At 69.6% G+C, this 111483-nt stretch carries 114 protein-coding genes, 2 pseudogenes and 1 riboswitch (1 of these 117 only partly in view); of the genes and pseudogenes, 55 read left to right on the top strand and 61 right to left on the bottom strand.

Annotated elements, in window-relative coordinates; genetic code table 11:
• The 4 genes from AC5Y31_RS18700 to AC5Y31_RS18685 form a co-directional block, all read right to left on the bottom strand.
• Positions 1-1459 carry the beginning of an FAD-binding and (Fe-S)-binding domain-containing protein gene (locus AC5Y31_RS18700; RefSeq protein ID WP_499982097.1) on the bottom strand. Its footprint begins 1700 nt before the window's first position, so only the first 1459 of its 3159 coding nucleotides appear in the window; it begins with the start codon at positions 1457-1459; the stop codon falls past the left edge of the window.
• Positions 1459-3276 carry a thiamine pyrophosphate-requiring protein gene (locus tag AC5Y31_RS18695; RefSeq protein ID WP_499982096.1) on the bottom strand — a complete coding sequence of 606 codons (1818 nt, stop codon included), beginning with the start codon at positions 3274-3276 and terminating at the stop codon, positions 1459-1461. The genes AC5Y31_RS18700 and AC5Y31_RS18695 overlap by 1 nt, the downstream gene beginning before the upstream one ends.
• A gap of 74 nt (positions 3277-3350) precedes the next feature.
• Complete coding sequence (locus AC5Y31_RS18690) at positions 3351-4022, bottom strand: UdgX family uracil-DNA binding protein (protein ID WP_499982095.1); 672 nt, start codon at positions 4020-4022, stop codon at positions 3351-3353.
• The gene (locus AC5Y31_RS18685; protein WP_301634142.1) at positions 4019-4975 is read right to left on the bottom strand and encodes a TIGR03557 family F420-dependent LLM class oxidoreductase; all 957 of its coding nucleotides are present in this window, start codon (positions 4973-4975) and stop codon (positions 4019-4021) included. Before AC5Y31_RS18685 ends, AC5Y31_RS18690 begins: the two co-directional genes overlap by 4 nt.
• Positions 4976-5039: 64 nt before the next feature.
• Here AC5Y31_RS18685 and AC5Y31_RS18680 point away from each other — a divergent pair, with 64 nt between their 5' ends.
• Positions 5040-5201 carry a hypothetical protein gene (locus tag AC5Y31_RS18680; RefSeq protein WP_499982093.1) on the top strand — a complete coding sequence of 54 codons (162 nt, stop codon included), beginning with the start codon at positions 5040-5042 and terminating at the stop codon, positions 5199-5201.
• Positions 5202-5340: 139 nt separating this feature from the next.
• Here AC5Y31_RS18680 and AC5Y31_RS18675 read toward each other — a convergent pair whose 3' ends face one another.
• The 10 genes from AC5Y31_RS18675 to AC5Y31_RS18630 all read right to left on the bottom strand — a co-directional run bounded on the left by AC5Y31_RS18675 (position 5341) and on the right by AC5Y31_RS18630 (position 16013).
• Positions 5341-6627 (bottom strand): UDP-glucose dehydrogenase family protein, encoded by a 1287-nt coding sequence (locus AC5Y31_RS18675; protein WP_499982092.1) that lies wholly within the window; start codon positions 6625-6627, stop codon positions 5341-5343.
• Positions 6624-7568, bottom strand: a complete 945-nt coding sequence (locus AC5Y31_RS18670) for a glycosyltransferase family 9 protein (protein ID WP_499982091.1) — start codon at positions 7566-7568, stop codon at positions 6624-6626. The genes AC5Y31_RS18675 and AC5Y31_RS18670 overlap by 4 nt, the downstream gene beginning before the upstream one ends.
• The gene (locus AC5Y31_RS18665) at positions 7559-8263 is read right to left on the bottom strand and encodes an SDR family oxidoreductase (RefSeq protein WP_499982122.1); all 705 of its coding nucleotides are present in this window, start codon (positions 8261-8263) and stop codon (positions 7559-7561) included. Before AC5Y31_RS18665 ends, AC5Y31_RS18670 begins: the two co-directional genes overlap by 10 nt.
• 26 nt (positions 8264-8289) lie before the next feature.
• Positions 8290-9675, bottom strand: coding sequence for a PfkB family carbohydrate kinase (locus AC5Y31_RS18660; RefSeq protein ID WP_499982089.1), 1386 nt, complete (start codon positions 9673-9675; stop codon positions 8290-8292).
• Positions 9675-10247, bottom strand: a complete 573-nt coding sequence (locus AC5Y31_RS18655; RefSeq protein WP_065026217.1) for a D-sedoheptulose-7-phosphate isomerase — start codon at positions 10245-10247, stop codon at positions 9675-9677. Before AC5Y31_RS18655 ends, AC5Y31_RS18660 begins: the two co-directional genes overlap by 1 nt.
• Complete coding sequence (locus AC5Y31_RS18650) at positions 10244-11278, bottom strand: glycosyltransferase family 9 protein (RefSeq protein ID WP_499982087.1); 1035 nt, start codon at positions 11276-11278, stop codon at positions 10244-10246. The genes AC5Y31_RS18655 and AC5Y31_RS18650 overlap by 4 nt, the downstream gene beginning before the upstream one ends.
• Positions 11275-12771 (bottom strand): HAD-IIIA family hydrolase, encoded by a 1497-nt coding sequence (locus AC5Y31_RS18645; RefSeq protein WP_499982085.1) that lies wholly within the window; start codon positions 12769-12771, stop codon positions 11275-11277. The genes AC5Y31_RS18650 and AC5Y31_RS18645 overlap by 4 nt, the downstream gene beginning before the upstream one ends.
• Complete coding sequence (locus AC5Y31_RS18640; protein ID WP_499982083.1) at positions 12768-14420, bottom strand: carbamoyltransferase family protein; 1653 nt, start codon at positions 14418-14420, stop codon at positions 12768-12770. The genes AC5Y31_RS18645 and AC5Y31_RS18640 overlap by 4 nt, the downstream gene beginning before the upstream one ends.
• Before the next feature lie 88 nt (positions 14421-14508).
• A complete protein-coding gene (locus AC5Y31_RS18635; protein ID WP_499982121.1) occupies positions 14509-15552 on the bottom strand; it encodes an NAD-dependent epimerase/dehydratase family protein in 1044 nt (347 codons plus the stop codon).
• The gene (locus AC5Y31_RS18630; RefSeq protein WP_499982081.1) at positions 15534-16013 is read right to left on the bottom strand and encodes an MPT63 family protein; all 480 of its coding nucleotides are present in this window, start codon (positions 16011-16013) and stop codon (positions 15534-15536) included. The genes AC5Y31_RS18635 and AC5Y31_RS18630 overlap by 19 nt, the downstream gene beginning before the upstream one ends.
• A gap of 276 nt (positions 16014-16289) precedes the next feature.
• On the opposite strand from AC5Y31_RS18630, the gene AC5Y31_RS18625 reads away from it, so the two are divergent.
• Both AC5Y31_RS18625 and AC5Y31_RS18620 read left to right on the top strand, forming a co-directional pair.
• Positions 16290-16958, top strand: a complete 669-nt coding sequence (locus AC5Y31_RS18625) for a PAS and ANTAR domain-containing protein (protein WP_499982120.1) — start codon at positions 16290-16292, stop codon at positions 16956-16958.
• Between the two features lie 269 nt (positions 16959-17227).
• Positions 17228-17992, top strand: coding sequence for an STAS domain-containing protein (locus AC5Y31_RS18620; protein ID WP_499982079.1), 765 nt, complete (start codon positions 17228-17230; stop codon positions 17990-17992).
• A 110-nt stretch (positions 17993-18102) separates the two neighbouring features.
• On the opposite strand, the gene AC5Y31_RS18615 is transcribed toward AC5Y31_RS18620, so the two are convergent.
• From AC5Y31_RS18615 to AC5Y31_RS18605, 3 genes are all read right to left on the bottom strand, one after another.
• Entirely contained in the window at positions 18103-18804 is a 702-nt protein-coding gene (locus AC5Y31_RS18615; protein ID WP_499982078.1) for a GAF and ANTAR domain-containing protein, read from the bottom strand.
• A 153-nt stretch (positions 18805-18957) separates the two neighbouring features.
• Entirely contained in the window at positions 18958-20184 is a 1227-nt protein-coding gene (locus tag AC5Y31_RS18610; protein WP_499982076.1) for a glycosyltransferase, read from the bottom strand.
• A gap of 28 nt (positions 20185-20212) precedes the next feature.
• The gene (locus AC5Y31_RS18605; RefSeq protein ID WP_499982075.1) at positions 20213-21193 is read right to left on the bottom strand and encodes a glycosyltransferase; all 981 of its coding nucleotides are present in this window, start codon (positions 21191-21193) and stop codon (positions 20213-20215) included.
• A 294-nt stretch (positions 21194-21487) separates the two neighbouring features.
• Between AC5Y31_RS18605 and AC5Y31_RS18600 the strand changes: the two genes are divergently transcribed.
• Positions 21488-21922, top strand: a complete 435-nt coding sequence (locus tag AC5Y31_RS18600) for an STAS domain-containing protein (protein ID WP_499982073.1) — start codon at positions 21488-21490, stop codon at positions 21920-21922.
• Here AC5Y31_RS18600 and AC5Y31_RS18595 read toward each other — a convergent pair.
• The 3 genes from AC5Y31_RS18595 to AC5Y31_RS18585 all read right to left on the bottom strand — a co-directional run bounded on the left by AC5Y31_RS18595 (position 21919) and on the right by AC5Y31_RS18585 (position 25176).
• On the bottom strand, positions 21919-23229 hold the full coding sequence (locus AC5Y31_RS18595) for an MFS transporter (protein ID WP_499982119.1): 1311 nt from the start codon (positions 23227-23229) through the stop codon (positions 21919-21921). The two genes, AC5Y31_RS18600 and AC5Y31_RS18595, sit on opposite strands and share 4 nt — an antisense overlap.
• Before the next feature lie 83 nt (positions 23230-23312).
• Positions 23313-24467, bottom strand: a complete 1155-nt coding sequence (locus AC5Y31_RS18590; RefSeq protein ID WP_499982072.1) for an alpha-hydroxy-acid oxidizing protein — start codon at positions 24465-24467, stop codon at positions 23313-23315.
• Positions 24468-24471: 4 nt separating this feature from the next.
• Complete coding sequence (locus tag AC5Y31_RS18585) at positions 24472-25176, bottom strand: cutinase family protein (RefSeq protein ID WP_499982070.1); 705 nt, start codon at positions 25174-25176, stop codon at positions 24472-24474.
• A 198-nt stretch (positions 25177-25374) separates the two neighbouring features.
• Between AC5Y31_RS18585 and AC5Y31_RS18580 the strand changes: the two genes are divergently transcribed.
• Entirely contained in the window at positions 25375-26316 is a 942-nt protein-coding gene (locus AC5Y31_RS18580) for an esterase family protein (protein ID WP_499982069.1), read from the top strand.
• A 20-nt stretch (positions 26317-26336) separates the two neighbouring features.
• Here AC5Y31_RS18580 and AC5Y31_RS18575 read toward each other — a convergent pair whose 3' ends face one another.
• Complete coding sequence (locus tag AC5Y31_RS18575) at positions 26337-27089, bottom strand: MBL fold metallo-hydrolase (protein ID WP_499982068.1); 753 nt, start codon at positions 27087-27089, stop codon at positions 26337-26339.
• Positions 27090-27135: 46 nt separating this feature from the next.
• Complete coding sequence (locus tag AC5Y31_RS18570) at positions 27136-28596, bottom strand: aminotransferase class I/II-fold pyridoxal phosphate-dependent enzyme (protein ID WP_499982117.1); 1461 nt, start codon at positions 28594-28596, stop codon at positions 27136-27138.
• A 53-nt stretch (positions 28597-28649) separates the two neighbouring features.
• On the opposite strand from AC5Y31_RS18570, the gene AC5Y31_RS18565 reads away from it, so the two are divergent.
• Both AC5Y31_RS18565 and AC5Y31_RS18560 read left to right on the top strand, forming a co-directional pair.
• Positions 28650-30980 (top strand): molybdopterin oxidoreductase family protein, encoded by a 2331-nt coding sequence (locus AC5Y31_RS18565; protein ID WP_499982066.1) that lies wholly within the window; start codon positions 28650-28652, stop codon positions 30978-30980.
• A complete protein-coding gene (locus AC5Y31_RS18560) occupies positions 30977-31459 on the top strand; it encodes a hypothetical protein (protein WP_499982064.1) in 483 nt (160 codons plus the stop codon). Before AC5Y31_RS18565 ends, AC5Y31_RS18560 begins: the two co-directional genes overlap by 4 nt.
• A gap of 3 nt (positions 31460-31462) precedes the next feature.
• Here AC5Y31_RS18560 and AC5Y31_RS18555 read toward each other — a convergent pair whose 3' ends face one another.
• Positions 31463-31798 carry a hypothetical protein gene (locus AC5Y31_RS18555; protein WP_234787492.1) on the bottom strand — a complete coding sequence of 112 codons (336 nt, stop codon included), beginning with the start codon at positions 31796-31798 and terminating at the stop codon, positions 31463-31465.
• 11 nt (positions 31799-31809) lie between these two features.
• Positions 31810-32379: a type 1 glutamine amidotransferase domain-containing protein gene (locus AC5Y31_RS18550; RefSeq protein ID WP_499982063.1), complete on the bottom strand. Its 570-nt coding sequence runs from the start codon at positions 32377-32379 to the stop codon at positions 31810-31812.
• Positions 32380-32486: 107 nt separating this feature from the next.
• Between AC5Y31_RS18550 and AC5Y31_RS18545 the strand changes: the two genes are divergently transcribed.
• Positions 32487-33521 (top strand): hypothetical protein, encoded by a 1035-nt coding sequence (locus AC5Y31_RS18545; protein ID WP_499982061.1) that lies wholly within the window; start codon positions 32487-32489, stop codon positions 33519-33521.
• 14 nt (positions 33522-33535) lie between these two features.
• Positions 33536-33832 (top strand): hypothetical protein, encoded by a 297-nt coding sequence (locus AC5Y31_RS18540; protein ID WP_499982060.1) that lies wholly within the window; start codon positions 33536-33538, stop codon positions 33830-33832.
• Here the strand turns inward: AC5Y31_RS18540 and AC5Y31_RS18535 are convergent.
• The 6 genes from AC5Y31_RS18535 to AC5Y31_RS18510 are packed head-to-tail and all read right to left on the bottom strand — an operon-like array spanning position 33825 to position 37789.
• Positions 33825-34094: a hypothetical protein gene (locus AC5Y31_RS18535; RefSeq protein ID WP_499982059.1), complete on the bottom strand. Its 270-nt coding sequence runs from the start codon at positions 34092-34094 to the stop codon at positions 33825-33827. The two genes, AC5Y31_RS18540 and AC5Y31_RS18535, sit on opposite strands and share 8 nt — an antisense overlap.
• Positions 34095-34096: 2 nt before the next feature.
• Complete coding sequence (locus AC5Y31_RS18530; protein WP_499982116.1) at positions 34097-35587, bottom strand: molybdopterin-dependent oxidoreductase; 1491 nt, start codon at positions 35585-35587, stop codon at positions 34097-34099.
• Positions 35584-36012, bottom strand: coding sequence for an oxidoreductase (locus tag AC5Y31_RS18525; protein WP_499982058.1), 429 nt, complete (start codon positions 36010-36012; stop codon positions 35584-35586). Before AC5Y31_RS18525 ends, AC5Y31_RS18530 begins: the two co-directional genes overlap by 4 nt.
• Complete coding sequence (locus AC5Y31_RS18520; protein ID WP_301634093.1) at positions 36009-36884, bottom strand: Rieske 2Fe-2S domain-containing protein; 876 nt, start codon at positions 36882-36884, stop codon at positions 36009-36011. Before AC5Y31_RS18520 ends, AC5Y31_RS18525 begins: the two co-directional genes overlap by 4 nt.
• A gap of 26 nt (positions 36885-36910) precedes the next feature.
• A complete protein-coding gene (locus tag AC5Y31_RS18515) occupies positions 36911-37447 on the bottom strand; it encodes a DUF1360 domain-containing protein (protein ID WP_301634091.1) in 537 nt (178 codons plus the stop codon).
• A gap of 6 nt (positions 37448-37453) precedes the next feature.
• Positions 37454-37789: a hemophore-related protein gene (locus AC5Y31_RS18510; protein ID WP_065026241.1), complete on the bottom strand. Its 336-nt coding sequence runs from the start codon at positions 37787-37789 to the stop codon at positions 37454-37456.
• Between the two features lie 117 nt (positions 37790-37906).
• Between AC5Y31_RS18510 and AC5Y31_RS18505 the strand changes: the two genes are divergently transcribed.
• Both AC5Y31_RS18505 and AC5Y31_RS18500 read left to right on the top strand, forming a co-directional pair.
• On the top strand, positions 37907-38578 hold the full coding sequence (locus AC5Y31_RS18505) for a cutinase family protein (protein WP_499982057.1): 672 nt from the start codon (positions 37907-37909) through the stop codon (positions 38576-38578).
• The gene (locus AC5Y31_RS18500) at positions 38575-40335 is read left to right on the top strand and encodes a glycoside hydrolase family 15 protein (RefSeq protein ID WP_499982055.1); all 1761 of its coding nucleotides are present in this window, start codon (positions 38575-38577) and stop codon (positions 40333-40335) included. Before AC5Y31_RS18505 ends, AC5Y31_RS18500 begins: the two co-directional genes overlap by 4 nt.
• 14 nt (positions 40336-40349) lie before the next feature.
• On the opposite strand, the gene AC5Y31_RS18495 is transcribed toward AC5Y31_RS18500, so the two are convergent.
• Genes AC5Y31_RS18495 through AC5Y31_RS18485 form a run of 3 tightly spaced genes read right to left on the bottom strand, consistent with a single transcriptional unit; the run spans position 40350 to position 42582 of the window.
• Positions 40350-41528 (bottom strand): alcohol dehydrogenase catalytic domain-containing protein, encoded by a 1179-nt coding sequence (locus AC5Y31_RS18495; protein ID WP_499982054.1) that lies wholly within the window; start codon positions 41526-41528, stop codon positions 40350-40352.
• Between the two features lie 37 nt (positions 41529-41565).
• Positions 41566-42357 carry an SDR family NAD(P)-dependent oxidoreductase gene (locus tag AC5Y31_RS18490; RefSeq protein WP_499982052.1) on the bottom strand — a complete coding sequence of 264 codons (792 nt, stop codon included), beginning with the start codon at positions 42355-42357 and terminating at the stop codon, positions 41566-41568.
• Between the two features lie 21 nt (positions 42358-42378).
• Positions 42379-42582: a hypothetical protein gene (locus AC5Y31_RS18485; RefSeq protein WP_499982051.1), complete on the bottom strand. Its 204-nt coding sequence runs from the start codon at positions 42580-42582 to the stop codon at positions 42379-42381.
• 256 nt (positions 42583-42838) lie between these two features.
• Here AC5Y31_RS18485 and AC5Y31_RS18480 point away from each other — a divergent pair, with 256 nt between their 5' ends.
• The 5 genes from AC5Y31_RS18480 (at position 42839) to AC5Y31_RS18460 (ending at position 45995) form a co-directional block, all read left to right on the top strand.
• On the top strand, positions 42839-42997 hold the full coding sequence (locus AC5Y31_RS18480) for a hypothetical protein (RefSeq protein ID WP_499982050.1): 159 nt from the start codon (positions 42839-42841) through the stop codon (positions 42995-42997).
• A 68-nt stretch (positions 42998-43065) separates the two neighbouring features.
• Positions 43066-44574: an FAD-dependent oxidoreductase gene (locus AC5Y31_RS18475; protein ID WP_499982048.1), complete on the top strand. Its 1509-nt coding sequence runs from the start codon at positions 43066-43068 to the stop codon at positions 44572-44574.
• A 16-nt stretch (positions 44575-44590) separates the two neighbouring features.
• A complete protein-coding gene (locus AC5Y31_RS18470) occupies positions 44591-45046 on the top strand; it encodes a pyridoxamine 5'-phosphate oxidase family protein (protein ID WP_499982047.1) in 456 nt (151 codons plus the stop codon).
• On the top strand, positions 45043-45792 hold the full coding sequence (locus tag AC5Y31_RS18465; RefSeq protein ID WP_499982046.1) for a PfkB family carbohydrate kinase: 750 nt from the start codon (positions 45043-45045) through the stop codon (positions 45790-45792). The genes AC5Y31_RS18470 and AC5Y31_RS18465 overlap by 4 nt, the downstream gene beginning before the upstream one ends.
• Positions 45792-45995, top strand: coding sequence for a DUF2795 domain-containing protein (locus AC5Y31_RS18460; protein ID WP_065026246.1), 204 nt, complete (start codon positions 45792-45794; stop codon positions 45993-45995). The genes AC5Y31_RS18465 and AC5Y31_RS18460 overlap by 1 nt, the downstream gene beginning before the upstream one ends.
• 8 nt (positions 45996-46003) lie before the next feature.
• Here the strand turns inward: AC5Y31_RS18460 and AC5Y31_RS18455 are convergent, their stop codons facing one another.
• From AC5Y31_RS18455 to AC5Y31_RS18440, 4 genes are all read right to left on the bottom strand, one after another.
• Entirely contained in the window at positions 46004-46792 is a 789-nt protein-coding gene (locus AC5Y31_RS18455) for an RNA polymerase sigma factor SigF (RefSeq protein WP_065026247.1), read from the bottom strand.
• On the bottom strand, positions 46789-47226 hold the full coding sequence (locus AC5Y31_RS18450; RefSeq protein ID WP_065026248.1) for an ATP-binding protein: 438 nt from the start codon (positions 47224-47226) through the stop codon (positions 46789-46791). Before AC5Y31_RS18450 ends, AC5Y31_RS18455 begins: the two co-directional genes overlap by 4 nt.
• Positions 47227-47430: 204 nt before the next feature.
• Complete coding sequence (gene usfY / locus AC5Y31_RS18445; protein ID WP_499982044.1) at positions 47431-47742, bottom strand: protein UsfY; 312 nt, start codon at positions 47740-47742, stop codon at positions 47431-47433.
• A gap of 180 nt (positions 47743-47922) precedes the next feature.
• On the bottom strand, positions 47923-48285 hold the full coding sequence (locus AC5Y31_RS18440) for a hypothetical protein (RefSeq protein ID WP_499982043.1): 363 nt from the start codon (positions 48283-48285) through the stop codon (positions 47923-47925).
• Between the two features lie 154 nt (positions 48286-48439).
• Here AC5Y31_RS18440 and mbp1 point away from each other — a divergent pair, with 154 nt between their 5' ends.
• The 3 genes from mbp1 to AC5Y31_RS18425 all read left to right on the top strand — a co-directional run bounded on the left by mbp1 (position 48440) and on the right by AC5Y31_RS18425 (position 49846).
• Positions 48440-48679, top strand: coding sequence for a microaggregate-binding protein 1 (gene mbp1, locus AC5Y31_RS18435; RefSeq protein ID WP_065026250.1), 240 nt, complete (start codon positions 48440-48442; stop codon positions 48677-48679).
• Between the two features lie 127 nt (positions 48680-48806).
• Entirely contained in the window at positions 48807-49487 is a 681-nt protein-coding gene (locus AC5Y31_RS18430; protein WP_499982041.1) for a winged helix-turn-helix domain-containing protein, read from the top strand.
• Positions 49488-49540: 53 nt separating this feature from the next.
• Positions 49541-49846 (top strand): hypothetical protein, encoded by a 306-nt coding sequence (locus AC5Y31_RS18425; RefSeq protein WP_065026252.1) that lies wholly within the window; start codon positions 49541-49543, stop codon positions 49844-49846.
• Positions 49847-49872: 26 nt separating this feature from the next.
• Here AC5Y31_RS18425 and AC5Y31_RS18420 read toward each other — a convergent pair whose 3' ends face one another.
• A complete protein-coding gene (locus tag AC5Y31_RS18420; protein WP_065026253.1) occupies positions 49873-50244 on the bottom strand; it encodes a hypothetical protein in 372 nt (123 codons plus the stop codon).
• 107 nt (positions 50245-50351) lie between these two features.
• Here AC5Y31_RS18420 and AC5Y31_RS18415 point away from each other — a divergent pair, with 107 nt between their 5' ends.
• Both AC5Y31_RS18415 and nei2 read left to right on the top strand, forming a co-directional pair.
• Positions 50352-54794, top strand: a complete 4443-nt coding sequence (locus tag AC5Y31_RS18415) for an ATP-dependent helicase (RefSeq protein ID WP_499982039.1) — start codon at positions 50352-50354, stop codon at positions 54792-54794.
• Positions 54794-55543: an endonuclease VIII Nei2 gene (gene nei2 / locus AC5Y31_RS18410; RefSeq protein ID WP_499982038.1), complete on the top strand. Its 750-nt coding sequence runs from the start codon at positions 54794-54796 to the stop codon at positions 55541-55543. Before AC5Y31_RS18415 ends, nei2 begins: the two co-directional genes overlap by 1 nt.
• Before the next feature lie 741 nt (positions 55544-56284).
• Here nei2 and AC5Y31_RS18405 read toward each other — a convergent pair.
• On the bottom strand, positions 56285-56707 hold the full coding sequence (locus tag AC5Y31_RS18405; RefSeq protein ID WP_499982036.1) for a hypothetical protein: 423 nt from the start codon (positions 56705-56707) through the stop codon (positions 56285-56287).
• A gap of 50 nt (positions 56708-56757) precedes the next feature.
• Positions 56758-57630 carry a pseudouridine synthase gene (locus tag AC5Y31_RS18400; protein ID WP_499982114.1) on the bottom strand — a complete coding sequence of 291 codons (873 nt, stop codon included), beginning with the start codon at positions 57628-57630 and terminating at the stop codon, positions 56758-56760.
• A gap of 144 nt (positions 57631-57774) precedes the next feature.
• Here AC5Y31_RS18400 and AC5Y31_RS18395 point away from each other — a divergent pair, with 144 nt between their 5' ends.
• A complete protein-coding gene (locus AC5Y31_RS18395; protein WP_499982034.1) occupies positions 57775-59151 on the top strand; it encodes an HNH endonuclease signature motif containing protein in 1377 nt (458 codons plus the stop codon).
• Positions 59152-59255: 104 nt separating this feature from the next.
• On the opposite strand, the gene AC5Y31_RS18390 is transcribed toward AC5Y31_RS18395, so the two are convergent.
• The 4 genes from AC5Y31_RS18390 to AC5Y31_RS18375 form a co-directional block, all read right to left on the bottom strand.
• On the bottom strand, positions 59256-60005 hold the full coding sequence (locus AC5Y31_RS18390) for a hypothetical protein (protein ID WP_499982033.1): 750 nt from the start codon (positions 60003-60005) through the stop codon (positions 59256-59258).
• Between the two features lie 645 nt (positions 60006-60650).
• The gene (locus AC5Y31_RS18385; protein ID WP_499982031.1) at positions 60651-61925 is read right to left on the bottom strand and encodes a hypothetical protein; all 1275 of its coding nucleotides are present in this window, start codon (positions 61923-61925) and stop codon (positions 60651-60653) included.
• A gap of 158 nt (positions 61926-62083) precedes the next feature.
• Positions 62084-63841: a glycerol-3-phosphate dehydrogenase gene (gene glpD, locus AC5Y31_RS18380; protein ID WP_499982029.1), complete on the bottom strand. Its 1758-nt coding sequence runs from the start codon at positions 63839-63841 to the stop codon at positions 62084-62086.
• A gap of 19 nt (positions 63842-63860) precedes the next feature.
• A complete protein-coding gene (locus AC5Y31_RS18375; RefSeq protein ID WP_499982026.1) occupies positions 63861-65276 on the bottom strand; it encodes an NAD(P)H-quinone dehydrogenase in 1416 nt (471 codons plus the stop codon).
• A gap of 42 nt (positions 65277-65318) precedes the next feature.
• On the opposite strand from AC5Y31_RS18375, the gene AC5Y31_RS18370 reads away from it, so the two are divergent.
• The gene (locus AC5Y31_RS18370; protein ID WP_301634044.1) at positions 65319-65810 is read left to right on the top strand and encodes a gamma-glutamylcyclotransferase family protein; all 492 of its coding nucleotides are present in this window, start codon (positions 65319-65321) and stop codon (positions 65808-65810) included.
• Here the strand turns inward: AC5Y31_RS18370 and AC5Y31_RS18365 are convergent.
• A complete protein-coding gene (locus tag AC5Y31_RS18365) occupies positions 65807-66985 on the bottom strand; it encodes an amidohydrolase (RefSeq protein ID WP_065026263.1) in 1179 nt (392 codons plus the stop codon). The two genes, AC5Y31_RS18370 and AC5Y31_RS18365, sit on opposite strands and share 4 nt — an antisense overlap.
• A gap of 43 nt (positions 66986-67028) precedes the next feature.
• On the opposite strand from AC5Y31_RS18365, the gene AC5Y31_RS18360 reads away from it, so the two are divergent.
• Both AC5Y31_RS18360 and AC5Y31_RS18355 read left to right on the top strand, forming a co-directional pair.
• Positions 67029-67817, top strand: a complete 789-nt coding sequence (locus AC5Y31_RS18360; protein ID WP_065026264.1) for a purine-nucleoside phosphorylase — start codon at positions 67029-67031, stop codon at positions 67815-67817.
• Positions 67814-69421: a phospho-sugar mutase gene (locus AC5Y31_RS18355; protein ID WP_499982024.1), complete on the top strand. Its 1608-nt coding sequence runs from the start codon at positions 67814-67816 to the stop codon at positions 69419-69421. Before AC5Y31_RS18360 ends, AC5Y31_RS18355 begins: the two co-directional genes overlap by 4 nt.
• A 178-nt stretch (positions 69422-69599) precedes the next feature.
• Here AC5Y31_RS18355 and upp read toward each other — a convergent pair whose 3' ends face one another.
• From upp to AC5Y31_RS18340, 3 genes are all read right to left on the bottom strand, one after another.
• Entirely contained in the window at positions 69600-70223 is a 624-nt protein-coding gene (gene upp, locus AC5Y31_RS18350) for a uracil phosphoribosyltransferase (RefSeq protein WP_499982022.1), read from the bottom strand.
• Between the two features lie 19 nt (positions 70224-70242).
• Positions 70243-71658: a PE-PPE domain-containing protein gene (locus tag AC5Y31_RS18345; protein WP_499982021.1), complete on the bottom strand. Its 1416-nt coding sequence runs from the start codon at positions 71656-71658 to the stop codon at positions 70243-70245.
• A 135-nt stretch (positions 71659-71793) separates the two neighbouring features.
• Positions 71794-73263 (bottom strand): PE-PPE domain-containing protein, encoded by a 1470-nt coding sequence (locus tag AC5Y31_RS18340; RefSeq protein WP_499982020.1) that lies wholly within the window; start codon positions 73261-73263, stop codon positions 71794-71796.
• A 207-nt stretch (positions 73264-73470) separates the two neighbouring features.
• Here AC5Y31_RS18340 and satS point away from each other — a divergent pair, with 207 nt between their 5' ends.
• Together satS and AC5Y31_RS18330 are read left to right on the top strand one after the other, a co-directional pair.
• On the top strand, positions 73471-74742 hold the full coding sequence (satS, locus tag AC5Y31_RS18335; RefSeq protein WP_301634035.1) for a protein export chaperone SatS: 1272 nt from the start codon (positions 73471-73473) through the stop codon (positions 74740-74742).
• A 233-nt stretch (positions 74743-74975) separates the two neighbouring features.
• Positions 74976-75485, top strand: a complete 510-nt coding sequence (locus AC5Y31_RS18330) for a hypothetical protein (RefSeq protein ID WP_301634033.1) — start codon at positions 74976-74978, stop codon at positions 75483-75485.
• 86 nt (positions 75486-75571) lie between these two features.
• On the opposite strand, the gene AC5Y31_RS18325 is transcribed toward AC5Y31_RS18330, so the two are convergent.
• The 3 genes from AC5Y31_RS18325 to AC5Y31_RS18315 are packed head-to-tail and all read right to left on the bottom strand — an operon-like array spanning position 75572 to position 78344.
• On the bottom strand, positions 75572-76660 hold the full coding sequence (locus tag AC5Y31_RS18325; RefSeq protein ID WP_065026267.1) for an adenosine deaminase: 1089 nt from the start codon (positions 76658-76660) through the stop codon (positions 75572-75574).
• On the bottom strand, positions 76657-77937 hold the full coding sequence (locus AC5Y31_RS18320) for a thymidine phosphorylase (RefSeq protein WP_065026268.1): 1281 nt from the start codon (positions 77935-77937) through the stop codon (positions 76657-76659). Before AC5Y31_RS18320 ends, AC5Y31_RS18325 begins: the two co-directional genes overlap by 4 nt.
• On the bottom strand, positions 77928-78344 hold the full coding sequence (locus AC5Y31_RS18315; protein ID WP_499982018.1) for a cytidine deaminase: 417 nt from the start codon (positions 78342-78344) through the stop codon (positions 77928-77930). The genes AC5Y31_RS18320 and AC5Y31_RS18315 overlap by 10 nt, the downstream gene beginning before the upstream one ends.
• A gap of 214 nt (positions 78345-78558) precedes the next feature.
• Here AC5Y31_RS18315 and sdhC point away from each other — a divergent pair, with 214 nt between their 5' ends.
• The 6 genes and pseudogenes from sdhC to AC5Y31_RS18285 form a co-directional block, all read left to right on the top strand.
• Positions 78559-78993, top strand: coding sequence for a succinate dehydrogenase, cytochrome b556 subunit (gene sdhC, locus AC5Y31_RS18310; protein ID WP_428844364.1), 435 nt, complete (start codon positions 78559-78561; stop codon positions 78991-78993).
• Positions 78990-79457, top strand: a complete 468-nt coding sequence (locus AC5Y31_RS18305; protein ID WP_065026269.1) for a succinate dehydrogenase hydrophobic membrane anchor subunit — start codon at positions 78990-78992, stop codon at positions 79455-79457. The genes sdhC and AC5Y31_RS18305 overlap by 4 nt, the downstream gene beginning before the upstream one ends.
• 31 nt (positions 79458-79488) lie before the next feature.
• Positions 79489-81243: a succinate dehydrogenase flavoprotein subunit gene (gene sdhA, locus AC5Y31_RS18300; RefSeq protein WP_301634023.1), complete on the top strand. Its 1755-nt coding sequence runs from the start codon at positions 79489-79491 to the stop codon at positions 81241-81243.
• Positions 81243-82100 carry a succinate dehydrogenase iron-sulfur subunit gene (locus AC5Y31_RS18295; RefSeq protein WP_234787496.1) on the top strand — a complete coding sequence of 286 codons (858 nt, stop codon included), beginning with the start codon at positions 81243-81245 and terminating at the stop codon, positions 82098-82100. Before sdhA ends, AC5Y31_RS18295 begins: the two co-directional genes overlap by 1 nt.
• Before the next feature lie 103 nt (positions 82101-82203).
• Entirely contained in the window at positions 82204-82995 is a 792-nt protein-coding gene (locus AC5Y31_RS18290; RefSeq protein WP_499982017.1) for a phosphatidylethanolamine N-methyltransferase family domain-containing protein, read from the top strand.
• Between the two features lie 6 nt (positions 82996-83001).
• Positions 83002-83619: pseudogene (locus AC5Y31_RS18285) on the top strand (carboxymuconolactone decarboxylase family protein); the annotation flags it as partial.
• 79 nt (positions 83620-83698) lie between these two features.
• Here the strand turns inward: AC5Y31_RS18285 and AC5Y31_RS18280 are convergent.
• Positions 83699-84595 carry a sigma-70 family RNA polymerase sigma factor gene (locus AC5Y31_RS18280; protein WP_499982015.1) on the bottom strand — a complete coding sequence of 299 codons (897 nt, stop codon included), beginning with the start codon at positions 84593-84595 and terminating at the stop codon, positions 83699-83701.
• Between the two features lie 26 nt (positions 84596-84621).
• On the bottom strand, positions 84622-85059 hold the full coding sequence (locus tag AC5Y31_RS18275; RefSeq protein WP_065026274.1) for a styrene oxide isomerase: 438 nt from the start codon (positions 85057-85059) through the stop codon (positions 84622-84624).
• Between the two features lie 85 nt (positions 85060-85144).
• Between AC5Y31_RS18275 and AC5Y31_RS18270 the strand changes: the two genes are divergently transcribed.
• From AC5Y31_RS18270 to AC5Y31_RS18220, 11 genes are all read left to right on the top strand, one after another.
• Complete coding sequence (locus tag AC5Y31_RS18270; protein ID WP_499982013.1) at positions 85145-86140, top strand: SMP-30/gluconolactonase/LRE family protein; 996 nt, start codon at positions 85145-85147, stop codon at positions 86138-86140.
• Between the two features lie 81 nt (positions 86141-86221).
• Positions 86222-87445 carry a D-alanyl-D-alanine carboxypeptidase family protein gene (locus AC5Y31_RS18265; protein WP_499982011.1) on the top strand — a complete coding sequence of 408 codons (1224 nt, stop codon included), beginning with the start codon at positions 86222-86224 and terminating at the stop codon, positions 87443-87445.
• Positions 87442-87840, top strand: a complete 399-nt coding sequence (locus AC5Y31_RS18260; RefSeq protein WP_499982009.1) for a DUF4345 domain-containing protein — start codon at positions 87442-87444, stop codon at positions 87838-87840. Before AC5Y31_RS18265 ends, AC5Y31_RS18260 begins: the two co-directional genes overlap by 4 nt.
• A 45-nt stretch (positions 87841-87885) precedes the next feature.
• The gene (locus tag AC5Y31_RS18255; protein ID WP_499982112.1) at positions 87886-89295 is read left to right on the top strand and encodes a sugar porter family MFS transporter; all 1410 of its coding nucleotides are present in this window, start codon (positions 87886-87888) and stop codon (positions 89293-89295) included.
• Complete coding sequence (gene nagA / locus AC5Y31_RS18250; RefSeq protein WP_499982008.1) at positions 89286-90425, top strand: N-acetylglucosamine-6-phosphate deacetylase; 1140 nt, start codon at positions 89286-89288, stop codon at positions 90423-90425. Before AC5Y31_RS18255 ends, nagA begins: the two co-directional genes overlap by 10 nt.
• Positions 90422-90697: a GNAT family N-acetyltransferase gene (locus AC5Y31_RS18245; protein ID WP_064856690.1), complete on the top strand. Its 276-nt coding sequence runs from the start codon at positions 90422-90424 to the stop codon at positions 90695-90697. Before nagA ends, AC5Y31_RS18245 begins: the two co-directional genes overlap by 4 nt.
• 62 nt (positions 90698-90759) lie before the next feature.
• On the top strand, positions 90760-91068 hold the full coding sequence (locus AC5Y31_RS18240) for a DUF2563 family protein (protein WP_499982007.1): 309 nt from the start codon (positions 90760-90762) through the stop codon (positions 91066-91068).
• Between the two features lie 107 nt (positions 91069-91175).
• Positions 91176-91643 carry a MarR family winged helix-turn-helix transcriptional regulator gene (locus AC5Y31_RS18235; RefSeq protein WP_065023452.1) on the top strand — a complete coding sequence of 156 codons (468 nt, stop codon included), beginning with the start codon at positions 91176-91178 and terminating at the stop codon, positions 91641-91643.
• On the top strand, positions 91640-91810 hold the full coding sequence (locus AC5Y31_RS18230; protein WP_499982005.1) for a PNPOx family protein: 171 nt from the start codon (positions 91640-91642) through the stop codon (positions 91808-91810). The genes AC5Y31_RS18235 and AC5Y31_RS18230 overlap by 4 nt, the downstream gene beginning before the upstream one ends.
• Before the next feature lie 6 nt (positions 91811-91816).
• On the top strand, positions 91817-92053 hold the full coding sequence (locus AC5Y31_RS18225) for a PNPOx family protein (protein WP_499982003.1): 237 nt from the start codon (positions 91817-91819) through the stop codon (positions 92051-92053).
• Positions 92053-92655, top strand: a complete 603-nt coding sequence (locus tag AC5Y31_RS18220; protein WP_499982110.1) for a class I SAM-dependent methyltransferase — start codon at positions 92053-92055, stop codon at positions 92653-92655. Before AC5Y31_RS18225 ends, AC5Y31_RS18220 begins: the two co-directional genes overlap by 1 nt.
• A 6-nt stretch (positions 92656-92661) precedes the next feature.
• Here the strand turns inward: AC5Y31_RS18220 and AC5Y31_RS18215 are convergent, their stop codons facing one another.
• From AC5Y31_RS18215 to trpS, 5 genes are read right to left on the bottom strand one after another with little or no spacing between them, the layout of a single operon-like run.
• A complete protein-coding gene (locus AC5Y31_RS18215) occupies positions 92662-94032 on the bottom strand; it encodes a glycoside hydrolase family 15 protein (protein ID WP_499982002.1) in 1371 nt (456 codons plus the stop codon).
• Positions 93942-94502: a trehalase-like domain-containing protein gene (locus AC5Y31_RS18210; protein WP_499982001.1), complete on the bottom strand. Its 561-nt coding sequence runs from the start codon at positions 94500-94502 to the stop codon at positions 93942-93944. Before AC5Y31_RS18210 ends, AC5Y31_RS18215 begins: the two co-directional genes overlap by 91 nt.
• Positions 94503-94514: 12 nt before the next feature.
• Complete coding sequence (locus AC5Y31_RS18205; protein ID WP_065026634.1) at positions 94515-95450, bottom strand: DUF5996 family protein; 936 nt, start codon at positions 95448-95450, stop codon at positions 94515-94517.
• Positions 95451-95459: 9 nt separating this feature from the next.
• A complete protein-coding gene (gene yhjD / locus AC5Y31_RS18200) occupies positions 95460-96407 on the bottom strand; it encodes an inner membrane protein YhjD (protein WP_499981999.1) in 948 nt (315 codons plus the stop codon).
• A complete protein-coding gene (trpS, locus tag AC5Y31_RS18195) occupies positions 96404-97426 on the bottom strand; it encodes a tryptophan--tRNA ligase (RefSeq protein WP_499981997.1) in 1023 nt (340 codons plus the stop codon). The genes yhjD and trpS overlap by 4 nt, the downstream gene beginning before the upstream one ends.
• Before the next feature lie 78 nt (positions 97427-97504).
• On the opposite strand from trpS, the gene AC5Y31_RS18190 reads away from it, so the two are divergent.
• From AC5Y31_RS18190 to cobM, 6 genes are all read left to right on the top strand, one after another.
• Positions 97505-98110, top strand: coding sequence for a TetR family transcriptional regulator (locus AC5Y31_RS18190; protein WP_499981995.1), 606 nt, complete (start codon positions 97505-97507; stop codon positions 98108-98110).
• Positions 98107-98754: an enoyl-CoA hydratase-related protein gene (locus AC5Y31_RS18185; protein WP_499981993.1), complete on the top strand. Its 648-nt coding sequence runs from the start codon at positions 98107-98109 to the stop codon at positions 98752-98754. The genes AC5Y31_RS18190 and AC5Y31_RS18185 overlap by 4 nt, the downstream gene beginning before the upstream one ends.
• A 167-nt stretch (positions 98755-98921) precedes the next feature.
• Positions 98922-99746, top strand: coding sequence for a ferredoxin-like domain-containing protein (locus AC5Y31_RS18180; protein ID WP_499981992.1), 825 nt, complete (start codon positions 98922-98924; stop codon positions 99744-99746).
• 8 nt (positions 99747-99754) lie between these two features.
• A complete protein-coding gene (locus tag AC5Y31_RS18175; RefSeq protein WP_065026628.1) occupies positions 99755-100411 on the top strand; it encodes a precorrin-8X methylmutase in 657 nt (218 codons plus the stop codon).
• Positions 100408-101919: a precorrin-2 C(20)-methyltransferase gene (locus AC5Y31_RS18170; RefSeq protein WP_499981990.1), complete on the top strand. Its 1512-nt coding sequence runs from the start codon at positions 100408-100410 to the stop codon at positions 101917-101919. Before AC5Y31_RS18175 ends, AC5Y31_RS18170 begins: the two co-directional genes overlap by 4 nt.
• Positions 101916-102683, top strand: a complete 768-nt coding sequence (gene cobM, locus AC5Y31_RS18165; protein ID WP_499981989.1) for a precorrin-4 C(11)-methyltransferase — start codon at positions 101916-101918, stop codon at positions 102681-102683. Before AC5Y31_RS18170 ends, cobM begins: the two co-directional genes overlap by 4 nt.
• Here cobM and cbiE read toward each other — a convergent pair.
• Together cbiE and AC5Y31_RS18155 are read right to left on the bottom strand one after the other, a co-directional pair.
• Complete coding sequence (gene cbiE, locus AC5Y31_RS18160) at positions 102669-103874, bottom strand: precorrin-6y C5,15-methyltransferase (decarboxylating) subunit CbiE (protein WP_499981987.1); 1206 nt, start codon at positions 103872-103874, stop codon at positions 102669-102671. The two genes, cobM and cbiE, sit on opposite strands and share 15 nt — an antisense overlap.
• Before the next feature lie 2 nt (positions 103875-103876).
• Positions 103877-104674, bottom strand: a complete 798-nt coding sequence (locus tag AC5Y31_RS18155) for a dienelactone hydrolase family protein (protein ID WP_499981985.1) — start codon at positions 104672-104674, stop codon at positions 103877-103879.
• A gap of 23 nt (positions 104675-104697) precedes the next feature.
• Positions 104698-104834: riboswitch (cobalamin riboswitch) on the top strand.
• A 21-nt stretch (positions 104835-104855) separates the two neighbouring features.
• Between AC5Y31_RS18155 and AC5Y31_RS18150 the strand changes: the two genes are divergently transcribed.
• Genes AC5Y31_RS18150 through AC5Y31_RS18135 form a run of 4 tightly spaced genes read left to right on the top strand, consistent with a single transcriptional unit; the run spans position 104856 to position 110837 of the window.
• On the top strand, positions 104856-106823 hold the full coding sequence (locus AC5Y31_RS18150; protein WP_499981983.1) for a magnesium chelatase subunit D family protein: 1968 nt from the start codon (positions 104856-104858) through the stop codon (positions 106821-106823).
• On the top strand, positions 106823-107437 hold the full coding sequence (cobO, locus tag AC5Y31_RS18145; protein WP_499981982.1) for a cob(I)yrinic acid a,c-diamide adenosyltransferase: 615 nt from the start codon (positions 106823-106825) through the stop codon (positions 107435-107437). Before AC5Y31_RS18150 ends, cobO begins: the two co-directional genes overlap by 1 nt.
• Positions 107431-109785 carry a bifunctional hydrogenobyrinic acid a,c-diamide synthase/histidinol phosphate aminotransferase CobBC gene (cobBC, locus tag AC5Y31_RS18140; protein WP_499981981.1) on the top strand — a complete coding sequence of 785 codons (2355 nt, stop codon included), beginning with the start codon at positions 107431-107433 and terminating at the stop codon, positions 109783-109785. Before cobO ends, cobBC begins: the two co-directional genes overlap by 7 nt.
• Entirely contained in the window at positions 109782-110837 is a 1056-nt protein-coding gene (locus AC5Y31_RS18135; RefSeq protein ID WP_499981979.1) for a cobalamin biosynthesis protein, read from the top strand. The genes cobBC and AC5Y31_RS18135 overlap by 4 nt, the downstream gene beginning before the upstream one ends.
• Here AC5Y31_RS18135 and AC5Y31_RS18130 read toward each other — a convergent pair.
• Positions 110749-111114, bottom strand: a complete 366-nt coding sequence (locus AC5Y31_RS18130; protein WP_499981978.1) for a hypothetical protein — start codon at positions 111112-111114, stop codon at positions 110749-110751. The two genes, AC5Y31_RS18135 and AC5Y31_RS18130, sit on opposite strands and share 89 nt — an antisense overlap.
• Before the next feature lie 100 nt (positions 111115-111214).
• On the opposite strand from AC5Y31_RS18130, the pseudogene AC5Y31_RS18125 reads away from it, so the two are divergent.
• Positions 111215-111483: pseudogene (locus tag AC5Y31_RS18125) on the top strand (HNH nuclease); the annotation flags it as partial.

Below are 111483 nucleotides of genomic sequence, written 5' to 3'. Positions count from 1 at the left end.
GATCGAAATTCACCCGGGAGTGGATGCAGCCCTCCCCCAGGTGCCCGTACATGGCGCCGCGCAGCCCGTGATCGGCGTAGAGCCGCTGCAGGTCTCGCACGTAGTCCCCGACCCGCGCCGGCGGCACCGCCGAATCCTCCCAGCCGGGCCAGTGATTGCCGCTGTCCACCGGGAAAGCCGTCGACCCCAGACCCGCCTCCCGGATAGCCCACAGCTCGGCGCTGTTTCCGCCGTCCTGCTTGCTGCGGGCCATCACGATCCGCCCGGAGTCGAAGCCCTTCGCCTTCTGCAACCACTCGGCGAATCGGTGCGCCTGTGCCGAGGCATCCTGGGGGTCATCGGAGCCGAACTGCACCATCAGCCACGCCCCGGCCGAATCCAGCTGCGGCAGCGCCGCTCTGCCCTCGGGGTTGACCCCGGTCAGCTCCTGGTCGTGCACCAGCAGCTTGTCCACCGCCTCGCACCCGATCGGCTTGAACTCCAGGATCTCCGGCGCCAGGTCGCCGGCGTCGCCGAGCGAGTCGAACGCCACCACCACCACGCTGCGGTGCAGCATCGCCGGGATGAGCATCACGGTGGCGCTCAACACCACCGCACAGGTGCCCTCGGCGCCCACCAGTGCGCGCGCGACGTTGAAACCCTTCTCCGGCAACAATTCGTCGAGGTTGTAACCCGACACCCGCCGCGGTAGCTCGTCGACGTCGGGGTAGCCGTGACGAATGTCCTCGGCGTACTTGTCGCGCAGGTCGCGCAGTGCCGCATAGATCTCGCCTTTGCGGCCGCCCTGGGCGATGATCGCGTCGATCTTGCTCTCTTCGTTGTTGCCCACCCAGAACCGGGCGCCGTCGTAGGTGATGATCTCCAGCGCGTGGGTGTTGTCCGAGGTGCGCGGGCCGGGCCCGTAGAGGTGCGCCTGGATCGAGTGCACGCCGCACGAATTGTTGCCGATGTTGCCGCCCAGGGTGCACCGCGAATGTGACGACGGGTCCGGCCCGAACACCAGCCCGTACTCGCCGGTGGCCTTGTTGAGTTGCTCGTTGATCACTCCGGTCTGCACGGTGCACAACCGCCGCCCGGCGTCGATGTCGATGATCTTGGTCAGATACTTGGAGAAGTCGATGACCACCGCCACGTTGACGGTCTCCCCGGACAGGCTGGTCCCACCGCCGCGGCACAGCACCGGTGCCCGGTAGCCGTGGCAGGCCCGCACGGTCTGCACCACATCCTCGATGGTCTTGGTCACGACCACCCCGATCGGCACCTGGCGATAGTTGGAGGCGTCGTTGGCATACATCGCCTTGGTGCCGGCGTCGAAGCGCACCTCACCTTCGACGTGACGGCGCAACTGCTTTTCCAGGCCGATCACGTTGACCCGGTCGACCGCCGCCATCCCGGCGACGAACCGGGTGTCCGGCCGGGCGGGAATCTGCTCGGTGTACCGGTGGCCGAGCAGGCTCATCAATCGTCCTTGTCGCGCAGGTCCCGCACCGTCTGCTTGGCCGACTCGGTGAACTCGTGCATCTTCTGCTTGGCGTTCTTGGTGGCGATGCTGACCCGGTCGGGATCCTTGATCATCGCCTTGGCGGTGTTCTTCGCGATGTCCATCCGGATCTGCGGCGGCACCGGTGCGACATCGGGGTCGACGACCACTTCCAGCACCACCGGGGTGGTGGCCGACAGCGCCTGATCCCAGGCATTCCCGATGTCCTTCGGGTCATCGCAGCGGATACCGGTCAGGCCCAGCAGCTTGGCGAATTCGGCGTACGGCACATCCGGAATGTATTGGGAGCCCTCGAATTTCTTCTCCCCGCCCATCGCGCGCTGCTCGAAGGTGACCTGGTTGAGATCTTGGTTGTTGAACACGCAGAAGATCAACGGGCCCTTGGACAACCGCTCCTTGTAGCGCTTGACGGTGATCATCTCGGCCATGCCGTTCATCTGGAACACCCCGTCGCCCACCAGAGCGATCACCGGGCGACCCGGATGTGCCAGCTTGGCGGCGATCGCATACGGCGTGCCGGGCCCCATGGTGGCGAGGTTGCCGGCCAGTGAGGCGGCCATCCCCGGCCGCAGCCGCAGATGCCGCGCCCACCAGTTGGCCACCGAGCCGGCATCGGTGGTGATGACGGAGTTGTCGGGCAGCCGCTTGGACAGCTCGTGCACCACCAGTTCGGGGTTGAGCGGGTTCGCCTTGTCGTGAGCCCGCTTGTCGAGCACCCGCCACCACTCCTGCACCTCGCCTTCGATCTTCTTGCGCCAGGACCGGTCGTCTTTGCGCTTGAGTAGCGGGATCAGCTCTTGCAAGGTGTCTTTGGAGTCACCGATCAGATTGGCGTCCATCGGGTACCGCACGCCTATCATCCGGCCGTCGTGGTTGATCTCCACTCCGCGGCACTGCCCTTCCTTGGGCAACCACTCGGCATAGGGGAAGCTGGAGCCGATCATGAACAAGGTGTCGGCCCCCGACATCATCGCTTCGCTGGCCGTGGAGCCGAGCAGCCCGATCGGGCCGGTGACATAGGGCAGATCATCGGGCAGCGAGGCCCGCCCCAAGGAGGTCTTGGCCACTCCGGCGCCCAGCAATTCGGCGACCTGCACCACCTCGTCTGACGCGTCGGCGGCGCCGGCGCCGATGAGGATCGCCACCTTCTTGGCGTCGTTGAGAATGTCGGCCGCCTTCTGCAGTTCGGGCTTCGCCGGCAACATCCGCGACCGGCTCCAGCCGACGCTGCTGTACACCGCGCCGTGCATCCGCGGTGGCGAGGGCACCGCGTCTTCCTCGGCGACGTCCTCCGGCAGGATGATGGTGGCCACCGTCCGATTCGTCAGTGCCACCTTGCACGCCCGGTCCACCAGGTGCCTGGCTTGTACGGGCGCCATGCAGGTTTGGATGAAGTCCGATGAGACGTCCTTGTACAGCGACATCGGGTCGATCTCCTGCTGGAATGCCGCACCCAGCGACATCCGCTTCTGTTGACCGACGATGGCGACCACCGGCTGGTGGTCGAGTTTCGCGTCGTAGAGCCCGTTGAGCAGGTGGATCGCACCGCCGCCGGAGGTGGCCAGACAGCAGCCCAGTTCGCCGGTGAACTTGGCGTGCCCGGTCGCCATGAACGCGCCCATCTCCTCGTGCCGGGGCTGGATCAGCTCCGGGTCCCCGTTGGCCCGGTCAAGTGCGCCGAGCATGGAGAGGATGCCGTCGCCGGGATATCCGAAGATCCGGCGCACCCCCCATTGGCGTAACCGGTCGATGATGAAGTCCGCAGTTTTCGGCATTGTGCGCTCCCTTCTCTGGGCTGACGGTTACCCGTCACCCTCGTTGCCAAACGCCGCTTGTCGGGCACCGCCCGTCACACCACGGCCCTGTTCTCTCCTGGCACAGCAGCGCCCGCCACCCGCAGGTCGTCGACGAAGGCGCGGTAGGCCTCCTGCCGGTCGGTGCGGTCCCGCAGCACCGCCGAGGGATGCACGGTGGCCAGCACCCGGGCCCGGCTGCGCCCTCCCGCCGCGTCCGGCAGCCGCAGTAGCTTGCCGCGCCCGGTGGAGATCCGGAATGCGGTACCCAGCAACGACTGCGCGGCGGTGGCACCCAGGCAGACCACCAGTTGCGGCCGGACCGCTTCGATCTCGGCGATCAGCCAGGGCCGGCACGCCACCACCTCGGTACGGCCGGGTTTCTGGTGGATCCGGCGTTTGCCCTCCCGGCGGGTGAACTTGAAATGTTTGACCGCGTTGGTCGCATAGATCAGCTCCGGGTCGATTCCCGCGTCGTGTATCGCACGATCCAACAGCCGGCCGGCCGGGCCGACGAAGGGGTGGCCCTGACGGTCCTCCTGATCGCCGGGCTGTTCACCGACCAGCATCAGCGGTGCGCCACGGCGGCCTTCGCCGAACACGGTCTGGGTGGCGTCGCGGTAAAGCTCGCAGCCGTGACATCCGGCGGCGGCATCCCGCAGTGCGCCCAGCGTCCGCTTGTCGGGTAGATAACGCTGCGCGCCTGGCACTTTCGTGGTTGCGCTCACGCCGCCAGCTCCGGCGCGATCTCGGACTCCCAGAAGGCGAAGAACTGCTCCTGGTCCGGACCGATCTGCTGAACGTAGAGTTCGTCGAAGCCGGCGTCGGCGAATTCCTTTATCCGGTCCAGATACGGTTTGGCGTCCGGGCCGGCCGGCACTGCCTGTGCCACCGCATCGGTGGTGACCAGGCTCGAGGCCTGCTCGAAATGCGTGGGGGTGGGCAGGTTCTGGCCCAGTTCACCGGGTAGCTGCTCACTGGGCCACAACTCGTGCGCGGTCCGCACCCCCTCCTCTTTCGACGCCGCGTAGCACACCTTGAACCCGGCCTGACTGGGCTTGCCCATCCCGCCGGCATGGTGGAACTCCGAGACCAGCGCGGCATCGGGCATGCTGCACTGATAACCGTCGCCGATCCGGCCCGCCAGCCGCGCCGAGTGCGGTCCGTAACCAGACACGTAGATCGGAGTGGGCGCCGGCGGCAGCGTGTAGAGCCGGGCGTTCTCGACGGTGTAGTAGCGCCCATGGTGATTGACCTGTTCGCCGGTGAACAGCTCACGGATCACCGCCACGGCCTCATCAAGCATGCCGCGCCGGACCGCGGCCGGTGGCCAGCGCCGGCCGGTGATGTGCTCGTTCAGCGCCTCTCCGGTGCCCACGCCCAAGACGAAGCGGCCCTCGTGCAGCGCGGCGCTGGTCGCCGCCGCCTGCGCGATCACCGCCGGGTGGGTGCGCACGATCGGGCAGGTGACCGCGGTGGTGATCGGCAGCGTGCAGGATTGCGACAGCGCTCCGATTACCGACCACACGAACGCGCTCTGACCTTGGGCGTCGGTCCAGGGATGGAAATGATCGGAGATCCACAGCGCCTCGAAACCGGCCTGCTGAGCCCGGACCGCCTGGCGGACCAGGTCGTTGGGGTGAAACTCCTCGCAGGACAACGCATACCCCAGGGTCGTCATGAGGCAGGCATACCCGCCGTGGCGGCGGCTAATCGTGGTTGGCGGTTTCCGCGGGAATCAGGGCGTGGTTGTCGCAGGATGGGCCGGCGTGGGTGTGGCGTCGGCCGGCTTGCGGGTCGTCTCCGGCCCGGAGGACGTCGGTGTCATGGTGGTCGACGAAGCGGCTGCCGGAGACGGGGTGGCCGGATCAGCGGGGGCGGCCGGAGTCGTCGCCACCGCGATGTAGGTGGCCACCGCCGCCGCGGCGAGCGCCGTCCCTACCAAAATGTGATTTCGCGTGGCCATGATGTTCCTCCCCGGATGTTTGCCCGCCAGGCGCGGGCGCGTGAGGGTGTTTACCCCCGAGCTTTGGGCGTCAACCGGGGTCAGTAGCCGCCGGGAGTTCCGTTGCCCAGGCAGGCCAGCCGGGTCCCGCCCACGGCATGGCGGTCGACGATGTTGCGGGTGTCGATGACCACGGCACCGGCAGCGGCGCATCGGGCGACCGCCTCCCAATCCAGCTCGGCGAAGTCGGGCCATTCGGTGAGCACCACGATCGCGTCGGCATCCTTGGCGGCGACGTAGGGATCGTCGGCGACCGCGATCGGCAGCTGTGCGGTGTCGATCATCTCCAGCCGCGGGTCATAGGCGGTCACCTGGGCGCCGACCCGTTGCAGGCCGGCGCAGACCGCGATCGCCGGGGAGTCCCGGATGTCGCTGGTACCGGCCTTGAACGTCAGGCCCAGCACCGCGACCTTCAGCTCGGTCAGCGGACGGCCGGCCCGCTGCCGCAGCATGGCGGCGATCCGGTGCACCTGGGCGGCGTTGGTCGCCCGCGCGGATTCGATCTCCCGCAATTCCACCCCGTGCGCCCGGCCGGCGCACACCAGCGCCGCGCTGTCCTTCGGCAGGCACGAGCCGCCCCAGCCCGGGCCCGGCCGCAGGAAGTGTGGGCCGATCCGCGGGTCGGCGCCCATGCACCGGGCGATGTCGGCGATATCGGCGCCGACCCGGCTGGAAAGCTGGGCCAGCGAGTTGACGAAGGACAGTTTGACCGCCAGGAAGGCGTTGCTGGCGTACTTGGCCAGCTCCGCGCTCTCCTGGCTCATCCGCAACACCGACTGCCCGGGGTACAGCTGCGCCACCACGTCGGCGGCCGCGCCGTCGTCGGCCCCGATCACCACCCGGTCAGGATGCTGGAAATCCTTGACGGCGAAACCCTCCCGGAGAAACTCCGGGTTGGCCACGACGTGGATGCCCCCCGGCGCCAATGCCGCACCGAGGCGGCAGCAGGTCCCAGGCGGGACAGTGGATTTGACCGCCACCGTCGACCCCGGCGCCATCGTGTCGGCGAGGCGCGCCACCGCACGTTCGACGGCGCGCAGGTCGGCGTTGCCGTCGTCGCCGGTGGGTGTCGGTACGCAGACGAAGACGACGTCGCGGTCGGCCAGTAGGCGGTAATCATCGGTGACCCGCAGGGTTTCGCGCGCCAGCCCGGCGCGCAGCAACTCGGTGATACCCGGTTCGTCGATCGCGGCGTACCCGGCGCGCAGCTGGACGACACGGCGCCGGTCGGTGTCGATGCACACCGTGTCCACCCCGTCGGCGGCCAGACACACGGCGGTGGTCAAGCCGACATATCCGGCACCGATGACACCGACGCGTGATGTCATGCGCATTCCGCGAGAACGTCGCGGGCCGCCGCGATGACGCGCGCCGGGGTGATCAGCAGCAATCCCGCATCCGGCCGATCGGCGTGCGGGTCGCCGCGGTCACCGGCCCAGATGGCGACGTGCGGGCCCGGGCCGCGCGGGCCCCAGTGCGCCGGCGGGGTCGGACCGAACAGCAGCACCGAGGCGGTTCCGGTGGCGGTGGCGACGTGCCCGATGCCGGTATCCCCGCACACCAGCAGCCGGGCGTCGCTGATCAACGCCACCATGCCCAGCAGGTCCAGTTCCCCGGCGAGCACCGCCGACGAGCTCAATCCGGCGTAGGCGGCGACGGTCTCGGCCAGGATGCGTTCAGCGGTCGAGCCGGTCACCACCACCCGGTGCCCGGCACGGCTCAGCGCTGCGGCGACGGCGGCGAACCGCTCCGGAGGCCAGCGCCGCGCCGGCGCCGCGGCACCGGGATGAATCACCACGACACCGTCTCGGCGCGGATATCCCGGTGGCCTGCCGATGCCGAGTTCGCCAGTCCGGCAGGCGATTCCCGCGGATTCGAGCAGCATGCACCAGCGGTCCACGTCGTGCAGGTCGTCACGCCAGGGCGGCCCGCTCACCGCCGGGTGATCGCAGTTTCCGTGACTGATAACGGTTTTCGCACCGGTGAGCAGCAGGTCGGCGATGCTCTGTGGGCCCCGCCCGTGCAGGTTGACCGCCACCTCCGGCGCCGGGCCGGACCACCGCAGCGCACCGAGGCCGGCGGTCGGCACCACCTCGTACACCGCGCCGCACAACAGCGCCAGCGGTGCCAGCGGCTCGCGCGTGGCCAGCACGATCCGCGCCGACGGGTATGCCCGGCGCAGCCCGCGCAGCGCCGGCACGCCGGTGAGCAGGTCGCCCACTCCCAGCGCCCGCAGCACCAGCACGGTGGCGCTGCTGGTTACGGCCACGACGCTTCCTCGCTGGAGCACACCACCATTTCCCGGATCTCGCTACCGGCCGGCTGGCGCAGCGCGAACAGCACCGCCTCGGCCACCTGGTCGGGGTCGTTGAGTTTGGCGTCCGGCGGCGGCTTGTACTGCTCGGCGCGCCCGTCGAAGAACGGCGTGGTCATCCCGCCCGGGATGAGCAGGGTTACGCCGACTTCACCGGCCAGTTCGGCGGCCAGTGCCCGGGTGAAGCCGACCACTCCGAACTTGGATGCGCAGTAGGCGGTGGCGTCGCTGACCGCTTTGATGCCCAGCGTCGATGCGCAGGTGACGATCCGGGCGTCGCCCCCGGCGTCGAGATACGGCAGTGCGGCGCGGATCACCGCCGCGGTGCCCAACAGGTTGACGTGCAGTACCCGTTCCCAGTCTTTGGCCGGGACGCGATCCAGCCGCCCGCAGCTGTCGATGCCCGCCGGCGTGAACACCCCGCGCAACGGTTGGTCGGCGGTGCCGGCCAGATCGGCGACGGCGTCCTCGACCGCCGCGGTGTCTGCGAGATCGGCGCACCGGTAGGCCCCACCACCCAGGTCCTCGGCCGGTGGGTTGATGTCGATCACCAGCGGTGTCCCACCGGCTCGCCGCACCGCGCGGACGGTGGCGGCGCCCAGCCCGGACGCTCCGCCGGCGATCAAGATGTTGCCCAGTTCCTTCGCCATTTCCATCTATCGCACCTCTCTCCCTTTTAGCGTGCGGCGGCGATCAGCTTTGACGACGAGTAGCCCGGGATGGTGGGAAGCACCATCACCTGACCGCCGTGGCGGCGCACCGTGTCCGCCTCGGGCAACTCGACTCCGCCGTAGTCGCCGCCTTTGACCCAGATGTCGGGGCGCAGCCGCTCCAGCACGGTGGTCGGCGAGGTCTCATGGAAAATCGCCACGCCGTCCACGCAGGCCAGCGCGGCCAGCACCCGGGCGCGATCCTCGGCGGCCACCACCGGGCGTCCGGCGCCTTTGAGCGCCCGCACCGAATCGTCGGAGTTGATCAGCACCACCAGCGCATCGCCGAGGTCGCGTGCCCGGCGCAGCAACCGGATGTGTCCGGTGTGCAGCAGGTCGAAGCACCCGCCGGTTGCCACCAGCGTGCCGCCGGCCCGCCGGACCCGATGGGCCAGCGCCGTCACCGCCGCCATCCCGGTGACCGCGCCGCCCGGGGTGGTCAGCTCGATCCCGCCCGGCATCGGCATGGCACTGGACACTCCGGCCGCACCGCCGGTCGCCACGAAGCGAGAAGCATCGGCCACCGCGGCGGTGGCGGCCGTCAGCGCGTCGGCGCCGTCGGCCAGCGCCAGCGCGGCGGCCACCGCGAAACGGTCCCCGGCACCGCAGGTATCGCTGCGGCCGGCGGCGGCGCCGGGCGAGTGGATGTGGTGGGCGGCGTGCCGCGCGTCGGCGAACAGCGCCCCGCCGGCGCCCAGCGTGACGCTGACAGCGCCGGCGCTCCAGGCTCGCCGCAGCGCGTCGGCCCGCTGCCCGCCGCCGGCCGAGGGTGCGAAGATCTTCGCTTCGGCGTCGTTCGGGGTCACCAGGGCACACCGCGGGATCGGCACCGCTCCGCGCGGGTGCGGGTCCCAGACCACCGGCGCGTGTGCCGCCGCGGCGGTCAGCGCGGCACGCAGCTTCTCGTGGGAGGCAACGCCGTGGCCGTAGTCGGCGACGCAGATCGCGGCGGCCTCGCCGAACAGCTCGCCGATCTCGGCGGGCAGTCGCTCGTCGGCCGCATAGCCGTCGCCGTGGTCGAGGCGCACCACCGATTGCCCGCCGGCCCGGATCCGGATCTTGCTGAGCGTGCCGCCGCACAGCGGCAGCCCCACCACGCGGATGCCCGGGTGGTCGTCGGCGAAGATCTTGGCCAGGCTACGGCCGGTGGCGTCGTCGGCGGTGGCGGTGACCAGCACGACGTCGGGATACTCCCGGGCGGCCAGCACCGCCGCCAGGCCGGCACCGCCGGGCCGCTGCCAGATACGCTCGGGGTCGACCACCGGGACCGGCGCCTCCGGCGACAGGCGGCTGGCCGAGCCGTCGACATCGACGTCGAGCATCGAATCACCTATGACCACAAGCGGTTTCATCACAGCACCCGTTCGCTGTCGAGCAGCACGGCGTCCACGGCCATGCACAGGCTGTGCACCAGCAGCAGGTGGATCTCTTGGACGGTGGCCGTCGAATCGGCTTCCACGCCGATGCCGTCGTCGCTCATCGTCAGCAGCGGGTTGGGCGCCGGCCCGGTCAACGACCAGGTGGTCACGCCGATCTCCTGCGCCGCCTTCACCGCGGCCAGCACGTTGCGGCTGGTGCCACTGGTGGACAGCGAGATCAGCACGTCACCGCGGCGCCCGTGGGCACGCACCCCCCGGGCGAACATCTCCTCGGCGCCGTAGTCGTTGACGATCGCGGTGGACGCCGAAGTGTCGGCGTGTAATGCGATGGCCGACAGGGGTTCTCGTTCATGATGGAAGCGGCCCACCAGTTCCGCGGTCAGATGCTGGGCCTCGGCTGCACTGCCGCCGTTGCCGCAGGCCAGCAGTCGGCCACCGCCGGTCAGCACCTCGGCCAGCCGCGCCCCCCAATCCGACAGCTGGGTGGCCGCCGGGCGTACCCGGGCGATCGCTCGCTCCAGCTCGGTCATATGCCGTGCGATCATGCCGCACCTCTTCCGTTTCGGGGACTTCCGATTTCGGCCACGGCCGCCACCACGTCACCGGCGGCGATGCCGTCCAGACAGGGGTGGCCGGCGACGGGACAGTTTCGGGCCCGGCTGCCGCGGCACGGCGCACTCTGATCGCCGCACAGCACTACCGGGACGCCGCAGGGACTCCAACGCTCGGCGGGCACCACTGGCGCGAACAGCGAGACGATCGGCGCCCCGACCGCCGCGGCGAGGTGCGCCGGTCCGGTGTTGGGTGCCACCACGGCCCGGGCACCGGCGAACACCGCACCGAGTTCGGCCAGCGTGGTGCGCCCGCCCAGGTCGGTTGCCATCTCACCGGCGACGGTCGCGGTGAGCTCCCGCTCGGCGGCGGAGCCGGTGACGACGACGTGATGACCGGTCCGCACCAGCGCGCGCACCAGCTCGGCGGATTTGCCCGCCGAGGGCTGGCGCGCCGACACCGCGGCTCCGGGGTGGAACGCCACGTAGCCGCCGCCGAGCGCCGCGCGCAGCGGCCCGGGCAGCGGCGGTAATCCCTTGACCCGCAGCCGCCCGTCGTCGCCGGGCGGCAACCGCCAGCCGGCGGCCCGGGCCAGCGACAGGGCCCGCAGCGGTTCGGGGATGTCACCGGGGTCGGGGTGGCGAAGGTCCAGCAGGGTGCCGGGGTAGTCGGTGCAGATCGCCCCGATCCAGCGCACCCCCGCCATCCGGCCGATCAGGGCCAGCGGCAGCGGCGACTGGTGAAACGAGGTGAGAATCAGCAGTGCGTCAGGCCGTTCGGCCGCCAGCAGGCCGATCAGTTCGGTCACCGCCGCCGCGGTCACCGGACCGGCGTCGAAGTCCACCCAGCCGGCACGCCACCGCACCACCCGGTCCACCCCGGGCAGCAGCTCGGCGGCGGCGGCGCCGCGCGGGCCGGCAAGAAACACCACCCGGTCGTGTGCCGCGGCGACGGCACGCACCGCCGGGCCGCTGATCAGCACGTCGCCGAGACTGTCGAGCCGCGCGACGACCGCGGTGCTCATCGAATCCCCTTGAGCACCAGCGACACCGCCGCATTCAGGGAGCGAGCCACCGCGGCAGTGGCACGCGCGTCGGCGATCTCGGCGGTCCGGGTGCGCCCGGTCGGCACCAGGATGGCGTCGGCCTGCGCAGCCAGCGCGGCGGCCACATCGCCACCGGTGTCGCCGATCATCACGCAGCGACTGGGCTGCACGTCCAACGCGTCGGCGGCCGCCGAGACCAGGCCGGGGGCCGGTTTGCGGCAGCCACAGCCGTCGCCGTCGTCATGCTGGCAGACCTGCCAGCTGTCGAACGGCCCGAGCAGTTCGTCCACCCGGGAGTTGACCGCGGCCAACTGCTCGGGGCTGATCAAGCCTTTGGCCACCCCCGATTGATTGCTCACCACCGCCAGCCGCAGACCATGCCGGCGCAGCCGCGCCAACGCGCGACGGGCGTGCGGCAGCGGAACCACCCCGTCCGGATCGGCCAGGTACGGGCCGTCCTGAATCAGGGTGTCGTCGCGGTCCAGCAGCACCGCCAGCGGCGGTTCGGCCAGCGCATTGCGGAACCGCAGAGCGCCGCGGATCCGGTAGGTCACCGCGACGGGCGGAATCAGCGCACTGCTCACCACCATCGCCGCGATCTCGCGGCCACCTCGGGGCCCGGCGGCGATCCGGCGCAGCGCGAATTCTGCCGTGAGCCCCAGCCAGCCCCATGCCCCGGCCCGCAGCATCGAGCGCCGGCCGGTGAGCATGCCCAGCACCGCGAGCAGCCCGGCGCCGCAGCTGATCACGTGCAGCGGCAGTCGTCCGCGTCCCTCGCCGATCGCGCTGCGCCACCCGCGGCTGTGCTTGCGGCGCATCAGCGCGTCATCACGGTTGCCGCGCTGCGCCGCGACACTGCTCCATACGCTGCTGCGCGCGGGAATCGGATGCACCGATTCACGGCTGCCGAAAGTGATTCGGCCCCCGGCCCGGGTGAGCCGCAAGGCGATATCGGCGTCCTCGCGGTAGGCCCGCGGGAAACGCTCATCGAAGCCACCGCAGGCCACCAGCGCGTCACGCCGGTAGGCCATGTCGGCGGTGATCCACCGGGCGCCGTCCAGGCGCAGGGTGCGCCGTTCATCGTCGGACGGGCGGCGATCCGCCGGCGCCGGCACCACGATCCGAGCCTGGGATCCGACCACCTTGGGGCCGGCGGCCTGCAGGTCGGCTTCCAGGCGGGTGCACCAGTTCTCGCCGGTCTCCACGTCGTCGTCGAGGAAGCAGATCCAGTCCGTCCGGGCCGCGCGCCAGCCGACGTTGCGGGCGGCGGCCGGTCCGCGCCCGCCGGAGCGCAGCACGGTGACCGGCAGAAAACCTGCCTCGGGCCACAGCGGCCGCGGCGGTCCCGGCCGGTCGTCGACGATGACCACCTCACCGGCCGGCAGGCGATCACCTCCGCACAACGCAACCAGCAGTCGATTCAGCGACGGGCGCCCGATGGTGGGAATCACCACCGTATAGCTCGGAGTCATTGCGCATGCCGCCGAATCAGGAAGGGCCCCAACGCCAATGCGTCGATCGGGGCGCTGCCGAAGCATTCCAGCGCGTCGCGCGGGCTGTCCACCATCGGCCGCCCGGCGGTGTTGAAGCTGGTGTTGACCACCACCGGCACCCCGGTGCGCTGGGCGAACGCGCTGATCATCGCGTGCAGCAACGGCTGGTCGGTGTCGACGGTTTGGATGCGCGCGGTGCCGTCGACGTGCGTGACCGCGGGAATGCGATCGCGCCACGCCTCGACGACATCGTGCACGAACAGCATGTACGGGCTGGGCAGTGGGCCGCCGGTGAAGATCTCGGCGGCCCACTCGGCGAGCACCATCGGTGCGACCGGGCGGAACTGTTCGCGGCCCTTGACCCGGTTGAGCCGCTCCAGGTTGCCGGCGCGGCGGGGGTCGGCCAGCAGCGACCGGTTGCCCAGTGCCCGCGGACCGAATTCGGAGCGGCCCTGGAACCATCCGACGATCCCGTCACCGGCCAGGACTTCGCCGGCCGCGACGGCGATATCGTCGGGGCGTTCATACCGGATGTCGGCCTCGGTCAGCGCGGCGGCGATCGCGTCATCGGTGAACGAGCGGCCCAGCGACGCCGACGGCATCGGCGAGATCGCTGAACCGCCCAGCTCAGCCGCCACGGCCAGTGCCGCCCCCAGCGCGGTGCCGGAATCACCGGCGGCCGGCTGCACCCAGATCGCGCGGAAGTCGCCCCGGTTGAACAACGCGGTGTTGGCCACGCAGTTCAGCGCCACTCCCCCGGCCAGGCACAAACTGTCGGCCTTGGTGTGCGCCGCCAGCCAGGCCACCGTGTCGGTCAGCACCTGCTCGACCACCCGCTGCACGCTGCAGGCCAGGTCGGCGTGCGCCGGGTCCAGGCCGTCCTCATCGTGGCGGCGGGGCCGGGTGAGCTCGGCGAAGTCGACGCCCTGGGTGCGAAACGTGCCGTCGGGGCAGGAGTACACCCGCTTGCGCAGCTGCTCGGCGTAGACGGGCCGGCCGTAGGAGGCCATCGCCATCACCTTGTACTCGTCACTGGACCGGGTGAACCCGAGGTGCGCGGTGAGGTCCTCGTAGAGCAGGCCCAGCGAATGCGGTAATGCTTGGGAGGCAAGGATATCCAGTTTCTGGTCGCGGTACTCGCCGGCCATCATCGAGGTGGCCTCGCCGCGGCCGTCGACCACCAGCACGGCGCTGTCGCGAAACGGGGACGCCAGCGCCGCCGACGCCGCGTGCGCCACATGGTGCCGCACGTGCCGCACCACGCCGGGGTCCAGGCCGGGCAGTGCCGCGGCCAGAAACAGCGGGGCCCGGCGGGCATACATGGTGCGCAGGTGCTCCCAGTCGCGGTCCTGGCCTTCGAGCACCTCGCCTTCGGCTGAACCGGCCTCAGCCAGCGCGGGGTCATAGGAGTAGCCGACCGCGTCGAGGTCTTCCGCCCCGATCCCGCCCTGCTCCAGACACCACCGGGCGGCGTGCACCGGCAGTTCCCAGGTAGAGAACGCCACCGCCTGTTTGCCGTGCTTGCGCCGGGTGAACCGCTCCTCTTCGGCCGCCGCGACGATCCGGCCGTCGACGACCAGGGCGGCGGCCGGGTCGTGAAAGACCGCGTTGACGCCAAGCACCCGCACCAGAACCACCCCCCGACCGCGAGAACCGCTTTGCTAGCACAGGAGATACCCACCAGCACCGTCGCTAAACGGCGGTTGAAAGGGTCGGCTAAACCGTTGCGGTGACGTCGATCTGGGGACGGAACCAGGCGATGGTGGCATCCAGGCCTTCGGCAGCACCGACCTTGGGCGCCCAGCCCAGCGATTCGCGCGCACGCCGGATGTCGGGGCAGCGTCGCTGCGGGTCGTCTTCCGCCGCGGCGATATGGCGGATCGGTGAGGCACTGCCGGAGCGCTCGCGAATCAATTCGGCGACTTCGAGCACGGTCAGCTCATGCGGACTGCCGATGTTGACGGGGCCGGTGACGTCGCAGCCGGCCAGCGCGATCAGCCCGGCAACCGTGTCGTCGACGTAGCACAGTGACCGGGTCTGCCGGCCGCTGCCGGCGACGGTGATCGGCTCGCCGCGCAACGCCTGACCGCAGAACGTCGGCACCATCCGGCCGTCATCCAGTCGCATTCCCGGGCCGTAGCTGTTGAAGATCCGGGCCACCCCGACATCGGCGGACCGGGCCCGGCGGTAGGCGAAAGTCAGCGCTTCAGCGAACCGCTTAGCTTCGTCGTAGACACTGCGCAATCCGATGGGATTCACGTTGCCCCAGTAGGTTTCGGGCTGCGGATGAACCAGCGGATCGCCATAGACCTCGCTGGTGGAGGCCAGCACGAAGCGGGCACCCGACGCCTCGGCGATGGCGAGGGCGGCCGCGGTGCCCTGCGCGCCGGCCCGCAGGGTCGCTATCGGCATGCGCAGGTAGTCCGGCGGGGATGCCGCCGAGGCCAGATGAAACACCACGTCCAGCGCCCCGAACCGCCCGGGGTCGGCGAATCCGTCCGAGATATCGGTCTCGATAAACTCGATACCCGAAAGACCCTGCACTACAGAAAGATTGGCTTCCGACGCGGTGGACCGGTCATCGACGCACCAGATCCGCTGCGCGCCTTCGCCGAGCAGCGCCAGGCACAGCCGGCTGCCGAGAAACCCGGCCCCGCCGGTGATCAGCACCCGCTTCAGCGCACGTACTCCGGACCCAGCCGAATGGGCCCGATCGAGATCGGGCCCATCGCGGCTCGGGGTCAAGCCTTGCTCGTCCAGATCAGCACATCCTGAACGCCGTCGTTGTAGACCACTCCGTCCGGCGCCGGGCCGGTGACGTCGAAGTAGATCTTGCCGTGGGCCTGGTCGCCCTGGGCGATCGGCGTCGGCGGGATGCCGCCGGGCACCGGCACGTTGTTCACCACCCGGTAGGTGGTGCTGCTGGCGGCTCGGGCGTTGAAGTCGTTCACCAACGGTGTCACCGTCCCCTGGTCCGCACGCGCGGTCACGTCGGCCTGATACAGCTTGCCGTGGGGCTGGTACCCGGGAATCACCACGTTGGCCGGTCCCAGGTTGCTGACCGTGTACGACGTTGCCATCGCTCCGTCGTGGAGCTGTTCGGGCGTGCCGAACGGTTGGATCGCCGGCTCGGCCATGGCGGTGGTCGCGGCGAAAACACTCAGTGCGGCGATTCCGACTGCACCGGCGGCCGTCTTGGCCGCAGTCGTTGAGAGCTTCACTTCTGACTCCTTTCCGTCGAGTCGTCACCGAGCGGCGGTCCGTTTGCTCGAACAACACCGCCCGTGTCCCAGCGCGTACCCGACGGCGCCGTGGGCAAAACACCAACGCAGTTGCGCGGAGTAGCTAGATTGTGGATAGTTACGAAGCTCGGGCGTTCAGGAAGTAGCGCCGGTCCGGATCGTCCGTGCATTCATTCCTGCGATTCCTGACCGCGGTTTGCCCCGCCGGCCGGTGGAATCAGCTCATACTGTGTGGGTACGAGAAAGCGGGTATGCGTGGTCGGGGATGTCAACGCTCAGTTCACGGCGCCGATAGGCGATGACGACGAGGTCCACAGTGACCTCGACCTCGTGGTAGGCCACGGCGAGCCGCAGCGGGTCGGCCGGTTTCGCTACTTTCTCGGCGAGCAGCGCTGGGAGTGGTCGGACACGGTGGCCCGGATGCACGGCTATGAGCCGGGCACGGTGGAGCCCAACACAGAGTTGCTGCTGCAGCACAAACACCCCGAGGATCGCCCCCAGGTCGCCGAGGTGCTGGATCGGGTGGTGCAGGGCGAGCCGTTCAGCAGCCGGCACCGCATCGTCGACACCGCCGGGCAGGTGCACTGGGTGATCGTGGTCGGCGACCGGATGCTCGACGACGACGGCGTGTTGACCGGTACGGCCGGCTTCTATGTCGACGTCACCGATGTGCTGCAAGCCGATGTCAGCGCCGTGGTTTCCGAGGTCGCCGAGTCGCGGGCGGTGATCGAGCAGGCCAAGGGTGTGCTGATGGTCGCTTACGGCATCTCCGCCGCGCGGGCGTTCGACATCCTGGTGTGGCGGTCGCAGGAGACCAACATCAAGGTGCGTGATTTGGCGGCCCGATTCCTGGCGGCTTTCACCGGCAGGTTGCCGAGCGAGGTGCTTTCCGATCTGGACCACACGCTGTTGACGGTGACCTGAAGCAGCGGCGCGAAGCCTGCGCTGGATATCGCCGCAGATAAGGGTTGCCGTTGCAGTCGGAGTGGGTAGCCCTCTGAACGTGGTGAGAGCAATGGAGCACGACCACAGGTTGCGCGCTGTTCCCGGCGATGCCGCAAAAGGCGATTTCAACGACCTTGAGACGGAGCCGGATCCGCGGACGGAGGAGCCGTACGAGAGGCTTGCCGGCGAGGCCGAACACGCGGCCTCGGTGCGCGGCCCGCGGCCGGCCGCCAGCTACGGGAGGCGGGATGAGGTCCCGGCATAGCGAGCCGAGTCGGCTCACGGTGTCGGCGGACACCGCGGGTGAGGCGTGTCTGTTGCGTGCGCGCGGCACGCTGGACAGCAGCACCTACCTCGAAATGCGCGATAGCGTGATCAAGGCGGCGCTGGATGAGCCACAGGCCGTGCTGGTCGACGTCAGCGGTCTGGCGGTGCCCGCGCCCTCGGGGTGGTCGGTGTTCACCAGCGCGCGCTGGCACGTGAGCACCTGGCCCGATATCCCGGTCCTGCTGATCTGCCCCCTACCAGACGCGGCGGCGCGGATCACCCACACCGGTGTGACCCGGTACGTCCCGGTCCATCCCGACGTCGACAGCGCGCTGGCTTCGCTCGTAACCGACAAGCCCCCGCGCCGCCGGGTTCGCCTGGAGCTGCCGCCTCGCACGAGCAGCCTGCGCGGCTCCCGCGACTTCGTGGCCGAGTGGCTGAGCAACTGGTCGCTGAACCAGCTGATCCCGACCGCCAAGGTGATCGTCGACGTGCTGGTGGAAAACGTGCTTCACCACACCGGAAGCCCACCGGTAGTCCGGCTGGAAAGCGCCGGTTCCGCGATCACCATCGCAGTGGAGGACACGGACGACGCCCCGGCGGTGCGCCGTGAAACCCCCACCGGCGGCGCGGGCTACACGTCCGGCCTGGCCGTGGTCGGCGCACTGTCGCGCACCTGGGGCAGCAGCCCCACCCCCCGCGGCAAGACGGTGTGGGCGGTGGTGGGACCGGAGAACCAGCTCTAATCCCCAGCCCCGAGTGCTACCTCGGCTCCGACATCACTCCCCGGATTCTGGCCGAGCGCGGATCCGATGAGCCGGTCCGGGTATGGAGCGCCGGTTGCGCCCGGGGCCGTTCACTGACTCCCTACTTGCCGGCCGACCACCTGGTGTGCCACCTCGGCGAGCGGGACGTTCAAGTTCTGCGAGAGCCGCTTGAGCAGTTCGAAGGCGCGCACCGCATCGATGTCGAACCGCTCCATGAGCATCCCCTTGGCCTGGCCGATGACGTCGCGGGAGGCCAGCGCGCTGCGGAACTGCTCGTCGCGGCGGACCATGTGCCAGGCCAGCGCGGCGTGGGTGGCGAGGGTCAGACCCAGCTCCACCGCATCGTCGTCGAAGGCGCCGGGCGATTCGGCGTAGAAGTTCAGAGCTCCGGTGCTGGTCTTGCCGGTGAACAATTCGAATGCCAGGATCGACCGGATCGGGGTCGTTTCGGCCGCCTCCCGGCAGTAGGCCGGCCAGCGTTCCTCACGTGAGGTGTCGTCCAGGCGAACGAGATGGTGCTTCCACGCCGCGGTCAGGCACGGCCCCTCTTTGAGGCGGCGTTGGATGTCGTCGAGCACAGCCGGATAGACGTCGGTGGCAGCCAGGGTCTGTACCCCGCCATCCGACGTCGTCAGCGTGACCCCGGCGTACTGTGCGCAGGGCATGTGGGCCAGCAGGTTCGCGATCAGCGCATCCAGCGCATCGTCTGAGTGGACGTGTGGCCGCTGATCCAGCGTGTAAACCAGGCCCGCAACCTCGCGCATCATGTCATTGCGGGTCGTCACCGCCATCTCTTCGCTCCGCCCACGGTCGCCGTCCGGTGAACCCATGCTCCTCCGTTCAGTCGGGCGCGGCAACAGTTTCGCGCCCGCGCCGGCAGTAGGAGCGAAAATCGAGAATCCTCAAATGGCTCTCAGGAGTTACACATTCGCAAGTTTCGGCGGTTACCCCGACCCCGACGCCCTGGCCGCGGAACGGGCCTGTGCCGTTGCCGGCAGCAGCCGGTCATACACCCGCATTGTGTCGGTGGCGATGCGATCCCAGGAGTATCTCGAGCGGGCGCGCTCCCGCCCGGCGGCGCCGAACGCGGACGCGGCGCGCCGATCCCGCAGGATGGCATTTACCGCGTTCGCGCAGGCACGCGGATCCTTCGGCGGTATCAGCAGGCCCGTCGCGTCGTGGACCACGGTGTCGAGCATGCCGCCCACCGCCGACGCCACCACCGGCACGCCGCAGGCCATCGCCTCCAACGGCACGATCCCGAACGGCTCGTACCACGGGGTACACGTCACCACGTCCGCGGAGCGCAGCAGCGCCGGCATATCCTCGCGGGCCACCGACCCGTAGAGCGAAACCCGGTCCGCCACCCCGAGGTCGACAGCCAGCTTGCGCAACCGGCAGGCCTCCGGGACGGCGTCGAGTTCGGCACGTTCGGGGCCACCGGCGATCACCAGCTCGGCGGTCGGGACGGTGGTCAGCGCCTCGATCACGGTGTCAAATCCTTTGCGGGGCACGAACCTGCCGACCGCGACGATGCGGCGCCGCGCCGACCGCGGTGCCGACGGTCCTTCCGGCGAGAACCGGTCCACGTCGACGCCGCACGGCACCACCGAGATCCGCAACCGGTCCCGGCCGAGGCGCATCAACTCGAATACCTCGTCGCTGCAGCCGGCGGTCACCCACGTCGCCTCGCGCGCCACCCGCGTCTCCAGCCGCAGCCGTTCGGCGGGACTGGTGTCGCGATGTCCCTGGTGTCGCTGCTTGACCACGCCCAGCGCGTGAAACGTCTGGACCGTCGGCACCCGGCGGCGCTGGGCCGCCAACTGGGTGGCGATCCCCGACATCCAAAAGTGCGCGTGCGCGATGTCCGGGCGCTCCACGTCCCACTGCTCACCCAGATACCGCCCGAACGCCCCCATGTACTGCAGCAGTTCGTCTTTGGGCAGATACCGCGGCGGTCCGGCAGGCACGTGCACCACCGTGTAACCCTGCTCGGTCTCGACCCGCTCGGGCAGGTCGGGATCGTCACGGCGGGTGTAGACCTCGACGCGGTGGCCGCGGCGGGCCAGCGCCGCGGACAACTCGGCGACGTGGACATTCTGGCCGCCGGCATCGGCTCCGCCGAGCGCGGCGAGCGGGCTGGCGTGTTCGGAAACCATTGCGATCCTCATCGCGATCCTCCCCTGATACTGACGATGCTCATGCGCACTGCGCTTCGATCACCTGGTCCCAGTCGCTCAGGAACCGGTCGAGCCCGAAATGTTCCGTCGCGAAGTCGCGGGCCGCCTTGCCGACCACCTCGGCCAGGTAACGGTCGGCGACCAGCCCGCTCAGCGCCACCCGCAAGGTGTCGACGTCGGCGCTGACGACGCCTGCCTCCCGGGGCACCACCAGCGGCGCCATGGTGGAGGCCACCGCCACCACCGGCATGCCCAAGAACATGGCCTCCAGTAACGACAATCCCAGCGACGTCCAGCGCGCGGTGTGCAGATAGACCCGCCGGTGCGCCAGTTCCTTCATCAGCGGCCCGGTGCGCATATCGCCGTGGCCGGTGACGCCGGCGCAGCGGTGCGCCGGGTCGTTGAGGTCTTCGGTCCCGATCCCCCAGACGTCGACCGGCGCGGATTGCCCGAACGCTCCCAACAGGTCGGCCCCGACCGTGCGCCACCGCCGCACCGGTTCGTTGATCAAGGTGCCCGCCGCCGCGATGTCACCGGTATAGAGGTGTCCCGGGTCGGCGATGCCGTGGTCGATGACCATGGTCGGGGCCCGCCCGTTGTCCCACATCAGCCGGTTGAAGTCGGTGACGTGGATCAGCGGGATGTCGTCGCGGTCGGCGATCGGGTGCCGGCTCTCCACCACGAACGGCCGCGGCGCGTTGTGCTCGACATACACCGCGGGCACATCGATGCCGGGCCGGCGGCCCAGCAGCCGGGCGGCCAGCTCCAGCTCGTGCGGGCGCTGCAGCACCACCAGGTCGATGTCCTGGTCGTGCAATCTGCCCGCCGGGACCTCGGACGCCCGCGGCCAGTCGCGGCCGCAGAGTCCGCGTCCATCCGGATCGTGGGGAGCGTTTACCGGAAGGAGGTAGCGGTGCGCGCCCGCAACGAAGGCATCCATCCAGGAGCCGTGCACGTGCCAGACGAGCACCGAACGCCGGGTGGTCTGCGGAAACGTCATAACCGCTTGTATCCCGCGGCGCTGGTCTCTAAACGCGGAAACGGCCCCGAAAGGGGTTAGCAGCGGTTTGCTGCAAGCGAATTCGCGAAGAACTCTCCGGAGAACCGTTACTAATCCGTTGCAATGTCGAGCGCTTCGGCGTAGGTTCAGGAACAGGTTGAGTTCACAGCCACCCGGAGGACGCGTTACCACGCAAGCCAGGGAGGCCCACTCCCTAGCTACTCATCCGTGCAGGGTGTAACTCGCGTCGGGCGCGATCCACCAGTTACGAATCTCGACTGATGGAGTGATCCAATGCCTGCACTCAAAGTCGCGGGTCCGGCCTCGCCGGCGCCGCTCATAGATACCGTGCCGCCCTCTGATACCTGGGAAAGCCCCAACGCCCGTTGCGTCGCCCGCTGGGGGCGTTCCGGCGTGGTGATCAGCGTGTGCGGCGAACTCGACGCCTCCAACACCGGTCAGCTGGCCGGCTACGTGCAGCACTGCGCTGCTTACTGCGAATGGCTCATCCTCGACCTCAACGACCTGGAATTCATTGGTACCGCAGGCTTTTCCGCGCTGAAAACGATCACTTCCCAGTGCTCCGACGCCATGATCTACTGCACGACGGTGCCGGGCCCGGCGGTAACCCGCCTGCTACGGATCTGCGATCCCACCAACGCTTTGTCGACGACGGCGTCGGTGACCGAGGCGCTTGCCGGCGTGCAGGAATTGCGGCGGGTGCACTAAGCCTCCCGCCCCTCGACCAGCTCGCGGGCCCGCGCCTCGGTTTCGACCGCGGGCCCCGAGCCGGGCAGGCGCCGGCCCGCCACCTCGGGCGTGAATATCAGCGCCACGGCACCGATCACGCCGGCGGCAATCAGTAGATAGGCCGGCGCGGTCGGGTTGCCGGTGCTCGAGACCAGGGCCTCGGCGATCAGCGGGGTGGTGCCACCGAACGCCGACACCGAGAGGTTGAAGCCGATCGCGAGCGCACCGTAGCGGACCTGGGTGGGAAACAGCGCCGGCAGCGTCGCGGGCAAGGTGGCATCGAAGCACAGCAGCATCACGCCGATCAGCAACACCCCGGCGAACGCCACCGGAAAGCTGCCGGCCGAGCGAATCAGGGTGAAGGCCGGCACCGACAGGATCACCAGCATGGCGCAACCCAGCCCCAGCACCGGCTTGACGCCGATGCGGTCCGACAGTCTGGCCACCGGCACCACAGTGGCCATCATCAGCAGCAGAGTCAGCACGATCAGCAGCAGCCCGGCGGGGTGCGGGACTTGCGCGGTGGTCTGCAGATAGGTGGGCAGGTAACCGGTGAGCAGGTAGTCGGTGACGTTGTAGGTCAGCACCAGCGCGATGCACAACGCCAGCGGCTGCCACCGTCTGGTGGTACGGCGCAGCTGCGCCAGCGCGGACTCGTCAGCATCAGCTTTGCGGGCGGCCTGCTGGTAGGCCGTTGATTCCTCCAACCGCAGCCGCAGGTACAGCGCCGCCAGCCCCAGCGGAGCGCTGAGCAACAACGGAATTCGCCACCCCCAACTGAGCATGGCCTCATCGGTCAGCCAATTCTGCAGCCCGATCACCACCGCACCGGCGACGACGTAGCCGGCCTGCGAACTCAGCGGCAGGAATCCGGCCAGCATGCCCCGCTTGTTGTCCGGGGCCTGCTCGCCGACATAGACCATCGCGCCGACGTATTCGCCGCCCGCGGAGAAGCCCTGCACCATCCGGGTCACGATGAGCAGCATCGGCGCGGCGATACCAATGGCCCGGTAACCGGGCAGCAGGCCGGTGGCGGTGGTGCCGAGTGTCATCAGCACCAGGGTGGTGACCAGCACCCGCTTGCGTCCGATCCGGTCCCCGAGTTGTCCGAACACCAATCCGCCCACCGGGCGCAGCGCGAACGCCGCGGCCAGCGTGCCGAACACGCCGATCAGGCCGGCGGCACCGGAATCCGGATAGAACACCCGAGCGATCGTGGTGGCGAGGTAGCCGTAGACGCCGAAGTCGTACCACTCCATGAAGTTGCCGATCGCGGTGCCACGGATGGAGCGCCGGACTTCCGCAGGATCGGCGACCCGGATCTGATCGCGCCGCCAGCGTCGGCGACGGCGGTTGCGGCCGGCCAGCGTTAACCCACCGCTCGCAACGTTTCGGGCGTGAGGTCGCGCCGCGTCGGGTAGCCGTCGACGGCCATCAGCAGATCGACTTCAGCCAGCAGGCAGCGCAGCACGTGCACCACGCCGTCCACCCCGCCGAGCGCCAGTCCATAGGCGTACGGGCGACCGATTCCCACCGCGGTGGCGCCGAGCGCCAGCGCCTTGATGATGTCGGCGCCGCTGCGGATCCCCGAATCGAACAGCACCGGCAGCCCGTCGGCGGCCTCCAGCACCGCCGGCAGGCAGTCCAGCGCCGGCAGGCCGTTATTGGCCTGCCGCCCACCGTGGTTCGAGCAGTAAATCCCGTCGACCCCGGCGTCTTTGGCACGCCGCGCGTCGTCGGGATGGCAGATTCCCTTCAGGATCAACGGCAGCGCGTTCAGCGAGCGCAGCCAGTCCAGATCCGCCCAGGTCACCGGGCCGCCGAAGATCGGCAGCTTGCGCACCACCGCATCGGTCGGATCCTCGCCGTCGGAAAGGCCGGCCAGAAAAACGGGGTCGGTGGTGTAGTTGGCCAGACAGCCGCTGGGGACCTGCTGGTAGTTGCCCGCGCTCAGGTCCCTGGGCCGCCAACCGGTGACCCAGGTGTCCAGGGTGAGCACGATGCCCTTGAAGCCGACCGCCTCGGCGCGGTGCACCAGGCTGGCGGCCATCTCCCGATCGGGTGGGGTGTAGAGCTGGAAGAACCCCGGGGTGTCGCCGCACGCCGGCGCCACGTCTTCCATCGGGTCACTCGACAAGGTGCCGGCCACAAAGGGGACGCCGGTGCGCGAGGCGGCCCGCGCGCAGGCCAGGTCCCCGTGGCCGTCCTGGGCGCAGACCCCGATGACCCCGATCGGCGCCATGAACACCGGGGCGTCCAGCCGCACCCCGAACAGCTCGACCGACAGGTCTCGCTCGGTGGGGGCCACCAGCATCCGCGGGATCAGGCCCCAGCGCTCGAAGGCACGGCAGTTGGCGCGTTGGGTGTGCTCGTCACCGGCGCCGCCGGCCACATACCCCCAGACCGAAGACGGCAGCGCGGCAGCGGCTTTGGCTTCCAAGTCGGCGAATGTGATCGGCAGCGCCGGGTTGTGGCCGGCGAGGCCGCGACGGTAGATCTCGTCCTGGTAGCTGGCGAAAGCCACCGGCTCACCGGTTCTGCTGTTGTTGCATGCGCCAGGCGACGAAGTTGGCCCCCTGTTGGACCATCGTCGCGTCGTCCCCGGAGTAGCTGTCGTGCGCGGCGAAATTCAGTCCCTCGGAGCAGACCGCGTCTTCCGGCGCGCACACCAGCAAGGTCTTGCCTTGATAGGACGGACCGATCACGATCGCGGGCTCCTTGAGGAACTGCATCGCCCGCTCGTTGGGCATCGCGAACAGCACGACCGCGGCGACGTGGTCGGCGATGGTGGGGTCCAGCGGCTTGGGTACCGTCGCCGGGTCGACACCGTCGGGTACCTGCGCCGAGGTGACGAAGCCCATCACCGCTGCGCCCTGCGAGTAGCCGCCCAGCACCATCTTGGTTCGCGGGCATGTGGTCGCCCGGGACAGCACGTGAGTGGCTGCGTCCCGAACGCCACCGACGCCGGTGTCCCATTGGTCGCTGGCCGGGTAGTCGACCGCGTAGACGGACGGGCTGTAACCGAGACGTGCGTTGAGCGCGTTGACGAACGCCTGCCCGGTCGGCCCGACACCGGGCGCCTCACCGGTGCCGCGCGCGAACACCAATTCGGTTTCGGGACACGGCGCAGCCCGCGCGGCGGGAACGCCGGGGGCGAAAAGCATTGCGGCACCGGCGGCCGCCGCAGCGAGCGCCAGAGTGCCAAGGGAATAGCAGGAGTCATGCTCGGACATGTCGGTGTAGGTGCCCCCCGCGACCTCGCCTCAAACCGCCAATTCCAGGTTTTTTCCGGTCTTTTTCCGGGGCCGCTCCCTGGACAACCGTCGCCAGCTTTGTTAAGACAAGAAGGTTAGGTGTCTGTCGACGTTTCCCCTCTCGCACACCCGGCCGGCAGGCCGTGACTTTCGGGTCTGCGCGGAAGGGGAAACACCATGGGTAAGAACACCGCGGGCCGGGTGCGCCGGGCCGCCAACGTCATCGTCGCCGCCGGGATGCTGCCCGGGGTGATCGGACTGGCCGCTCCGGCCCCGCCCGCCGCGGCCGCCGGGCCGGAGTTCCTCTCTGTTCCCTCACCGGGCATGGGCCACAACATCACCGTGGAGTTCCAGGGCGGCGGCGCGCCGGCGGTCTACCTGCTCGACGGCCTGCGCGCCCGTGACGACCGAAGCGGCTGGGACATCGAGACGCCAGCGTTCAACGAGTACGCCGGTTCCGGGATGTCGGTGGTGGCGCCGGTCGGCGGACGCTCCAGCTTCTACACCGACTGGTACGGGTCGGCCAATGGACAGACCTACAAGTGGGAGACGTTCCTGACCAGTGAGCTGCCGAACTTCCTCGCCGGCCGGGGCGTGCGCTCGACCCGCAACGCGGTCGTGGGCGTTTCCATGTCCGGATCCTCGGCCCTGATTCTGGCGGCTTACCACCCGCAGCAATTCGCCTACGCCGCTTCGCTTTCGGCACTGTTGACGCCGTCGAGCGGCAATGGCCCGATGCTGATCGGCATGGCGATGAACGACGAGGGCGGCTTTCACCCGCAGGACATGTGGGGCCCGGACGGCGGTCCCGGCTGGCAGCGCAACGACCCGACGGTCCAAGCCGGGCGGCTGGCGGGCGCCGGTACCCGGCTGTGGATCTACAGCGGCAACGGCTCCCCGTCGGAGATCGGCGAAGGAAGCCTGCCCGGCCAGGTGATCGAGCAGGTCGTCATGCAGAGCAACATCGCCTTCCGCGACGCCTACAACGGTGCCGGCGGACACAACGCCACATTCAACATCGACAGCAACGGCGTGCACAGCTGGGGCTACTGGGGCGCCCAGCTGGCGGCGATGAAGCCCGACATGCAGAACACGTTGGGCGCCGGAGGCCGCGTCTGACAGATCGCCGACCTGCCGGCTCAGGACGGCCCGGCCGCCAACGCCGCCTCTGCTGCGGCGGCCACCCCGTCATACCAGGGTTCGCCGTGGCCGGGGAGCACGGTCGCCGCGCCGGTGTCGGCCAGCGCGGTCAGCGACGCCAGCGCTTCGGCGCTATCGGCCGTCGCGGCACCCGAGACGATCTGCGGACCCGCGACACCGGTATAGGGGTCAAGAGTGACCAGCGCATCCCCGGAGATCAGGGTGTCGCGGTCGGCCAGGTGCAGAGCGCAGTGGCCCAGGGTGTGTCCCGGACTGAACACCGCCCGCGGCCGGCCGGGGACATCGAGTTCAGTGCCGGCCGAATAGCAGGTGGTGTCGGAGATGCCGCGCACGAACAGCGCGCCGGCGGCGGCCATCCGCAACAGCCCCGGTATCGACTTCGGGTAGCGCAGCGGATAGATCAGCCGGCTGCGTTCGTGCGCGTAACGAGCGGGATGTGCGGCCAGATACTGATCGGCGGCGTGCACCCACACCGGCGCCTGCCACCGGTGATGGACGCGCCGGGCCGAGCCGACATGGTCGAAATGGGCGTGGGTCAGCACCACTGCCCGCACCTCGCCGACCGACCGATTAAGTTGCGCCAGAGCCTTTTCCAGGGCCCTAAAGGTGGCCGGCAGCCCGGTGTCGACCAGGGTGACGCCGCTGTCGTCCTCGATCAGGTAGACATTGACCCCCGCATGCGCCAAGCGGTGTACTCCCTCGGCGACGTCGCGTTCGAGTACGCCTGCCATGGCCCCGGGCTACCCCGGCCGGGCGGGGGCAAAACCCGCACCACCCTCAGGCCACCACCCGGATGTGCTCGAGGGAGGGGTCTGCGGCGTCGGGCAACGCCATGCCGGCCGCCTGACCCGAACGCAGAAAGTCAACGACGGCGGTGTCGAGACGCTCGCCGGGCACCACCGCGGGCACGCCGGGCGGGTACGGCGTGATCTGCTCGGCCGCGATACGCCCGGCGGCCTGCGATGCCGCGACCATCTCGGTGCGGCCGAAGAAGGCGTCACGGGGAAGCAGCACGCTTTCCAGCTGTAGCTCTTCCGGTGACGGCAACCTGATCGGCCAGGGCTGTTCGAATGACCTTGCGGCGGCGCGCCACCCGCCCAGCGCATCCAGCAGCCGGTCGGCGGTGCTGCCGTCGTCGGCGAAGGACATGGTGGCCAGGATGCGCCGATGATCGGCCAATCCCACGTCGAGGCAACGATGTTGACGCAGCCAATCTCGGGCCTGATAGCCCGACGTACCGGTGCCCGAGACATCCACCAGCACCTGCATCCGGTCCAGGTCGTGGGAGGCCTCCTCGCCCAGCAGCACATCCTCGAGCACCTCGATGTCGGGCAGCTCATCGATGCGACCCCGCACGTCGCGCGCCAACTTCAGTGCGGCGTCCAACATTCCGTGTCCGCTTCGCATCATCTGACGGCGCCAGCCGTCCAGCGCCGCGTAGATCGGCACACTGGGGCTGGTGGTCATCAGCAGGTCGGCACAGGCGGTGAGCCGCTCGCGATCGATGAGATCACCCTGCACGTGATAAACCGAGCCCTGCTCGAACCCGGCACCCATCTTGTGCACGCTGACCACGCAGACATCGGCGCCGGCGTCCATCGCCCAAGTAGGCAGATCGTCATGGAAAGGCAGGTGCGCGCCCCAGGCCTCATCGACGATCAGCGGCTTGCCGCGCTGATGGCAGATCTCGGCGATGGCAGCCAGGTCCGCGCAGGTGCCATACGGCGACGGGCTGACGATCAACGCTCCGGCGGCATCGGGGTGCTCCTCCCAGGCACCGGCGACCCGCTCGGGTGACGGCGGATGACTGAAGTGCCGCTCGGCGTCCCAGCGCGGAGTGATCCAGCGCGGCTGGATGCCGGAAAAGATCAGCCCGCCCACGATCGATTTGTGGCTGTCGCGCGGCAGTAGCAGCCCGCCGCTGTCGCCGCCGGCCACCGCCATCATCGCCGCGCGCACGGAAAGCGAACTGCCGCAAGTAGAGAAGAATGCCATCTCGGCGCCCACCGCGTCGGCCATCAGATCTTCGGCGTCGGTGAGAAACGCTCCGCCCGCCTCCCAGTCGTCCAGCCCGCCGCGCGCGAGGATGTCGGCGCGGAACAGATCAGACCCCAGCACCTCGCGCACCGCCTCGTCGGCACCGCGGCCCCGGCGGTGTCCCGGTGGGCTGAAGCCGTAACGGTTTTTGCGGTGGTAATCCGCCAAGGCGTCCAACACAGGTGCTCGGCGGTGATCCATATCGGCCATATCGGCTAGGCATACCCAAGGCAAGCAGCGGGTAATCGGCGGTCATGACCGACCGGATCGCCGAGCCGTGGGGTGCCCGAACCCCCTACGCCGCGGGCCAGCAGTGGCCCGATCGGGTGGACACCGAGCTCGCCGACGGAGTCAACGCCGACGAGGTGGCGTGGGCGCAGTCCGCGGCGGTGCTGCACTCCAATGGCGACGGCCTCGACATCGCCAGCCACGGCGGCCGGATCGTCGGGGTGCGAGGCCGGTGCGTCGACCGGGTCAACCACGGACGGCTGGACCCCAAGGACCTGTTCGGCTGGCAGGCCAACAACTCCCCCGATCGGCTGGCGGTGCCGCTGGTGCGAGAACGCGGCCGGCTGGTCGAATCGGACTGGGAGACAGCGATGGATCGGATCGTGGCGACGAGCCAGGCGCTGCTTCGTGACATCGGCCCGAGCGCGATCGGCTTCTACACCAGCGGCCAGCTGATGCTCGAGGAGTACTACACGCTCGGGGCGATCGCCCGCGGCGGGCTGGGCACCAACCACATCGACGGCAACACCCGGCTGTGCACCGCCACCGCCGAGTGGGCACTCAAGGAGACCTTCGGCTGCGATGGCCAGCCCGGCTCCTACACCGACGTCGATCATGCGGACGCGATCGCGCTGTACGGGCACAACGTTGCCGAGACCCAAACCGTGCTGTGGTCACGGATGCTGGACCGGCTGGCCGGCTCCGACCCGCCACAGATCATCTGCGTCGACCCACGCGAAACCCCGGTCGCCAAGGCAGCCACGGTGCACCTGGCGCCGACGCCGGGGACCAACCTGGCGTTGATGAACGGCCTGCTGCACGAGGTGATCACGCACGAGTGGGTGGATCGCGACTACATCGACGCCCACACCGTCGGCTACGAGCAGTTGGCGGCCTGCGTTGCGCAGTATCCGCCGGAGCGGGTCGCCGAGATCTGCGATGTGCCGGTCGCGGATCTGCGGCGCGCCGCGGAGATCCTCGGTCATGCGCAGCGCCTGCTGTCCACCGTCCTGCAGGGCTTCTACCAATCCCACCAGGCGACCGCGGCGGCCGTACAGGTCAACAACCTCAACCTCATTCGCGGCATGCTGGGTCGGCCCGGTGCCGGCATTCTGCAGATGAACGGTCAGCCGACCGCGCAGAACACCCGGGAATGCGGCGCCAACGGGGACCTTCCGGGGTTCCGCAACTGGGAGAACAACGCGCATGTCGCCGAGCTGGCGCGACTGTGGAATGTCGATCAGGCCAAAATCCCGCACTATTCCGAGCCGACCCACGCCATGCAGATGCTGCGCTTCGCCGAGCAGGGCAGTCTGCGGATGCTCTGGGTCAGCGCCACCAACCCGGCGGTGTCGCTTCCGGAGCTGCACCGCATCCGGCGCATCCTCGGTCAGACCCGGCTTTTTCTGGTGGTGCAGGACATCTTTCGCACCGAGACCGCCGAGCTCGCCGACGTGGTGCTGCCGGCCGCGGCGTGGGGCGAGAAGACCGGGACGTTCACCAATGCCGACCGCACGGTGCACCTCTCGGAGCAGGCCGTCGATCCGCCCGGGAAGGCTCGGGCCGATCTCGACATCTTCTGCGACTACGCGCAGCGGATGGACTTTCGGGATCGTGACGGCGCGCCGCTGATCTCCTGGAAGGATCCCGAGTCCGCGTTCGCGGCCTGGCAGCGCTGCAGCGCCGGGCGTCCCTGCGACTACACCGGCTTGAGCTATGACAAGCTGCGCGGCGGTAGCGGAATCCAATGGCCGTGCAACGCTGAGCATCCCGAGGGCACCGAGCGGCTGTACGCCGATGGCGAGTTCTGGGCTAAGCCCGACTACTGCGAAAGCTACGGCAAAGACCTGATCACCGGCGGGGCGATCGACGAAACCCAATACCGGGCAACCAACCCGGACGGCAAGGCGGTGCTGCGGGCCGCCGATTACACCCCACCGCACGAGCACCCCGTCGACGACGACGAGCTGTGGCTGACGACCGGCCGCACCGTCTACCACTTCCACACCCGCACCAAAACCGGTCGGGCACCGCAACTCAATGACGCCGCACCCGAGGCCTGGGTGGAGTTGTCGGCCGGCGACGCCGAACGCCGCGGGATCCGCGACGGCGATCCGGCCGTCATTCGTTCGGCGCGTGGCTGCGTGCAGGCCCGCGCCAAGGTGGGCGGCATCCGCGACGGGGCGGCGTTCCTGCCGTTTCACTACGGCTACTGGGACACCGAAGGCGCCGGCCACCACCGTGCCGCCAACGAACTCACCGTCACCGACTGGGACCCGGTGTCCAAACAGCCACTGTTCAAGACGTCGGTGGTGCGCATCAGCAAAGGCGCCGAGGCGGACAGGAGCGGCTGGTGAAACTCGTCCTGGCACTGCGGGAGCTGCACCGCTCCGAAACGTCGCTGGCGCACCGGTTCCGCCGGGTCGGCGAGCGGCACAAGGCCGATCACGACATCTTTCATCTGTGCGCCGATCTCGCAGGCTGGTCCGAGGACCACGTCGCCAGGCTTGCGGGCGCCGGACGCGGTCACGGCGTGCGTCTGGCCGAGTCTCCCGCCCGGCCGGGCCGGGTGCTGTCGTCGTTGCGGGAGTTGACCAGCGTGGTGCTCGGCCGGCGACCCGAGCCGGGACTTCTGCTGCTAGCGGATCTGCGCAGCCTGCACCTGCACGCCGCCGCGGTCTCGATCGACTGGGAGCTGCTCGCTCAGGGCGCCCAGGCCGCCCGCGACCAAGAACTGCTCGAGCTTGCCGCGCGGTGCCATCCCGAGACGTTACGGCAGATGGACTGGGCCAACACGAAGCTCAAAGAGCTTGCGCCGCAAGTTCTGATGTCGTGACCGCTAGCGCCGGAACGCGATGACCAGTGCCAGCACGTCGAGGGCAAGCAAGCCCCAACCCACCAGCGGTACAACGAAGCCGCGTCGCCGCCCGGCCGTGAAGAACGAGGCGAGAATGGTCAGCGCGGCGATGACGGGCGCACCGTAGTAGAGCACGCCGAAGACCGCTCCGCTCGGTCCCAGGTCGGGACATTCGGCGGTGCTGCAGGCGGCGGTGCTCATCACCGCGCCGGTGGCGAACACCATCACCAATGCCGCCCCGGCGACGGTCAGCAGGGCAGTCACCCAGTTGACCCACAGCCGGGCGCGGCGGTTGTCGGTCTCGACAGGCACCGGCATCGGCTCTCCGGTCACAACGCAACCTCCCGGCTCTGCAACTCATGCACCAGCGCATCGCAGAAGGCCGGCAGGTCGTCGGGCTTGCGGCTCGACAGCAGGATCGACTGTCCACCGTCGCAGCGCACCAACTGCTCGTCGACCCAGTCGCCACCCGCATTGACGATGTCGGTGCGCAGGCTCGGCCATGACGTGATGCGCCGCCCGCCGAGAACTCCGGCTTCCACCAGCGTCCACGGCCCATGGCAGATGACCGCCACCGGCTTGCCGGCCTCGAAGAATTCCCGCACGAACGCGACCGCACGGTCATTGGTGCGCAACTGGTCCGGGTTGGCCACCCCACCGGGCAGCACCAGCGCGTCGAAGTCGTCCGCCGAGGCATCGTCGACCACTCGGTCCACGTCGAACTCGTCGGCGCGGTCCAGATGATTGAACGCCTGGATCTTGCCGGTCTTCGTCGACACCAGCACCGGTTCGGCACCGGCTTCGCCAACCGCCCGCCACGGCTCGGTCAGCTCCACCTGCTCGGTCCCCTCAGGCGCCACCAGAAACGCGACCCGGCGGGCCCTTGCCGATTCGGACATCGACCTCCCCTTTCGCCGAAACTTCGGACACCTGCTGCCATACCCGATGGCCCTACCGCACAAACGGACCGGTGTAGCCGGCCGTCACCGGGGGTACCCCGGCCATCATGAGATGGCAGGGCTGGTGCAGCACGGCGGTCGCCGGCGTGCTGGCGAGTGCCGGCTGCTCAGCGCCGGGACAGTCCTTGCTCAGTGCGCCGGAAGCCGTGTCGGTGCAGGTGCAGACACCGCTGCGCGATCCGGTGTGGTCGTATGGCACCGGGTCGCTCATCGCGCTCACCGACGACGGGCGGGTGGCAGCGATCGATCATGCCGCTGACCCCGATGCGGTCACCACCCGGCTGTCCGCGCCGCTTCACGCCGGGCGCAACCTCCAGATCAGCGGCGCCGACCAGACCACCGTGTTCGTCCCGCAGCCGGCCCGCGGCCGGGTCGCGGCGGTCGAGCTGAGCAGCCTGGAGCAGACCGGTGAAATCGACGCCGGGCCGGCGCCGGCCTACCTGTCCCAGGACTCGGGCATGCGGGTGCTGCTCGCGCTGTCCGCCGACGGGTCGACGGTGACCCCGGTCGAAGAGCAGGGCCTGCGGAAGCTGCCGAGTGCCCGGGTGACCGGGGGCGCCGCCGGCATCCTCGATGGCGCCAATCGTGGGCGCGCCATCGAATACCACGTCTACGGGCCGGGCGGAATCTCCTACTACAAAGGGCCGTCCTCGCCGCCGGAGCACCGCGGCAGCTACGACACGAAAGTCACCGCGGCCGCCGGAGACGGCACCGCGGCGAGCCGGGCCTATCTGGCCGACGCCGACGGCGACACCCTGTACGTCGTCGAGTCCGCCCGCGGCGGGCACGGGTTGGAGGAGATCGGCCGTTCCCCGGTCTCCTCGCCGATCCGCTACCTCGGCTCCGACGACACCCGGATCTATGCCGCCACCGACACCGGCGTGACGGTCTTCGAGTCGGCTACCTTCACCGGCTTCCCCCACGGCAGCATCCCGATGCTGCGCGTCCTCGACTACCGGGCCGGTCTACCGTCCGGGCCGGCCCGGTCCACCCCTTTGTCCGGCATGGCGATCGGCCCCGACCGGGTGTATCTGACCCTGAAGGGCCAGCCGCTCGTGGTCAGCGTCGCCAAGCCGTTATGAGAACGGAGGTTCCCGTGCCGGCGACCGACCGCGTCAGCATCGACGACGACGTCGCGGTGCTCACCGAGCAAGTGCGCGCATTGCGCGAGCTGGGGCAGCGCCCGCAGGTCGAAGACGTGCAGATCTACGACCTGAGCATCCGGTGGGGCACCGCACTCGCCGGCCGGCTGCGCCGGCTGGCGTACTACTACGGCCGCGGTGTGCTCGACGACGACGCCGAGCACCGGCTCGCCCAGGTCTGCGACGAGCTGCGCAGCGTGGCCCACCTGGTGGAGCGCTTCGACCTCGCCCGCCCCGAGCTGCCTACTTAGCCGGAAACTCCTTATAGCGCAACCGGATCGCGGTTCTGGGCTGCGGGCACGACGGCTCACGACAGGTCAGCGCCACCAGGTAGGCGTCATGGTCTTCGTCGAGGAACAGAAAACCCAGGTATAGCGCGCGGCCCACCGCGAAATCGGTTCCACCGCAGGCCGCACAGCGCCCGCCCCGCACTCTGATCAGCTCGGACACCCGGTCGCGGGCGGCACCGTCCACGTCGATCAGTTCCGGGCGGGACTCCGCGGTGGCAGTCATCTCTAGATCTCTCCGTCCATGCCGTAGTAGACGTTGTCTTCACGCCAGCCCCCGCGTCCCTTGCCGATGTGGACGTAGTCGTCGACGAACTCGATCTGGTTGATCCACTTGGCCATCTTGAAACCCACCTGCGTCTCGGCTCGCAGCCGAAGTGGCGCGCCGTGCTGGATCGGCAGCGGCTGGCCGTTCATCGCGTAGGCCAGCAGCATTTGCGGTTTATGGGCCAGTTTCAGGTCGAACACTTCATAGAACTGCCCACCGCCCTCTGAGCTCGGCTCGTCGGTGGTGTTGTTCTGCATGCTCATAAAGCAGATGTAGCGGGCCTGCGGCAGCGGTCGCACCCGGTCCACCAAGACGCCCAGCGGTAGTCCGGTCCATTCGCCGATGGACGTCCACCCCTGCACACAGTTGTGCAGCACCCGCTGAGTCCGCGGTTCGCCCAGCGCGCGCAGCTCGGCCAGATCCAGTGTCACCGGTTGCTCCACCAGCCCACCGACCCGGAGGCGCCAGTCGACGAAGTCGTGCACCGCCATCACCTTGTAGTACTCCGCGGTGGGCGGCTTGCCGTTGACCCGGTGCTGCGGCGAGAGCATGCGCGCCGGATAGTCCTGCCGAGAGTTCAACCGGCGCAGCAGTCCCTTGCGGGGCACGCTGATCACCGCACCGAGCACCCGCCGCACCGATGCCGGGCTGCGGTGACTCCACACCGTCGCGGCGACGTGCACGGCGATGATCGCCGCGATGATGAGCAGCGACAGCGCGGTCGCCCAGTACAAGTTGCGCACCGACCCGAAGATCATCAGAGCCGTGAGGCGGCCCCAGCCCCAGAAGAACAGCATCGACAGGTGGATCGCGATGAACACCACAAACGCCAGCAGCCCGAGGAAATGCAGGCTGCGGGCGGTCTGCCGGCCACCGAACAGCCGGACATACCAAGGAAAGCGGGCCTCGATCGCCGGTGACTGCGCGGCGCCGGTGAGGATCTGAAACGGCGCCAGGACGAAGATCACGCCGGCGTAGGTCAGTTTCTGGATGGCGTCCAGCGGCTCACCCGGCAGCAGCGGCGGCAGGTTGAAACTGAGGTAGGTGACGATGTCGTTCCAGGCCTCGGAGAAGATCGACCAGGAGTACGGCCAGTAGCGATGCCACTGGCCGGTGGCGAAAAGCAGGATGTAGTAAGACAATCCGACCAGAATCCAGCCGATGACGGCGGCGAAGTGCCAATGCCGGCCGATACCCAGCTGGGAGCGGCCCGGCAGCGCGATCAGCGGGTGGTAATCCTCTTCCTCATCCAGGGTGTCGTAGAGCTTGTCGGTGGTCATCACCTTGCGGGTGAACCGGGCCCACTCCGTGCCGGGCGCGCTGTCGTCGTGCCAGTAGAGCTTCGCATGGGTGGACAAGATCTCGAAGCCGCTGCGCAACAACAGGGTCAGGAACAACACGTTGAGCCAGTGGTCGATGCGGAGCCAGAGCGGAAAGTCGAGGGCCATCAGTCCCTCCAGGCCCTGCGCTGCCCGAACGCCACATTGACCCCGATCAGCACCGTCAGGTGCAGCCCGAGAAAGCCTGCCGCGCAAGCCAGTGCGAGGCTGCCCGGAGCCAGATCCCACCGACCGGTCAGGGCCTCAAGGCCCGGCAGGCTCACCCACCGGCTGATCAGATAGCCGATCCCGAAAGCCGTGCAGACGAGGCTGCCGGCCAGCCAGCCCAGCCGCGGCACGATGTCGTCGACGTCGATCCAGGTGACGGCCGCCGCAACGACGCAGCCGATCATCACCGCGACGCAGTACACCCGGAAATAGCCGGGCGCACCGGCGGCCGTCGCCAGCAGATAGCCGTGCGTCGCCGCCAGACCCAGCAGCGCAAGATCGACGAGCAGGGTGACCGTGCGCGGCAGGTTGAACGCGATAGGAATCACGGGTGCTTGCGTACCTCGATCCGGCCGTCGACGTCGCGGCATTGCAGAGCCGGCTGGGCACCGGTCGCCGGCCCGCGTAGCAACGCTCCGTCGCGGATGTCGAACCGTGAGCCGTGGCACGAGCACGTCACCACGGTGCCGTCGAGTTGTCCCTCGCTCAGCAGGCAGCCGCGGTGCCCGCACCGGTCATGGATGGCGAAGAGGTGTCCGTCGACGCGGACCAGTAGCACGGGCGTGCCGTCGGCATCGGCCGAATGCAGTTGTCGCTCGGCCAGTTCGGCGTTCGCGAGCACCGGCGTCCAGTCCTCGGGCCCCGGATCGAACACGGTCTGGTTGACTCCGACTCCCCGGGAGTAGGCCAGGTGGCCGCCGAGATAGCCTCCCGCACTCAAGGCGGCGGCGCCACCGAGTCCGAGCAGCGCCGCGCGGAGCCGCCGGCCGCGCCTTCGGTTGACCAACGACGCGCAGTACATCAGCAACGCGGCGGAGTTGGCTCCGGCGTGCACCAAACCGACCCGGCGGGACGCTTCGTCGGACAGCTCGGTGTCAGCCCAGTCGCTGATGCCGGTGAGGGCCGTCGGGGCGAACGCGGCGATACCCACCGCGGTCAGCCGGTTGGCCGCTGCCGCACCGGTCCGCGGCGCCAGCAGGTCCAGCAGCAAAGCCGACAGGAATGACCCGATCACCACGTCGGTGAGCGGTGGATGTGCGGGGTGCCCGAGGCCGGTCCCGCTTATGAGGTCTTTGAGCCTGCCCTGCCCGGTCAGCCCGCGCACCTTGGCGGCAATCGTCTGCGCCGGACCGTCCAGGGCGCCGGCTTGCTCCAGCATCTTGGTCAGCCGCCGGTCGGGCGCGGTGGTGGTCGGCGTCATGGGCACCTCCGGGGCCTGAAGAGACGTCACTGCTGGGTGATCTGCTGGGCTTTCGCGTAGGCCAATTGCAGGAAATCCGCGCCGGCCAGCGCGGTGAAGGTGCCGGCGACCAGCCGGGTCAGCCGGGGCGCGAACACCAGGCCGGCGGTGAATGCGGTCACCGCCCACATGTCCACGCAGAACGGACACGTCAACAGCTCCCCCAGGCTGTGGCGCAGCTGGTTGGACCGGCGGGTCTCCTCCATCACCTCGGCCGGGCCGCCAGAGCCGGCATAGTGCGCGAACGGCGCCCGCAGCGGACTGGTCACCGCGTCCTTGGTCAGCGTTCGGGACAGTTTGTGCGCACCGACGGTCACCGTCAGCAGATCGCCGGCCGCCCAGCGCTGCGGCAGCCGGCGGCCGGTGGCCGCGGCGGCCACGGTAACCGCCGCGACCAACCCGCCGTACACCAGCAGCACCATCGCGTATCCCCCCAGCGGCCGCGGGTTGTCGCCGCGGTACGCGTCGGCTTCCCGCTTGGCCGCATCGGCGATGGTGTTACCGGCTTCGGTCGACTGAGACATCGCTTTTTAGTACTTGTCGCAGGTCTTCGCGATGGGCCCGACCATGTTGACGAACTGCGCCGCCTCGGGAACGCCTTGAGCCTGCTGCAGCATCTCCTCGCGCTGCGGCGCCGGCGAGGCGAGGAAGTTCTGAAGGAACGACTTCGCCATCGGCGTCGCCTCGAATTGCGCTGCGGTTTCCGGTGATTGCGCGTTCATCGCCGCGACCACCTGGGAGTAGCTGCAGGTGGTGTTGACCGCCGGGTCCTGGCCAGGGTCCGCCGCCGCGGCCCCGGCCGCCGACAAAGCCAGCGCCACGCCGCCGGCAGCGGCAGCAAGCCTGGTCAAAGACGTTGTGATCATTGATTCTCCCCTTCGACTTCTGTGCCGTCGGCGACGGTACCGACGTAGGCTTGCCGTTTTCGCACAAGCTAAACCACGGTTTGCCGAGAAGCGGTTGTGGGTATCGAACGCATTGCTGTGATTACTCGGATACTCGCCGCGGCCGGCCTGGCGGGCGGCACGCTGCTGTCGTTGCCCGCCGGGGACGCCGACGCCTTCGACTGCCCCGACATCGAAGTGGTGTTCGCCCGCGGCACCGCCGAACCGCCCGGGGTGGGATGGATGGGTCAGCAGTTCATCGACGCACTGCGGTGGCGGGTCGGCGGCCGCCCGGTCGGGGTCTACCCGGTCAACTTCCCGGCCGTGCCCGAATTCGGCCCGACCATCGCCGGGGTCGCCGACGCCGCCGGCCACATCACCGACATGGCGGCGGGCTGCCCGCAGACCGCGCTGGTGCTCGGCGGGTATTCCCGGGGCGCGGCGCTCATCGGCTACCTCACCGAACCCGCGCCGCCCGCCGACGGGTTCCCGCCACCGTTGTCGCCCGACGCGGCCGGCCGGGTCGCCGCCGTCGCGTTGCTCGGCAGACCATCCGCGGCGTTCCTGAACTCCCTCGCCGCCCCGCCCCTGACGATCGGGCCCGAGTTTGCCGCCAAAACGATCGACTTGTGCGCTCCGGGCGACCCGATCTGCTCGGCGGGCGCCGACGGCGCCGCGCACGCGGCGTACGCGGCCAACGGGATGACAGCACTAGCAGCGGATTTCGCGGTCGAACGTCTCACACCGCCCGAGCCGGATCCGCGGACATGAACCCCGGGCCGCCACTGCTGGAACGGTTTCCGCCACAGGTGCTGCGGCAGTACGCGCTGATCGCCGATGGCGAGCGCGGGATCGTGGTGGGGCCGCGCGGCGACCTCTGCTGGATGTGCCTGCCGCGCTGGGACAGCCCCGCGGTGTTCAGCTCACTGCTCGGCGGCGCCGGCGTTTACGCCGTCACCCCGGAGTTGCGCTACGTGTGGGGCGGCCAATACGAGGAGCGGTCGCTGATCTGGCGTTCCCGCTGGGTCACCACCGACGGCATCGTCGAGTGCCGCGAGGCGCTGGCTTTCCCCGGCGACCCGCACACCGCGGTGGTGCTGCGCCGCATCCGGGCGCTCGACCGTCCGGTGCGGGTGCAGGTGGCGCTGCAGGTTCGGACCGACTTCGGCGCCACCGCCATGTCGGGGCTGTCCTGCCGGGACGCCGTGTGGACCGGCCGATCGGGCCCGCTGCGATTCCGGTGGTCGGGTGCCGAGCAGGCGCGCCGGCCCGGCGACGGATCGCTGCAGATGGTGCTCGACGTCGAACCGGGCCGCGACCACGACTTGGTGCTCGAGCTGTCCGACCGCGAACTGCCGGACCGGCCGGTCGACGCCGCGCAGGCCTGGGTCGCCACCGAAACCGCCTGGGGCGAAGCGGTTCCCGAGTTCACCGGCACGCTGGCCGACGTCGACGTCGGGCTGGCCTACGCGGTGTTGCGCGGCATGACCAGCACCGGCGGCGGGATGGTGGCGGCGGCGACGATGTCGTTGCCGGAGCGGGCCAAGGCCGGCCGCAACTACGACTATCGCTACTGCTGGATTCGCGACCAGTGCTACACCGGGCAGGCGATCGCCGCCGCCGGGGCGCATCCCCTGTTGGATGACGCCGTCCGGTTCGTCACCGAGCGGGTCCTGGCCGACGGACCCGACCTGCGACCGGCTTACTGCGTCGACGCAGGCGCCCCGCCGCCCGAAGAAGATCTGCCGCTGCCGGGCTACCCGGGCGCCGCGGTCAAAACCGGCAATTGGGTGCGCGGGCAGTTTCAGCTCGACAACTTCGGGGAGGCGCTGCTGCTGCTGGCCGCCGCCGCCGGACTGGACCGGCTGGACAGCACCCATTGGCGTGCGGTGCACACCCTGGTGGACGCGATCGAAGCCCGTGGTGCCGAGCCCGATGCCGGGGTGTGGGAGCTCGAAGACCGGCGCTGGGCGCATTCCCGGCTGATGTGCGCGGCCGGGCTGCGCCGCATCGCCGGCGTGGCATCGCTTTCCGAAGGTGCACGCTGGAATCAGCTGGCCGACAAACTGGTCGCCGATACCAGCAACGACTGCCTGCACCGCGACGGCAGATGGCAACGCGCACCTGATGACTCGGGGATCGACGCGGCCCTGCTGCTGCCGGGCCTGCGAGGGGCCGTGCCCCTCGACGATCCCCGCACGGTGGCCACCCTGGCCGCGGTGCGCCATGACCTGACCCGGGACGGCTTCGTCTACCGCTACCGGCCCGACCACCGCGAACTCGGCGAGGCCGAAGGAGCCTTCCTGTTGTGCAATTTCGCGATGGCACTGGCAGATCACCAGCAGGGCAATGATCTTGCCGCACTGCAGTGGTTCGAACGGGGCCGTACCGCGTGCGGCCCGCCCGGCCTGCTCACCGAGGAGTACGACGTCGGCCAGCGGCAGTTGCGCGGCAACCTGCCGCAGGCGTTCGCGCACGCGCTGCTGTTCGAGGCCGCGCACCTGCTGGCCGCCAACGTAACTACTTGAGTGATCGCGGCGAGTTACGGCTTGAGCAGGATCTTCACCGCGCCGTCGCGCTTCTCCTGGAAGATCTGGTAGCCGTGCGGCGCCTCTTCCAGCGGCAGTTCGTGGGTGGCGAAGGTGTCGACCCCCAGCGGGTCGTTGTCGGTGAGCAGCGGCATCAACCGCTCGACGCGCGGTTTGACGTTCGCCTGTCCCATCCGCAGCTGAATCTGCTTGTCGAACAAGGTGAACATCGGCAGCGGATCCAACTTGCCACCGTAGACGCCGATGACCGACACCGTTCCGCCGCGGCGCACGATGTCGATCGCCGAGTACAGCGCCGCGAGCCGGTCGATGCCGGCCTTGCTGATCAACGGTCCGGCGACGGCGTCGGGCAACAACGAGCTGAGCTGTTGCACCGCCTTGGCGCCGCCGGAGCCGTGCGCCTCCATACCGACGGCGTCGATCACCGCGTCGGTTCCACGCCCGTCGGTGCGGTCGCGGATCACCTCACCAAGCTCGGATGCCTCACGCAGGTCGATGGTTTCGATTCCCCGCCGGGCCAGCCGACCCAGCCGCTCGGGCACCAGGTCCACCCCGATCACCCGGGCGCCCTGATGGGCGGCGATGCGGGCCGCCATGTCGCCGATCGGCCCGAGTCCCAGCACGGTCACCGACCCGCCGTCGGGTATCGCGGCGTAGTCCACCGCCTGCAGGGCGGTAGGCAGCACGTCGGACAGATACACGAAGCGTGAATCCGGCGGCCCCTCAGGCACTTTGATGTGGGTGTAGTGCGCCTGCGGCACCCGCAGGTACTGCGCCTGTGCGCCCGGAACCTGGCCGTAGAGTTTGGAATAGCCGAACAGGGCGGCCCCGGTGTCCTGCTCGCGCACCCGGGTGGTGTCGCACTGGGTCGGCAGCCCCTGACGGCACATCCAGCAGTGCCCGCACGCGATCTGGAACGGGATGACCACCCGGTCCCCCGCCTTGAGATTGCTCACTCCGCGCCCGACCTCGGCGACGACGCCCATCGGTTCGTGGCCGAGGATGTCGCCGGCGTCCATGAACGCCCCGAGCACCTCGTAGAGGTGCAGGTCGGATCCGCAGATGTTGGTGGTCGTCACTTCGATGATGGCGTCGGTCGGCTTCTCGATGACCGGATCGGGCACGGTGTCGACTTGGACTTTGCGCTTGCCCTGCCATGTCACTGCCCGCATCGGGTCGCCTCCGTCGTGTCGTGAGAACACCGCCCGGCTACCCGCCGGCATCCCGGCGCAAACGCGTCGACGGCGGCTGGCGCGCTTGACCGGAACGCTCACCCGCACCGACGTGGCGGAGCGCGATGCCGGCAAGCTTGGTGACCGGCGAGGCGGCTACCACCTGGCGGTCGCCGCGCATGAGCGCATCGAAACCCTGCTCGGCCACATCAGCCGGACTTTCGGTGAGATGGCGGGCCATAAAGGTGTTCTCCATGCCTGCTCGGCGAAAGAACGCGGTGTCGGTTGCGCCGGGCATCAGACTCGTCACGGTCACACCGGTGTTGCGCAATTCGTCGCGCAAAGCGGCGGCGAACGACTGGATAAACGCCTTGGATGCGACGTAGACGGCCTGATAGGACCCGGGCATCATCGACACGATCGAGGAGGTGAACAACACCTTCCCGGCGTTTCTACGCTCCATGTCGCGCAACACGAACTTGGCCAGCAACACCGCGCCACGGACGTTGAGATCGACGACGGACAGCTCGTCGTCAAGGTCGCTGTCGACGAAGTTCGGGCTCGAGCCGACGCCGGCGTTGAGGGCCGCGATGTCGAGGGGTCGGCCCTGATCGGCGACGCGCCGATACAGTTGCTCCACCCCTGCCCGGGTCCGCAAGTCGACTTGCACCGGCACAACGTCGGCACCCACTCTGGACAGCCGGTCGGCTGCTGCTTGGATGCCGTCGTCTTCGGCCGCAATCACAAGGTCATAGCCGTGCCGGGCGAACTGCACGGCCAGTGCATAGCCGATTCCGCTGGAGGCACCGGTGATCGACGCGAGTCCCATGAGCTGTGGTTACCTCCGCGACTAGGGCGCGCCGTCGAGGTGGCGGCCAGAGACCAACTCCGCCAGCGTCTCGATCTCTTCCAGGGTGGGCTCCAGGCCGTCACGTCGGCTGTCAGCCACCGCGTTGAGCACTACCAGCCGCTGACCGGTGGGCAGGCTGTCCCACAACCGATCCAGCTCCTGCCACTGTTCGGCGGAGGCGTCTTCTAGACGCGTGTCATCCACGGCTGACAACTCCTACTCACAACTGCACGTTCGGTTTGAGCCCCGGACGCCCACGTCCAGCCGGGCATTGACCCGAGTCCCGGACGCTCTCGTCCCGCCGGATCGGGGTGCTGCTAGCAGTTATGCAGGCGAAGCGACTGCGCTGCACTCGATGCGGGTCTACCCCGCTCACCGGCGCGTCAACCAATTCTCTTACCGATTGCCCGGCGCGCATTTCGGGTACCCGCGACCGTGCCAGTTCTCGCTAGGAAAGCCCATGCCGATGACAGAACGCGGTGACGAACCGATTGATCACAAGACCTCGTTGGAGGACACGGTCGACCGACTCGACGCGAAAGCCGCCGAAGAATACGAATCCGCAACCAAATCGGAAGAGAGTCCCAAGCGCGGCTCGCCGGACGAGCCGCCGGACTAGGCGCGCGAAAACCGCTGCTCGTGACGTCGGCACGTTTCGCCGGCGTGTTACCGGGTAACTGATCGGCCATGACGTCGTTGTGGCTCGCCGATCGGATCGCGACATCACCGGCTTCCGGCACCGCCGAAGATCTGCCCGGTTCCGCCGACGTCGTGGTGGCGGGCGCCGGGATCACCGGGCTGATGACCGCGGTTCTACTGGCCCGGGCGGGCCGCGAGGTGCTGGTGCTCGAGGCCCGGACCGTGGGTGCCTGCGCGACCGGCAACACCACCGCCAAGATCAGCCTGCTGCAGGCCACCCAGCTGTCGACGATCTCGGCCAAGCAGGGCAAGCAGCTGGCCGCTGCCTATCTGGAGGGCAACCGCGCCGGCCAGGACTGGATGCTGTCGTTCTGCGCGTCGACGGGGGTCGCGGTGCAGCGTGAGGACGCCTACAGCTTCGCCCAGTCCGAAGGCGGGGTGGCGGCCGCGCGCGCCGAGTATGAGGCCTGCCGCGCGGTCGATCTACCGGTGACCTGGGAGGCGCAGGCCGAGGTGCCGTTCCCGTATCACGGCGGCGTCCGGCTGGCCGACCAGGCACAGTTCGACCCGATGCCGTTTCTGGACGCCCTGCGCGCCGAGTTGCTCGCCAGCGGTGGGCAACTGGTGGAACATGCTCGGGTGCAAAGCGTTTCCGGTGGGCGCGACGGTCTGCGAATAAGCGTCGACGGTGCGCGGGTGCACGCCGAAGTGAAGGCCACCCAACTGGTGTTGGCCACCGGCATCCCGGTCCTGGACCGCGGCGGATACTTCGCCCGGGTCAAACCCAGCCGGTCATACTGCATGGCGTTCGAGGTGCCCGGTGAGATCACCCGCCCGATGATGATCTCCACCGATTCACCGACACGGTCGCTGCGCTACGCCCCGGTCACCGGCGCCGAGCGGCTGCTGGTGGGCGGGGCCGGACACACCGTCGGTCGCGCCAAGCACCCAGGCGATGCGCTGGCCGAACTCGAGTCCTGGACGATCCGGCACTTCCCGGGCGCGACCCGCACGCACCTGTGGTCGGCGCAGGACTACGCGCCCATCGACGAGCTGCCCTATGTCGGCCCCATCCTTCCCGACAGCGACACCATCTACGTGGCAACGGGTTTCAACAAATGGGGCATGACCAACGGGGCGGCCGCGGCACTGGCGTTGTCGGGCCGGATGTTGGGGAGGCGTCCGAAATGGGACCGGGCGTTCGCCAGTTGGAGCACCCGCGAGCTGCGCGGGCTGTCCACGGCGATGACGGCCAATCTCGAAGTCGGCTTCAATCTGGCGAAGGGCTGGATCGCCCCGACGGCCCACATCGGCAGCCACGGTCTGGGCCACGACGCGCCCGGCGTGGTCAGCGGCCCCCCGTGGCGCCTGCAGGCCCAGTGCCGGGTGGACGGCGTCGAGCACCGGGTGTCACCGGTGTGCCCGCACCTCGGCGGCATCGTCAACTGGAACGACGCCGACAAGGCCTGGGAGTGCCCGCTGCACGGGTCGCGCTTCGCCCCCGACGGCACCCTGCTGGAAGGCCCCGCCACCCGGGGCCTGACCCGCGGCGGCTGACACGACGAGGTGAGCGGTGTGCATCATCGACGATGACATGCGCTCGATCGTGGCGAGCGCCAAGCTGGCCTTTGTCGCCACCGTCTGCGAGGACGGTTCACCGAACCTGTCGCCGAAGGAGTCGCTGCTGGTCTACGGCGACGAACACCTGGTGTTCATGCACATGGCGTCGCCGACCACCGTGGCCGACCTGCGCCGCGATCCGCGCATAGAGGTGAACGTGGTCGACTTCCTCAAGCGCCGCGGGTATCGCTTCACCGGCACCGCGCAACTGCGCCCGCCCGGCGACGAGGTCTACGAGTGGCTGCGGCAGTGGGTGACCGCCACCTATGGCCCACGGTTCCCCTGCCGGGAGGCGGTGCTGATCCGGGTGGAACGCGCGCTGCCGATCGCCTCACCGGTCTATCTGTTCGGCGATGCCCACGAGACCGACCTCATCCGGACGTGGTCGGGCCGCTACGGGCTGCGATGACCGTCACGGTGGTCGGGCAGATCGGGCGCGATCTGGTGCTGCGCAGCGCCGGCTTGCCTGCGGCCGGCGGATCGACCCGGGTCGTGCAGCGCCGGGAACTGTTGGGCGGCAAGGGCGCCAACCAGGCCGTGGGCCTAGCCCAGCTGGGCGTGCCGGTGGCCCTGATCGGAGTGGTCGGCGACGACGACGCCGGAACGGCGGTGCGCGAGCAGGCAGCCCGCGACGGGGTCGATGTCAGCGGGGTGATCGAGCGTGGCGAGACCGCACTGCTGGTCGACCTCGTCGACGAGCCGGGCAGCCGCAGGCTTTTCGAGCATATTCCGGAAAGCTCGCTGCTGACCCCGGCCGACGTGCAGAGGTGCGAGGCACTGATCGCTCGGTCGGCCATGGTGTCGCTGCAGCTGCAGCAGCCCGCCGAGGCGGTGCTGGCGGCCGCCCGGACGGCACGGCGGCACGGCGCGCAGGTGGTGGCCGACGGCAACCCGCCGGCCGAGGCGCGAGACGAATTGCTGTGTCACATCGACGTGTTGCGCGCCGATGCCGACGAGACGGCGCTGCTCGCCGGGGAACCGGTCACCTCCCCGGCGGCGGCGCGGGCGCTGGCCGGACGCCTGCTGGAAGCCGGGCCGCGGCTGGCCGCGGCGGCCGCGGCCGCCTGCGTGGCACATCTGGGTGGGCGCCCGCACCTGGCGGGCCTGGCCGGGCCGGGCGTTTCCGGCTCGGTGTCGCCGGGTACTGCGCAGTGATGGGATTCCATGTCACAGAAGTACAGAAGTGCCTGGCGGGTTTCGACTACCCGGGCACGGCGGCGCAGCTCGCTGACCACGCCGCAGACAACGGGGCCGATTCGAAGCTGGTCGACACCCTGCGGGCCTTGAAGAAAGACAGCTTCGACGGACCGGATGCGGTGATGTCGTCGCTGTCCGCCCAAAACGCGCTGGGCGGGTGAGCGGCGGGCTACTGCAACTGATCGCGCAGTTTCGCCAGCGATTTGGCCAGCAGACGTGACACGTGCATCTGCGAGATGCCGACCCGTTCGGCGATCTGGGTCTGGGTCATCGATTCGAAGAACCGCAGCACCAGCACCGTACGTTCCCGCTCGGGAAGCGCATTGAGCAAGGGCCGCAACGCCTCTCGATCCTCGATCCGGTCCATCCCGGCGTCGCTGTCGCCGAGGGTGTCGGCGATCGAACGGACATCGTCCTCGTCGGAGCTGCCGCCGCTGTCGATGGACAAGGTGTTGTAGGAACTGCCCGCCACCAGACCTTCGACCACCTCTTCGCGGCTCAACTCCAGATCACGGGCCAGTTCGGAGGCGGTCGGCGCCCGGCCCAGGCGCTGAGACAGGTCCGCGGTGGCTGCCCCGAGCCGCAGGTGCAGCTCCTTGAGGCGCCGGGGCACCTTGACCGACCAGCTGTTGTCCCGGAAATGCCGGCGGACTTCGCCCATGATCGTCGGGACCGCGAATGAGACGAAATCCGAGCCGGTTTCGACGTCGAAGCGGGTTACGGCGTTGACCAGACCGACCCGGGCAACCTGGACCAGGTCATCGCGCAGCTCGCCGCGTCCCTCGAAGCGGCGGGCGATGTGGTCGGCCAGTGGTAGGCACCGCTCCACGATCTTGTCCTTGCGGGTACGGAAGTCGGCGGTGTCGGCGTCGTACTTCGCGAGCTCGCGGAACATGTCGCCGACATCGGAGTACTCCGACCCTGATTGTGAACCGCTACCGGCGGCGCGCGGGCTCACGTCCTGGTTTCCGCCCGCCGGGTCGTCAATGTCACTCCGAATACCTCACCGGCGCCGTCGGACTGCGGGCCCTCACGGAACGTCTGCACGTCATCCACGAGCGAGGTGAGTACGTGCCAGCTGAAGCTGCCCGGGGTCAGCACGTCCGCGCCGTCGCCGGCGGCCGACGCCTGGATCGTCACGGCGTCGTCCTGCGGGTCGATGACGACCTTCAGCGTCGCGCCCGCGGCCGCGCAGCGGATCAGCTGCGTGCACAGCTCATCGATCGCCAGCCGCAGGTCGGCCACCGTATCGACGTTGAGATCCTCGTAGGTCGCGATCGCACCGACCAGCATGCGCACCACGGCCAGACTCTCCAGCCTGGGCGTCACCCGCAATTCGACGGCTCGCTCGCTGCACGACCGTGAGGTCCGGTCGCTGTGGATGTCGGTCATAGAGCCTCCCGGCGATGTCGGACCGAGACTACCGCTGCGCACAGTTGGACGATTCACGCCGTCAGGACCGCATAGTGGGCCGCCGAGAGGTTAGTCACGCGCACTTTGTACCCGGTCGCCGGGCAACTCAATCATCGATTTCGGCAGCAGCAACAAACGGCCCGGCCGGAAACCGGCCGGGCCGCTCGAGGTCTGCTGCAGAAATCAGCTGGCAGGACGCTGCCGCGGCAGCTCCGGGTGCGCTTGGTGCCACTCCTGGTTCACCTTGCCGATCCGCCGGTGCTCGAACAGCAGCCACAGCCCGCCCAGCGCGGCGGCGAGCACCGCGAACGCCGCCACGGCCGCGCCCTGGCGGTCGTTGCCGGTGGCGAAGGCGGTGAGCGAGCCGGCCCCGGCGACCATGCTGACCACCAGCAGGCTGTAACCCGGCCAACCCATGACGTCGATCACGGCACGGCCGGCATGCGGCCGGGTCGTCCGGACATGGTCAACGGGGTCATGAAACGTGTCACCCATTGCTGCTTCCTTTCGTGAATCGTCCGGCCAATCCGGAGGCCGCGCCGGGACGCCTGTCGGTGGTGTGATGGCGAACCTGTCCGCTACCAAAACCAGCGTAGGGCGATGTGATCTAGATTACGCGCGGCTTACAGGAGGTTCACAGCGACACGGCAGCGATACCGATGCAAAGAGCTCTGATCAGGCCGTACCGCTGACCGGCCCGGCGCTCATAATCAGTACGAGAAGCATCAACGACAGCAGAAACCAGCCGGCGCCCTGCCATCCCCACCAGGTCCCCCGCGCCCGCCACACCCGGTAGGTCCGCAGGAAGGCCCGCACTCCGCCGGCGGCGAAGATCGCCGGCCCGCCCGCGGCCAGCACGGCCCGGTATGGCCTGCCGCACGCCACGGTTTCGGCAGCCGCGTCACAGGAGCTGGCCCACCACGCCGCCAGCAAGACGAACGCCACCCCGACGGCGGTGATCACACCGGCAAACCTGATCGCCGAGCGAACCTCATCGTCTTCTTGGCCCAGCCGGTCGCCACCGGGACGCGGTTGCATGCCGTGTTCCATGCCTCCCACCGTCCGCGCTGATCGGCTCTGGGTCAAGGCGTTTCGACGTTTGGACGGGCGGGCGCGGGGGAAGCCTTGGGGGTGTGGCGGGCCTACAGAAGCACCGGGCCTGCCACGTCCACGAAATCCAGGGAGGGATTTTATGTCTGACGACAAGAAGAGCGGCCCCGAAGAAGGCATCCGCGGCACGGTCGAGGGAGTCAAGGGCAAGGCCAAGGAAGCCGTCGGCACTGTGATCGGCAACGACGAGATGGCCCGCGAGGGCGAGGCGCAGCAGGACAAGGGCGAAGCGCAGCGTGATGCCGCCAAGCGCGAGGCCGAGGCCGAATCGGCTCGGGCCGGCGCGGATGCGGCCGAGGCGCGCCAACAGTCCCACCAGTAGCCCGATGGAGGATAGGCCCGGCCCGCCGCGCGGGCCGGGCCTGTCGCTGTGCGGTTACCCGCGCCACGTAGCGGGTAATAGTGCGGTAATAGGCACCGACGGGTAGCCCGAGGGTGGGAGCCAGGCGATGGACGTTCTGTTACTGACCGACCGGGACGAGTTCGAACAGTCCCTGTCGGCGCTACGCGTCTTCGGGCACTCGGTTGCTCGCGGGCCGCTGGCCATCGCCACCCGGGCCGACTGCCACAGCGCCACAGCCGTGTTGGTGGACGGGTGTACCGATCTGACGGCCTCCCGCACGACCTGTCTGCGGCTGTGCAGCTGGGAGCCGTCGGCCGCCGTGCTGGTCGTGGTGAGCGCCGAGGACTTCGTCGCGGTGGACCTCGACTGGCAGGTCGACGATGTTCTGGTATCGACCGCGGGGCCGGCCGAGGCGCATGCGCGACTGCGGTTGGCGCTGGCACGCCGACGCGAATCGCTTCACAGCGCAGTGCAATTCGGTGACCTCGTCATCCACCCCGACAGCTACACCGCGTCGCTGTCGAACCGCGAGCTCGACCTCACCCTCACCGAGTTCAAGCTGCTCAACTTTCTGGTGCAGCACGCGGGCCACGCGTTCACGCGCACCAGGCTGCTGCGCGAGGTCTGGGGTGGTGAGGGCAGCCGCCGCAAGGTCGACGTCCACGTCCAGCGGCTGCGCGCCAAGCTCGGCGCCGACCACGAGTCGATCGTCGACACCGTGCGCGGCGTCGGCTACATGACACCGGAGTCACCTCAACCGCAACCGCAATGGGCTATCGCCAATTGAAGCCGATTGACGCCACCTGAAACCACCTGAAGCCGACCGAGAGCGCCGAGGACATGACAGAACAACCCCAAGTGGATCCCGAGACCAACACCACCGCCGACGACACCCTGCCGCCGGCCGAGGCCACCGATTCCGACGAGCTGCGCAACGACGACGGCGATGCGACCGTCACGCCCCCGGACGACTGGCAGCCGGTCGACGAGTCGGTCCACGAGTCACTCGACGACAAACTGGCCGCCGAGCAACCCGACGTCGGCGTCGACCAGGGCCTCCACGAATCGACCGGCGGCGGGCGGCATCGCGCTCAAGTCTCCGGCAGCCCCGAAGACGGCGAGTCGTACTACAACGTCGAGAAGTGAGCCAGGCCGCCAGGGGCCGGACGCCATCAGAAGATCCAGACCAGCACGACCAGGTCGGCCGCCAGCAGGGTCCAGCCGCACGCCCAGACCGCGATCCCCCGGCGGTGCGTCGTGGCAAAGAAGAACGCGAGAAACAGCGTAGTCGCCGCTACGGCGGCCGCTCCGTGGTAGAGCAGGCCGAACAGCGACCCGTTCGTCCGCAGAGCGGTGCCCGCCACCCGGGACAGCGCGAATCCCATCAACAGCACCGCGGCCGGTGCGGTCAGCAGCGACAGCGCCCAGTTGATCCAGGTCCAGTCGCGCGGCGGCGCTTCCAGGGCCAACGCCCCCGGCGGCGCCGGTGTCGCATCGGCGAATATCGGCAGTACCGTCGCCGTCCGGTCGTCGAGCATGGTCATGCTGGCCCCCCAGTCCCCGCCACCACAGGGTCGCGGAATACCCGCCGCGGGCGTGCGCAAAACCGCACCGCCCGGCAGCGCGGCCGCGAAATTGGCACCATGGCGGGGTGAGCCGCGAACCCGCCACCCCGCTGGCCCGGTTCTCAGCGCTGACCCGGGACTGGTTCACCGGCACCTTCACCGCGCCCACCACCGCCCAGGAGCAGGCCTGGTCGGCGATCGCCGACGGGCACAACACGCTGGTCGTCGCGCCGACCGGTTCCGGCAAGACGCTGGCGGCGTTCCTGTGGGCGCTGGACCGGCTGGCCGCAGAGCCGGGCCTGATGGCTGCGGGCACCCGGGTGCTCTACGTGTCGCCGCTCAAGGCGCTGGCGGTCGACGTGGAGCGCAACCTGCGCACCCCGCTGGCCGGCATCGGCCGCATCGCGGCGCACCGCGGCCTGCCCGCGCCGGCCATCACCGTCGGGGTCCGGTCCGGCGACACGTCCGCGGCCCGGCGCCGTGAGCTCGTCGCCAAGCCCCCCGACATCCTGATCACCACCCCCGAATCGCTGTTTTTGATGCTGACGTCGGCGGCACGGGAGGCCCTGACCGGGGTGCAGACCGTGATCGTCGACGAGGTGCACGCGGTGGCCGGGACCAAACGCGGCAGCCACCTGGCGTTGTCGCTGGAGCGCCTCGATGCGATGCTGGCCTCCCCGGCGCAGCGCATCGGGCTCAGCGCCACCGTGCGTCCCGCCGAGGAGGTCGCCCGGTTCCTGTCCGGGCAGTCCCCGACCCGGATCGTGGCGCCGCCGGCGGCCAAGACGTTCGAGCTGACGGTGCAGGTGCCGGTGCCCGATATGGCCAGCCCCGCTGAGGGCACCATCTGGCCGCAGGTCGAAGAGCGCATCGTCGACCTGATCGAGGCGCATCACTCCTCGATCGTGTTCGCCAACTCGCGGCGGCTGTCCGAGCGACTGACCGCGCGGCTCAACGAGATTCACGCCGAACGCTGCGATGACCCGGCTGCGCCGGTGTTGGCGCGGGCCCATCACGGGTCGGTGTCCAAGGAGACCCGCGCCGCCGTCGAGGAAGACCTCAAAAGCGGGCGGTTGCGCGCGGTGGTGGCGACCTCGAGCCTGGAATTGGGCATCGACATGGGCTCGGTCGACCTGGTCGTCCAGATCGAGGCGCCGCCGTCGGTGGCCAGCGGCCTGCAGCGCATCGGGCGAGCCGGGCATCAGGTCGGCGAAATCTCGCGGGGCGTTTTGATCCCCAAACACCGCACCGATCTGATCGGCTGCGCCAACGCGGTGCAGCGGATGCTGGCCGGTCAGATCGAGACGCTGACGGTGCCGGCCAATCCGCTGGACATCCTGGCCCAGCACACGGTGGCCGCCGCGGCGCTGGAGCCGCTGGACGCCGAGGCCTGGTTCGACACGGTGCGGCGGTCCGCCCCGTTCGCGACGTTGCCGCGCAGCGTATTCGAGGCCACCCTGGACCTGCTCTCCGGAAAATACCCGTCGACCGAATTCGTCGAGCTGCGGCCCCGGCTGCTCTATGACCGCGACACCGGCACCCTGACCGGCCGGCCCGGCGCCCAGCGGCTGGCCGTCACCTCCGGGGGCGCCATCCCGGACCGCGGGCTGTTCGCGGTGTATCTGGCCGGGTCCCAAAAGCCCTCGCGGGTAGGCGAACTCGACGAAGAGATGGTCTACGAGTCGCGGCCCGGCGATGTGATCTCGCTGGGCGCCACCAGCTGGCGCATCACCGAGATCACCCACGACCGGGTGCTGGTGGCACCGGCGCCCGGCCAGCCCGGCCGGCTGCCGTTCTGGCACGGCGACGGCGTCGGTCGCCCGGCCGAACTCGGCGCCGCGCTCGGGGCGTTCACCGGCGAGTTGGCCGGACTCGACCGCCCGGCACTCGACAAGCGCTGCGCCGGTTTGGGTTTCGACGACTACGCCGCCGACAATCTGTGGCGGCTGCTCGATGACCAGCGCACCGCCACCGGGACGGTTCCCACCGACACCACGCTGCTGGTGGAGCGGTTCCGCGACGAGCTCGGCGACTGGCGGGTGGTGCTGCACTCCCCCTACGGGCTGCGGGTGCACGGACCGCTGGCGCTGGCGGTGGGCCGGCGGCTGCACGAACGGTACGGCATCGACGAGAAACCGACCGCCTCCGACGACGGCATCGTGGTGCGGTTGCCCGACGCCCTGGACTCCGAGGCGCCCGGAGCCGACCTGTTCGTCTTCGACACGTGCGAGATCGAGCCGATCGTCACCGCCGAGGTGGGCGGCTCGGCGCTGTTCGCCAGCCGGTTCCGCGAATGCGCGGCCCGGGCGCTGCTGTTGCCGCGCCGGCACCCGGGCCGGCGTACCCCGTTGTGGCAGCAACGCCAGCGCGCCGCCCAATTGCTCGATGTGGCCCGCCGATACCCCGCTTTCCCGATCGTGCTGGAGACCGTGCGGGAATGCCTGCAAGACGTCTACGACGTCCCGGCGCTGACCGATCTGATGGCGCGGATCGCGCAGCGCCGGGTGCGGGTGCTGCAGGTCGAGACGGCCACCCCGTCGCCGTTCGCCGCGTCGCTGTTGTTCGGCTACGTCGGGGCGTTCATGTACGAGGGCGACAGTCCGCTGGCCGAGCGGCGCGCGGCGGCACTGTCGCTGGACCCGACCCTGCTGGCGCAACTGCTGGGCCGGGTGGAGCTGCGCGAGTTGCTCGACCCCGACGTCGTTGCCGCCACCGCCCGCCAGTTGCAGCACCTGAGCCCGGAGAAGGCCGCCCGCGACGCCGAGGGGGTGGCGGATCTGCTGCGGCTGCTGGGCCCGCTCACCGGCGAGGAGATCGCAGCCCGGGCCGGCGACCATGATGTGAGCGGTTGGCTGGAGCATCTGCTGGCCGCCCGTCGGGTGCTGGCGGTGTCGTTCGCCGGGCGCAGCTGGTGGATCGCCATCGAGGACATCGGCCGGTTACGCGACGGCATCGGGGTGGCGGTGCCGCCCGGAGTTCCGGCGGGTTTCACCGAGCCGGTCGCCGACCCGCTGGGTGAACTGCTGGGCCGCTTCGCCCGCACCCACGGACCCTTCACCACCGGGCAGGCCGCCGAGCGGTTCGGGCTGGGCACCCGGGTGGCCGCCGATGCGCTGGGCCGGCTGGCCGCCGACGGGCGGGTGGTGCGTGGCGAGTTCGCCGACTTCCCGGACTCCCCGGGCGAGCAGTGGTGCGACGCAGAGGTTCTGCGGATTCTGCGGCGCCGGTCGCTGGCCGCATTGCGCTCGGCGATCGAGCCGGTGTCCCCGGCCGCCTACGCGCGTTTCCTGCCGGCCTGGCAACAGATAGGCGCCCGAGGCACCGCATCCGGTCTTGACGGGCTGGCCGGGGTGATCGAGCAGCTGGCGGGTGTGCCGCTGCCGGCGTCGGCGGTCGAGCCGCTGGTGCTGGGTCCGCGGGTGCGCGACTACTCCCCGGCCATGCTCGACGAGCTGCTGGCCTCCGGGGAGGTGCTGTGGGCAGGCGCCGGCGCCCCGGCCGGTAACGCGCCGGCCGCCGACGGCTGGATCACCTTCCACACCGCGGATTCGGCGCCGTTGACGCTGGCCCCCGGCGCACCGCTCGACTTCAATGACGCACATCGGCAGATCCTGGACGCGCTCGACGGCGGCGGCGCGTTTTTCTTTCGCCAGCTCGGCGAGGGCGCCGGCGAGCCCGAGCTCAAAGCCGCGCTGTGGGAGCTGATCTGGGCGGGCTGGGTCACCGGTGACACCTTCGCCCCGATGCGCGCGGTGCTGGCCGGCACCCGGCGTTCCACCCCGGCCCACCGCACCAAGCGCCCACCCCGGCTGAGCCGCTACAGCGTCGCCCACGCTTCCGCCCGGGCCGCCGACCCGGCGGTCGCCGGACGTTGGTCGAGACTGCGTGCAGCCCAAGAGGATTCCACCGTGCGTGCCCACCACACCGCCGAGCTGCTGCTGCACCGCTACGGCGTGCTGACCCGCGGCGCGGTGGCCGCCGAAGCGGTGCCCGGCGGGTTCGCCACCCTGTACAAGGTGCTCAGCGCGTTCGAAGAGGCCGGGCGCTGCCAGCGCGGCTACTTCATCGAATCACTGGGCGCCGCCCAATTCGCCCTGGCCTCGACCGTGGACCGGCTGCGCGGCTACCTCGACGGCGTCGACCCGGCCCGCCCGGAGTACCACGCGGTGGTGATGGCCGCCGCCGACCCGGCCAACCCGTATGGGGCGGCGTTGAGCTGGCCGGCGCATCCGGGCACCGCCCGGCCGGGCCGCAAGGCGGGCGCGCTGGTGGTGCTCGTCGATGGCGAGCTGGTGTGGTTCGTCGAGCGTGGCGGCCGGTCGCTGCTGAATTTCGGTACCGATGCCGCTGAGGTCCAGCGGGCCGCCGCCGGGGCGCTGGCCGGGCTGATCGCCGAGCGCCGGGTCGACGGGATCCTGGTCGAGCGGGTGGACGGCACCGCGGTGCTGGAGCTGCGTGATTCACCGACGCTGGCCGCGCTGACCGAGGCCGGGTTCTCCCGCACCCCGCGCGGACTGCGGCTGCGCTGATGCCCGAGGGTGACACCGTCTTCCACACCGCCGCCGTGCTCGATGCGGCGCTGACGGGAAAGACGTTGACCCGCTGCGATATCCGGGTGCCCCGCTACGCAGAGGTGTACTTGAGCGGTCAGCGGGTGGACGAAGTGATCAGCCGCGGCAAGCACCTGTTCATCCGCACCGAACGCGCCAGCATCCACTCGCATCTGAAGATGGAGGGCGCCTGGCGGATCGCGGGTGGACCGCTGGACCATCGGGTGCGAATCATTCTGGAGACCGGCCCCGTTCGCGCCCTCGGTATCGACCTGGGGGTGCTGGAGGTGCTCGACCGCGACCGCGACGAGCAGGCCGTCGCGCACCTGGGCCCGGACCTGCTCGGCGCCGACTGGGATCCCGACACCGCCGTGGCCAACCTGATGGCCGACCCGCAACGTCCGCTGGCGGAGGCCTTGCTGGATCAAACCGTGCTGGCCGGGATCGGCAACGTCTACTGCAACGAATTGTGCTTCGTCGCCGGCCGGTTGCCGGGTGCCCCGGTCACCGCCTTGGCGGATCCGGGCCGCGTGGTGGCGCGGGCCCACGACATGCTGTGGGCCAACCGGCTGCGGTGGTCGCGCTGCACCACCGGCGACACCCGTCCGGGCCGGCAGCTGTGGGTGTACGGCCGGGCCGGCAAACCGTGCCGGCGCTGCGGGTCTCCCCTACAGTGCGACCGCACCGGTGAGCGCATCAGCTTCTGGTGCCCCTCGTGTCAGCGGTGATGTCTTCCCTGGTGAGCGTGGATTTGCTCCGGGTGGTTTCGCTGCTCGGGGAAGCCGGGTACCCGCCCTGATGTCCGAAGCAATCGAGCTAAGGAATCGAAAAATGATGAACAACAGACACGCGCTGATCGGCGTGAGCGTGGCCGGGCTGGCCGCCGGCGGAATCGTCGCCGCCGTGGGCCTGTCGCCCCTGGCGGGCGCAACGGAACCCGGTGCCGCCACGCAGGTCACCAGCTTCTTACCCCAAGCGCCGCCGCCGCCCGGACCGCCGGGGCCTCCCGGACCCCCGGGACCCCCCGGACCTCCCGGTAACGTCGGCCCGCCTGGCGGACCGGGCGCCATCGGCCCGCCCGGGGCACCGGGCGCCGTCGGACCTCCTGGCGGACCGGGTGCCGTCGGACCTCCTGGCGGACCGGGCGCCATCGGCCCGCCCGGAGCGCCGGGTGCCGTCGGGCCTCCTGGCGGACCCGGTGCCCCTGGACCGGTCGGGCCTCCGGGCGGACCGGTCGGGCCTCCCGGCGCTCCGGGTCCCGTCGGCCCCGCGGGTGGCCCGGGCGCTCCCGGACCAGTCGGCCCCCCGGGACCTCCAGGGCCCTGACCGCCCACCGAAGCCGGCCAGCATTGCCGCTGGCCGGCTTTCGGCCGTCGGAAGACCGGCCTCACTCGGGCAGCGAAAAGCTCGCCGACGGCGCTGGGCGCCCTCGACGAGCCGATCGCGACGTTCTTAGTGTCGGTGACCGATCACGGCCAGCCGCCGCAGCCCACACCGGGCAGGCAGCCGCCGCCACCGCCGGGGCCGCCCCAGCCGGTGGGTCCGCCCGGAATCTGGCCACCACCGCCGCCGGGGCCACCGCCACCGGTCGGGCCGCCGGGAATCTGGCCGCCGCCGCCACCGGGGCCACCGCCACCGGTCGGACCGCCGGGAATCTGGCCGCCGCCGCCACCGGGACCGCCGCCACCGGTCGGGCCGCCGGGCTCGCCAGGTTCGCCGGGCGCGCCGGGTGCCGGCTCCATCGGCGTGGTCTCCATCGTGGTGGTCATCTCGATCGTGGTGGTGGTGGTCGTGCTGGTCGGGGTTTCTTCTTTAGTTCCGCTACAACCCGCTGCCACCAGCGCCGCTGCGCTGCCGAGCACTGCGATCGCCATCCTGCTTTGTGCGTTCATCAGAATGAGACTCCCCTCTGGTTTGTCGTGCCTTCCTGTACCCGGCAGGATCAGGGCTGAAACGCGCGGCCGCTGACGAAGCGCCGCAGGCACCCGGTGAACGGGTCCTCGAACTCGAGCTGGTGCGCCAGCAGCCGCAGCGGGGTGGAGAAGTCGTCGGGGGCGACCTCGATGACGTCGGGGTACAGCGGATCACCGTCGATCGGCAGTCCCAGCGCGGCCAGGTGCACCCGCAACTGGTGGGTGCGGCCGGTGCGCGGGATCAGCCGGTAGCAGCCGTTACCCAGCGCTTCGACCAGCGTTTCCGCGTTGGGCTCGCCGGGTTCCTCGCGGGCCTGCAGGCAGCCGCGCCGTTTGACGATCCGGCTGCGCACCAGCCGCGGGAACTCCCCCTGCGACGGCGCCGACGAGCGGGCCAGGTATTGCTTGCGCACCGCGCCGCGGGCGAACAGCGTCTGGTAAGGCCCGCGCAGCTCGCGGCGGGTGGTGAACAGCAAGATCCCGGCGGTGAGCCGGTCCAGCCGGTGCGCCGGGCTCAGCTCGGGAAGGTCCAGCTCACGGCGCAGCCGCACCAGCGCGGTCTGGGCCACGTGACGCCCCCGCGGCATGGTCGCCAGAAAGTGCGGCTTGTCGACCACCACCAGGTCGCGGTCGCGGTACAGCACCGGGATGTCGAAGGGCACCGGCACCTCGTCGGGCAGCTCGCGGTACCAGAAGATAGCGGCTCCGGCCGGCAGCACCGTCGTCTCATCGACCACGGCGCCGTCAGCGGTCAGCACTTCCCCGGCGGTGACCTTGGCCGCGGCGGCCGGGCCGAACCGGTCGCGCAGCTCGGCGGCCACCGGCCCGCCATGTAGCCGCAGCCGGGCCGGGCCCAGGCCGTCGCGCACCGGAAGCGGTGCGGTACGCCTGGTACGGGTCATCGCGGGGGCTTTCTCAGGATGTGTCGTCACGTCCAGGCGAGTCTATCCGGTGGACCCCATTCTTCACTGTAACCACTTGTGTCACTGTGGTTTTGGTTGTGGACGAGTTCTGCGACTGTCGGTGGGCATCGCTAGAATTAGCACATGCGTTCGAATGATCGGGAAGAAATCGTCGAGGTGTTCGACGCTCTTTCGGCCGATCTGGATCGGGCCATGGACCTGGACTTCTCGGCGCTGGCCCCACGCGAATGCCTGGCACTGCTGCAGCGCTGCGAGACGCTGCGCCGCCGGCTGCCCGCGGTGGAGCATCCGATGGTCAACCAAATCGCCGCCACCGACCCCGACGAACTGGGCGGCAAACCTCGCTGGGTGCTCGCCGACGAACTCGGCATCACCCGCGGGGAGGCCGGGCGCCGCATCAACGAGGCCGCCGACCTGGGACCGCGGCGCACCCTGACCGGCGAACCCCTGGCTCCGGTGCTGCCCGCGGTGGCCACCGCCCAACACAAAGGGCAACTCGGGGCCGAGCACATCGCGGTGATCCGCGCCCTGTTCGACTACCTCCCCGAGGGCATCGATGCGGGAACGCTGACCCAAGCCGAGCAGCATCTCACCGACCTGGCCGCCCACCATCGGCCCGACGAACTTGCCAAACTCGCCCAGCGAGTCGCCGACTATCTGCGCCCCGACGGCGACCACACCGACAAAGAGCAACGCGCCAAACGACGCGGCATCACCGTCGGCCCGCAAGACCGCGACGGCATGTCCGCGATCAAAGGCCACCTCGACCCGCAGGCCCGCGCCGCCCTCGATGCCGTTTTGGCCCGCTGGGCCGCTCCGGGCATGTGCAATCCCGACGACGAGACCCCGTGCCTGTCCGGCACCCCATCACAGGCCGCGATCGACAACGACCGCCGCTCGGCGGCCCAGCGTAACCATGACGCGCTGGCGGCGATGTGCGCCAACCTGCTGGCCTCCGGCGAGTTGGGCTGCCATCACGGGCTGCCGGCCAGCGTGGTCGCCTCGCTGAGCCTGGCCGAGCTTGAGGCCGCCGCCGGCAAAGCCACCACCGCCGGCGGGACGTGGCTACCCGTGCGTGACCTGATCGGACTGGCCTCCCAGGCGCACCACTACTTGCGGATATTCGACGGCGCCAAGGAGATCGCGCTCTTTCACGCGAAACGACTCGCCAACCCGGGTCAGCGCTTGGTGCTCTACGCCAAGGAGCGCGGCTGCACCCACCCGGGCTGCACCGTGCCCGCCCAGCTCACCGAGGTGCACCACAACCAGGACTACGCCCAACACCCCCGCACCGACATCGACGACCTCACCCTGCGCTGCGGGCCGCACCATCGACTACTGTCCAACGGCTGGACAACCCGCAAGCGCAGCGACGGGGTGACCGAGACGCTGCCGCCGGCGCACCTCGACCGCGGCCAGCCCCGCACCAACAGCTATCACCACCCGGAGAATCTGCTGCGCGACAGCGCCGACGGCGACGACGATCCCGAGCATCCGTAGCGGTGGCCGGGTGCGTGAATCCCCTCGCGTACCAAAGACACATCGGCCACAACCCGTCGGGGGGTTGTGGCCGATGTGTCCCTATTCGGTGTGGACTACTCCACTCAGAGACCCAGCATGCTGAAGATGCCCAGGTCGCCCAGGAAATCGGTCAGCGTGGTGGCGTCGGTCACTGGGGTGGCACCGGTGCCCAGCAGGCTGGTCAGCAAGTCACCCAACGTCTCATCGCCCAGTATTCCGGTACCGGTCGGGTCGCTCAGGGTGCCGCCGAGCGTGATGCCGTCCACGAACTGGTCCCATCCGGCACCGAGCTGGTCCGGAGTGATGCCCAGCAGGCTCGCGATGGTGGCGTCGGTCATCCCGTTGGCGTCCAGCAGGTCGTTGATCGAGGTCGTGGCGCCGATCCCCAGCATTTCGTTCAGCAGGGAGGCCAGCGTGTCGGTCGGGGACAGGCCCAGCATCGGCAGGTCCAACAGGCCGGCGTAGGAACCCAGGCCGAAGAAGCCCAGCAGATCGCCGATGCTCGTGTTGGCGCCGGCGCCGCCGATGAAGCCACCGATCAACGAGTCGATCGGCACATCGCCCAGGCCAACGCCGCCGATCTGCACGTCGTTAAGCACCGCAGTGAGGTCGGTGCCGAGGAATCCGCCGGTGATCGCGTCTAGCGACACGTTGTCCGGGTTCAGCGCGGCCAGCAGCGCGCTCAGTTCCGAGCTGGTGTTGATGCCGGTACCGAACAGGCCCAGCACCTGGCCCATGTTGCCGAAGCCGAGGGTGTCCAGCAGCGTCTGCAGGCTCGCTTCGAAGGTCGGGAAGGTGGTGGGGTCGGCCGTGAGCACGTAGTCGCGCTGCACCGATCCAGTAAGGCTGCTAGCAACGGTCGGAGCAACTGCTACGCCGCCGAATAGAGCTGCACCGGCTAATGCGGTACTGGCGGCGAGTGCGCCGGCTTTCGCCACGAAGCCGTGCGACTCCGTCGGCGCTGCAATGGAGAGAGTGGACATGTATGGGCCCCCTTCTGGGATCAAACAAATGATGTTGCACGTTCTACAACGAACGTTAACTTAAAATGTACTCAGCCTCATGTCAACTACCTTTGTAGAATTCTTTCGTCTGCGTCAGCAACGTCAATCACCAGGAATTTCCCAGCTCACGCGCCTCACTAGCGAAGACCCGCATCAGGGGCGCCAGACGAAGCAACAACTTGCTAGCCCATGTGCGATAACAGCTCACTTAGCATTTTCTAGGCATTTCAGTCGGGCCGTCCGGCTACGCCCGACCGCAATACGATATCGCGTAAACAACCCGTTATAACGGTCGAACCGTATGAAATTGACGGCCGGCGAATACCGAGCGATTCAGAGCTTCGAAGCGAAATACGCACCTCACCGCTAGCAAATTGCAGCAAAGCAAGCACGCCCGAATTTTCGGGTGCTGCGATGGTTACAAAAAAGGCACCCGGCCGGATGGCCGGGTGCCGAGGAGCGGAGCTGAATCCGCTACCAGTTCAGCAGGCCGAAGGCATCCAGGAGGTCGGTGATCGGCGTGTCGCCGGTGATCGTCAGGGTGCTGTCGTCGGGCAGCCAGCCCTGCAGCATGTCGCCGATCGTCTGGGAGCCCAAACCATCCGTGCCCGGGTGGAAGAAGATCCCGCCGAACAGCATGTTGCTCAGGTAGGCATTCCAGGTCTCGTTGGGATCCATGTTCAGCAGAGTGCCCAGACTCTGGCCCCCCAGATAGGTGTTGGCGGTGGTTCCCCAGGGCACCGTCTGCAGGTAATCACCGAGGGTCTTGGCGGTGTCCGCGAGAGTTGTGACGGTGGGACTGCCGGTGGGAATGCCGGCGAGGGTGTGCGTGACGGTCTTGGTGATGTCGGTGGTGGGCATCTGTAGCAGCCCGCTCAGCCAGTCGTTCAACGAACTGTTGACGCTCAAGTCCGGATTGCTGATCGAGCCACAGATGCCGGTGACTGACCCGCAGCTCTGCAGCTCCTCGTTGAAGTTGCTGAGCATGCCGCCGAGCTTGTTGAGGGCGTCGCCGTAGGTGCTGACGCCGGAGAGCCAGCTGAAGATGCCCGTCAGGCCGCCCATCGATGGCAGCTGCTGGTTCAGGCTGAAGCCCAGCTGGCTGGCCAACTCTGCCAGCGAGTGGTCATCGCCCTGACCCGCTCCGCCCAGCAGCAGATCCACCAGCTGGCCAAGCTCGACATTGCCGAGCGGAGTGCCGTTGATGCTGGAGTAGAGGTTGCTGGGGTCATCGCCGGGCCAGACCGTGGTGTAGAACGACGACGGGGCTGTGAAGACGAACGGGTTATCAATAGTCAGGCTGCCGATGGTGAGGGTCGCGCTACCCAGCAGCGACGATCCGGTGCCGCTGTACAGCGGGATATCCAGCGGGACTCCAAACTGGCCGAAGATTTCCCCAAGAGTCAGCCCGCCCGGGTTGAAGCTCTGCAGTAGCTGGCCGAGAGTCGAGCTGACGCTGAATTCCGTGTCGGGATCGCCGGGGACCGTCCCGAAGCCCGCGAGCACCTGGTTGAGGTCGCCCATCCCCATGGTGTCGAGCAGGGACTGCAGGCTCTCGGCGAAGGTCGGGAAAGCCACCTGCGCCACGTTGTGCTGCACAGCAGACGCTGCCAACGGCACACCGGCGAGCTCCGGCCCAACTGTGGCCACTCCGACCAGCCCGGCGCCGGCAAGAACGGTGGCCGCGGCCAGGGTGCCGCCCTTCAATGCCAGCGCGTGCGGGCGCGCCACCCCCAAAAGATCCGACATGGACCACACCTTTCCGGTACCCGGATCCCCCATGTGACCCAGCTGATGGCTGGAAAGTAATGGCCCTAGAAACAACTGTCAAACATAAGTTAATGCCAATTTCAGCCCATATGCACGGTTTTTCCCGCGGCCCGGTCCCCTGCGTAACCAAGCTCAGTTCATGGAAGCGGAATGGGCTCCAGAATCTCGGCCCTGGCTTCGGGCGCCCTCGCGCGCAAAGCGTCCGCGGAGGCGTCATCGGGCTGTTCCTGCGAGAGGATCTCGGCCTCCACCCGGGCGGTGTAGTTGGCCACCTCCGCATCGACGGCGGCGTCGTCCCAGCCGAGCACCGGCGCCATCACCTCGGCGACCTCGCGGGCACAGTTCACTCCGCGGTGGGCGTACTCGATGGAGATCCGGGTCCGTCGGGCCAGCACGTCCTCCAGGTGCAGGGCGCCCTCGGCGGTGACGGCGTAGGCGACTTCCACCTTCAGATAGGTGGGCGCCTCGGCGATCGGGTCCAGCAGCTCCGGCCGGCCCTCGGCCAGCGCCAGCACGTCGTGGATCAGCGATCCGTAGCGGTCCAGCAGGTGACGCACCCGGTAGGGGTGCAGGTCCTGTTCGGCGCCGACGTGCTCGGCCTGGTTGACCAGCGCGAAGTAGCCGTCGGCGCCCAGCAGCGGCACCTTCTCGGTGATCGAGGGCGCCACCCGGGTCGGGATGTACTCGGCGGCGGCGTCGATCGCGTCGGCGGCCATCACCCGATAGGTGGTGTATTTGCCGCCGGCGATGGCCACCAGGCCCGGCGAGGGGACGGCCACCGCATGCTCGCGCGACAGCTTGGAGGTGTCGTCGTTCTCCCCGGCCAGCAGCGGCCGCAGCCCGGCGTAGACGCCCTCGATGTCGGCGTGCGACAGCGGCGTGGCCAGCACGGTGTTGACGTTGGCCAGCAGATAGTCGATGTCGGCCTTGGTGGCCGCCGGGTGGGCCAGGTCCAGATTCCAGTCGGTGTCGGTGGTGCCGATGATCCAGTGGGTGCCCCACGGGATGACGAACAGCACCGACTTCTCGGTGCGCAGGATGACCGCCGCCTCGCTGACGATGCGGTCGCGCGGCACCACGATGTGCACGCCCTTGGAGGCCCGCACATGGAACCGGCCACGCTGGCGCGACAGCGCCTGGATCTCATCGGTCCACACCCCGGTGGCGTTGACCACCACATGCCCGTGCACCTCGGTGGTCGCGCCGTCCTCGGAGTCGCGGATCTTCACCCCGGTCACCCGGTCGCCCTCACGCAGCAACGCCACCACCTGGGTGGAGGTGCGGATGACCGCCCCGTAGTGCGCCGCGGTGCGCCCGACGGTCATGGTGTGCCGGGCGTCGTCGACGACGGTGTCGTAGTAGCGGATCCCGCCGATCAGCGCGCTGCGCCGCAGCCCCGGGCACAGCCGCAGCGCACCGGCGCGGGTCAGATGCCGTTGCGCGGGAACCGATTTCGCCCCGCCAAGCTGGTCGTAGAGGAAGATACCGGCGGCAACATAGGGCCGCTCCCACCACCTGCTGGTCAGCGGATACAGAAACGGCAGGGGTTTGACCAGGTGCGGTGCCAGTGTGGTCAGCGACAGCTCGCGTTCGTGCAGGGCCTCGCGCACCAGGCCGAACTCCAGCTGTTCGAGGTAGCGCAGCCCGCCGTGGAACATCTTCGAGCTGCGGCTCGACGTGCCGGCGGCGAAGTCACGGGCCTCCACCAGCGCTACCTTGAGGCCGCGGGTGGCGGCGTCCAGCGCGCACCCGGTGCCCACCACGCCGCCGCCGATCACCACCACGTCGAACTGCTCGGCACCGAGGCGTTCCCAGGCTTGTGCTCGTTGGTCAGGTCCCAGCGTGCTCACGACTGCCAGGCTACGTGGCGCCCGGGCCGCGGCCACGTGTGACACCGGCCTCACCGCTCGCGAATCAGTCCAGGTCGTCGTGCGTCATCAGCCGGCGCGCGGCCTCGGTGAGCGAGCCCGACAGCGACGGATACACCGCCAGCGTCTGCGCCAGGTCCGCCACGGTGATCCGGTTCTGCACCGCCAGCGCGATCGGCAGGATCAGCTCGGAGGCGATCGGGGCCACCACCACCCCGCCGATCACCGTGCCGGTCGCCGGCCGGCAGAACAGCTTGAGGAAGCCGTGCCGCATCCGGCTCATCTTGGCCCGGGCGTTGGTCTGCAACGGCAGCATGACAGTGCGGGCGGGCACGGTGCCGTCGTCGATCTGGGATTGCGGCACCCCGACCGCGGCGATCTCGGGCCGGGTGAACACCGCGGCGGCCACTGTGCGCAGCCGGATGGGGGCCACTGCCTCACCCAGCGCGTGATACATCGCGATCCGTCCCTGCATGGCCGCGACCGACGCCAGCGGCAGCAGCCCGGTGCAGTCCCCGGCGGCGTAGATCCCCGGCACCGACGTCCGCGACACCCGGTCCACCGGCAGATAGTTGCCGGGGCCGAGTTCGATGCCGGCCCGCTCCAGGCCCAGACCGGCGGTGTTGGGCACCGAGCCGACCGTCATCAGCGCGTGGCTGCCGGTCACGGTGCGCCCGTCGGTCATGGTGACCAGCACCCCGTCGTCGCTGCGGGTCACCGAGGCGGCCCGGGCGTTTTTGACCAGGGTGACGCCGCGTTCGGCGAACGAGCGCTCCAGCACGTGGGCGGCGTCGGGGTCCTCATGCGGCAGCACCCGGTCGCGGCTGGCCACCACCGTCACGTGCACGCCCAGTTCGGTGTAGGCGTTGACGAACTCCGCGCCGGTCACCCCGGAGCCCACCACCACCAGGTGCTCGGGCAGCGTGCGCAGGTCGTAGAGCTGACGCCAGGTCAGGATCCGCTCGTCGTCCGGCTCGGCGTTGGGCAGGGTGCGCGGGCTGGCGCCGGTGGCGATCAGCACCACGTCGGCGTCGAGCACCCGCTGGCCCCCGTCGGCCTCGGTGACCAGGATGCGGTGGTGGGCCAGCCCGGTTTCGGGGTCGATGAGCTCGCCGCGGCCGGCGATGACGTCGACGCCGGTGTTGATCAGCTGGGTCCGGATGTCGGCGGACTGCGCGGCGGCCAGCGACTTGACCCGCTCGTGGATCTGCTCCAGTTCGATCTCGGCGTCGGTGAAGTGGATGTCGAAACCCAGGTGTGGGGCCCGGCGCAGCTCGGTGCGCACCCCGGACGAGGCGATGAAGGTTTTGGACGGCACGCAATCCCACAACACGCAGGCGCCGCCGATGCCGTCGGCGTCCACCACGGTGACCGCCACCGCCTCCGGACCCTTGGCCGCCGCGACCAGCGCGGCCTCGTAGCCGGCCGGGCCGCCGCCGAGGATCACAATGCGGGTTGTCACAGCGACCAACTTATCGTCGACGCTGCGTTTAAGCTTTCTGCCGTGCCGCTCTACGCCGCCTACGGGTCAAACATGCATCCCGAACAGATGCTGCAGCGTGCACCGCACTCCCCGATGACCGGCACCGGCTGGATCCACGGCTGGCGGCTGACGTTCGCCGGCGAGGACATCGGCTGGGAGGGCGCGCTGGCGACCGTGGTCGAGGACCCGGGCTCGAGCGTGTTCGTCGTCCTCTACGACGTGACCCATGAGGACGAGAAGAACATGGACCGCTGGGAGGGCTCGGACTTCGGGATCCACAAGAAGATCCGCTGCCGGGTGGAACGGCAGAACGGGATGACGTCGGATCCCGCCGACAGTGCCCCCGAGCCGGTGCTGGCCTGGCTGTATGTGGTGGACGCCTGGGAGGGCGGGCTGCCCTCGGCACGCTACCTGGGGGTGGTGGCCGAGGCCGCCCAGATCGCCGGGGCGCCAGAGGATTACGTCCGCAACCTGCAGACCCGCCCGGCCCGCAACATCGGCCCGGGGTCCTAGAGCAGCGCGGCCTGGTCGACGATGCCGGCCATCACCTGCACCCCGATCCCCAGCGCCCGCTCGTCAAGGTCGAACGTCGGCTGGTGCAGGTCCCGTTGCGGCCCGGTGCCCGGCCACACCCCGAGCCGGGCCATCGCGCCGGGCACCTGCTCGAGGTACCAGGAGAAGTCCTCGCCGCCCCCGGACTGCCGGGTCTCGGCCAGCACGTCGGGCCCGATGGCTTCGATCGCGTGGGTGAGCATCCGCGTCGACACCGCCTCGTTGACCACCGGCGGCACCCCGCGGTGGTAGTACAGCGTGTGCTCGATGTTCAGCGGCGCCAATAAAGAGGACACCGCGTCCTCGATGACGCCCTGCATCGCCACCCAGGTGTCCCGGCTGGCGGTGCGCACGGTACCGGCCAGCCGCCCGGCCTGCGGGATCGCGTTGGCCGCCGCTCCCGAGTTGACCGCCCCCCACACCAGCACCGTGCTGTTGCGCGGGTCGATGCGCCGGGACAGTACGCCGGGCAGCCCGGTGATCAGCACCCCCAGCCCGTAGACCAGGTCAGCGGTCAGGTGCGGCCGGGAGGTGTGGCCGCCGGGGCCGCCGACGGTGATCTCGATGGTGTCGGCCGCCGAGGTGATCGGTCCGGGGATGGTGGCCACCCGGCCGACCTGCAGTCGCGGATCGCAGTGCAGCGCGAATATCCGGCTGACCCCGCTCAGCACTCCGGCCGCGATCGCGTCGATCGCACCGCCGGGCATCAACTCCTCGGCCGCCTGGAACACCAGCCGCACCCCGACCGGCAGCTCCGGCGCCGAGGCCAGCGCCAGCGCGGCACCCAGCAGGATCGCGGTGTGCGCGTCGTGACCGCAGGCGTGCGTCACCCCCGGCACCAGCGAGGAGTAGGGCGCTCCGGTCTGCTCGGTCATCGGCAGGGCGTCGATGTCGGCCCGCAACGCGATACGCGGCCCGTCTTCGGGACCAAAGTCGCAGATCAGCCCGGTTCCGCTGGGCAGCACCTTGGGGTTGAGGCCGGCACCGGCCAGGCGTTCGGCGATGAACTGGGTGGTGGCGAACTCCTGGCGGCTCAGCTCCGGATGGCGGTGCAGATGCCGGCGCCAGGCGACCAGCTCGCCGGCGTTGAGGGCCAACCACGCCTGCGCGGCCTGCGACGCGGAAGCTGAGGGCATTCACGCAGTATCCCACCGTGGCCCCCGGCTAAGCTCAACGGCTGTGACGGTTCCGCTCACGACCCAGGCGGCGGCGGTCGTGGCCCGGCGCACCGGCGTCGACACCCATGACGTAGCGATCGTCCTCGGCTCCGGGTGGGCGCCCGCGGTGGCGGCCCTGGGCACCCCCACCGCGGCGATGCCGATGGCCGACCTGCCCGGGTTCAGTGCACCGACCGCGGCGGGCCATATCGGCGAACTGGTGTCGATACCGATCGGCACACATCAGGTGCTGGTGTTGGTCGGCCGGATCCACGCCTACGAGGGCCATCCGCTGATCGACGTGGTGCGGCCGGTGCGCACCGCCGTCGCGGCCGGCGCGAACACCGTGGTGCTGACCAACGCGGCCGGCGGCCTGCGGGACAACTTCGAGGTCGGCCAGCCGGTGCTGATCAACGACCACCTGAACATGACCGGGCGCTCGCCGCTGGAGGGCGCGCACTTCGTCGACATGGTCGACGCCTACACCCCGGCGCTGCGCGCACTGGCCCGCCAGGTCGACCCGACGCTGGTCGAGGGCGTCTACGCCGGAATGTCGGGTCCGCAGTACGAGACCCCGGCCGAGATCCGGATGCTGCGCACCCTGGGCGCCGACCTGGTGGGCATGTCGACCGTGCACGAGGCGATCGCCGCCCGGGCGGCCGGGGCGCAGGTGCTGGGCGTGTCGCTGGTGACCAACCTGGCGGCCGGGATCACCGGCGAGCCGCTCAGCCACGCCGAGGTGCTGGCCGCCGGCCGGGAATCGGCGACCCGCATGGGCGAGTTGCTCGCCGAGGTCATAGCCCGGCTGTGACCCCCGAGGACTGGATCGCCCACGACCCCGACCCGGCGACCGCCGCGGAGGTGGCCGGTTGGAGTGACGACGAACGGGCCGCCCGGTTCGCCGCACCGCTGCGCTTCGGCACCGCGGGCCTGCGCGGACCGGTCCGGGGCGGGCCCGACGCGATGAACCTCGCCGTGGTGCTGCGCGCCACCTGGGCGGTGGCCCAGGTACTGATCGCCCACCGGCGCGCCGGTGCGACCGTGGTGGTCGGGCGCGACGCCCGCCACGGCTCGGCGGAGTTCGCCGCCGCGACCGCCGAAGTGCTTGCCGCGGCAGGGTTTTCCGTACTACGGCTACCCCATCCGCTGCCGACCCCGGTGGTGGCGTTCGCGGTGCGTCAGACCGGCGCGGCGGCCGGCATCCAGATCACCGCCTCACACAACCCGGCCGGCGACAACGGTTACAAGGTGTACTTCGACGGCGGGGTGCAGATCGTGGCCCCGGTCGACGCCGAGATCGAGGCCGCGATGGCCGCCGCTCCCCCGGCCGACACCATCGCCCGACGCCCCGCGCCTCCCGCCGGCGGCGAGTTGCTCCAGCGCTACATCGCGCGGGCCGCCGCGGTGCGGCGCCACCGCGGTCAGATCCGGGTGGCACTGACCCCGCTGCACGGCGTGGGCGGGGCGCTGGCGGTCGACGTGCTGCGCGCCGCGGGATTCGACGATATCCACACCGTGGCAAGCCAATTCGATCCCGACCCGAACTTTCCCACGGTGGCGTTCCCCAACCCGGAGGAACCGGGCGCCGCCGACGAGCTGCTGGCGCTGGCCGCCGACGTCGATGCCGACATCGCGATCGCACTGGATCCCGACGCCGATCGGTGCGCGGTCGGTATCGGCGGCCCGGACGGCTGGCGGATGCTGACCGGCAACGAAACCGGTTGGCTGCTCGGCGATTACCTGCTTTCGGCACTGCCTGAGGGCCGGGCTTCAGGCGCGGTGGTGGCCAGCAGCGTGGTGTCGTCGCGGATGCTGGCGAGCATCGCTGGGCGCTACGGGGCCCGCCATGTCGAGACGCTGACCGGGTTCAAGTGGCTCGCCCGCGCCGATGCGGATCTGCCCGGCGCCTTGGTCTATGCCTACGAGGAGGCGATCGGCTACTGTGTCGACCCGGATGCGGTGCGCGACAAGGACGGGATCAGCGCCGCGGTGCTGGCCTGCGATCTGGTCTCAGCACTACGCGAGCGGGGTGCCTCGGCGCTCGGGGCGCTGGATGAGTTGGCGCGCCGGTATGGCGTGCACGTCACCGACGCGGTGACGCGCCGGGTCGCCGACACCGCCGAGGCCACCGCGGTGATGGCCCGGCTGCGCGCCGATCCGCCCGGCGCGCTGGCCGGATTCACCGTGACCGCAAACGATCTGCTGCATCGCTGGGGGCCGACCACCGATGCGCTGGAGTTCGTCGGACGTCGCGACGGCACCTCGGTGCGGCTGGTGGTGCGGCCTTCGGGCACCGAGCCCAAGCTCAAGTGCTATCTCGAGGTGACCCGGGAACCGTCGGATGATCCGGCCGGCGATCGAGCGGAGGCGTTGCGGGTCTGCGCCGCCGTCGCCGACGAGGTCCGTACCTGGTAAACCCCATGAACCTCATCTGCCACCGCTTCGAAGGGGGTGGTGTGGTGCCCGCCTTTGAGCGACAACCCCAGCCCTGCCGCTGAATCCAGGCGGCGCCGAGCCGTTTGTCGCTCAAAGGCGGGCAACACTCACACCCCCACTCCTCGGTTACCGGAGTGACACAAGGGGTTTCGCGGCCTCAGCGCGGGCCGAACTGCCGGTCACCGGCATCACCGAGCCCCGGCACGATGAAGGCGTCGGCGTTGAGCCCGTCGTCGACAGCGGCGGTGAACAGCCGCACCCCCGAACCGGCATTGCTCAGTGCCGCAACGCCTTCCGGTGCGGCCACCACGCACAGCACGGTGATGTCGGTCGCGCCACGGTCGGCCAGCAGTCCAACGGTGTGCACCAGCGAGCCGCCGGTGGCCAGCATCGGATCCAGCACCAGCACCGGTCGGGTGCCCAGATCTGCCGGCAGCGAGGCCAGGTACGGCACCGGCAGGTGGGTCGACTCCTCGCGTACCACGCCGACGAACCCAACCTCGGCTCCGGGGATCAGGGCGTGCGCGGCATCGATCATGCCCAGCCCGGCGCGCAGCACCGGTACCAGCAGCGGTGGCCGCACCAGCCGCGCCCCGACGGTCTCGGCCATCGGGGTGCGCACCGCGACCTGCTCACAGGGGGCGTCCCGGGTTGCCTCGTAGATCAGCATCAGGGTCAGATCGTGCAGCGCGGCCCGGAATCCGGCACTGCCGGTGCGCTCGTCGCGCAGCGAAGTCAACCGGACCGCGGCCAGCGGGTGGTCGACGACGCGGACATCCACGGGCTCACACCCTACGGCGTCAGGCGTCGAGATAGTTGAACAGGCTGAAGCCCACCCCGACCAGGTCGAGCAGCGGCTGCGCGGAGATCAGCGGTGCCCCGTTGAAGATGGCGTCGGGACCCAGCACGTCGAGCAGGTCCCACTGGCTGGCCAGGTCGTGCCACCCGGTCAGCAGCGCCTGATCCAGCTCCATCGTCAGGTTGTAGCCGGTCAGGAGCGTGTCGACGATCGACTGTGACAGCGGAGCCTGCCCGGCGAAGTCCAGCAGGTGGTTGATGGTGTTGGTCAGGCTCTGCACACCCGCGTACTGCAGGCCGGCCAGCATCTGCAGCGGGTCCATCCGCAGCAGGAACCCGGCGACACCGGCGTCCTCGGACAGCTGGCCGGTCGCGGTGACGGCCCAGGCGCCGGCGGCGCCGATCGGGTCGACACCGCCCACGGCGATGCCGGCGTCCGGGGCACCTGGGTTGCCGTAGGACCAGTCGATGGCGACCTTCAGGATCGGCGCCAGCGCGTCGCCGAGCACCTTGCCGACGTCACCGAGCCCGTAGAGCGGTCCCAGGATCGGCAACTGCGCGGTGGGCAGCATGTAGAAGTCGTTGCCCCCGATCGAGCCCAGGTCGATCGCGTTGCCGAGGTTGTCGTTGAAGTAGGCGCCGTGCACCGCCGGAATTCCCATCAGTGCGTTGATTACGGCCAGCAGGTTGGTGGGGTCCACGGGGAAGTTGGACCAGCCGTCGTATTCGGTGCTGTAGATGCTGGCCGAGAAGTCGGTGGGGCCGGCGCCGATGCCCACCGGGATGCCGAGGAACGGGATGTGCTGCATGTTCCCGTCGAGGCCGTCGGCGAAGTGCAGCCGGCTCAGAATGCCGCCGATGGGGCTGTTGGGGTCACCGATCAGCACGAAGTGCAGGTTGTCCGGGTCATAGGAGCCACCCGGCGCGTCGGCGAGCAGCTTCTGCATCGCCAGGGTGGCGACGACCGCGCTCTGCGAGTAGCCGAACACCGTGACGTCGTCGCCGGCCTCCAGTTGCGGGCGGATCGCCGCGTCCAGGTTGGCGGCACCCTCGGCCAGCGAGTCCGCGAAATTCAGCTGCGGTACCGGCAACGGCTGGCAGATGATCGGGCAGAACTGCTCCGGGGTGACCAGGCCGTCGAACACATAGTCCGGGAAGGCCGTCTGCCCGGGGAACCACGGCGCGGCGGGCTGCAGGTAGAACTCCCGCACCACATCCATGTAGTTGCCGACCGTCGGGTCGGACTGGCCGGTGCCGGTCATGATCCAGCCCTGCCCGGCCAGCAGCACGACATCGGCGATCAACTTCTCCAGCCGGTAGGCCAGCGCCGGTGCCAGCAGCGACGAACTGGCCAACACGATCGCGCAGAGCGCGGCCAGCAGGGTCGCCCCCACCGCGTGCAGTCGCTTAGCCGTCATCGCAGACCTCCCGGTCGTCGCCGTTGTATCGCCAGACGATTCATATCGATCTATAAGGCGAATTTCAGGCTTCACCTTAGGGAGAAAACGCGCGTTGTCAAATACGCGCTACGAGCGGGTCCCAGGACCGGCTTGCTAGGCGCCGAAGACGTTGAAGATGTCGAAGCCCACGCCGACCAGAGCCAGCAGCCCGTCACCGGGGACGCCCACCCCGCTCAGCACCGCGTCGGGGCCCAGCACATCGCCCAGGTCCATCGAGTTGGCCAGGCTGCTCCAGCCGTCGAGAATGAACTTATCGATTGAGTTGACCAGGTCATAGCCGGTGATGACCTGCAAAAAATCGGTGATGCCGGTGATGGTGCTGATGTCCGAGGCCGACAGCGTGCCGCCGTTGGCGGCCGCAGCGACGTCCGCCCACGGGCCGACGAGGCTTTGGATCAGCGCGTTCTGGGTGCCGGCCAGCATCTGCAGCGGGTCCATCTTCATGAACAGCCCCATCACGCCGGAGCCGTCGTAGAGCTCGCCGGTCGGCGTCATCGCCCACGGCCCACCGGCCACCCCGAAGGCCTGCTGGTAGGCGCTGCCGCTGATGAAGTCACCGGCCGGAATCTTGTAGAGCCCGTTGACATCGGGGTCGCCGGCGTTGCCGTAGCCCCAGTTGATGAGCAACCGGGCCCACGGCGAGAAGAAGTCGCCGAAGAACTGCCCCGCGGTCCCGCCGTTGAACATGAACTGCAGAATCGGCAGGTTCTGCGGGATCATGTAGAAGTTGGCGTCGCCGATGGTTCCCACGCTGATCGCGCTGGCCAGCTGCTCGGCGGTGTAGAGCGGGTAGTACGGGTGCACGGTGAGAATGCCGATCAGCGCGTTGATCACGGCCAGGATGTTGGTCGGATCCTGCGGGAAGTTCGCCCAGCCGTCGTATTCACCGGTGTAGATGTCGGTCGAGATGTGGTCGGTGGGGGTGGGCGCCAGGCTCAGCGGGATGTTCACGAACGGCACGTGCTGGTCGTCGGGAAACTGGAAGCGGTCCAGGATGCCGCCGATCGCGTTGTTGGGGTCGCCGATCAGCACGAAGTGCAGATTGCCGAGCTGATCCAGGGTCGGATAGCCCGCCGCCCCCGCGTTGGCGATCAGGTCGTTCATCGCGATGGTGCTGATGGCGGCGCTCTGCGAGTAGCCGAACACCGTGACGTTGTCGCCGGCCAGCAGCTGCGGAAGGATCGACTGGTGCAGCGCCGCCACTCCGGCGTTCAGCGAGTCACCGAAGTTGAGCGGGTCCTGGCCGGGGATGCACACGAACGGGCAGAACTGCTCCGGGGTGGTCAGGCCCTGGAAGGTGTAACCGGGAAACGACGGCTGGCCGTCGAAAAGCGGCGATGACGGCTGCAGGTAGTTCGCGAGGATCTGGCTGATATAGGCGCCGACGGTCGGGTCCGGGACCCCGGTGCCGCTCATGATCCAGCCTTCGTCGGCCAGCAGCCGCAGCCGGGCGATGAGCTGATCCGTCCCGGAACTGCCCACCAGTGCTGTCACGCCCAGCATCGCGGCGCACAGCACCGTCAAGACCATCGCCCCCAGCGGGCGCAACCGCCTAGTCGTCATCACGACCTCCCCGACCCCGCGGAATTATGCGCTGCTTCACACATCCCGGTCCTGTGAACCTAACCAAAAGATGAGTGCACCGCCATTGTTAACACGAGAAATTCAGGTTTCTTTATTTGCCGCTGCGAAGGGGCGTTAATCGCCGCACTAATCCCGGCGCGAATCCCGGTTCGGGTGCCCGGCGAGCACCTGGTTACTCTGTGCGCCATGGCAGCTGACCTCGTACCGATCCGTCTTACGGTGACCGCTGGTGACCGCTACACGCTGTGGGCGCCGCGCTGGCGCGACGCCGGCGACGAGTGGGAGGCGTTCCTCGGCAAGGACGAGGACCTGTACGGCTTCGCCACCGCCGCCGACCTGGTGGCATTCGTGCGAACCAACGCCGATAACGACCTGGTGGATCACCCGGCCTGGCCGCGACTGGTCGAGGCCAACGCGCACAAGCTCAACCCGGCCGCCGGCCGCCACTACGACCTGATCGCGGTCGAGGAACTGCTCGCCGAGAAGCCGACCAAGAAATCGGTGCGGACGGTGGCCGACGCGATGGAGGTCGTCTCCTCGATCGGGTCGGTGTGCGACCTGATCACGGTGACGAAGTTCTTCAACGGCAACCCGAGCCTGGGCACCCTGGCCGGCGGCGTCGACAACTTCACCGGCCGAGCCGGCCGCAAGCGGTGGAACGCCCTCGCCGACATCGTCGGCCGCAGCTGGGGCAATGTGCTGGCCGCGGTCGAAGAAGTGCTCAGCACGCCCGACGTCGATGCCGCCGCGTCGTCGAAGGCGGCCGACGAGCTGGCCGAAGAGCCCCCGGCCGAGCTGGAGGAGACGACCTCAGACGAAGCGGCAGAGGGCGACGATGACACCGCCTTGGCGGAGACGGCCGCCGCGACCAGCGAGCGCGCCACCGGCGATCGGGTGGTGCTCGGCGGTGACGCGAACTTCTGGACGAAGGTGGGCATCGACCCGATCCGGATCATCACCGACAACGGGACGTTCTTCACGCTGCGCTGCTACCTCGGCGACCAGCCGGTGTTCCTCGGCCGCAACGGGCGCATCAGCGTCTTCGGCTCCGAGCGCGCCCTGGCCCGCTACCTGGCCGACGAGCACGACCACGACCTGTCGGACCTGAGCACCTACGACGACATCCGCACCGCCGCGACCGACGGCTCGCTGGCGATCGACATCACCGACGACAACGTCTACGTGCTGTCCGGCATGGTCGACGATCTGACCGACGGCCCCGACGCCGTGGACCGCGAGCAACTCGAATTGGCCGTCGAGCTGCTGCAGGACGTGGGCACTTACGCCGAGGACGGCGTCGTCGCAGAAACCCTGAAACCGGACCGCGCGCTGGGCCGACTGGTGAGCTATGTGCTCGACCGAGAATCGGTGGCCGCCCCGCAGCGCCCGTTCGCTCCGGCGGTCAAGGAATGGGAACAACTCGAGCAGTTCATGCAGTCACGGCTGCGCCGCGAGTAACGCCCGAACGCAGGTAAGCCGGGCTTGAGCATCGCAGGAATTCACCGACAATTAACTGCATTCATTTGCCCGATTTCATTGCCGCGGGGTCGTATCCCCGATAACATCTGGCCCGATAACCCTCTGGCCGGGCCGTGTGGTTTTGCGGGGCCCTCCCAAATTCGAAAGGACTACACATGCGCAAGGCAACGCAACGAGCCGCAGCTGTATCCGCCGCAGTTTTGGGCGTCGCATTGATCGGCACGGGGTGCGACAACACCAAAGAGAAGACCAGCGAAGCCCTGAGTTCAGCGAGCTCGGTTGCCTCCTCGGCCAGCTCGGTGCTCTCGTCCGCGGTCAGCACCACCTCCGCCGAGGAGAGCGAGGGCGCCAGCTCGACCGAGATGACCGGCGCGGACGGCAAGGAGTACACCGTCGCCGGCCCGATCCTGGCCAAGCTGGACTCCCTGGACGCCGCGGCCAAGCAGGACCTGGGCGAGCCCACCGGTCCCGAGCAGAAGAACCCCGACGGCGGCACCTACCAGCAGTTCGACGGCGGCGTGATCGTTCACACCACCCGTGCCTACGTGGTGTGGGGCAAGATCCGCGACAAGTGGAACGAGCTGGGCGGCTCACAGGGCAAGCTGGGTTACCCGACCAGCGACGAGACCACCAACGCCGACGGCTCCAAGCAGTCCACGTTCGAGCACGGCGTCATCACCTGGAAAGAGGGCGACCCGGAGGCCACGGTCACCGAGCACTGATCTGAAGTCGAAGGCCGGGCAATCGCAATCGCGATTGCCCGGCTTTCGTCGTTCACCGGGGTTGCTGTGGACGAATCCGGCCGTAATCAACCGACCAGAACGGCGAATCGCGGCTTGATCACTTCCTCGATGATCTCCACCCGCTGATCGAACGGGATGAACGCGGACTTCATCGCATTCACGGTGAACCGCTGAAGATCGGTCCAGCCGTAGCCGAACGTGTCGGCCAGCACCAGCATCTCCTTGCTCATGGTGGTGTCGCTCATCAGCCGGTTGTCGGTATTCACCGTTACCCGCAACCGGGCACGGGCCAGCAGGTCGAAGGGGTGCTCGGCGATGCTGTCGACCGCACCGGTCTGCACATTGGAGCTCGGGCACAACTCCAACGGAATCCGCTTGTCACGCAGGATCGCCGCCAGCCTTCCCAGCCGCACCGAACCGTCGTCGTCGACGGTGATGTCGTCGGTGATCCGCACCCCGTGTCCGAGCCGGTCGGCGGCGCAGAACGCGATCGCCTCGTGGATGGACGGCAGCCCGAACGCCTCGCCGGCGTGAATCGTGAAGCGGGCGTTGTGGTCTCGCATGTACTCGAACGCGTCCAGGTGCCGGGTCGGTGGATAGCCGGCTTCCGCGCCGGCGATGTCGAAGCCGACCACGCCCTTGTCACGGAACCGGATGGCCAGCTCGGCGATCTCCCGGGACAACGCGTTGTGACGCATCGCGGTCACCAGGCAGCGCACGGTGATCTCCCGGCCGGCGGCCGCGGCGCGGCGCTCCCCGTCGGCGAATCCGGCCAGCACCGCGTCGGTCACCTCGTCGAACGACAGCCCGCCCTCGATGTGCAGTTCGGGCGCGAACCGCACCTCGGCGTAGACGACCGCGTCGTGGGCCAGATCCTCCACGCATTCGGCGGCGACCCGGTGCAGCGCTTCGGGGGTCTGCATCACCGCCACGGTGTGGCTGAACGGCTCCAGATAGCGCTCCAGCGACCCACTGTGCGAGCGGGTGCGAAACCAGGTCGCCAGCTCGTCGGGATCGGTGGTGGGCAGCCCCTCGTAGCCAACCTGCCCGGCGATGTCGACGACGGTGGCCGGGCGCAGGCCACCGTCCAGGTGGTCGTGCAGCAGCGCCTTGGGCGCCTGCCGGATCGTCTCCAAAGTCAGCGGTGTGGTCATGGGGTCGCTCCGATGATCAGTGGCCGCGGGGCCGCCGGGGTATCGCAGATGCGCCAGCCGCCGTCGAGTTCGTCGCGTGCCGGCCCGAACCGTTCGGGGGTGTCGGTGTAGAGCGTGAACAGCGCCTCCCCGGCGCGGACGGGCTCGTTCGGCCGACGGTGGATCCGCACGCCGGCCCCGGCCTGCACCCGCTCACCCGGGCGGGAACGGCCCGCGCCCAGCCGCCATGCCGTCATGCCCACCGCCATCGCGTCGATTTCCCCCATTGTGCCGTCCCGTGCTGCGGTGATCGTCTCCGAACACGCCGCGACCGGCAGCGGAACGCTCAGATCACCGCCCTGCGCGGCGACCATCGCGACGAAGGCGTCCATCGCGGTGCCGTCGGCCAGCGTGGCAGCCGGGTCCCTGTCGCCGATCCCGGCCAGGGCGAGCATCTCGGCGGCCAGCGCCACCGTAAGGGCCACCACGTCGTCGGGTCCGCCGCCGGCCAGCACCTCCAGCGCCTCGGCGACCTCGAGGGCGTTGCCGGCGGTGGCCCCCAGCGGGGTGTTCATATCGGTGAGCAGCACCCGGGTGGGCACCCCGTGCGCCGCGCCGAGTTCGACCATCATGTCGGCCAGTTGCCGGGCTTGGGCCGCCGATTTCATGAAGGCGCCCGAGCCGACCTTGACGTCGAGCACCAGCGCGCCGGCGCCCTCGGCCAGTTTCTTGCTCATCACCGAGCTGGCGATCAGCGGCAGCGACTCCACGGTGGCGGTGATGTCGCGCAGCGCGTAGAGCTTGGCGTCGGCGGGCGCGAGCGCACCGGCGGCGAAGATCGCCGCCCCGACGGTTGTCAGCTGCTCCCGCAGCCGCGCCGTCGGCAGCACCGGGTCGAAACCGGCGATCGACTCCAGCTTGTCCAGGGTGCCGCCGGTGTGCCCCAGGCCGCGCCCGGAGGCCTGCGGCACCGCGGCACCGCAGGCGGCGACCACCGCCACCAGCGGCAGGGTGATCTTGTCGCCCACCCCGCCGGTGGAGTGCTTATCAACAGTGGGGCGGCCCAGATCGCGCCAGTCCATCCGTTCCCCGGAGGCGATCATCGCCGCAGTCCAGCGCGCGGTCTCCGCGGCGTCCATACCGCGCAGGAAGATCGCCATCAATAGCGCCGCCATCTGCTCCTCGGCGATCTCGGCGGCCGTGTAGGAGTCGATCAGCCAGTCGATGGCGTCGTCGGCCAGCCGGTGGCCGTCGCGTTTGGTGGCGATCAGCGTCGGAGCGTCGAACTTCACCGCCATGCGTCGGGTCCGAAGGCGTCCGGCAGCAGTTCGGACAGCCGCCGCGCACCGGCGGGGTGGTCGACGAGCAGCTCAGGACCGCCGTGCTCCAGCAGCACCTGACGACACCGTCCGCACGGCATCAGCAGGTTGCCCGCGGCGTCGGTGCACGACAGCGCCACCAGCCGGCGACTCTGTCCGGCCCCGGTTGCGTGCAAGGCGGCGACCACCCCGCACTCGGCGCACAGGCCCAGGCCATATGAGACATTTTCCACATTGCAGCCGGTGAGCAGGCGTCCGTCGTCGGTCAGCGCCGCCGCTCCGACCCGCAGCCCCGAATACGGCGCATAAGCGCTCGTTGCCACCGAAATTGCTTTGCGCCGCAACAGTTCCCAGTCGATTACGTCAGACACCGGCGCTGCGCCCATATCGTTTCGAGTACATCGCGCCACCCTGTCCGTCCGCATCGGCTTGTCGAATGTCACCCTAACTTCGGCTATTCCTACCCGCCGGTAACTTCGACGTGGTCGTTTCCACCCTGTGGATGGGTTTAGAGTCCAAGCCGAGGTTTATTGGCAGCGAGGGCGTTGTGTAGCTGCCGCGAGCGTGGATCAAACGGGTGGCTACCGATATTTGGAGGCGCTGATGACGGCGACATCCGCCGATGCGGCGAGGCCCGGGACGCAGGCTGACGCCCGGCGTCCCCGGCGGCAGAGTCTGTATAAAGGCGACCCCGGAATGTGGGCGTTCGCCCTGCACCGGATCACCGGTGCGGCCATCTTCTTCTTCCTGTTCGTGCACGTGATCGACACGGCCCTGGTGCGGGTCAGCCCGCAGGCCTACACCGAGGTCATCGAGACCTACAAGACGCCGATCGTCGGCCTGATGGAGCTGGGCCTGGTGGCCGCGGTGCTCTTCCACGGCCTCAACGGAATCCGGCTGATCCTGATCGACTTCTGGTGGCAGGGCTGCCGCTGGCAGCGCCAGATGCTGGTGGCCGTCGCCGCCATCTGGCTGGTGGTGATGGTTCCGGTGGTGGTCCGGATCGGCATGCACATGGCGGAGCGATTCTTATGAGCACACCTGACCTGCAACTAGGCCGCGGCGCGTTGGCCCCGGTGCGCGGCCCGGACCGCGACCGCCCGGCCAGCCTGGGCGACCCGCGCTCGCCGCGGCGGTCCGCCGGGATGCCCAACTTCGAGAAGTACACCTGGCTGTTCATGCGGTTCTCCGGCGCCGTGCTGATCTTCCTGGTGCTCGGTCACCTGTTCATCATGCTGATGTGGGACGACGGGGTGTACCGGATCGATTTCAACTACGTGGCCGAGCGCTGGCACTCGCCGTACTGGCAGATCTGGGACCTGGCCCTGCTGTGGCTGGCCGAACTGCACGGCGCCAACGGCCTGCGCACGATCATCGCCGACTACACCCGCAGCGCGCGCAGCCGGTTCTGGCTGCTGAGCCTGCTGGCGTTCTCGGTGGTCTTCACGCTGGCGCTCGGCAGCTACGTGCTGCTGAGCTTCGACCCGAACATCTCTTGACGGCAATCGGTAGCGAACGGGTGATATCGCGGTGATTCAGGAACATCGATACGACGTGGTGATCGTCGGCGCCGGCGGCGCCGGGATGCGCGCGGCCGTCGAGGCGGCGCCGCGGGCCCGCACCGCGGTGCTGACCAAGCTGTACCCGACGCGCAGTCACACCGGCGCCGCACAGGGCGGCATGTGCGCCGCGCTGGCCAACGTCGAGGACGACAACTGGGAGTGGCACGCCTTCGACACCGTCAAGGGCGGCGACTACCTGGCCGACCAGGACGCGGTGGAGATCATGGCCAAGGAGGCCATCGACGCGGTGCTGGACTTGGAGAACATGGGCATGCCGTTCTCCCGCACCCCGGAGGGCCGCATCGACCAGCGCCGGTTCGGCGGGCACACCCGCGACCACGGCAAGGCCCCGGTGCGCCGCTCCTGCTACGCCGCCGACCGCACCGGCCACATGATCCTGCAGACGCTCTACCAGAACTGCGTCAAGCACAACGTGGAGTTCTTCAACGAGTTCTACGTACTGGACCTGGTGCTCACCGAGACCGCGTCCGGCCCGGTGGCCACCGGTGTGGTGGCCTACGAGCTGGCCACCGGCGAGATCCATGTCTTCCACGCCAAGGCGATCGTGCTGGCCACCGGCGGGTCGGGCCGGATGTACAAGACCACCTCCAACGCCCACACCCTGACCGGCGACGGCATGGGCGTCGTCTTCCGCAAGGGACTGCCGCTGGAGGACATGGAGTTCCACCAGTTCCACCCGACGGGGCTGGCCGGGCTGGGCATCCTGATCTCGGAGGCCGTGCGCGGTGAGGGCGGCCGACTGCTCAACGCCGACGGCGAGCGGTTCATGGAGCGCTACGCCCCGACCATCGTCGACCTGGCGCCGCGCGACATCGTGGCCCGCTCGATGGTGCTTGAGGTGCTCGAAGGCCGCGGCGCCGGGCCGAACAAGGACTACGTCTACATCGACGTACGCCACCTCGGCGCCGACGTGCTCGAAGAAAAGCTGCCCGACATCACCGAGTTCGCCCGCACCTACCTGGGCGTGGACCCCGTCACCGAGCTGGTGCCCGTCTACCCGACCTGCCACTACGTGATGGGCGGCATCCCGACCACGAACACCGGGCAGGTGCTGCGGGACAACACCGCCACCGTGCCCGGGCTGTACGCCGCCGGCGAGTGTGCCTGCGTGTCGGTGCACGGCGCCAACCGGCTGGGCACCAACTCGCTGCTGGACATCAACGTGTTCGGCCGCCGCGCCGGTATCGCCGCCGCCGAGTACGCCAACGGCCACGACTTCACCGAGATGCCGGAGAACCCGGCCGAGATGGTGGTCAACTGGGTCGCCGACATCCTGTCCGAGCACGGCAATGAACGCGTCGCCGACATCCGCGGCGCCCTGCAGCAGTCGATGGACAACAACGCCGCGGTGTTCCGCACCGAGAAGACCCTCAAGCAGGCGCTGAGCGACATCCACGCTTTGAAGGAGCGCTACGCCCGGATCACCGTGCACGACAAGGGCAAGCGCTTCAACTCCGACCTGCTCGAGGCGATCGAGCTGGGCTTCCTGCTGGAGCTGGCCGAGGTCACCGTGGTCGGCGCCTTGAACCGCCAGGAATCCCGCGGTGGACATGCCCGCGAGGACTACCCCAACCGCGACGACGTCAACTACATGCGCCACACCATGGCCTACAAGGAAGGCCCCGACCTGATCGCCGACATCCGGTTGGACTACAAGCCGGTGGTGCAGACCCGCTACGAACCGAAGGAACGGAAGTACTGATGGCTGACGGCTGCTGCGGATCAGATTCAGGCTGCTGCTCGCCGGCTCCGTCGAGTGCGCCGCCGGCGGCGCTGGTCGACGGCCCGCCCGCCGGTGACCCGCCGCTGCCCCCGATCCCCGAGGGCGCCCGGATGGTCACCCTCAAGATCGCCCGCTACAACCCGGAGAACCCCGACGCCTACGCCGCCACCGACGGCTGGCAGAGCTTCCGGGTGCCGGCGCTGCCCACCGACCGGTTGCTCAACCTGCTCATCTACGTCAAGAGCTACCTGGACGGCACGCTGACCTTCCGTCGGTCCTGCGCGCACGGGGTGTGCGGCTCCGACGGGGTGCGGGTCAACGGCAACAACAAGCTGGCCTGCAAGATGCTGATGCGCGACATCCTGCCGAAGAACCCGGCCAAGGAGCTGACGCTGACCATCGAGCCGATGCGCGGGCTGCCGGTGGAAAAAGACCTCGTGGTCAACATGGAACCGTTCATGGATGCCTACAAGGCGATCAAGCCCTACCTGATCACCAGCGGCAACCCGCCCACCAAGGAGTGGATCCAGAGCCCGCACGACCGGCACCGCTACGACGACACCACCAAGTGCATCCTGTGTGCCATATGCACCACCAGCTGCCCGGTGTACTGGAGCGAGGGAACGTATTTCGGTCCGGCGGCGATCGTCAACGCCCACCGGTTCATCTTCGACTCGCGTGACGAGGGTGCCGCCGAGCGCCTGGACATCCTCAACGAGGTCGACGGGGTGTGGCGCTGCCGCACGACGTTCAACTGCACCGACGCCTGCCCGCGCGGTATCGAGATCACCAAGGCGATCCAGGAGGTCAAGCGGGCCCTGATGTTCGCCCGCTGATTTCTCTTTGGTTGCTTTTCCTGCGCGAGCAGTGCTCGCCCACTCAATCCGGTCAGTGAGATGGCGGCTCGGGCGCGGCGGAGCCGCGTGATAGGACACTGGGATGCACTGGTACACCGGTAACACCGTCTACGACACCGTCCTGACCGCGGCGTTCGGCTTCGCCGCGTTCGTGATCATCGGCGGCTTCTTCGGCCAGAGCTCCTACGGGCGGTTCTCCTCGGCGAAGCTCGGCTTCAACCTGAACCCGAAGTTCGGCTGGTGGCTGATGGAGATCCCGGCGACGGTGGTGTTCTTGGCCGCCTACCTCAGCGGGCCGGCCCGGTTCGAGCCGACTTCCCTTGTGCTGGCTGGGATCTGGGCGCTGCATTACGCCAACCGCGGCTGGTTCTTCCCACTGGCGATCCGCCAGGTGCCCGGCAAGCGCAGCACCTTCAACATCTCGGTGGTGGTGATGGGCATGCTCGTCACGACGATCCACGGCTACCTCAACGGGGCGCTGTTCAGCCACGACTACCTGGGGCAGTACGGCAGCGCCTGGTTGACCGACCCGCGCTTCGTGGTGGGCCTGGTGATCTACCTGTGCGGCTTCGCGCTGATCGTGAACTCCGAGTCGATCGTGCGCAACCTGCGCGACAAGAAAAGCCCCGGGGCGGCCGAGTACCGGGTCCCGTTCGGCGGCGGCTTCCGATTCGTCACCAGCCCGGCATATCTGGGCGAGCTGATCGCCTGGACCGGTTTCGCGGTGCTGACCTGGGCGCTGCCCGGCGTGGTGATCCTGCTGATCACCGCCGGCAACCTGATCCCCCGGGCGCTGCAGACCCACCGCTGGTACCGGGAGAAATTCGCCGACTACCCCGCCGACCGCAAGGCCCTGGTGCCGTTCCTGCTCTGAGGCCCCTGCTCGTCACACTTCCGCGGGCTGTCTCGTCTAAGGGGTATGACTACTCAACCTCGCATCGAACCCCTGGCCCCGAAACGCACCAACCTGCTGACCCGCGCCATGTACCGCTACGCCAAGCGCCGCTTCGGTGAGGTCCCCGAGCCCTTCACCGTCATCGCGCATCACCCGCGGCTGCTGGTGGCCGCCGCCGCCCACGAGGGGCTGCTGCAGTCCGGGTCACGCAAGCTGCCCGCCGAAGTGCGCGATCTGGCGGTGTTCTGGACCGCCCGCACCATCGGCTGCTCGTGGTGCGTCGACTTCGGCTCCATGCTGCAACGCCTGGAAGGCATGGACATGGAACGGCTGCAAAGCATCGACGACTACGCGACCTCCCCGCGCTTTTCCGCCGACGAACGGGCCGCAATCGCCTATGCCGACGCGATCACCGCCGACCCGCACTCGGTCACCGACGAGCAGGTCGCCGATCTACGCCAACGGTTCGGCGACGACGGTGTCATCGAGCTGACGTATCAGATCGGGGTCGAGAACATGCGGGCCCGGATGTATGCGGCGCTGGGCATCACCGAGCAGGGCTTCAACTCCGGGGATGCCTGCCGGGTGCCGTGGGCTCAGTAAGGCCTCGAAGCTGTGGTTAGCGTGCAGAAGTGCGAGACGACCTCACGGTAACTACAGTCTCGAGCGACACCGGCGGTGGCTAGGACCGCAGCGGAGTAGCGGTGAACTTGTCCGGGTTGGCGATGTCCCAGACGGCGTAGACCAGACCGTCGCGCACCGTCAGCGCGGTGACACGCGGCATCAGCTCGGCGAACCCGTCGGCACCTGGCGCACCCGGCGTGTAGGTGCCCAGTTCCCCGTTGACCAGCGCCGGCTGGTTCGCGGTCATCAGGGTCGGCCCGTACCGGCGCGCCAAACCGAACAGGAACCGTGCCACCTTCTCCGGGCCCCGGATGACCCGCACGGCGGTCGGCGCCCGGCGGTTGGCGTCGCCGGTGAACGTCACGTCGGGGTGCAGCAGCGCCACCACCGCGTCCAGGTCGCCGGCGGCCATCGCGGCCATCAGCGACCCGACCGCCTCGGCGTGCCGCGGATCGGGTTGCGGCGGCGGATCGGCGGCAACGGCGCGCCGGGCCCGCGACGCCAGCTGCCGGGCGGCGGCCTCGCTGGTGTGCAGCACCTCGGCCACCTCACCGAAGGGCACCGCGAACCCGTCGTGCAGCACGAACGCCACCCGCTGATCGGGATTCAGCCGCTCGAGCACCACCATCGCGGCGAACCGGGCGTCTTCGCCGGCCACCACCGCCGACAGCGGATCATCAGCGTCGATACCGGTCACCACCGGCTCCGGAAGCCATTCGCCCACATAGGATTCCCGCCGCCGCGACGCCGAGCGCAACCGGTCCAGGCCGAGCCGGCTCACCACCGTCGTCAACCAGGCCCGCGGGTCGGCGATCTGGTCGCGCTCGGCGGCAGCGAAGCGCAACCAGGCGTCCTGCACGATGTCCTCGGCGTCGGCGAACATGCCGGTGAGCCGGTAGGCCACCGCCAAGAGATGCGGCCGCAACGCCTCGAAGTCCTCGACCGCCGCCGTCATCGCACCAGCCTAAGCGCGGGCGGTGCTCACTGCTCCCGGCCGGCGCCGGGCCACAGGCCGACCAGCGCGATCACGCAGACCGCCAGCATCGCCACGGTCAAGCTGTACAGACCGGCGTCGACGAGATTCTCCTGCCACCCGGTGCCATGGTGACCGGCGCCCGCGATCGGAGTCGTCCGGCCGGTGCCGAAGAGCGCCGCGGCCAGGGTGGTGGCCCAGTTGGTATAGGTGCCGTAGAGCGCCAACCAGAACAGCGCCGTCAGCCAGCGCGCCGAGAGCCGCAAGCGGCCCCACAACAGCCCGAGCACCACGAGGAACACGCCGTTCATCACGCCTTCCAGGTGCGCGGACAACCCCATACGGGGGTTGTTCATCGCCCCGGTCACCAGCCCGGTGAGCAAACCCAGCAGGAACAGCAAGACGCCGAACCACAGCAGGAGCCGGTCCTTGTCGACGCGTCTCATCGGCCCTCCTTCGATCCGAGCACGACACTATTCCGTCGGGCGCATTGCCAACCGGATTCGCGGAGACCGCCTTAATGTCGTCGACATGAGCCCCAAGCCGCGCATCTCCCCCGTCCGCTGGCGGCCCCCGCCGTCGCGCCCGCTGCCCCCGCCCGACCCGACGCCGACGCTGACCGTCGTCGAGATTCCCGGCACCGCCGCCGAGGACGTCGTCGTCGACGCCGACGGCACCATCTGGACCGGCGTCGAGGACGGGCGCATCATCGCCGTCGGCCCCGACGGCACCGCGCCCAGGGTGGTGACCAACACCGGCGGGCGCCCGCTGGGGCTGGCCTTCACCCGCGATCATCGGCTGCTGATCTGCGACAGCTACCGCGGCCTGCTGCGTTACGACCCGAAGAGCGGGCAGCTGGAGACCCTGGTCAGCCATGTGGCCGGCCGGCCGCTGATGTTCTGTTCCAATGCGGTCGAATCCTCCGACGGCACAATCTATTTCACCGAGTCCACCGACCGGTTCCGTTACGAGTACTACAAGGCCTCGGTGATCGAGGCCCGCGCCAGCGGATCCCTGCTGCAGCTCAGCCCGGACGGAAAGGCCACCGTGCTGGCATCGGGTCTGCACTTCGCCAACGGCGTCACGCTGACCGCCGACGAATCGGCGGTGGTGTTCGCCGAGAGCACCGGGTGCCGGTTGTCCAAGTACTGGCTGACCGGGCCGCGCCGCGGTTCGATCACCGCGCTGGTCAGCGAGCTGCCGGGCCATCCGGACAACATCTCCACCGGGCGCGACGGGCGGATCTGGGTGGCGATGGTCTCCGACCGCAGCGCGGTGTCGGAGTGGCTCACCCCGCGCGCGCCGGTGCTGCGAACGCTGCTGTGGCGGCTGCTGCCCTATCGCTGGCTGCCGGATGTGAAGTCGGGGGCATGGGTGATCGGGTTCGACGCCGACGACGGCCGGGTGCTCAGCCAGTTCCGCAGCACCGACCCGGGCTTCGGCCTGGCGACCGGGGTGGTCGAGAACGGTGACCGGCTGTGGCTGGGCCGCATCGGCGGATCGGGCCTGGCTTATTTCCGGCTGTAGCCTCCTGCTGTAACACCGGCCCCACCAGTCACAGCGTGGCTCCCGGGATTCCCGGCGCCGTTGCCCTACCCTGCACACACGATGACTTTTGTGCGCTCGGTATCAGCCCTGGTGACAGCGGGTTTCCTCGCCACCGCCGCCCCTCTGGCAGCGGCCGACCCCACCCCGGGCCTCAACGCGGGAACCGTCAGCTGCCCCTACCAGGTCAGCACCCCGCCGGCGGTGGACGCCTCAGAGGTGCCGCTGGCCGGCGACGCGCCACTGCCGCTGCCGGTGCCGGCCACTCCGGTCGGCGGGGAGGCCCTGGCCGGCTGCGGGATCATCGCCGCACCCGATACCCCGCCGGTGCCCGGCGACGTCTCCGCCGAGGCCTGGCTGGTGGCCGACCTGGACAGCGGCGCGGTGATCGCCGCCCGCGACCCGCACGGCCGCCACCGGCCCGCCAGCGTGATCAAGGTGCTGACCGCGATGGCGTCGCTGAACGAGCTGGACCTGAACAAGGTCGTCCCCGGCACCCAGGAGGACGCCAACGCCGAAGGCACCCGGGTCGGCGTCGGCCCCGGCGGCAACTTCACCGTCAACCAGCTGCTGCACGGGCTGCTGATGGGATCGGGCAACGACGCCGCCCACGCCCTCGCCATGCAACTCGGCGGATGGGACGCGGCACTACACAAGATCAACTCCCTGGCTGCCAAGCTGGGCGGCCGCGACACCCGCGCCGCCACCCCTTCCGGGCTGGACGGGCCCGGCATGAGCACCTCGGCCTACGACATCGGGCTGTTCTACCGCTACGCCTGGAACAACCCGATGTTCACCAACATCGTCGGCACCCGAAACTTCGACTTCCCCGGCTACGGCGACGTGCCCGGCTACACCCTGGAGAACGACAACCAGCTGCTCTACAACTACCCGGGTGCCCTCGGTGGCAAGACCGGTTACACCGACGACGCCGGGCAGACGTTCGTCGGCGCTGCCACCCGGGACGGCCGTCGGCTGGTGGCGGTGCTGCTGCGCGGCACCCGGCAGCCGATCCCCCCGTGGCAGCAGGCCGCGCACCTGCTCGACTACGGCTTCGCTACCCCGCCGGGCACCCGGATCGGGACCCTGATCGAACCCGACCCGGCGCTGATCGCGCCGCGCGCCGACGCCGCCGGCCCGAACCCCCAGGCCCTGGCGCTGACACCTGCCGACGACACGGTGCCGGTACGGGTCGGGGTCGGCATCTTCGGCACGATCATCGTGTTCGCGCTCATCATGGGCGCCCGGTCGGTGAATCGCCGGCCCAGCCGGGCTTCATCGTGGTGAAGGCCCTGCGAGCGTTCGGTTGGCTCGCCGGGCTTCTGCTGATCGGGATCGGGGTGAGCCGGATGGCGTTCTCGCTGGATGCCATTCCGGACGGCCAGCAGGTGAACGCGACCGTGGACAGCGAGAGCCGGGCGGCCGGTGCCCTGCTGATCGGGTTCGGCCTCGGCTACCTCGAGGCGTTTCGGCGGCCGCGGATCCCGGCCGGGGCGGTGCGGCTGTTGGCCGTCACCATGGCGCTGCTGGGGGTGGCCCGGCTGATCTCGATGGCCGACGTCGGTCTGCCGCACCCGTCGTTCACCGCGGCCTGCGTCGTCGAGTTCGTGGCGGCCGGATTGACGTACAGGTACGCAACCTTGGCCGATCGACACCCCGGCAACTCGCCGCCTGCCGGTTAGCCCGGCCCATCCCTTACGGTGAGCTAGATGGGCCGAATCGGGGAACTGCGCCGATCCTCGCCGCTGGCACTGCTGGTCGGCGTGGCCGCCGCCAGCGTCGGCGTCATCTACGGCTATGACCTGTCCAATATCGCCGGCGCGCTGCTATTCATCGAGGCCGACTTGGGGCTGACCGCCGGCCAACAGGAGATGGTGGCCACCGCCACGGTGATCGGCGAGATCGCCGGCGCCGCCGCGGGCGGCTGGCTGGCGAACACGATCGGACGCAAGAACTCGATGGTCGCGGTGGCGATCACCTACGCGGTCTTCGCGCTGCTGGGCGCGGCGTCGACGTCGGTGCCGATGCTGACCGTGGCCCGGCTGCTGCTCGGCGTCACCATCGGAGTCTCGGTGGTGGTGGTGCCGGTGTTCGTGGCCGAGTCGGCGCCGGCCGATGCCCGCGGCGCGCTGCTGGTCACCTACGGCGTGGCCACCGTGATCGGGATCATCGCCGGCTACCTGTGCGCCTACTGGCTGGCCGGCACCGGCAGCTGGCGGGCGATGCTGGGGCTGGCCGCGGTGCCCGCGGTGCTGGTGACGGTGTTGCTGGCCCGAATTCCCGACACCGCCCGCTGGTATCTGCTCAAGGGCCGCGTCGCCGAGGCGCACCGCACGCTGCAGCGGATCGAACCGAACGCCGATGCGCAAAGGGAGCTGGCCGAGATCAGCCGGACGTTACGCGAGGAACAGGCTGGCGGGGTCGGAGTGCTGCGCGAGATGCTGCGGCCGCCGTATCTGCGGGCGACGCTGTTCGTGGTCACCTTGGGCTTTTTCGTCCAGATCACCGGGATCAACGCGATCGTCTATTACAGTCCCCGGCTGTTCGAAAAGATGGGTTTTGAAGGCGATTTCGCGCTGCTGGTGCTGCCGGCGCTAGTGCAGGTCGCCGCGCTGGCCGCGATGTTGGTCTCGCTGGGGTTGATCGATCGGGTGGGCCGCCGCCCCATCCTGCTGTCCGGGATCACCGCGATGGTCGCCGCCAATGCGCTGCTGATCGCCGTCTTCGCCGCCGGCCCGAGATTCGGTGACGCGCTGGCCGCGGTCAAGTTCAGCGGGGTGCTGCTGTTCACCGTGGGCTACACCTTCGGTTTCGGGTCGCTGGTGTGGGTGTACGCCGGGGAGAGCCTGCCCGCGCGGCTGCGCTCGATGGGATCCTCGGCGATGCTGACCTCGAACCTCACGGCCAATGCCGTTGTCGCCGCGGTGTTTTTGACCATGCTCACCTCGCTGGGCGGCGCCTGCACGTTCGCGGTATTCGGCGCGCTGGCGCTGTTGAGCCTGGCCTTCGTGTACCGCTACGCCCCGGAGACCAAAGGCCGCCAGCTCGAAGACATCCGGCACTTCTGGGAGAACGGCGGTCGCTGGCCGGCAGACCAAGCGCCTGCTCCGGAGATCGGTGCGTCGGCGTGTCGGTGATCGCTGCCGGCGCCGTGGTGCTCGACGGCCGGGTCGCCCGGCCCGGCTGGCTTTCGGTCGATGACGGGCGGATCACCGATTGCGGGCCCGGACCGGTTCGCGCCGACGACGATTTCGCCGATTGCGTTGTGGTGCCGGGCTTTGTCGACTTGCACTGCCACGGCGGCAACGGCGTCTCCTACTCCGACGACCCCGACCGCGCCGCTGCTCTGCACGCTTTCCACGGCACCACCGGCGGGCTGGCCAGCCTGGTGACCGCGGCCCCCGAGGTGCTGCTGGCCCAAGTACGCACCCTGGCCGAGGCGACCCGGCGCGGCGTGGTGGACGGCATTCACCTGGAGGGGCCCTGGCTGAGCGGGCGGCATTGCGGTGCGCACGATCCGTCGTGGCTGCGCGGCCCCGATCGCGCTGAGCTCGACGCGCTGCTGGCCGCCGGCGACGGTGCGATCCGGATGGTCACCCTGGCGCCCGAGCTGCCCGGTGCAACGGCTGCGATCCGGTGTCTGGTGGGCGCGGGAGTCGTTGTGGCGCTGGGCCATACCGATGCCTCCTATGAGCAGACGCAGGCCGCGATCGAGGCCGGTGCGACCGTGGGAACCCACCTGTTCAACGCGATGCGCTCGTTGCATCACCGCGAGCCCGGACCGGTGCCGGCGCTGCTGGCCGACCCGCGGGTGACCGTTGAGCTGATCGCCGACGGTGTGCATGTGCACCCGGGCGTGATCCGGCAGGTCGTGGCGACCGCCGGCCCTGACCGGGTGGCGCTGGTCACCGATGCGATGGCCGCCGCCGGGGCCGGTGACGGCGCGTTCACCCTGGGTGGGCTGGGCGTCGACGTCGCAGGCGGGGTGGCCCGGCTGCGCGGCACGGCCACCATCGCCGGCAGCACCGCCACCATGGACCGGCTGTTCGCGACTGCGGTGAGCCTGCTCGGCGGCGACGATGCGGCGCTGGCCGCGGCGGTGCGCATGAGCGCCACCACCCCGGCCCGCGCGCTCGGCCTGGGAAGCGCCGGGGTTTTGGCCGCCGGGTCCGCGGCTAACCTGGTGGTGATGACCGCCGATCTGCAGGTGCACCGCGTTATGCGGCGTGGAAGATGGCTGATCCAACCGAGGCAAGGAGAATCATGAGCGAGCCCACCATCACCGATGTCCCCGAGCAGAACCGCTACGAGATCAGCGTCGACGGGACGCGAGCCGGGCTGGCCGCCTATCACGACAGCGGCGACCGGCGCGATTTCCACCACACCGAGATCGACAAGGCGTTCGGCGGCCAGGGGCTGGCCACCAAGCTGATCGCCTTCGCGCTGGCCGACACCAAGGCCGCGGGCAAGCAGATCGTGCCGAGTTGCTCGTTCGTGGAGGCCTACGTGGCCAAGCACCCGGAGTACGCCGCTCAATAAGGTGAATTGACGCAGCTCAGCGCGGTGGTAGCGTTGATCGCCACCGAGGTCAGGGGGCAGCGATGTTTGTCGACCGAGGCAAGTTGCGTTACGGCGCTGCCGATTCCGGCGCGGCCGGTGAGCATGCCCAGGCCGGCGGCGAGCGTCTGGCCGGCGCCTCGCCGGCGGCTGGGATGTTCGGGGATTTCCCGGATGCGCACGGATTGCACGAGACCCTCAGCACGGCCCATGAGCACCACCGCACGCTGTTGGACCGTCACCGCGAGGCCCTCGAGGGCATCGCGGCGAAGGCGGACTACGCCGAAAAGCGGTTCGGGGCGATGGACGACCACAACGCGCAGGTGTTACGCGCGGTGCGGCCCGAGCAGTAACAGACACCGAGCGTTTCGTCGTGAACCCGCGCCATATAGTTCAAATTTGGATTACTTGTCGCGAGTAACTATGGTGGGCGCTACACCCCCCTCGAGACGAGGTACTCATGTCCGCCACATTGACCGCCCGGCAGGCGCAGGCCTGGGGCGCCTACATCGAGAGCAGCATCCAACTCGAGACCCGGCTCGACGAGCTGCTACGCGAGCGGACCGGCCTGACGCTGATCGACTACCACCTGTTGATGCTGCTCGCCGCGGCCCCCGAACAGCGCATGCGCATGAGCGAGCTCGCCGATCGGATGGTCTTCTCCCGCAGCCGGATCACCTACCAGATCGACTCCATGACCAAGCGGGGCCTGACCGTGCGCGAATCAGCACCCGACGACCGACGCGGCTACCGCGCCGTGCTCACCGCCGACGGGATGAGGACACTGAAGCAGGCGATGCCTCAACACGCCTCCTCGGTTCGCGAACTGTTCCTCGACGAGTTGGACGCCGACGAATTGGCATGCCTCGAGCGCATCTTCAGTCGGCTCCGCACCCGGCTCAGCGACGAACGAAAGGTGCGCGCATGATATTCACCCCCGCCGAGCTGGCCTACCTACGCGACGAGCAGATCGGCCGACTGGCCACCCTCGGCCCCGACGGCGACCCGCAGATCAGGCCGGTCGGTGTCCACCTCGGGCCGGACGAGGCCACGATCGACATCGTCGGCCATGCACTCTCGAAAACCCAGAAGTGACGCAACGTGATCCGGGAACCCCAGGTGGCCTTCATCGTCGACATCGTGATCTCGGTAAACCCACCGAAAGCCCGCGGCATCGAGATCCGCGGCATCGGTACTGCACTGCCCGGTGCGGGCAGCACCGAGTGGGGCCTGTCCGGCGACATCATCCGGATCACCCCGCGGCGGATCGTGGCCTGGAGCCTCGACTCACCCGGCACCACTGCCCGCAACGTCGACAGCGAAAGGACCACACCGTGATGCACCGGATCGACTGGGATGATGCCTACCGAGGGTCACAGACACCCGCGTGGAACATCGGTGCGCCGCAACCGGAATACGCGGCGCTGATCGCGCGGCCGGGCACCGTTCGCGACGACGTGCTCGACGCCGGCTGCGGCCACGCCGAACTGTCCCTGGCACTGGCGGCGCGCGGTCACACCGTCGTCGGTATCGACCTGTCCCCCACCGCGGTACAGGCCGCCACCGCTGCTGCCGCCGAGCGCGGTCTGACCTCCGCCACCTTCGCCGCGGCCGACATCACCGCGCTGACCGGCTACGACGGCCGGTTCTCCACCATCTTCGACAGCGGACTGCTGCACGCGCTGCCCGACGAGCGGCGGGAGAACTATCTGCTGGCTATGCACCGCGCGGCGGCTCCGGGTGCAAAGTTCTACATCCTGGCCTTCGGCGCCGGCGCCTTCCCCGACCATGACGGCCCCGGGCCCACCCAGTTCACCGAAGAGCAACTCCGCGAAGTGGTTTCGGCGATCTGGCAAGTTGAGGAGGTCCGGCCCGCACCGCTGTACGCCACGAGCGGCCAGATGCCCGGTTTTCTGCTCACCGCCCATCGGCAACAGTGATGCGCCTCAGCAGGCAGACTCGGCCTGCGCCAGCGCCCAGGCGGCGTTGACCAGTCCGATGTGACTGAAGGCCTGCGGAAAGTTGCCCAACAACTCCCCCGTGTCGGCGTCGACCTCTTCGGCGAGCAGCCCGACGTCGTTCACGTAGCGGATCGCGCCCTCGAAAACCTCACGGGCACGGCCGGTCTGGCCGCAGGCCGCCAGCGCCTGCGCCAGCCAGAAGGTGCACAGCAGGAAGGAACCCTCCTCGCCGGGAAGGCCGTCGGGATTATCGCCGGTGACGGTGCGGTAGCGATAGATCAGTCCGTGTGAATCGCTGAGCTGCCCGGCGATCGCCTCGATCGTCGCCAGGACTCGCCGGTCGTCGGGCGGCAGGAACCCGACCAGCGGGATCATCAGATTCGACGCATCGAGGGTGTCGTCGCCGAAGGACTGGGTGAAGGCGTTGGCCCGGTCGCTCCAGCCGCGGCGAAGGATTTCGGTACGGATCTGCTCAGCGGTTGCCTGCCAGTCGCCGGCCTTGTCGGTGGCCCCCAGCATGTCGGCCATCCGCACCGCACGGTCCAACGCCACCCAACACATCAGCTTGGAGTACAGGAAGTGCCGCGGTTCGCCGCGCACCTCCCAGATGCCGTGATCGGGCTCGGTCCAGCGCCGCGCGGCGGTATCGGCGCAGTCGATGAAGAACTCCCGCCCGGTCACCGCATTCGGGTGCTCGGGGTCGAGTTGGTCGACGAGTCGGTAAGCCGCCCCGAGCAACTCGCCGTAGACGTCGAGTTGTCGCTGACGCCAGGCGCCGTTGCCCACCCGCACCGGCCGGCTGCCGCGCCAGCCGCTCAGGTGGTCAAGGGTGCGCTCGGTGAGGTCGTGTTCGCCGCCGACGCCGAACATGATCTGCAGGTGATCTCCGCCGCGCAGGGCTCCAGCCGAGCTGGCGGCCAGGTAGTCGAAGAACTCGTGCGCTTCGTCGGGGCAGGCGGCGACCCACAGCGCCTCCATGGTGAAGCTGGCGTCGCGGACCCAGGCATAGCGGTAGTCCCAGTTGCGTTCGCCGCCGACTTCTTCGGGCAATGACGTGGTCGGAGCGGCCACCACGGCCCAGGTGGGCTGGTAGGTCAGCGCTTGGAGCACCCGCCCGCTGTGGTGCACCAGATCCCGCCACGGCCCCTGATAGCTCTGATGCAGCTTCGACCAGGACCGCCAGGCCTCCACGGTCACCTCGAGCGCCCGGTCGAGATCGTCTTCGCTGAGCGGGATGGGGAACTCCTCGGAGGTGCTGCGGTGTGTCATGCCCAGGCACAGCCGCCGGCCTTCCCGCAGCACCACGCGGCCCGCGGCACGGTCGCCGGTGACCTCCAAGGCCACCGGGCAGGACACACGACGATGTCGGCGCCCCCGCGGGCGAGGACGCCGCCGTCGACGGCGCTGACCCTCGGCGTGACCACTGCGTACTCGGGGCGGGGCGCAAAGTCGATGCCGACCTCGACCTCGCCGGTCACGCACTGCAGCGAGCGCACCAGCAGTCGTGGCGCCGCCACGCCCAGCCGATGCGGGTCGTCGGCCGCACCGGTGGCCAGCGCATCGCGCAGCACCACTGTTCCGGTCGCGGTGGCGAAGGTCGTTTCCAGCACCATCGTGTCGTCGAGGTAGCGGCGCGTCACCTCGGCCCGCGGATCGGTGGGTTGCACCGCGAAATGACCGCCGCGCGCATCGAGCAGCCGGGCGAATACCGCCGGCGAGTCGAAGCGCGGCGCGCACATCCAATCCACCGACCCGCCGCGACTGACCAGCGCCGCGGTATGCCGATCCGACAGCAGCGCGTAGTCGGCGATCGGTGTGGTGCTCATGGCCGAGGCCGCTCAGGCACGCGCCTTGGCCCGCCAACGATCCGGGTCGTCTTCGAGGGCGGCGCGATCCCAGTTGCCGCCCACCGCTGCCGCTTCGTAGGTGTCCTGCAGGAAGTCCAGGAGCAGTCCGTCCGGATCGGGCGCTTGCCGGACCACCTCGTAAGGCAGCACGAACTCGCCCATCTCCTTGCTGTAGGACGCCTCCGCGGGCCGGACCGGATGGTCGGCAAAGCCGTCGGGCTCCGGGTAGGCGTAGGCGTAGAAGCCACCTTCCGCGCCGCCGCCGGGCCAGAATCCGCAGCTGCTGAGTTCACGCGAGTAGCCCTCTACCATCACCCAGTCGCCGCAGTTGGGTGCGCCGCCCGGGTGCTTCGGGGCACTCCGCCCGGAGAATCGGGTGCAGGCCAGATCCATGGCGCCCCAGAAGAAGTGAACGGGGCTGACCTTGCCGATGAAGCGGGAGCGAAACCGGCTCAGCACCCGGTGCGCCTGCACCAATTGCCGCCAGAACAGTTGGGCGGCCTGCGGGTCATAAGAGGCGTGCTCGACGTCCTCGGCGAACGGCACGGCAGGCTCGACCTCGTTGGGGTGCGACTGGATTCGGGTTTGCAGACCCAACTCGTCCAGCGTCGACATGAACGCGCCGTGAAATTCCGCCACCGATTGCTCCCGCAGCGGGATCGCGCGGGTTGCACCGGAGCTGGTACGGATCGCCAACTGGTGGTCGATAAAGTCGAACTCGATGTCGAAAACATCGCTGTCGTACGGGATCGCCGACGTGGTGAGCCCACGGGGCGTGACATACAACGTGACCTGCCACCAGTGGTTCACCAACGGTGCATGTGCCAGGCGGACTTTGCCGACGATCTGGGTCCACATGTGCAGGGTGTCCCGGGTCGGTGCCCAGTCGTCGAGACGAAGGCGAGGCCAAGCGGATTCGCGCGTCATGATCCCCTACTACCCGTTTGCGGTACCGGTCACACCGTCGCCTCCGGCCGGTCGGTCGGTGCGCAGGTTGTCCGACGATGTCGCCGCCCACGCGGTGGCGAACAGGATCAGCCGTACGGTGATGTAGGCGAACACCAGCAGGCCCAGCACCGGTCCGAACACCGCCCCGGCCGGGCCGTTGATCACCGACTGCAAGTACACCGAGCCGGCCTGTTTGAACAATTCGTAGCCGACCGCGGCGATCACGCCGGCCCGCGCCGCGCTGGCCAGGCTGACCGACTCGCGGGGCAGCCGGGCGATCATCCAGGTGAACAGCAGCCATGACACCGCCACCGCCATCCCCACCGACGCCACCCGCAACACCGCGCCCAGCAGGTCGAAGTCGGGAACGCCGAGCCAGCGCAGGATCTTGCGCATCAGCTTCGGCTCGGCCAGCGCGGTCAGCGCGATCGTGACGAGCATGGCACCGAACGCCCACCCCATGGCGACCAGGTCCGACAGCTTCGCCGAGACGAAACCCTGCTTCTCCGAACGGGTTTCCCACATCTCGGAGAGCGCCTCGCGCAGGTTGGCCATCCAGGTCAGGCCCACCCAGGTGGCCGTCGCCAGACCGATCACCCCCACCGAGGCACGCGAGGAGATCGCGCTGTCCATCAACGACACCAGCTCGTTGCCGAACTCGCCGGGGACCAGGTGCTTGATCCGGCGTTCGATCCCGTCGAGCACCTCCGGCCGCCGCGACAGCAGGAAACCGCCGACGGAGAACCCGACCATCGCCAGCGGAAACAACGCGAAGATGGTGTAGTAGCTCATCCCGGCGGCGAAGAAGTTGCCCTGACGCTCGTCGTAGCGTTCCTGCGCCCGCACCACGTGATCGAACCAGCCGTAACGCGCCCGCAGCCGGTCGATGATGCCCGGCTTGGCGGGCTCGGCCTCGTCGGTCACGGCTTTGTTCATGGCCGCGGCGGAAGGAATCCCACCCGGTCGTAGACCCGCGCGATGGTCGTGGCGGCCCTCGCCCGGGCCCGCTCGGCGCCGGCGGCCAGCACCGCCTGCAGCTCGCCCGGGTCGGCCAGCAGTTCGTCGACCCGGGCCTTGATCGGCGTGACGAACTCGGCGACGGCCTCGGCGGTCTCCTTCTTCAGGTCGCCATAACCGCGGCCGGCGTAGCCGTCCACCAGTTTCTCGACGCTCGCACCGGTGATCGCCGACTGGATGGTCAACAGGTTCGACACCCCGGCCTTGTTCTCCGGGTCGTAGCGGATCTCCCGTTCGGAGTCGGTGACCGCCGAGCGAATCTTCTTGGCGCTCACCGCTGGATCGTCGAGCAGGCTGATCAGGCCGGCGTCGGTGGCCGCCGACTTGCTCATCTTCGACGTCGGGTCGGCCAAGTCGTAGATCTTGGCGGTGGCCTTGGGGATCATCGGCTCGGGCACGACGAAGGTGTCGGGGAACCGTGTGTTGAACCGCTGCGCGACGTCGCGGGCCAGTTCCAGGTGCTGGCGCTGGTCCTCGCCGACCGGCACCACCTCGGTGTCGTAGAGGAGTACATCGGCGGCCATCAGCACCGGGTAGGTGAACAGGCCCACGGTGGTGGAGTCCGAACCCTGCCGCTGCGACTTGTCTTTGAACTGCGTCATCCGCGAGGCCTGCCCGAATCCGGTGAAACAGCCCAGCACCCAGGCCAGCTCGGCATGCGCCGGCACGTGGCTTTGCACGAAGATCGCACTGCGAGCCGGGTCGATTCCCAGCGCCAGGTACTGCGCGGCCGTCACCAGGGTGCTTTTCCGGAGCGTCGCGGGGTCCCAGCCCGGGACGGTGATGGCGTGCATGTCGACGACGCAGAACAGCGCGTCGTGATCGTCCTGCAGGTCCGCCCAGTGGGTGATCGCCCCCAGCGCATTGCCGAGGTGCAGCGACGCCGAGGTGGGCTGGACACCGGAGAAGACGACGGGACGGGATCCGGAAGCGCTCATGATTGCTCGATCCTGTCACGCCGTTGCGCCGATGGGCGCACCTGGTAACAGAGCGATTGCTCTGTTATTCTGGCCGCCATGCCCCGCCCGCGCGTGCACGACCCCGATCGGGTGCTGGACGCCGTCGAGTCGCTGGCGGCGCGCTCCGGTGCCGCCGCGGTGACGATCCGCGCCGTCGGCCAGGCGACCGGCGCCTCCAATGGCGCCGTCTACCACGGTTTCGGGTCGCGAGCCGGGCTGGTGGCCGCCGCCTGGCTGCGGGCCGCGCGGCGTTTCCTGACGCTGCAGGACGAGCTGGTGAGCGCCGAGACGGTTGCGGCCGAGGCGGTGATCGCGGCCGCCGACGCCCCGGTGGCCTTCGCCGAGCGGCACCCGGACGCCTCCCGACTGCTCGTCGCGGTCAGCGACGATGCGCTGCGGGACTCCGACGTGCCGCCCGAGCTCGCCGGGCAGCTGCGCAGCGTTCGCGCCGAGCTGGTGGGGCTGCTGATCCGGCTGGCGGACGCGCTGTGGGAACGGCGCGACGCCGCCGCCGTCGACACCATCACCACCTGCGTGGTCGACCTGCCCACCGCAATCGTGCTCAGCCGTAACCGGTTGGGCAACCCATGCGCCCGCGCCCAGCTGCACGCCGCGGTGCGCGCCGTCCTGGCCGTCGGCCCTAGAAAGGAATCAGCGGAGTGAACCTGACCTATGACGACAAGATCGCCGTATTGGACCTCGGCGACGACGAGAACCGGTTCTCCCCGGACTTTCTCGACGAGATCAACGGCGTGCTCGACGACGTGGTGGCCGCTGAGGCGCAGGGCCTGGTCACCACCGCGGGCGGCAAGTTCTACACCAACGGCCTGGACTTGGACTGGCTGATGGCCAACGGCGACCGCACCGACTGGTACGTCGGGCGGGTGCACGCCCTGCTGGCGAAGATGCTGACGCTGCCGATCCCGACCGCGGCAGCCGTGGTCGGGCACGCGTTCGGGGCGGGCGCGATGCTGGCGATCGCCCACGATTTCCGGGTGATGCGCGCCGACCGCGGGTTCTTCTGCTTCCCCGAGGTCGACATCCGGATTCCATTCACCCCGGGGATGGCCGCGCTGATCCAGGCCAAGCTCGCGCCGCAGGCTCAGGTGGCATCGATGACCACCGGCCGCCGCTTCGGCGGCGAGGACGCCGCGGCTATCGGCATCGTCGACGGCACCGCCGGCGAGGGCGCGGTGCTCACCGCCGCTGTCGATCTGCTGCGGCCGCTGGCCGGTAAGGACTCGGGCACGCTGGGCGCGATCAAGGCCACCATGTTCGGGCCGGCGGTGGCGGCGCTCAGCGGCTAAATCCCACCTGTCTCGCCCGTCACCGGCGGGAGGACGCATGTCGGTTGCCCGCCTCTGAGCGACAATCAAGCGGTGCACCCACATGCCCGCACCGGCGCGAGGAATCGTGTTGTCGCTATAAGCCGGGCAACTGCGGCATGCCATCCCCCACGTGGCGGGTGGGGCAGATGAGGACGAGGGCCGACCGATGCCCGGGTGTGCTGCGGCCCTGGGCGGCCGACGACGGGCTGCTGGTGCGGTTGCGCCTGGTCGGCGGCTGGCTGCCAGCCGCTTCGCTGGCCCGCTTGCTGCAGGTCAGCGCCGAGTTCGCCGACGGCTCGGTCTATCTCACCAAGCGGGCCAACCTTCAGCTGCGCGGGCTGGCCGGGTGCGACGGGCGACTGGCGCCGGCGGCGGTGGCCGCGTTGGAGTCGACCGGGTTGTTGCCGTCGCGCAGCCATGAGCTGGTCCGCAACATCCTGGTCTCACCGCAGACCGGCCACGCCGGCGGGCGGGCGGACCTGCGCCCGGTGGCGGCGCGGCTGGACGCGCTGCTGTGCGACGATCCGCGCCTGGCCGCGCTGCCCGGCCGGTTCCTGTTCGTCCTCGACGACGGCCGCGGCGACCTGATCGATCGGTCAGCCGATGCCGGCCTGGTAGCGCTCAGCGGCACCGAGGCACAGCTGCGAGTCGGTGAGAACTGGGGGGCCGTGGTGTACATCGCCGACGCCGCCGAACGGCTGGCCGCCCTGGCCGGTGCGTTCCAGGCCGCCCGCGGCGACGGGCCCGACGCGCCCTGGCACATCCGCGAACTACCCGCCCCCCTTTTGCCCGTCATGGCGGCTGATGCGCGCCTGCCGGAACCGTCGGGTCCGCTACCCTTTGGCCCGGTGCCCGGTGGCACCCATGTGCCGGTGCCTGACGGGGTGTTGACGGCCGCATTCGGACGCACCCTGCTGGATGCCGCCGAGCTCGTCGTGACCCCGTGGCACGGCATCTTCGTCCCTGCGTAGGAGTTGGCTTGAACAGACCCACCAAGCGCTACGACTACATCGCCGACGGCCCGGCCATCTACGTCGAATCGTTCGCCACCATCCGCCGGGAGTCCGACCTGTCGCACATCCCTGCTACTGCCGAGCGGCTCGCGGTGCGGATGATCCACGGTGCCGGGCAGACCGACGTCGCCAAGGACCTGCTGATCCACCCCGAGGCGGTGCCGGCCGGGCGGGCCGCGCTCGACGGCGGCGCACCGATCCTCTGCGATGCCCGGATGGTGGCAGTCGGGGTGACCGCCGGGCGGCTGCCGGCCGGCAACGAGGTGCACTGCTATCTGCGTGACGAACGGGTCCCTGCACTGGCCGCCGACTGGGGCACCACCCGTTCGGCGGCGGCGGTCTCGTTGTGGGAGCCGGAGCTGTCGGGTGCCGTCGTCGCCATCGGCAACGCCCCCACGGCGCTGTTCCATCTGCTCGAGCTGATCATCGACGGCGGGCCGCGCCCAGCGGTGATCGTCGGCTGCCCGGTGGGGTTCATCGGCGCCGCCGAGTCCAAGGAGGCGTTGGCCGCCCTGCACCGCGACCACGGCATCGACATCCCGTTCGTGACCGTGCGCGGCCGGCGAGGCGGCTCGGCGATCACCTCCTCGGCGTTGAACGCACTCGCCTCGGATGCCGAATGACCGGCCGCTTTTACGGGGTGGGCCTGGGCCCGGGTGACCCCGAGCTGATCACCCGCAAAGCAGCCCGGATCATCGCCGACGCCGACGTAGTGGCCTACCACGCCGGGGTCAACAAGGCCTCGTATGCGCGCACCATCGCCGCCGACCTGATCCGGCCGGGTGTCATCGAGGAAGAGCTGCGCTATCCGGTCACCACCGGGGTCACCGATCACCCCGGCGGCTATGGCGGAGCGCTGGCCGACTTCTACGAGGCCTCGGCGTCACGGCTGGCCGCCCACCTGACCGCGGGTCGCACGGTCGCGCTGCTGACCGAGGGCGATCCGCTGTTCTACGGCTCGTTCATGTACATGCACGACCGACTGTCGACGCGCTTCGACACCGAGATCATCCCCGGTGTCCCCGCGTTCAGCGCCGCCACCGCCGCGCTCGGAATGCCGCTGGTGCGCCAGACCGACGTGCTGACCGTGCTGCCGGGCACACTGCCGGAGCACGAGCTGGCGATGCGGCTGGCCGACACCGACGGCGCCATCATCATGAAGCTCGGCCGCACCTTCCCCGCCGTGCGCCGCGCCCTGGCCGCCGCCGGCCGGTTGGAGCACGCCTACTACGTCGAACGGGCCAGCCATCCGCAACAGCGCTGGCTGCCGGTCGCCGAGGTAGAGGAAGCGAGCGTGCCGTACCTGTCGCTGATCGTGGTCGACGGGGATTCCCGCAACGGGCAGCGGTCGCGGACGTCGTCCGATCCGGTGGCGGCGGTCGTTGAGCCGGTCGCCGAGCCGGCCGAGCTGCTGGTGATCGGGCTCGGTCCCGGGCCCGGCGAGTGGTTGACCGGCGCGGCGGCCGCGGCGCTGGCCACCGTCGACCACGTGGTGGGCTACGGGCCCTATCTCGCGCGGATTCTGCAGCGGGCCGGGTTGCAGCGGCACTCCTCGGGCAACACCGTCGAGCTGGACCGGGCCCGCTTCGCGCTGGATCTGGCGCTTCGCGGCGAGAAGGTGGCGGTGGTCTCCGGTGGCGATGCCGGGGTCTTCGGGATGGCCTCAGCCATCTTCGAAGCCGCCGATAACGAACGGTATCAACGTGTTTCGGTGCGGGTGCTGCCCGGCGTCTCGGCGGTGCAAGCGGTGGCCGCGGCCGCCGGCGCCCCGATCGGGGCCGACTTCGCGGTGTTGAGCCTCTCCGATCGCCTCAAACCGTGGGCGGTGATCGAGGCCCGGCTGGCCGCGATCGCCGAGGCCGATCTGGTGCTGGCGATCTACAACCCGGCTTCGCGTGCCCGGCCCGACCAGATCGCCCTGGCCCGCAAAGTGCTGCTGGAACACCGCGCCCCGCAGACCGTGGTGGTGGTCGGCCGTGACATCGGCCGGACCGAGGAGTCGCTGACGGTGACCACCCTGGGCGAGCTGGACACCGATGCGATCGACATGAAATGCCTTGTCCTGGTGGGAGCGTCGTCGACGCGGGCGACGTCCGCGGGCCGGGTGTGGACGCCCCGGTGGGTACGGTGAGCGTCCCGGTTCATTTCGTCGGCGCCGGGCCCGGTGCCGCGGATCTGCTGACGGTGCGGGCGGCCCGCCTGCTGGCCGACGCCAATGTGGTGCTCTACCCCGGTAGCTATCTGGACCCGCAAGTGCTCGAACACTGTTGCGCCACCGCCGAACTGGTCGACACCGCGAAGTTGGACCTCGAGGCGATCGTGCACCGTCTGGTCACCGCTCACCGGGCGGGCCGGCGGGTGGTGCGGCTGGTGTCGGGCGATGCGTCGCTCTACAGCGCGGTCTTCGAGCAGACCCGCCGGCTCGACGCCGCCGGGGTGCCGTGGGACATCACGCCCGGCGTGCCGGCTTATGCCGCGGCGGCTGCCGTGCTCGGCCGCGAGCTCACGGTGCCGCTGGTGACGCAGTCGGTGGTGCTGACCCGGGTCCAAGCCGCCTCCACCGCGATGCCGCCGTCCGAATCGCTGGCCGCGTTCGCCGCGACCGGGGCCAGCCTGGTGCTGCACCTGGCGATCACCCGGACCCGGGAACTGATGGGCGAGTTGGAAGCCGACTACGGCGCGGACTGCCCGGTCGCGGTGGTCTACCGGGCGTCGCAACCGGATGAACTCGTGCTGCGCGGCACCGTCGCCGACATCGCCGATGCGGTCGAGGCGGCCGGGATGCGTTCGGCCGCGGTGATTCTCGTCGGGCGGGCCCTTGCGGACCGCCCCGACCCGTGTGGCGGCGAGAGCCATCTCTACGACGCGGCGCGAGACCGGTCAGGGCAGGGTTAGCGCCCACTGCGTGACGGCGCGGGCGGGTCTCCAGCCGGTGAACGCACCGAGCGGGGCGGCGTGTTCGACCTGGATACGGGTCAGCTCGCCGCCGTGCTCGGCGTAGGCCGCCGCCAGCTGCGCCTCGGTTTCCAGCGTGACAGCGTGGGCGACCAGTCGCCCGCCGGGCCGCAGCGCGACCAGGCAGGCGTCGAGCACCCCGGGCCGGCTCAGCCCGCCGCCGACGAAGACGGCATCCGGGCGGGAGAGGCCTGCCAGCGCCGTCGGGGCCGTGTCGCAGACGACGCGCAGTGCAGGGACGCCGAGGTTGCGAGCGTTGGCCGAGACCCGCTGCGCCCGAGTCTGTTCCGCCTCGACAGCGATGGTCCGGCAGCTCGGGTGGGCGCGCATCCATTCGATGCCGACGGATCCGGCGCCCGCGCCGACGTCCCACAGCAACTGTCCGGGCGCCGGTGCCAGTCGCGCCAGCGCGGCGGCCCGCAGGTCGCGTTTGGTGAGCTGCCCGTCGTGGTCGTAGGCCTGATCAGGTAAACCGGGCACCCATCCCCAGCCGGTCGGCAGCGGGCCGCCCAGCTCCAGGGCGACGATGTTGAGCCGCGGCACCGGGCCTTCTAAGGTCTCGGCGGTGCTGTCCAGCCGTGACTCGGCGTCGCCGCCCAGGTCACCGAGCACCGTCATCCGGCTTGCCCCGTAGCCGCGCGCGACCAGCAGGGCCGCCAGCTGCGCGGGCGTCGTCTCATCGGCAGAGAGCACCAGCACCCGCCGGCCCGGCGCGAGCTCGCGCAGCACCGCGTGGACGTCGCCGACCCTGATGACCGCGGCCGACTCGGCCGACCAGCCCAGCCGGGCCCGGGCCAGCGTCACCGAGGAGACCGCCGGGACCACCGCGACCCGCTCGGCGCCCAGCAGCTCGATCAGCGTGCTGCCCACCCCGGACAGCAGCGGATCACCGGAGGCCAGCGCAACCACCTGCCGGCCGGCCAGGCCGTCGACCAGCGCCGGCAACCCGGCCCGTAGCGGCGACGGCCAATCGTGGCGCTGCTGACCGGGTGATTCCGGCAGCATCGCCAGGTGGCGCGGCGCACCGATAACGGCATCGGCGGCCAGCACCCTCTCCCGCGCGGGTTCTGTCAGCCCGGCCCAGCCGTCGGCGCCGATACCGAGGACCACCAGGCGTTCGGCGGTGGGCACAGCTATGTCAACCGTTCGGTGAGGAACTGCACCACCCGCTTGCGCGCCTCGTAGGCGGGGTGCCCGTCGACCTCGCGGACCTGGTCGGTGAGCACCGAGTGCGCCATCCGGGACAGCCCGTCCGGATTGCCCGGCGAGGAGTCGATCTCGATCACCTCGAACGCGTCCCCGAGCCGGGCCTTCAGCGTCGCGAAGCGGTCACCGGGGGCCATCTTGTCCTCGCTGAACCGCAAGCCAAGCGCGCACAGCCCGTCGTTGGCGGCGCGGTCGGCGATCATCCCCAGCTCGACCTCGGAGAGCCCCGGATCGCGGCGCTGTTTGAGCGTCAGCGGGATCGGTACGGACGGCTGGCTGAGCACCGGCGCCAGCACGGCGTCGTCGACGGCGGCCGCCAGCGCAAAACCGCCGGTGAAGCACTGGCCGATCACCCCGACGCCTTTGCCGGGCGTCTTCTCGTTGAGGTCGCGGGCCAGCGCCCGCAGGAACTGGGTGACCGGACGTTGCTTGTCGGTGGCGAACGCGGCGAACTCCCGGGTCACGCAGGCACGGGCGATCGTGCTCAGCGCGTAGCCGGGTGTGATCGCCTTACCGGGTTGGCCGAATAATGACGGGATCGCCACGGTGAAGCCGTTGTCCACCAGGTGGTTTCCCAATCCGAGCACGCCGGGGTGCACTCCCGGGATCTCCGGTATCAGTACCACCCCGGGGCCACGCCCCTTGCGGTACACGTCGTGGGTGAAACCGCCGCCGGTGAACGGCGCTGGGACCCAGCCGGTCAGGTCTGCTTCGGGTGCAGTCATCTCTGAGTGTCCTTTCGGTTGGTGTTAGGGTATCGGCGCGAAGTGCCAGGGAAGTCGGTGTGACTCCGACGCAGGCCCGCTACGGTGTTCCGCGGCGCATTCCCGCTGATTGGGAAGCGCTTCGGTCAGTCCGAATACCGGCTTCGCGTTGCCAACACCGGGCATCACGAGCGGAGCCTCAATGCAACAGCTGTACCCCTTCCCTGCCGTCCTCGGCGGCGACCCGGACGCCCCGGGCGGCCTCGACGACATGGCGCTGGCGCTTGTCCTGAGCGCGATCTCCCCCAGCATCGGCGGCGTACTCATCCGCGGCGAGAAGGGCACCGCCAAGTCGACGCTGGTACGCGCGCTGGCCCAGGTGCTGCCGCCTATCGACGTGGTCGCCGACGACCGGTTCTCCTCCGATCCCGCCGAGGCCAACCCGCTGTCCCCCGACGGCCCGTTCCCCGCCGACGCCGCCGTGCAGACCCGCCCGGTGCGGCTGGTGGAGTTGCCGGTCGGCGCCACGGAGGACCGGGTGGTGGGGTCGATCCACCTGGAGCGGGCGCTGGGTGCCGGCGTGGTGGAGTTCGAGCCGGGGCTGCTGGCCCGGGCCAACCGCGGCATCCTCTACGTCGACGAGGTCAATCTGCTCGCCGACCACCTGGTGGACCTGCTGCTGGACGCGGCCGCGATGGGGCGACTGACCGTCGAACGCGACTCGGTGTCGGTCACCCACGCGGCACGCTTCGTGATCGTCGGGACGATGAACCCCGAGGAGGGCGAGCTGCGCCCACAGCTGCTCGACCGATTCGGGCTGACCGTTGAGGTTTCCGCGCCGCGCGATCCGGCGGTGCGCGCCGAGGCGGTACGCCGACGGTTGGCCTTCGACGCCGATCCCGAGGGTTTCGCGGCCGGGTACGCCGCGGCCGAGGAGCGGCTGCGCGCCCGGATTCACACTGCGCAGCAGCTGCTTTCGCGGGTGCTGCTCACCGACGCCGCGCTGGTCAAGATCGGCGAGATCTGCGCGGCGTTCGATGTGGACGGCCTGCGCGGCGACATCGTCTGCGCCCGCACCGCGGTCGCGCATGCGGCATGGCAGGGCCGCGACGCGGTCAACGTCGAGGATCTGCGGGTCGCCGCCCGGCTGGCGCTGCCGCATCGGCGGCGGCGCAAGCCGTTCGACGCCCCCGGTCTCGATGAAGCCGAACTCGACGAGCTGCTGCCTCAGGAGGATTCCGGTCCCGAGCCCGAGCCGGATCCGGACGGCCCACCGGAGGGCGGGAACGACGCCCCGCCACCCCCGGATGCGGGCGGGCCGGCGCCGGGTGGGTCCGGCTCCACCTCGACCGTCGGATCCGATTCCCCTTACCGCGCACGGTTTTTCACCGTCGACGGGGTCGGCGCGGGCCGCGCCGGGCGGCGCAGCCGGGCCCGCACCAGTTCCGGACGCCGGGTGGGCGCCACCGCCGCCGGCGCCACGGGCGGGCTGCACCTGCTGGAGACGCTGCGGGCCGCCGCGCCACATCAGGGCGCCCGCGGCCGGGTGGACGGCCGGATGATCCTGCAGGCCGGCGATCTACGCCGTGCCGTCCGGGAGGGCCGGGAGGCCAACCTGGTGCTGTTCGTGGTGGACACCTCCGGGTCGATGGCCGCCGCCGAGCGGATGCGGCACGTCAAGACCGCGATCTTGTCCTTGCTGCTGGACGCCTACCGGCGCCGGGACCGGGTGGCGGTGGTGACGTTTCGCGATACACGGGCCGAAGTGGTGCTGCCTGCGACCGGGTCGGTGGAGATCGCCGCGGTGCGCCTGGACGAGTTGCCCGCCGGCGGCCGCACCCCGCTGGCCGAGGGCCTGCTCGAAGCCGCCGAGCTGATCCGCCGGGAACGGCTACGCGAACCGGCGTGTCGCCCGCTGCTGGTGGTGCTGACCGACGGTCGGGCCACCGCCGGCGCCGATCCGGTCGAGCGGTCCCGCCAGGCCGCCGGACTGCTCGCATCACAGGGCTTTTCGGCGGTGGTGGTGGATTGCGAGAACGGCCGGATGCGGCTCGGGTTGGCACGCTCCCTGGCTGAGCGGCTGCGGGCCGAATACGTCCCGCTGCCGCAGGTGAGTGCCGAGGCGCTGACCGACATCGTTCGCGATGCCACCGGAAAGGGAGCTGCCTGATGCCGCAAGGACAACCGTTGACGGTGCCCGACGACAACCTGACCACCCGCCAGCGCCGCAACCGGCCGCTGCTGATGGTGCACACCGGCGACGGCAAGGGCAAGTCCACCGCCGCGTTCGGATTGGCGCTGCGCGGCTGGAATCAGGGCTTTCGGATCGGGGTGTTCCAGTTCGTGAAGTCCGCGAAATGGCGGGTCGGCGAGCAGGCGGTGCTGGAACGGCTCGGCGCCCTGCACGACGAGACCGGTGAGGGCGGCTCGGTGCAGTGGCACAAGATGGGTTCGGGCTGGTCGTGGAGCCGCAAATCCGGCAGCACCGAGGATCACGCCGGCGACGCACTGGCCGGCTGGACCGAGATCAAGCGCCGCCTTGCCGAGCAGACCCATGACCTCTACGTCCTCGACGAGTTCACCTACCCGATCGACTGGGGATGGGTGGACGTCGACGACGTGGTCGAGACGCTGCGCTCCCGGCCCGGCCACCAGCACGTCGTTATCACCGGCCGTCGCGCCCATCCGCGGCTGGTCGAGGCCGCCGACCTGGTCACCGAGATGACCAAGATCAAGCACCCGATGGACGCCGGCCAGAAGGGCCAGCGCGGGATCGAATGGTAAGTCTCCCCCGGATCGTGGTGGCCGCGCCCGCATCCGGGCACGGTAAGACCACCGTGGCGGTCGGGCTGATGGCGGCGCTAGCCGCACGCGAGCTGACCGTCAGCGGGCACAAGGTCGGCCCGGACTACATCGACCCGGGCTATCACGCCCTGGCCACCGGGCGCCCGGCCCGCAACCTGGATCCGGTGCTGGTCGGCACCGAGCGGATCGTGCCGCTGCTGCTGCATGGTGCTTCTGGCGCCGAGATCGCCGTGATCGAGGGCGTGATGGGGCTTTTCGACGGCCGGCTCGGCGCTGACGGCGAGGCCTCCACCGCTCACGTCGCGGCGTTGACCGCGTCCCCGGTGTTGCTGGTCGTCGACATCTCGCACGCGTCGCGCACCCACGCGGCGGTGGTGGCGGGCCTGGCCGGCTACGCCCCGGACGTGCGGGTGGCCGGCGTGATCCTCAACCAGGCCGGCAGCACCCGGCACGCCGATGAAGTCGTCGCCGCGTTGCGCCCCACCGGCATTCCGGTTCTGGGGGTGCTGCCCCGCGATGCGGGCGTGCGGGCCCCGTCTCGGCATCTCGGGCTGGTGCCGGCCGCCGAACGCGACGAGTCCGGTGCGATGCTCGACCGCCTGGCCGGGCTGATCGCGCAGCAGGTGGATCTCGACGCGGTGGTTGCCGTGGCGCGTCAGGCACCGGATCTGGTTGGCGCCGTGTGGGATCCGGCTGCGGAGGTGTGCGCCGGCTCTTCGGGCGCTCGCCCGGTGGTCGCTGTCGCCGGGGGGCGGGCCTTCACGTTCGGCTACACCGAGGCCTTCGAGCTGCTGCGCGCCGCGGGCTGCGAGGTAGTGCGCTTCGACCCGCTCACCGACTCCGGCCTGCCGGCCGGCACCGCGGGCATCTATCTGGGTGGCGGGTTCCCGGAGGTCTACGCCGCCGAGCTGGCCGCCAACACCGCGCTGGCCGGTGCGCTGCGGGCGGCGATCGCCGCGGGGGTGCCGACCGTCGCCGAATGCGGCGGGTTGGCCTACCTGTGCCGCAGTGTCGGCGAGGTGCCCGGGGTGGGTGCGCTGCCCGCCGCCGCCGAGATGTCGCCGCGCCTGACCCTGGGCTACCGGGATGCCGTCGCGCCGACTGATTCGCTGCTGGCGGAGGCCGGCTTGCGGGTGACCGGGCATGAATTCCACCGCACCGTCGTCACCTTCACCGGCCCGGTCGCCGCGGCCTGGCAGCTGCCGGACGGCCCGGACGGTATCGCCGGGCCGAGCCTGCACGCGTCGTACCTGCATACCCACTGGGCCGGATACCCGCAGCTGGCTCAGCGTTTCGCCGATGCCGTGCATCAGTTCACCGGCCCGGATCTGCACCATCACGGCGACACCGAAGCGCGGGCCGGGCTGGCGGATTTCGCGGTGAACGTCTACGTCGGGCCGCGGCCGGACTGGCTCGATGCCGCCCTGCATGCCTCGCTCGCCGACGCCGCGGCCTACCCGGACGCCGGCGCCGCCCGCGACGCGCTGGCCGCCCGGCACGGCGTCTCCCGCGACGAGTTGTTGCCCACCGCCGGCGCCTCCGAGGCCTTCGACCTGGTGGCCCGGCTCCGAGCGTGGCGGCGGCCGGTGGTGGTCCACCCGCAGTACACCGGGCCGCACGCCGCGCTGATCACCGCCGGCCGCACCGTCGATGTCGTGCTTTGCCGCGCCGAGGACGGCTTCGCGCTGGACCCCGCCGCGGTACCCGATGACGCCGACCTCGTCGTCGTCGGTAACCCGACCAACCCCACCGGCGTGCTGCATCCGGCTTCGCTGTTGCTTTCGCTGGTGCGGCCCGGGCGGGTGGTGCTGGTCGACGAAGCGTTTCTGGACGCGGTGCCGGGTGAGCCCGAAAGCCTGGCCGGTTTCTCGGCGCCGGGCCTGCTGGTGACCCGCAGCCTGACCAAACACTGGTCGATCCCCGGGGTGCGGGCAGGGTATCTCCTGGGCGATCCGTTGTTGATCGCCGATGCGGCGCGGCTGCAGATTCCCTGGTCGGTGTCGGCGCCGGCGCTCGCCGCCATGCTGGCCTGCTCTGACGCGCGGGCGCTGACCGAAAGCGAATGCCGGGCAAAGGAGTTGGCGTTGTGGCGGGATCAGCTGGCGTCGGCTCTTGTCGCGCGGGGGGTGCCGTTGGCCGCCGGTGTCGCCCCGTATGTCCTGGCCCGTGTTGGCACTGGCGTGCATGCGGCGTTGCGGGAGAACGGTATCGCGGTGCGGCGGGCCGACACTTTCCCGGGCCTCGACGACAGCTGGGTGCGGATCGCGGTGCGTCCCCCGGAGTTGACCGATCGACTGCTGGCGGCGCTGGATCGGATTCTCGGGTGATTTCGGCGCGGGCGCTGGGGCTGGCGCTCGGTTTTGTCGCCGACCGCGCCTGCGGGGACCCGCGGCGGTGGCATCCGGTCGCCGGATTCGGGACGTGCGCGCTGGCGTTGGAACAGCGGACCTACCGCGACAGCCGCTGGACCGGCGTGGCTCATGTGCTTGTGTTGGTCGGCGGCGCCACCGGGCTGGCGTACGCCGCTGAGCGGTCGGCTCGAAACCCATGGGCGCGAATTGCGTTGACCGCCCTGGCGACCTGGGCGGTGCTCGGGGGGCGCTCCCTGGAACGCGAGGCGCGTGCGGTGCATGGCTTGCTGGCCGCCGGGGATCTGGACCGGGCCCGTGTTGCTGTGCGCAACCTGGTCGGTCGCGACACCGCCGCGCTGGGGCCCGACGAGATCGCCCGGGCTGTCGTCGAATCCGTCGCGGAGAACAGCTCGGATGCGGTGGTGGCGTCGTTGGTGTGGGGTGCGGCGGCCGGGATTCCGGGTCTGGTGGCGCACCGTGCCGTCAACACCCTGGACGCGATGATCGGCCACCGCAACGCTCGCTACGGCCGCTTCGGCTGGGCGGCGGCCCGGCTGGATGACGTGCTGGGCCTACCCGCATCCCGGCTGAGCGGAGTCCTGGCCGCCGCCTTGGGGCCGGATTCCCTTGGCGCGCTGCGGGCGTGGCGTCGCGACGCCCGGCACCATCCCAGCCCGAACGCCGGGGTGGTCGAGGCCGCGTTCGCGGGAGCCTTGGGCCTACAGCTCGGGGGTGTCAACGTCTACTACGGGAACCGTCGTGAGGACCGGGCGCTGATGGGACACGGGCGGGCTCCGGTTCCCGCCGATATTCCGCGGGCGGTGCGGCTGGCCCGGCGGGTGGGCGTCGGGGCGATGGCCGGTGCGGTGATCCTGGGTTCGCGGACGTCCCGCCGAGCGTGGCCGTCCGGCGGTCTGGCGACCGTCGGCGTCAAGCCACTCAGTGGTGGGCGATCAGTTCGGCGGCGTGGTCTTCCTCGCTGGGCCGGACTCGGCCAGCAGCAGCCGATTTCAACTGCCACCTGGTGACCAGCCCATCAGGACCGGTCAACTCGCCGAGGGCAAGCGCCTCGGTGATCAGCTGCCGGACGCGTGGCTCGTCGGCGGCTTCGGCGGCGAACAGCACCCGCAGCGTGACGTCGTCACCGGCGACGTGGTTGGCGGTGTGATGCGGCGCCAGCGGGCAGGGCGGTGAGTGGTCCCAGCTCCCGCACAGCGCCTTGGTAATGGCCCCGCCGGGCGCATTAGGGCTACCGCCGGGATGGAGCACAACAACCGCGTCGTGAGCGTAGGCGCAGCGAACCACGGACGCGATGTTATCCACAGTTGGGGTTTCGTCCACAGCCATGGTCACCCGGGGGGTGGTCATCGGCTTTGGTGTCGGGGCTGGTTTTTAGCGTCGGGGTATGGCAACGGCACTGGGTGCGGCGGCGGCGCGGCAGCAGATCTGCGCGGCCCTGGATGCCATCGATGCCGCCCATCGGGTGTTGCGCGAGACACCTTCGGATGTGGTGGGCAACGATTTTCGTGTTGAGGTCGCCGAGCGGTTGGAGACCCAGGAGCGCACCAACCGGGGGTTGATGTACCGGATCTTCGGCGAGCTGGCCGACCCACCCGATGGTGACGGCTCGATCGCCGCGGTGCGCGACGCACTGTGGAAGCGGCTGCGGATCAC

The organism is Mycobacterium sp. NGS18, from assembly GCF_059813185.1.
The sequence above is the reverse complement of the archived record's forward strand: the minus strand, read 5'-3'. Positions and strand labels throughout refer to the sequence as shown.

Excerpts from the sequence above, each read along its gene's own strand:
- AC5Y31_RS18265 (WP_499982011.1), top strand. The coding sequence starts at position 86,222 with ATGACTTTTGTGCGCTCGGTATCAGCCCTGGTGACAGCGGGTTTCCTC.
- AC5Y31_RS18465 (WP_499982046.1), top strand. The coding sequence starts at position 45,043 with ATGACCGTCACGGTGGTCGGGCAGATCGGGCGCGATCTGGTGCTGCGC.
- AC5Y31_RS18235 (WP_065023452.1), top strand. The coding sequence starts at position 91,176 with ATGTCCGCCACATTGACCGCCCGGCAGGCGCAGGCCTGGGGCGCCTAC.
- AC5Y31_RS18340 (WP_499982020.1), bottom strand. The coding sequence starts at position 73,263 with ATGACGACTAGGCGGTTGCGCCCGCTGGGGGCGATGGTCTTGACGGTG.
- AC5Y31_RS18460 (WP_065026246.1), top strand. The coding sequence starts at position 45,792 with ATGGGATTCCATGTCACAGAAGTACAGAAGTGCCTGGCGGGTTTCGAC.
- usfY (WP_499982044.1), bottom strand. The coding sequence starts at position 47,742 with ATGGGTGACACGTTTCATGACCCCGTTGACCATGTCCGGACGACCCGG.
- AC5Y31_RS18660 (WP_499982089.1), bottom strand. The coding sequence starts at position 9,675 with ATGAAACCGCTTGTGGTCATAGGTGATTCGATGCTCGACGTCGATGTC.
- AC5Y31_RS18320 (WP_065026268.1), bottom strand. The coding sequence starts at position 77,937 with ATGGCGGTGAAGTTCGACGCTCCGACGCTGATCGCCACCAAACGCGAC.
- AC5Y31_RS18570 (WP_499982117.1), bottom strand. The coding sequence starts at position 28,596 with ATGGATCACCGCCGAGCACCTGTGTTGGACGCCTTGGCGGATTACCAC.
- AC5Y31_RS18270 (WP_499982013.1), top strand. The coding sequence starts at position 85,145 with ATGAGCCCCAAGCCGCGCATCTCCCCCGTCCGCTGGCGGCCCCCGCCG.
- AC5Y31_RS18600 (WP_499982073.1), top strand. The coding sequence starts at position 21,488 with ATGCCTGCACTCAAAGTCGCGGGTCCGGCCTCGCCGGCGCCGCTCATA.
- trpS (WP_499981997.1), bottom strand. The coding sequence starts at position 97,426 with ATGAGCGCTTCCGGATCCCGTCCCGTCGTCTTCTCCGGTGTCCAGCCC.
- AC5Y31_RS18515 (WP_301634091.1), bottom strand. The coding sequence starts at position 37,447 with ATGTCTCAGTCGACCGAAGCCGGTAACACCATCGCCGATGCGGCCAAG.
- AC5Y31_RS18510 (WP_065026241.1), bottom strand. The coding sequence starts at position 37,789 with ATGATCACAACGTCTTTGACCAGGCTTGCTGCCGCTGCCGGCGGCGTG.
- AC5Y31_RS18365 (WP_065026263.1), bottom strand. The coding sequence starts at position 66,985 with ATGCCCTCAGCTTCCGCGTCGCAGGCCGCGCAGGCGTGGTTGGCCCTC.
- AC5Y31_RS18480 (WP_499982050.1), top strand. The coding sequence starts at position 42,839 with ATGCCGATGACAGAACGCGGTGACGAACCGATTGATCACAAGACCTCG.
- AC5Y31_RS18655 (WP_065026217.1), bottom strand. The coding sequence starts at position 10,247 with ATGATCGCACGGCATATGACCGAGCTGGAGCGAGCGATCGCCCGGGTA.
- cobBC (WP_499981981.1), top strand. The coding sequence starts at position 107,431 with ATGGTAAGTCTCCCCCGGATCGTGGTGGCCGCGCCCGCATCCGGGCAC.
- AC5Y31_RS18650 (WP_499982087.1), bottom strand. The coding sequence starts at position 11,278 with ATGAGCACCGCGGTCGTCGCGCGGCTCGACAGTCTCGGCGACGTGCTG.
- AC5Y31_RS18430 (WP_499982041.1), top strand. The coding sequence starts at position 48,807 with ATGGACGTTCTGTTACTGACCGACCGGGACGAGTTCGAACAGTCCCTG.
- AC5Y31_RS18675 (WP_499982092.1), bottom strand. The coding sequence starts at position 6,627 with ATGACATCACGCGTCGGTGTCATCGGTGCCGGATATGTCGGCTTGACC.
- cobO (WP_499981982.1), top strand. The coding sequence starts at position 106,823 with ATGCCGCAAGGACAACCGTTGACGGTGCCCGACGACAACCTGACCACC.
- satS (WP_301634035.1), top strand. The coding sequence starts at position 73,471 with ATGGCAGCTGACCTCGTACCGATCCGTCTTACGGTGACCGCTGGTGAC.
- AC5Y31_RS18220 (WP_499982110.1), top strand. The coding sequence starts at position 92,053 with ATGCACCGGATCGACTGGGATGATGCCTACCGAGGGTCACAGACACCC.
- AC5Y31_RS18170 (WP_499981990.1), top strand. The coding sequence starts at position 100,408 with ATGACCGGCCGCTTTTACGGGGTGGGCCTGGGCCCGGGTGACCCCGAG.
- AC5Y31_RS18520 (WP_301634093.1), bottom strand. The coding sequence starts at position 36,884 with ATGACGCCGACCACCACCGCGCCCGACCGGCGGCTGACCAAGATGCTG.
- AC5Y31_RS18245 (WP_064856690.1), top strand. The coding sequence starts at position 90,422 with ATGAGCGAGCCCACCATCACCGATGTCCCCGAGCAGAACCGCTACGAG.
- AC5Y31_RS18405 (WP_499982036.1), bottom strand. The coding sequence starts at position 56,707 with ATGAACGCACAAAGCAGGATGGCGATCGCAGTGCTCGGCAGCGCAGCG.
- AC5Y31_RS18645 (WP_499982085.1), bottom strand. The coding sequence starts at position 12,771 with ATGACTCCGAGCTATACGGTGGTGATTCCCACCATCGGGCGCCCGTCG.
- AC5Y31_RS18500 (WP_499982055.1), top strand. The coding sequence starts at position 38,575 with ATGAACCCCGGGCCGCCACTGCTGGAACGGTTTCCGCCACAGGTGCTG.
- AC5Y31_RS18610 (WP_499982076.1), bottom strand. The coding sequence starts at position 20,184 with ATGAGGATCGCAATGGTTTCCGAACACGCCAGCCCGCTCGCCGCGCTC.
- AC5Y31_RS18555 (WP_234787492.1), bottom strand. The coding sequence starts at position 31,798 with ATGCCGGTGCCTGTCGAGACCGACAACCGCCGCGCCCGGCTGTGGGTC.
- mbp1 (WP_065026250.1), top strand. The coding sequence starts at position 48,440 with ATGTCTGACGACAAGAAGAGCGGCCCCGAAGAAGGCATCCGCGGCACG.
- AC5Y31_RS18575 (WP_499982068.1), bottom strand. The coding sequence starts at position 27,089 with ATGGCAGGCGTACTCGAACGCGACGTCGCCGAGGGAGTACACCGCTTG.
- AC5Y31_RS18695 (WP_499982096.1), bottom strand. The coding sequence starts at position 3,276 with ATGCCGAAAACTGCGGACTTCATCATCGACCGGTTACGCCAATGGGGG.
- nei2 (WP_499982038.1), top strand. The coding sequence starts at position 54,794 with ATGCCCGAGGGTGACACCGTCTTCCACACCGCCGCCGTGCTCGATGCG.
- AC5Y31_RS18400 (WP_499982114.1), bottom strand. The coding sequence starts at position 57,630 with ATGACCCGTACCAGGCGTACCGCACCGCTTCCGGTGCGCGACGGCCTG.
- AC5Y31_RS18210 (WP_499982001.1), bottom strand. The coding sequence starts at position 94,502 with ATGAGCACCACACCGATCGCCGACTACGCGCTGCTGTCGGATCGGCAT.
- AC5Y31_RS18420 (WP_065026253.1), bottom strand. The coding sequence starts at position 50,244 with ATGACCATGCTCGACGACCGGACGGCGACGGTACTGCCGATATTCGCC.
- AC5Y31_RS18190 (WP_499981995.1), top strand. The coding sequence starts at position 97,505 with ATGCCCCGCCCGCGCGTGCACGACCCCGATCGGGTGCTGGACGCCGTC.
- AC5Y31_RS18580 (WP_499982069.1), top strand. The coding sequence starts at position 25,375 with ATGGGTAAGAACACCGCGGGCCGGGTGCGCCGGGCCGCCAACGTCATC.
- AC5Y31_RS18180 (WP_499981992.1), top strand. The coding sequence starts at position 98,922 with ATGAGGACGAGGGCCGACCGATGCCCGGGTGTGCTGCGGCCCTGGGCG.
- AC5Y31_RS18550 (WP_499982063.1), bottom strand. The coding sequence starts at position 32,379 with ATGTCCGAATCGGCAAGGGCCCGCCGGGTCGCGTTTCTGGTGGCGCCT.
- AC5Y31_RS18475 (WP_499982048.1), top strand. The coding sequence starts at position 43,066 with ATGACGTCGTTGTGGCTCGCCGATCGGATCGCGACATCACCGGCTTCC.
- AC5Y31_RS18240 (WP_499982007.1), top strand. The coding sequence starts at position 90,760 with ATGTTTGTCGACCGAGGCAAGTTGCGTTACGGCGCTGCCGATTCCGGC.
- AC5Y31_RS18295 (WP_234787496.1), top strand. The coding sequence starts at position 81,243 with ATGGCTGACGGCTGCTGCGGATCAGATTCAGGCTGCTGCTCGCCGGCT.
- AC5Y31_RS18305 (WP_065026269.1), top strand. The coding sequence starts at position 78,990 with ATGAGCACACCTGACCTGCAACTAGGCCGCGGCGCGTTGGCCCCGGTG.
- AC5Y31_RS18230 (WP_499982005.1), top strand. The coding sequence starts at position 91,640 with ATGATATTCACCCCCGCCGAGCTGGCCTACCTACGCGACGAGCAGATC.
- AC5Y31_RS18545 (WP_499982061.1), top strand. The coding sequence starts at position 32,487 with ATGAGATGGCAGGGCTGGTGCAGCACGGCGGTCGCCGGCGTGCTGGCG.
- AC5Y31_RS18440 (WP_499982043.1), bottom strand. The coding sequence starts at position 48,285 with ATGCAACCGCGTCCCGGTGGCGACCGGCTGGGCCAAGAAGACGATGAG.
- AC5Y31_RS18205 (WP_065026634.1), bottom strand. The coding sequence starts at position 95,450 with ATGACGCGCGAATCCGCTTGGCCTCGCCTTCGTCTCGACGACTGGGCA.
- AC5Y31_RS18615 (WP_499982078.1), bottom strand. The coding sequence starts at position 18,804 with ATGGCGGTGACGACCCGCAATGACATGATGCGCGAGGTTGCGGGCCTG.
- AC5Y31_RS18605 (WP_499982075.1), bottom strand. The coding sequence starts at position 21,193 with ATGACGTTTCCGCAGACCACCCGGCGTTCGGTGCTCGTCTGGCACGTG.
- AC5Y31_RS18315 (WP_499982018.1), bottom strand. The coding sequence starts at position 78,344 with ATGGGCGCAGCGCCGGTGTCTGACGTAATCGACTGGGAACTGTTGCGG.
- AC5Y31_RS18385 (WP_499982031.1), bottom strand. The coding sequence starts at position 61,925 with ATGTCGGATCTTTTGGGGGTGGCGCGCCCGCACGCGCTGGCATTGAAG.
- AC5Y31_RS18150 (WP_499981983.1), top strand. The coding sequence starts at position 104,856 with ATGCAACAGCTGTACCCCTTCCCTGCCGTCCTCGGCGGCGACCCGGAC.
- AC5Y31_RS18565 (WP_499982066.1), top strand. The coding sequence starts at position 28,650 with ATGACCGACCGGATCGCCGAGCCGTGGGGTGCCCGAACCCCCTACGCC.
- AC5Y31_RS18345 (WP_499982021.1), bottom strand. The coding sequence starts at position 71,658 with ATGACGGCTAAGCGACTGCACGCGGTGGGGGCGACCCTGCTGGCCGCG.
- AC5Y31_RS18325 (WP_065026267.1), bottom strand. The coding sequence starts at position 76,660 with ATGACCACACCGCTGACTTTGGAGACGATCCGGCAGGCGCCCAAGGCG.
- AC5Y31_RS18155 (WP_499981985.1), bottom strand. The coding sequence starts at position 104,674 with ATGACTGCACCCGAAGCAGACCTGACCGGCTGGGTCCCAGCGCCGTTC.
- AC5Y31_RS18585 (WP_499982070.1), bottom strand. The coding sequence starts at position 25,176 with ATGTCCGAGCATGACTCCTGCTATTCCCTTGGCACTCTGGCGCTCGCT.
- AC5Y31_RS18665 (WP_499982122.1), bottom strand. The coding sequence starts at position 8,263 with ATGGCGAAGGAACTGGGCAACATCTTGATCGCCGGCGGAGCGTCCGGG.
- AC5Y31_RS18450 (WP_065026248.1), bottom strand. The coding sequence starts at position 47,226 with ATGACCGACATCCACAGCGACCGGACCTCACGGTCGTGCAGCGAGCGA.
- AC5Y31_RS18425 (WP_065026252.1), top strand. The coding sequence starts at position 49,541 with ATGACAGAACAACCCCAAGTGGATCCCGAGACCAACACCACCGCCGAC.
- AC5Y31_RS18495 (WP_499982054.1), bottom strand. The coding sequence starts at position 41,528 with ATGCGGGCAGTGACATGGCAGGGCAAGCGCAAAGTCCAAGTCGACACC.
- AC5Y31_RS18395 (WP_499982034.1), top strand. The coding sequence starts at position 57,775 with ATGCGTTCGAATGATCGGGAAGAAATCGTCGAGGTGTTCGACGCTCTT.
- AC5Y31_RS18280 (WP_499982015.1), bottom strand. The coding sequence starts at position 84,595 with ATGACGGCGGCGGTCGAGGACTTCGAGGCGTTGCGGCCGCATCTCTTG.
- AC5Y31_RS18275 (WP_065026274.1), bottom strand. The coding sequence starts at position 85,059 with ATGAGACGCGTCGACAAGGACCGGCTCCTGCTGTGGTTCGGCGTCTTG.
- AC5Y31_RS18685 (WP_301634142.1), bottom strand. The coding sequence starts at position 4,975 with ATGACGACCCTGGGGTATGCGTTGTCCTGCGAGGAGTTTCACCCCAAC.
- AC5Y31_RS18535 (WP_499982059.1), bottom strand. The coding sequence starts at position 34,094 with ATGACTGCCACCGCGGAGTCCCGCCCGGAACTGATCGACGTGGACGGT.
- AC5Y31_RS18290 (WP_499982017.1), top strand. The coding sequence starts at position 82,204 with ATGCACTGGTACACCGGTAACACCGTCTACGACACCGTCCTGACCGCG.
- yhjD (WP_499981999.1), bottom strand. The coding sequence starts at position 96,407 with ATGAACAAAGCCGTGACCGACGAGGCCGAGCCCGCCAAGCCGGGCATC.
- AC5Y31_RS18620 (WP_499982079.1), top strand. The coding sequence starts at position 17,228 with ATGAGGTCCCGGCATAGCGAGCCGAGTCGGCTCACGGTGTCGGCGGAC.
- AC5Y31_RS18490 (WP_499982052.1), bottom strand. The coding sequence starts at position 42,357 with ATGGGACTCGCGTCGATCACCGGTGCCTCCAGCGGAATCGGCTATGCA.